This is a genomic window from Flavobacterium sp. AED, from assembly GCF_000812945.1.
In the GTDB taxonomy this organism is placed as follows: domain Bacteria; phylum Bacteroidota; class Bacteroidia; order Flavobacteriales; family Flavobacteriaceae; genus Flavobacterium.
Map to the genome: position 1 here is coordinate 519,045 of NZ_JSYM01000001.1, position 115,343 is coordinate 634,387.

114 protein-coding genes, 2 tRNA genes and 1 pseudogene (1 of these 117 only partly in view) are annotated in these 115,343 nt (G+C 35.4%); 35 read left to right on the plus strand and 82 right to left on the minus strand.

Translation table 11 applies throughout. The annotated features are described in order from the left end of the window. The 7 genes from OA85_RS02315 to OA85_RS02345 all read right to left on the minus strand — a co-directional run. Positions 1-874 carry the 5' portion of a family 78 glycoside hydrolase catalytic domain gene (locus tag OA85_RS02315; RefSeq protein WP_039107894.1) on the minus strand. It extends 767 nt beyond the left edge of the window, so only the first 874 of its 1,641 coding nucleotides appear in the window; its start codon is at positions 872-874; the stop codon falls past the left edge of the window. Between the two features lie 90 nt (positions 875-964). Beyond that, positions 965-2,449, minus strand: coding sequence for a RagB/SusD family nutrient uptake outer membrane protein (locus tag OA85_RS02320; RefSeq protein WP_039107895.1), 1,485 nt, complete (start codon positions 2,447-2,449; stop codon positions 965-967). A 123-nt stretch (positions 2,450-2,572) separates the two neighbouring features. Next, entirely contained in the window at positions 2,573-5,674 is a 3,102-nt protein-coding gene (locus OA85_RS02325) for a TonB-dependent receptor (RefSeq protein ID WP_082014105.1), read from the minus strand. 562 nt (positions 5,675-6,236) lie between these two features. After that, positions 6,237-9,584 (minus strand): glycosyl hydrolase, encoded by a 3,348-nt coding sequence (locus OA85_RS02330; RefSeq protein ID WP_039107896.1) that lies wholly within the window; start codon positions 9,582-9,584, stop codon positions 6,237-6,239. A gap of 412 nt (positions 9,585-9,996) precedes the next feature. Then, entirely contained in the window at positions 9,997-10,887 is an 891-nt protein-coding gene (locus OA85_RS02335; protein ID WP_039107897.1) for a LysR substrate-binding domain-containing protein, read from the minus strand. Positions 10,888-10,897: 10 nt separating this feature from the next. Beyond that, the gene (locus OA85_RS02340; RefSeq protein WP_039107898.1) at positions 10,898-11,929 is read right to left on the minus strand and encodes a GntR family transcriptional regulator; all 1,032 of its coding nucleotides are present in this window, start codon (positions 11,927-11,929) and stop codon (positions 10,898-10,900) included. A 356-nt stretch (positions 11,930-12,285) separates the two neighbouring features. Continuing rightward, positions 12,286-13,734, minus strand: coding sequence for an amino acid permease (locus OA85_RS02345; protein ID WP_039107899.1), 1,449 nt, complete (start codon positions 13,732-13,734; stop codon positions 12,286-12,288). A 316-nt stretch (positions 13,735-14,050) separates the two neighbouring features. Between OA85_RS02345 and OA85_RS17150 the strand changes: the two genes are divergently transcribed. From OA85_RS17150 to OA85_RS02360, 3 genes are all read left to right on the plus strand, one after another. Then, positions 14,051-14,833, plus strand: a complete 783-nt coding sequence (locus OA85_RS17150; RefSeq protein WP_197056047.1) for an RMD1 family protein — start codon at positions 14,051-14,053, stop codon at positions 14,831-14,833. A 230-nt stretch (positions 14,834-15,063) separates the two neighbouring features. Beyond that, complete coding sequence (gene rhuM, locus OA85_RS02355; RefSeq protein WP_039107900.1) at positions 15,064-16,038, plus strand: RhuM family protein; 975 nt, start codon at positions 15,064-15,066, stop codon at positions 16,036-16,038. A 22-nt stretch (positions 16,039-16,060) separates the two neighbouring features. Continuing rightward, complete coding sequence (locus OA85_RS02360) at positions 16,061-16,771, plus strand: GYF domain-containing protein (RefSeq protein ID WP_039107901.1); 711 nt, start codon at positions 16,061-16,063, stop codon at positions 16,769-16,771. A 98-nt stretch (positions 16,772-16,869) separates the two neighbouring features. Here OA85_RS02360 and OA85_RS02365 read toward each other — a convergent pair whose 3' ends face one another. Together OA85_RS02365 and OA85_RS02370 are read right to left on the minus strand one after the other, a co-directional pair. Continuing rightward, the gene (locus tag OA85_RS02365) at positions 16,870-17,445 is read right to left on the minus strand and encodes a DNA polymerase ligase N-terminal domain-containing protein (protein WP_039107902.1); all 576 of its coding nucleotides are present in this window, start codon (positions 17,443-17,445) and stop codon (positions 16,870-16,872) included. A gap of 104 nt (positions 17,446-17,549) precedes the next feature. Beyond that, a complete protein-coding gene (locus OA85_RS02370) occupies positions 17,550-17,876 on the minus strand; it encodes a hypothetical protein (protein WP_231557063.1) in 327 nt (108 codons plus the stop codon). A gap of 376 nt (positions 17,877-18,252) precedes the next feature. On the opposite strand from OA85_RS02370, the gene OA85_RS02375 reads away from it, so the two are divergent. Further along, positions 18,253-20,346, plus strand: a complete 2,094-nt coding sequence (locus OA85_RS02375; protein WP_231557064.1) for a M3 family metallopeptidase — start codon at positions 18,253-18,255, stop codon at positions 20,344-20,346. Between the two features lie 301 nt (positions 20,347-20,647). Here the strand turns inward: OA85_RS02375 and OA85_RS02380 are convergent, their stop codons facing one another. The 4 genes from OA85_RS02380 to OA85_RS02395 form a co-directional block, all read right to left on the minus strand. Then, a complete protein-coding gene (locus OA85_RS02380) occupies positions 20,648-22,231 on the minus strand; it encodes an MFS transporter (protein WP_039107904.1) in 1,584 nt (527 codons plus the stop codon). 4 nt (positions 22,232-22,235) lie between these two features. Continuing rightward, positions 22,236-23,288, minus strand: a complete 1,053-nt coding sequence (locus OA85_RS02385) for an HlyD family secretion protein (protein WP_039107908.1) — start codon at positions 23,286-23,288, stop codon at positions 22,236-22,238. Positions 23,289-23,324: 36 nt separating this feature from the next. Next, positions 23,325-24,668, minus strand: a complete 1,344-nt coding sequence (locus OA85_RS02390; RefSeq protein WP_231557065.1) for a TolC family protein — start codon at positions 24,666-24,668, stop codon at positions 23,325-23,327. A 167-nt stretch (positions 24,669-24,835) separates the two neighbouring features. Continuing rightward, positions 24,836-25,654 (minus strand): AraC family transcriptional regulator, encoded by an 819-nt coding sequence (locus OA85_RS02395; RefSeq protein WP_039107911.1) that lies wholly within the window; start codon positions 25,652-25,654, stop codon positions 24,836-24,838. Between the two features lie 399 nt (positions 25,655-26,053). Between OA85_RS02395 and OA85_RS02400 the strand changes: the two genes are divergently transcribed. The 13 genes from OA85_RS02400 (at position 26,054) to OA85_RS02460 (ending at position 38,421) form a co-directional block, all read left to right on the plus strand. Continuing rightward, on the plus strand, positions 26,054-26,314 hold the full coding sequence (locus OA85_RS02400; RefSeq protein WP_039107912.1) for a hypothetical protein: 261 nt from the start codon (positions 26,054-26,056) through the stop codon (positions 26,312-26,314). 54 nt (positions 26,315-26,368) lie between these two features. Continuing rightward, on the plus strand, positions 26,369-26,752 hold the full coding sequence (locus tag OA85_RS02405; protein WP_039107913.1) for a hypothetical protein: 384 nt from the start codon (positions 26,369-26,371) through the stop codon (positions 26,750-26,752). Positions 26,753-26,995: 243 nt separating this feature from the next. Continuing rightward, positions 26,996-27,328 carry a helix-turn-helix transcriptional regulator gene (locus OA85_RS02410; RefSeq protein WP_039107915.1) on the plus strand — a complete coding sequence of 111 codons (333 nt, stop codon included), beginning with the start codon at positions 26,996-26,998 and terminating at the stop codon, positions 27,326-27,328. 19 nt (positions 27,329-27,347) lie between these two features. After that, positions 27,348-27,818 (plus strand): DUF6428 family protein, encoded by a 471-nt coding sequence (locus OA85_RS02415; RefSeq protein WP_039107916.1) that lies wholly within the window; start codon positions 27,348-27,350, stop codon positions 27,816-27,818. Positions 27,819-27,835: 17 nt separating this feature from the next. Further along, the gene (locus OA85_RS02420; protein WP_197056048.1) at positions 27,836-28,471 is read left to right on the plus strand and encodes a low molecular weight phosphatase family protein; all 636 of its coding nucleotides are present in this window, start codon (positions 27,836-27,838) and stop codon (positions 28,469-28,471) included. Next, positions 28,471-29,514 carry an ACR3 family arsenite efflux transporter gene (gene arsB / locus OA85_RS02425; RefSeq protein ID WP_039107917.1) on the plus strand — a complete coding sequence of 348 codons (1,044 nt, stop codon included), beginning with the start codon at positions 28,471-28,473 and terminating at the stop codon, positions 29,512-29,514. Before OA85_RS02420 ends, arsB begins: the two co-directional genes overlap by 1 nt. A 273-nt stretch (positions 29,515-29,787) precedes the next feature. Then, positions 29,788-32,295, plus strand: a complete 2,508-nt coding sequence (gene nirB / locus OA85_RS02430; RefSeq protein ID WP_039107919.1) for a nitrite reductase large subunit NirB — start codon at positions 29,788-29,790, stop codon at positions 32,293-32,295. 116 nt (positions 32,296-32,411) lie between these two features. After that, complete coding sequence (gene nirD, locus OA85_RS02435) at positions 32,412-32,789, plus strand: nitrite reductase small subunit NirD (protein ID WP_039107920.1); 378 nt, start codon at positions 32,412-32,414, stop codon at positions 32,787-32,789. A gap of 29 nt (positions 32,790-32,818) precedes the next feature. Beyond that, entirely contained in the window at positions 32,819-33,406 is a 588-nt protein-coding gene (locus OA85_RS02440) for a DUF4202 domain-containing protein (protein ID WP_039107921.1), read from the plus strand. A 12-nt stretch (positions 33,407-33,418) separates the two neighbouring features. Continuing rightward, positions 33,419-35,227, plus strand: a complete 1,809-nt coding sequence (locus tag OA85_RS02445; protein WP_039107922.1) for an ATP-binding protein — start codon at positions 33,419-33,421, stop codon at positions 35,225-35,227. A gap of 126 nt (positions 35,228-35,353) precedes the next feature. After that, complete coding sequence (locus OA85_RS02450; RefSeq protein WP_039107923.1) at positions 35,354-36,013, plus strand: response regulator transcription factor; 660 nt, start codon at positions 35,354-35,356, stop codon at positions 36,011-36,013. 153 nt (positions 36,014-36,166) lie between these two features. Further along, positions 36,167-37,648: a nitrate/nitrite transporter gene (locus tag OA85_RS02455; protein WP_039107924.1), complete on the plus strand. Its 1,482-nt coding sequence runs from the start codon at positions 36,167-36,169 to the stop codon at positions 37,646-37,648. 371 nt (positions 37,649-38,019) lie between these two features. Continuing rightward, complete coding sequence (locus OA85_RS02460) at positions 38,020-38,421, plus strand: RidA family protein (RefSeq protein ID WP_039107926.1); 402 nt, start codon at positions 38,020-38,022, stop codon at positions 38,419-38,421. Positions 38,422-38,536: 115 nt separating this feature from the next. On the opposite strand, the pseudogene OA85_RS17580 reads toward OA85_RS02460, so the two are convergent. From OA85_RS17580 to OA85_RS02490, 7 genes and pseudogenes are all read right to left on the minus strand, one after another. Continuing rightward, positions 38,537-38,785, minus strand: a pseudogene (locus tag OA85_RS17580) (chlorite dismutase family protein); the annotation flags it as partial. 12 nt (positions 38,786-38,797) lie between these two features. Then, positions 38,798-39,085, minus strand: coding sequence for a hypothetical protein (locus OA85_RS17585; RefSeq protein WP_231557067.1), 288 nt, complete (start codon positions 39,083-39,085; stop codon positions 38,798-38,800). 111 nt (positions 39,086-39,196) lie between these two features. Continuing rightward, entirely contained in the window at positions 39,197-40,003 is an 807-nt protein-coding gene (locus OA85_RS02470) for an ABC transporter ATP-binding protein (protein ID WP_039107927.1), read from the minus strand. A 19-nt stretch (positions 40,004-40,022) separates the two neighbouring features. Next, on the minus strand, positions 40,023-40,910 hold the full coding sequence (gene ntrB, locus OA85_RS02475; RefSeq protein WP_052257184.1) for a nitrate ABC transporter permease: 888 nt from the start codon (positions 40,908-40,910) through the stop codon (positions 40,023-40,025). Between the two features lie 150 nt (positions 40,911-41,060). Beyond that, complete coding sequence (locus OA85_RS02480) at positions 41,061-42,290, minus strand: CmpA/NrtA family ABC transporter substrate-binding protein (protein WP_039107928.1); 1,230 nt, start codon at positions 42,288-42,290, stop codon at positions 41,061-41,063. Between the two features lie 31 nt (positions 42,291-42,321). Beyond that, positions 42,322-43,773, minus strand: a complete 1,452-nt coding sequence (locus OA85_RS02485; protein WP_156129399.1) for an alginate export family protein — start codon at positions 43,771-43,773, stop codon at positions 42,322-42,324. 343 nt (positions 43,774-44,116) lie between these two features. Beyond that, positions 44,117-44,821: a Crp/Fnr family transcriptional regulator gene (locus tag OA85_RS02490; protein ID WP_039107929.1), complete on the minus strand. Its 705-nt coding sequence runs from the start codon at positions 44,819-44,821 to the stop codon at positions 44,117-44,119. A 178-nt stretch (positions 44,822-44,999) separates the two neighbouring features. On the opposite strand from OA85_RS02490, the gene OA85_RS02495 reads away from it, so the two are divergent. The 3 genes from OA85_RS02495 (at position 45,000) to OA85_RS02505 (ending at position 50,705) form a co-directional block, all read left to right on the plus strand. After that, a complete protein-coding gene (locus tag OA85_RS02495; RefSeq protein ID WP_039107931.1) occupies positions 45,000-48,512 on the plus strand; it encodes a nitrate reductase in 3,513 nt (1,170 codons plus the stop codon). Positions 48,513-48,580: 68 nt separating this feature from the next. Continuing rightward, a complete protein-coding gene (locus tag OA85_RS02500) occupies positions 48,581-50,023 on the plus strand; it encodes a rubredoxin (protein ID WP_039109300.1) in 1,443 nt (480 codons plus the stop codon). 133 nt (positions 50,024-50,156) lie between these two features. After that, on the plus strand, positions 50,157-50,705 hold the full coding sequence (locus OA85_RS02505) for an acyl-CoA thioesterase (protein WP_039107932.1): 549 nt from the start codon (positions 50,157-50,159) through the stop codon (positions 50,703-50,705). 319 nt (positions 50,706-51,024) lie between these two features. Here OA85_RS02505 and OA85_RS16960 read toward each other — a convergent pair whose 3' ends face one another. Beyond that, positions 51,025-51,690 carry a hypothetical protein gene (locus tag OA85_RS16960; protein ID WP_052257120.1) on the minus strand — a complete coding sequence of 222 codons (666 nt, stop codon included), beginning with the start codon at positions 51,688-51,690 and terminating at the stop codon, positions 51,025-51,027. Positions 51,691-52,073: 383 nt separating this feature from the next. On the opposite strand from OA85_RS16960, the gene katG reads away from it, so the two are divergent. Further along, positions 52,074-54,293, plus strand: coding sequence for a catalase/peroxidase HPI (katG, locus tag OA85_RS02515; protein ID WP_039107933.1), 2,220 nt, complete (start codon positions 52,074-52,076; stop codon positions 54,291-54,293). 137 nt (positions 54,294-54,430) lie between these two features. Here katG and OA85_RS02520 read toward each other — a convergent pair whose 3' ends face one another. From OA85_RS02520 to rocD, 15 genes are all read right to left on the minus strand, one after another. After that, on the minus strand, positions 54,431-54,754 hold the full coding sequence (locus tag OA85_RS02520; RefSeq protein WP_039109303.1) for a cupin domain-containing protein: 324 nt from the start codon (positions 54,752-54,754) through the stop codon (positions 54,431-54,433). A 5-nt stretch (positions 54,755-54,759) separates the two neighbouring features. Further along, a complete protein-coding gene (locus OA85_RS02525; RefSeq protein ID WP_039107934.1) occupies positions 54,760-55,722 on the minus strand; it encodes a helix-turn-helix domain-containing GNAT family N-acetyltransferase in 963 nt (320 codons plus the stop codon). Positions 55,723-55,979: 257 nt separating this feature from the next. Continuing rightward, a complete protein-coding gene (locus OA85_RS02530) occupies positions 55,980-57,713 on the minus strand; it encodes an ATP-binding protein (protein ID WP_039107935.1) in 1,734 nt (577 codons plus the stop codon). Beyond that, positions 57,710-58,801, minus strand: coding sequence for a hypothetical protein (locus tag OA85_RS02535; RefSeq protein ID WP_039107936.1), 1,092 nt, complete (start codon positions 58,799-58,801; stop codon positions 57,710-57,712). The genes OA85_RS02530 and OA85_RS02535 overlap by 4 nt, the downstream gene beginning before the upstream one ends. Positions 58,802-59,163: 362 nt before the next feature. Then, positions 59,164-60,171, minus strand: coding sequence for a GTP 3',8-cyclase MoaA (gene moaA, locus OA85_RS02540; RefSeq protein WP_039107937.1), 1,008 nt, complete (start codon positions 60,169-60,171; stop codon positions 59,164-59,166). Beyond that, positions 60,158-61,072, minus strand: a complete 915-nt coding sequence (gene moaCB, locus OA85_RS02545; RefSeq protein WP_039107938.1) for a bifunctional molybdenum cofactor biosynthesis protein MoaC/MoaB — start codon at positions 61,070-61,072, stop codon at positions 60,158-60,160. Before moaCB ends, moaA begins: the two co-directional genes overlap by 14 nt. After that, complete coding sequence (locus OA85_RS02550) at positions 61,073-61,510, minus strand: molybdenum cofactor biosynthesis protein MoaE (protein ID WP_039107939.1); 438 nt, start codon at positions 61,508-61,510, stop codon at positions 61,073-61,075. Between the two features lie 166 nt (positions 61,511-61,676). Continuing rightward, positions 61,677-62,756, minus strand: coding sequence for a HesA/MoeB/ThiF family protein (gene moeB, locus OA85_RS02555; protein ID WP_039107940.1), 1,080 nt, complete (start codon positions 62,754-62,756; stop codon positions 61,677-61,679). Between the two features lie 21 nt (positions 62,757-62,777). Then, positions 62,778-63,014, minus strand: coding sequence for a MoaD/ThiS family protein (locus OA85_RS02560; protein WP_039107941.1), 237 nt, complete (start codon positions 63,012-63,014; stop codon positions 62,778-62,780). Further along, on the minus strand, positions 63,011-63,808 hold the full coding sequence (cobA, locus tag OA85_RS02565; protein ID WP_039107942.1) for a uroporphyrinogen-III C-methyltransferase: 798 nt from the start codon (positions 63,806-63,808) through the stop codon (positions 63,011-63,013). The genes OA85_RS02560 and cobA overlap by 4 nt, the downstream gene beginning before the upstream one ends. Before the next feature lie 5 nt (positions 63,809-63,813). Beyond that, positions 63,814-64,377 carry a molybdenum cofactor guanylyltransferase gene (locus OA85_RS02570; RefSeq protein WP_039107943.1) on the minus strand — a complete coding sequence of 188 codons (564 nt, stop codon included), beginning with the start codon at positions 64,375-64,377 and terminating at the stop codon, positions 63,814-63,816. 18 nt (positions 64,378-64,395) lie between these two features. After that, positions 64,396-65,139 carry a sulfite exporter TauE/SafE family protein gene (locus tag OA85_RS02575; RefSeq protein ID WP_039107944.1) on the minus strand — a complete coding sequence of 248 codons (744 nt, stop codon included), beginning with the start codon at positions 65,137-65,139 and terminating at the stop codon, positions 64,396-64,398. Between the two features lie 8 nt (positions 65,140-65,147). Next, a complete protein-coding gene (gene glp / locus OA85_RS02580; protein ID WP_039107946.1) occupies positions 65,148-66,320 on the minus strand; it encodes a gephyrin-like molybdotransferase Glp in 1,173 nt (390 codons plus the stop codon). 229 nt (positions 66,321-66,549) lie between these two features. Continuing rightward, the gene (gene rocF, locus OA85_RS02585) at positions 66,550-67,536 is read right to left on the minus strand and encodes an arginase (RefSeq protein ID WP_231557068.1); all 987 of its coding nucleotides are present in this window, start codon (positions 67,534-67,536) and stop codon (positions 66,550-66,552) included. Further along, positions 67,523-68,773, minus strand: coding sequence for an ornithine--oxo-acid transaminase (rocD, locus tag OA85_RS02590; protein ID WP_039107947.1), 1,251 nt, complete (start codon positions 68,771-68,773; stop codon positions 67,523-67,525). The genes rocF and rocD overlap by 14 nt, the downstream gene beginning before the upstream one ends. A 233-nt stretch (positions 68,774-69,006) precedes the next feature. Here rocD and OA85_RS02595 point away from each other — a divergent pair, with 233 nt between their 5' ends. The 4 genes from OA85_RS02595 (at position 69,007) to OA85_RS02610 (ending at position 72,493) form a co-directional block, all read left to right on the plus strand. Further along, complete coding sequence (locus OA85_RS02595) at positions 69,007-69,459, plus strand: Lrp/AsnC family transcriptional regulator (protein WP_039107948.1); 453 nt, start codon at positions 69,007-69,009, stop codon at positions 69,457-69,459. 110 nt (positions 69,460-69,569) lie between these two features. Further along, entirely contained in the window at positions 69,570-70,343 is a 774-nt protein-coding gene (locus OA85_RS02600; protein ID WP_039107949.1) for a dienelactone hydrolase family protein, read from the plus strand. 36 nt (positions 70,344-70,379) lie between these two features. Then, entirely contained in the window at positions 70,380-71,474 is a 1,095-nt protein-coding gene (locus OA85_RS02605) for a DUF3667 domain-containing protein (RefSeq protein ID WP_039107951.1), read from the plus strand. Positions 71,475-71,479: 5 nt separating this feature from the next. Further along, complete coding sequence (locus tag OA85_RS02610; protein ID WP_039107952.1) at positions 71,480-72,493, plus strand: M28 family peptidase; 1,014 nt, start codon at positions 71,480-71,482, stop codon at positions 72,491-72,493. 182 nt (positions 72,494-72,675) lie between these two features. On the opposite strand, the gene OA85_RS02615 is transcribed toward OA85_RS02610, so the two are convergent. The 6 genes from OA85_RS02615 to OA85_RS02640 all read right to left on the minus strand — a co-directional run bounded on the left by OA85_RS02615 (position 72,676) and on the right by OA85_RS02640 (position 77,824). Continuing rightward, positions 72,676-73,560 (minus strand): sulfurtransferase, encoded by an 885-nt coding sequence (locus OA85_RS02615; protein ID WP_231557069.1) that lies wholly within the window; start codon positions 73,558-73,560, stop codon positions 72,676-72,678. A gap of 239 nt (positions 73,561-73,799) precedes the next feature. Then, entirely contained in the window at positions 73,800-74,996 is a 1,197-nt protein-coding gene (locus OA85_RS02620) for a PAS domain-containing sensor histidine kinase (RefSeq protein ID WP_039107953.1), read from the minus strand. Between the two features lie 400 nt (positions 74,997-75,396). Beyond that, positions 75,397-75,472: transfer RNA gene (locus OA85_RS02625), tRNA-His, on the minus strand. 74 nt (positions 75,473-75,546) lie between these two features. Next, the gene (gene bshB1 / locus OA85_RS02630; RefSeq protein WP_039107954.1) at positions 75,547-76,263 is read right to left on the minus strand and encodes a bacillithiol biosynthesis deacetylase BshB1; all 717 of its coding nucleotides are present in this window, start codon (positions 76,261-76,263) and stop codon (positions 75,547-75,549) included. A gap of 47 nt (positions 76,264-76,310) precedes the next feature. Continuing rightward, a complete protein-coding gene (locus OA85_RS02635) occupies positions 76,311-77,387 on the minus strand; it encodes a chorismate-binding protein (protein ID WP_039107955.1) in 1,077 nt (358 codons plus the stop codon). Then, positions 77,387-77,824 carry a PaaI family thioesterase gene (locus OA85_RS02640; RefSeq protein WP_039107956.1) on the minus strand — a complete coding sequence of 146 codons (438 nt, stop codon included), beginning with the start codon at positions 77,822-77,824 and terminating at the stop codon, positions 77,387-77,389. The genes OA85_RS02635 and OA85_RS02640 overlap by 1 nt, the downstream gene beginning before the upstream one ends. A gap of 308 nt (positions 77,825-78,132) precedes the next feature. Between OA85_RS02640 and OA85_RS02645 the strand changes: the two genes are divergently transcribed. Beyond that, entirely contained in the window at positions 78,133-79,659 is a 1,527-nt protein-coding gene (locus tag OA85_RS02645; protein WP_039109306.1) for a hypothetical protein, read from the plus strand. Positions 79,660-79,743: 84 nt separating this feature from the next. Next, positions 79,744-83,397 (plus strand): phosphoribosylformylglycinamidine synthase, encoded by a 3,654-nt coding sequence (gene purL / locus OA85_RS02650; RefSeq protein WP_039107957.1) that lies wholly within the window; start codon positions 79,744-79,746, stop codon positions 83,395-83,397. Positions 83,398-83,695: 298 nt separating this feature from the next. Here purL and OA85_RS02655 read toward each other — a convergent pair whose 3' ends face one another. The 22 genes from OA85_RS02655 to OA85_RS02765 all read right to left on the minus strand — a co-directional run bounded on the left by OA85_RS02655 (position 83,696) and on the right by OA85_RS02765 (position 100,231). Beyond that, entirely contained in the window at positions 83,696-84,334 is a 639-nt protein-coding gene (locus OA85_RS02655; RefSeq protein WP_039107958.1) for a thymidylate synthase, read from the minus strand. 196 nt (positions 84,335-84,530) lie between these two features. Beyond that, complete coding sequence (locus OA85_RS02660) at positions 84,531-84,995, minus strand: hypothetical protein (RefSeq protein ID WP_039107959.1); 465 nt, start codon at positions 84,993-84,995, stop codon at positions 84,531-84,533. Then, the gene (locus tag OA85_RS02665) at positions 84,989-85,363 is read right to left on the minus strand and encodes a hypothetical protein (protein WP_039107960.1); all 375 of its coding nucleotides are present in this window, start codon (positions 85,361-85,363) and stop codon (positions 84,989-84,991) included. The genes OA85_RS02660 and OA85_RS02665 overlap by 7 nt, the downstream gene beginning before the upstream one ends. A gap of 12 nt (positions 85,364-85,375) precedes the next feature. Beyond that, on the minus strand, positions 85,376-87,586 hold the full coding sequence (locus OA85_RS02670; RefSeq protein WP_039107961.1) for a hypothetical protein: 2,211 nt from the start codon (positions 87,584-87,586) through the stop codon (positions 85,376-85,378). Then, positions 87,586-88,449, minus strand: coding sequence for a hypothetical protein (locus OA85_RS02675; protein ID WP_039107962.1), 864 nt, complete (start codon positions 88,447-88,449; stop codon positions 87,586-87,588). Before OA85_RS02675 ends, OA85_RS02670 begins: the two co-directional genes overlap by 1 nt. Then, on the minus strand, positions 88,446-88,937 hold the full coding sequence (locus OA85_RS02680; protein WP_156129400.1) for a hypothetical protein: 492 nt from the start codon (positions 88,935-88,937) through the stop codon (positions 88,446-88,448). The genes OA85_RS02675 and OA85_RS02680 overlap by 4 nt, the downstream gene beginning before the upstream one ends. Beyond that, the gene (locus OA85_RS02685) at positions 88,918-89,775 is read right to left on the minus strand and encodes a hypothetical protein (protein WP_039107964.1); all 858 of its coding nucleotides are present in this window, start codon (positions 89,773-89,775) and stop codon (positions 88,918-88,920) included. Before OA85_RS02685 ends, OA85_RS02680 begins: the two co-directional genes overlap by 20 nt. 2 nt (positions 89,776-89,777) lie before the next feature. Next, positions 89,778-90,053, minus strand: a complete 276-nt coding sequence (locus tag OA85_RS02690; protein WP_039107965.1) for a hypothetical protein — start codon at positions 90,051-90,053, stop codon at positions 89,778-89,780. After that, on the minus strand, positions 90,046-90,384 hold the full coding sequence (locus OA85_RS02695; RefSeq protein WP_029286600.1) for a hypothetical protein: 339 nt from the start codon (positions 90,382-90,384) through the stop codon (positions 90,046-90,048). Before OA85_RS02695 ends, OA85_RS02690 begins: the two co-directional genes overlap by 8 nt. A 15-nt stretch (positions 90,385-90,399) precedes the next feature. Beyond that, on the minus strand, positions 90,400-90,909 hold the full coding sequence (locus OA85_RS02700; RefSeq protein ID WP_039107966.1) for a hypothetical protein: 510 nt from the start codon (positions 90,907-90,909) through the stop codon (positions 90,400-90,402). 1 nt (position 90,910) lies between these two features. Continuing rightward, positions 90,911-91,876, minus strand: coding sequence for a hypothetical protein (locus OA85_RS02705; RefSeq protein ID WP_052257121.1), 966 nt, complete (start codon positions 91,874-91,876; stop codon positions 90,911-90,913). Further along, complete coding sequence (locus OA85_RS02710; RefSeq protein WP_082014106.1) at positions 91,876-92,538, minus strand: DUF6046 domain-containing protein; 663 nt, start codon at positions 92,536-92,538, stop codon at positions 91,876-91,878. Before OA85_RS02710 ends, OA85_RS02705 begins: the two co-directional genes overlap by 1 nt. After that, positions 92,539-94,509: a phage tail tape measure protein gene (locus OA85_RS16965; protein ID WP_052257123.1), complete on the minus strand. Its 1,971-nt coding sequence runs from the start codon at positions 94,507-94,509 to the stop codon at positions 92,539-92,541. It lies immediately after the preceding gene. Positions 94,510-94,660: 151 nt separating this feature from the next. Next, entirely contained in the window at positions 94,661-94,978 is a 318-nt protein-coding gene (locus OA85_RS02725; RefSeq protein ID WP_052257124.1) for a hypothetical protein, read from the minus strand. An 81-nt stretch (positions 94,979-95,059) separates the two neighbouring features. After that, positions 95,060-95,473 carry a hypothetical protein gene (locus OA85_RS02730; protein WP_039107968.1) on the minus strand — a complete coding sequence of 138 codons (414 nt, stop codon included), beginning with the start codon at positions 95,471-95,473 and terminating at the stop codon, positions 95,060-95,062. Positions 95,474-95,483: 10 nt separating this feature from the next. Continuing rightward, on the minus strand, positions 95,484-96,710 hold the full coding sequence (locus tag OA85_RS02735) for a DUF2586 family protein (RefSeq protein WP_039107969.1): 1,227 nt from the start codon (positions 96,708-96,710) through the stop codon (positions 95,484-95,486). 1 nt (position 96,711) lies between these two features. Next, a complete protein-coding gene (locus OA85_RS02740) occupies positions 96,712-97,020 on the minus strand; it encodes a hypothetical protein (RefSeq protein WP_039107970.1) in 309 nt (102 codons plus the stop codon). A 4-nt stretch (positions 97,021-97,024) separates the two neighbouring features. After that, a complete protein-coding gene (locus tag OA85_RS02745) occupies positions 97,025-97,501 on the minus strand; it encodes a hypothetical protein (protein ID WP_039107971.1) in 477 nt (158 codons plus the stop codon). Then, positions 97,498-97,953, minus strand: coding sequence for a CHAP domain-containing protein (locus OA85_RS02750; RefSeq protein WP_039107972.1), 456 nt, complete (start codon positions 97,951-97,953; stop codon positions 97,498-97,500). The genes OA85_RS02745 and OA85_RS02750 overlap by 4 nt, the downstream gene beginning before the upstream one ends. Beyond that, positions 97,950-98,291 carry a hypothetical protein gene (locus tag OA85_RS02755; RefSeq protein WP_039107973.1) on the minus strand — a complete coding sequence of 114 codons (342 nt, stop codon included), beginning with the start codon at positions 98,289-98,291 and terminating at the stop codon, positions 97,950-97,952. Before OA85_RS02755 ends, OA85_RS02750 begins: the two co-directional genes overlap by 4 nt. 55 nt (positions 98,292-98,346) lie before the next feature. Beyond that, positions 98,347-99,267 carry a hypothetical protein gene (locus tag OA85_RS02760; protein WP_039107975.1) on the minus strand — a complete coding sequence of 307 codons (921 nt, stop codon included), beginning with the start codon at positions 99,265-99,267 and terminating at the stop codon, positions 98,347-98,349. Between the two features lie 7 nt (positions 99,268-99,274). Continuing rightward, entirely contained in the window at positions 99,275-100,231 is a 957-nt protein-coding gene (locus OA85_RS02765; protein ID WP_039107976.1) for an HK97 family phage prohead protease, read from the minus strand. Positions 100,232-100,413: 182 nt separating this feature from the next. On the opposite strand from OA85_RS02765, the gene OA85_RS02770 reads away from it, so the two are divergent. From OA85_RS02770 to OA85_RS02800, 8 genes are all read left to right on the plus strand, one after another. After that, positions 100,414-100,965: a hypothetical protein gene (locus tag OA85_RS02770; protein ID WP_039107977.1), complete on the plus strand. Its 552-nt coding sequence runs from the start codon at positions 100,414-100,416 to the stop codon at positions 100,963-100,965. Continuing rightward, entirely contained in the window at positions 100,965-102,500 is a 1,536-nt protein-coding gene (locus tag OA85_RS02775; protein WP_039107978.1) for a hypothetical protein, read from the plus strand. The genes OA85_RS02770 and OA85_RS02775 overlap by 1 nt, the downstream gene beginning before the upstream one ends. A 3-nt stretch (positions 102,501-102,503) precedes the next feature. Then, positions 102,504-102,668, plus strand: a complete 165-nt coding sequence (locus OA85_RS17320) for a hypothetical protein (protein ID WP_156129401.1) — start codon at positions 102,504-102,506, stop codon at positions 102,666-102,668. Position 102,669: 1 nt separating this feature from the next. Further along, positions 102,670-103,098, plus strand: coding sequence for a phage protein Gp36 family protein (locus tag OA85_RS02780; protein WP_039107979.1), 429 nt, complete (start codon positions 102,670-102,672; stop codon positions 103,096-103,098). Positions 103,099-103,100: 2 nt separating this feature from the next. Further along, complete coding sequence (locus OA85_RS02785) at positions 103,101-104,309, plus strand: DUF935 family protein (protein ID WP_039107980.1); 1,209 nt, start codon at positions 103,101-103,103, stop codon at positions 104,307-104,309. Between the two features lie 89 nt (positions 104,310-104,398). Next, the gene (locus OA85_RS02790; protein WP_052257125.1) at positions 104,399-105,193 is read left to right on the plus strand and encodes a phage minor head protein; all 795 of its coding nucleotides are present in this window, start codon (positions 104,399-104,401) and stop codon (positions 105,191-105,193) included. Beyond that, complete coding sequence (locus OA85_RS02795) at positions 105,183-105,731, plus strand: phage virion morphogenesis protein (protein ID WP_052257126.1); 549 nt, start codon at positions 105,183-105,185, stop codon at positions 105,729-105,731. Before OA85_RS02790 ends, OA85_RS02795 begins: the two co-directional genes overlap by 11 nt. After that, positions 105,728-106,180 (plus strand): hypothetical protein, encoded by a 453-nt coding sequence (locus tag OA85_RS02800; protein WP_039107981.1) that lies wholly within the window; start codon positions 105,728-105,730, stop codon positions 106,178-106,180. Before OA85_RS02795 ends, OA85_RS02800 begins: the two co-directional genes overlap by 4 nt. Here the strand turns inward: OA85_RS02800 and OA85_RS02805 are convergent. The 18 genes from OA85_RS02805 to OA85_RS02885 form a co-directional block, all read right to left on the minus strand. Beyond that, positions 106,177-106,422 (minus strand): hypothetical protein, encoded by a 246-nt coding sequence (locus OA85_RS02805; protein WP_039107982.1) that lies wholly within the window; start codon positions 106,420-106,422, stop codon positions 106,177-106,179. The two genes, OA85_RS02800 and OA85_RS02805, sit on opposite strands and share 4 nt — an antisense overlap. Before the next feature lie 84 nt (positions 106,423-106,506). Then, entirely contained in the window at positions 106,507-106,983 is a 477-nt protein-coding gene (locus OA85_RS02810; protein ID WP_039107983.1) for a hypothetical protein, read from the minus strand. Positions 106,984-107,199: 216 nt separating this feature from the next. Next, positions 107,200-107,733 carry a hypothetical protein gene (locus tag OA85_RS02815; RefSeq protein WP_039107985.1) on the minus strand — a complete coding sequence of 178 codons (534 nt, stop codon included), beginning with the start codon at positions 107,731-107,733 and terminating at the stop codon, positions 107,200-107,202. A gap of 11 nt (positions 107,734-107,744) precedes the next feature. Beyond that, positions 107,745-108,041, minus strand: coding sequence for a hypothetical protein (locus OA85_RS02820; protein WP_039107986.1), 297 nt, complete (start codon positions 108,039-108,041; stop codon positions 107,745-107,747). Further along, complete coding sequence (locus OA85_RS02825; RefSeq protein ID WP_039107987.1) at positions 108,028-108,990, minus strand: RNA-directed DNA polymerase; 963 nt, start codon at positions 108,988-108,990, stop codon at positions 108,028-108,030. The genes OA85_RS02820 and OA85_RS02825 overlap by 14 nt, the downstream gene beginning before the upstream one ends. A 214-nt stretch (positions 108,991-109,204) precedes the next feature. Next, positions 109,205-109,576: a hypothetical protein gene (locus OA85_RS02830; protein ID WP_052257127.1), complete on the minus strand. Its 372-nt coding sequence runs from the start codon at positions 109,574-109,576 to the stop codon at positions 109,205-109,207. A gap of 10 nt (positions 109,577-109,586) precedes the next feature. Further along, the gene (locus tag OA85_RS02835; RefSeq protein ID WP_156129402.1) at positions 109,587-110,045 is read right to left on the minus strand and encodes a hypothetical protein; all 459 of its coding nucleotides are present in this window, start codon (positions 110,043-110,045) and stop codon (positions 109,587-109,589) included. A gap of 25 nt (positions 110,046-110,070) precedes the next feature. Then, on the minus strand, positions 110,071-110,520 hold the full coding sequence (locus OA85_RS02840) for a hypothetical protein (protein WP_039107990.1): 450 nt from the start codon (positions 110,518-110,520) through the stop codon (positions 110,071-110,073). After that, positions 110,520-110,828: a DUF4406 domain-containing protein gene (locus OA85_RS02845; protein ID WP_039107991.1), complete on the minus strand. Its 309-nt coding sequence runs from the start codon at positions 110,826-110,828 to the stop codon at positions 110,520-110,522. Before OA85_RS02845 ends, OA85_RS02840 begins: the two co-directional genes overlap by 1 nt. After that, positions 110,825-111,163, minus strand: a complete 339-nt coding sequence (locus OA85_RS02850; protein WP_039107992.1) for a hypothetical protein — start codon at positions 111,161-111,163, stop codon at positions 110,825-110,827. The genes OA85_RS02845 and OA85_RS02850 overlap by 4 nt, the downstream gene beginning before the upstream one ends. Next, the gene (locus OA85_RS17325) at positions 111,164-111,307 is read right to left on the minus strand and encodes a hypothetical protein (protein ID WP_156129403.1); all 144 of its coding nucleotides are present in this window, start codon (positions 111,305-111,307) and stop codon (positions 111,164-111,166) included. It lies immediately after the preceding gene. Continuing rightward, positions 111,294-111,515: a hypothetical protein gene (locus OA85_RS02855; protein WP_039107993.1), complete on the minus strand. Its 222-nt coding sequence runs from the start codon at positions 111,513-111,515 to the stop codon at positions 111,294-111,296. The genes OA85_RS17325 and OA85_RS02855 overlap by 14 nt, the downstream gene beginning before the upstream one ends. Before the next feature lies 1 nt (position 111,516). Continuing rightward, entirely contained in the window at positions 111,517-111,876 is a 360-nt protein-coding gene (locus tag OA85_RS02860) for a hypothetical protein (RefSeq protein ID WP_039107994.1), read from the minus strand. Further along, on the minus strand, positions 111,863-112,159 hold the full coding sequence (locus tag OA85_RS02865) for a hypothetical protein (protein WP_039107995.1): 297 nt from the start codon (positions 112,157-112,159) through the stop codon (positions 111,863-111,865). The genes OA85_RS02860 and OA85_RS02865 overlap by 14 nt, the downstream gene beginning before the upstream one ends. Positions 112,160-112,180: 21 nt before the next feature. Continuing rightward, positions 112,181-112,247 (minus strand) — tRNA-OTHER (locus tag OA85_RS02870). A gap of 11 nt (positions 112,248-112,258) precedes the next feature. Beyond that, positions 112,259-112,465, minus strand: a complete 207-nt coding sequence (locus OA85_RS02875) for a hypothetical protein (RefSeq protein WP_039107996.1) — start codon at positions 112,463-112,465, stop codon at positions 112,259-112,261. 122 nt (positions 112,466-112,587) lie between these two features. Further along, complete coding sequence (locus tag OA85_RS02880; RefSeq protein WP_052257128.1) at positions 112,588-113,124, minus strand: DUF3164 family protein; 537 nt, start codon at positions 113,122-113,124, stop codon at positions 112,588-112,590. An 8-nt stretch (positions 113,125-113,132) separates the two neighbouring features. Beyond that, entirely contained in the window at positions 113,133-115,253 is a 2,121-nt protein-coding gene (locus tag OA85_RS02885) for a DUF11 domain-containing protein (RefSeq protein ID WP_039107997.1), read from the minus strand. Between the last annotated feature and the right edge of the window lie 90 nt (positions 115,254-115,343).

Below are 115,343 nucleotides of genomic sequence, written 5' to 3' on the forward strand. Positions count from 1 at the left end.
GTGGATGTGGTGTAGGACGTTCAAACACATTAGAAGGTGCAACACCATCCTCATAACTCAATCCTGCCAACATATAAAGGCAATGTTTCGTAAGATCGTGGTTTTTGAAAGAATAATTATTAGCCAATGATTCTAAATATAAATCGCCAATCCAAAGGCGTCTGTCGCGTTTTGGACCATCTTCATAAACGGTCTGCATACATTCTTTGAGTGTATTCAAACCAATTTGGTCAATTTTTTTGATTAAATCCGGAGTTGTTGCAGCCAGAGGTGCTGCTGGTTCTTTTACCGAAGTAGTTGCTTTCACAGAAATATCCGAAACTTTAAAATCAGAATATACCGAACTTCCCAATACTTCAATTTTCACATAACGAAACGCCACTCGACGCGGTATGGTGATTGTGTTAGGAACTTCAGATACTGTAACGATTTCGTCTTGCAACCAAGCACGGCTCAGTTGACCATTGTACGGATCAAAAGGCAAAGCAGCTTCGGCAGGAACTTCTGCAAAAGTAAATTTTAATCGTAAAGCTGCATCGGCAACTCGTTGAAGATCTTCAATCTTAAAAGTAACAAATCCCGTAAGGTGTTCACCAAAATCCAATACAACACCAGATTGTTTTTTCATAGAACGCGTATACAAACTGTCCATAGGCTGTTTTGAAACTACTTTCCAACCTTGATATGCTTTTTCGTCTTTTACAACCGAAACAATACCAATAGGTCTTTTTATAGTTTCAATCAATTTAGGTTTTGTTGCTTCGGCGATATCAAGCCATCCCGCTCTTTGTTTTTGGTAAACATCTTGTGCAAAAAGGGTTCCACTTACCAATAGACAACTTACCAGTACAATAGAGAAATATATTTTTTTCATTTTTAAAAATTAATTAAGAATTGAAAGTTACCTAAAAAACCAGGTAAGACAATATGCCGTACCTGGTTAATACTAAAACAAACAAACAATTTAAAAATTTGGTGATAACAATGACTCGCTTGCAGGCAAAGGAAACAACAAGTCAATAGTCGTATAAGATGATGCCGCTGGACCATATCCTACTGGGAAATAGTACTCTTGTGGGTGTGCTTTAAGGTATGTTCCGAAAGCCGTCATAACCGTTTGTGCATTTCCTGTACGTACTAAATCTAACCAACGTTTGTTTTCAAACGCTAATTCCACACGTCTTTCTGCTAAAATTGCAGTACGTAAATTAGCCTGACCAACTGCTGTTGAATTAGCTAGACCTGCACGATTACGGGTATCATTTAAATAATGAGATACACTTTTCCCTTGTTCATTTAATGCTTCAGCATACAATAAAAGGACTTCCGCATAACGATAAACAGGCCAGTTTGTTCCAGTGATTCCTGCTTGAGCATGTGGTTGCAATAATTTTTTGATATATGGATATGTTTTATTACCATCTAAAGATAACGTTGCTGTACCAATTGATACTGCTTTTCTTAAATCTCCTGTTTCATAAGCAGCCACTAAATCCTTAGTAGGAACATTAAAAGCCTCTGATCCTAATTGTTGAGTGTTAGCTGCACCAGTAATAGCTGCAACTTCAGGAGCAGTCATTGGCACAGGTAACATTTGATAAATAAAACCACTAGCATAGCCATCAGTTCCTTCTTTGTATTGCACTTCAAAAACTGATTCTGAATTATTTTTGTTGTTTACTGAAAATACTGATGCATAATCCCCTAAAAGAGCGTACTCCCCTGAGTCAATCACTTCTTTTAAAACAGTTTCCGCCAATGCCCAGTTTTTCTGAACTGCATACACATTTCCTAATAATGTTTTAGCTGCCCCAGAAGTAGCTCTACCCGATTCCTGAACTGATTTTTTCGGCAATAATGTAGCCGCTTGAGTTGCATCTGCGATAATTTGAGTATAAACAGCAGTCACTTCAGATAATGGTAACGCCGCTTCTTCTCTAGTTGTAACTGGTATTAAGTGCAATGGGACTTTACCATAATATTGAACCAAATCAAAATAAGCTAAGGCACGCAAGAAAAATGCTTGACCCTTAATATTATCTTTAGAAGCTTGCGCAAAATCTACCCCATCAATAGGAGCTAACACTTGATTCGCTCTTGCGATAATTTGATAGTCAGTAACATATTTAAACGTTGATACCCCATTTGATGATTGGTTGTTAAAATCTGAAATTAATTCAGGGTCAAGTGTACCACGGTAACTAGGGTTAAACATATAACGGGTATTATCGGAACGCATTTCTCCCATAACCCAAGCTCCTTGATTTGCTGAGTTGTATAAATCTCTCAACGGAGCATAAGCGCCATTTATAGCTTGTTGAAAATCAGCTTCGGTCTTATAAAAAGTAGCCGTACTCAAAGAGGTCTCAGAAGGAATTTCCAAGAAATCTTTAGTACATGAACTTAGAAACAAGCTCAATGATAAGGCAGTAATTAGTATCTTTTTCATGATATTTTAATTTTTTAGTAATTATTTAAACCTAGGCTTTAAGTTATTGTGCATGCACTCTTTTGTATTGAAATGAATCAAGAAAACTCAAAGCCTAAGTCTTACAGTTTTTAGTTTAGGTTATTAGAATCCAACGTTAATACCGAATGTAAGTGTTCTTGGTACTGGGTAACTTCCCCAATCCATACCTAAATTAAGTGTACTTCCTCCAGTTCCATTAGCAGCTACACTCGCTTCCGGATTAACCCCTCTGTAATTTGTAAAGGTGTACAATTGTTGTACTGAACCGTAAACACGAGCTGTTTTGAAAAATTTACCATTCGTAGGAATATTATATCCTAAAGTGACATTTTTAATAGTCAGGTAAGAACCATCACTTACAAAACGTGTACTACTCCAGTCACGTTCGTGACCAGTACCTGAAGTTGTTTTACCATAACGCCCATCACCAGGATTAGCTTCTGAACGCCAACGGTTTTGAACATCTGTTAATACATTGAATACACCATCTAAATTAGTAGTTCCTTGTTCAGACATTACCATCAAGTCGTTCCCAACAGAACCAGCACATACTACCGCTAAATCGAAATTTTTATAATTAAATGTATTTGTCATTCCAATTAAAGCTTTTGGAAAAGGATTTCCAATAACCGTACGGTCATCATTATCTCCGCCATAAGTAATAACACCATCCCCATTTACGTCTTTGTATTTTATAGTCCCAACCTCAGAATCAAATATTTTTGGAGAGGCAGCAAAATCAGCCGCATTTTTATAAACCCCTTCTTGAATCAATCCATAGAATTGACCTAATGGTTTTCCTACCTGAGTAATCGTTGCATAGGCTCCAAAACCACCATAGATACGCTCAACACCATCGGCTAAAGCCAATACTTTGTTTTGGTTGAATGAGATGTTTAAGTTAGTGCTCCATTTGAATTCACCTGTCAAGTTTTTAGTATTTAAACTAAATTCATGTCCCCAGAATCTAATTTCTCCTACGTTGTCGTTAAAGTTTGTAAATCCTGATTCTTGGGCAACGGCAACGTTATACAATAAGTTAGTCGTATTTTTAGTATAAAAATCATATCCTAAACGAATGCGCTCGTCAAATAATCCTAAATCCAATCCTAAATCCAATTGACTGGTAGTTTCCCAACCTAAGTTTGAATTACCCAATGAAGATACTGCAGCACCACTGGCAACTGTACTTCCAAACACAGCATTTGATGAATTGTTAATCAAAGCATATTGCGTATAATTACCAATATTATTATTACCAATAATACCATAACTTGCTTTTAATTTTGCAAAAGAGATTGCCGGTATTTTTTTAGCAAAATCTTCATCAGAAATTACCCAACCTGCACCAATTGACGGGAAATTTCCCCAACGGTTGTCAGAACCAAAACGTGAAGAACCATCACGACGAATAGCAGCCGTTAATAAGTATTTCCCTTTGTAATCATAATTTACACGAGATAACAAAGAGGTCAAAGCCCATTCTTGCGTATCAACAAATGTATTAGTACGATCAATATTCAACGCAGACTGAATCGTATGAATACGGTCATCAGGAAAACCTGTTGCTCTTATTTGAGAAATATCTGAACGATAATTTTGGTTCGTATAACCGACTAAAACATTTAGATTATGATTTCCAAAACTTTTTGAATAATCCGCTGTATTTTCATTTAACCAAGATAAAAATTTAGTATCCAAATTAACGGCACTTGCCACAATAGGAGGCAATGATGCAAATACAGTCGATGCAGTCGATGGGTTGAAATTTTTAAACAAAGAACTTCCTAAATCTACATTGAATGTTGATTTCAATACCAAACCTGAAATTGGCTCATATTGAACTTTTGCATTTGACAAAATTCTAGATGTTTTTGTTTCATTAGTAATTTCTTGAGCCGCACGATACCAGTTTGGAGTAGGGAAAAATGGACTCCCTTGAACTGTTAAAGGTAAAGAACCATCATCGTTTCTATAAGGACTTGTTGGCCAAGTTAGCATAGCATTTGTAAACAAACCTCCAGGAACAGCTGAATTCAAATTTGATGCATAGAAAATACCATCAGAACTTGGTGTATTATTTATAGTATAACTTGGTGCAATATTAAACCCAATTTTTACTTTATCAGATACTTCATATTCTGAATTGATACGCAAAGAGTAACGTTTGTAGTTTGAATTAATCATAACCCCGTCTTGATTAAAAATACCAAGAACAGCTGAAGTACTCAATTTATCTTTATTGGATGCAATTGAAAAATTATAACTTTGAACAGGAGCCGTTCTCAATAAAGCACCATACCAATCTGTTGATTTACCGGCATACTGAGAAGGATTTGCAAATTGAGTTGGAACAGCTAATCCTAAATCTTCATAAGATTCTTTTTTAAACTGTGCAAATTGTTCCGCATTCATCATGTCTGGACGACCTTTCATAGGAACACTTTGAGTTCCTGTGTAAATATTAAAACTTGTAGTCGTTTGATTTTTCTTTGCTTGTTTAGTGGTGATTAACACAACTCCATTAGCTGCTCTAGATCCATACAATGAAGTTGAAGCCGCATCTTTCAAAATCGAAATATTATCAATCTCATCTGGATTTATGCTACTGATGTCTCCTACAATAGGAAAGCCATCCACTACATACAAAGGATCACTTCCTGCAAGTAGAGAAGCTTGACCACGAATCCTGATAGCTAAACCTGCTCCTGGTTTTCCAGTAGCTTGATTAATTTGCACGCCTGCTAATTTCCCTTGTAGTTTTTGAGTTATCTGAGCAACAGGAATATCTTTCAATTCTTTAGCACTTATAGTCTGTACAGAACCTAATGTTTTTCTTTTAGTGGCACTACCATACCCTACTACAACAACCTCATTCAACACTTTGTTGTCTTGTTCAAGAGAAACATTGATTGAGGTTTGATTTCCTACTGCTACACTTTTAGTAGTATACCCTAAAAAAGTAAATTCTAATGTTCCTTTATTTCCTGCATCAATTTTAAAAGAACCATCAAGATCAGTATTGGTTCCTTTATTAGTTCCTTTCACCAAAACATTTACACCTATAAGTGGTTCATTTTTTTCATCAGTCACTTTTCCCTGAATAATTTGTTGCGCCATCGCTTGGGTACAGAATCCCAAATACAACACCAATGCCTTAATCAGGAACAGGGCAACTCGATGTTGTTGTAAAAACTTCTTCATTTTCTGGTTTTTTTTAGTTAGTATTTATTTATTCTAGGTTTTTTTTATACTTAACATAATTTTATGTTTTGTATAATTCAAATTTAACAATACCACTTCTATCAACTGTCCTACGCAATCGTAATAGAAATCATTGTTTTAATTCTTTTTATTTATTATAATAATAAATTTTAGTAATCATAATAGGTATGGAAGATAAAGATTGTACAGAAAAATGGGAGACTCTTAGTATTTAAACTCTCAAAGAAAACATTTTAAGCAGTTCACAATCTTATACTTAAACCCTTGATTCTTTACTTAAAACACATAAACGAGGGAGTTTGTGTCTTTTTACAATTAAAAAAATGATCTTAACTATCTCTAAAAGGATATTTTTTCCTTTTAGAGATCAATTCATACGTGTTATAGTCCGAAATGTTAAAATAGTACTCTTAAAAAAGTCAACAAAAAGGATTTCAATTTGTAAAACAACAAAAAAGGTGAAACCAAACTGTTCTGTTTTGGTTCCACCTCTTTAAAATTAAATTCTAATTATTTCAAATCATTCGAAAGGAATGATTTTCTATTTCACTGATAAAACAGTCACTGTACTCAATAATCCTGACGGTAACAATGGAGCGTCAGCTTTGTAAAATGGCATAGTAGTATAGGTAATTTTCTTTACTACTCCCGGTTGTACATCTCCGATAAGTCTATTTACCCAAAGATTCGTCACTTTAATCACCAAGGTATTTTTTCCTGGTTTTAAAATACCAGTTGCATCTACTCTGAATGGTTTTTTCCAAACAATTCCTAATGATTTTCCGTTAACGATAACTTCGGCCAGGTTTTTCACCTCTCCAAGGTCAATCCATAATTGTCCTTGATTTTTAAACCAGCTTTTTGGTGCATCAATTGTTTTCGAATAGGTTCCTGTTCCTGAAAAATACTTCACTCCAGCATCTGAATTATCTGTCCAAGAAGTTAACTTATCCATAGTAATTTCTGAAGGCGCTCCTCTTTCTTTTTGGAAACTCAAATTCCAGTTTCCTTCCAAAGCAGCTAATTTAGTTTCGCTTACTGCAGGCAAAATTTGCGCTGTTGTAGTAGTATTGTCTTTAAAGACAACAAATACAGCATCATTTGGCTCTAAATGCAAAGCTACTTTCGTACGACCATCAGCAAATGAATAGGAAGCTGGTTCTGTTTTTCCTGTTTCAGGATGCCAAATTTCTACTGTTTTTCCAGCAACTCTGAAAGTTGCTTCAAGGTCCTCGATTCTTGCATTGCGATTATTTACCCAATACAATTCTTGCTCCGGTAATTCACGGTGTACGTACAATAATTGGGTATCAGCTTGGGGTTTAGTGTATTCAAAATCTGGTTTAACAGCTAAAGCGGTTAACACTTTTTCAATACTTTCTCCTGTATATACTTTTCCGGAACCAATAGATTTTACTGTATTATCAGCACCCCATAATTCATTTACAACGGTATTAAAGGTTGTCAAATCATCTGTTAAGCTTGGTGTTCCAATTGGTTTAGGCCCAACAACAATTGCTCCTGCTTTTACTAAATCACTAATTTTATTAGCCACTTTTAATGTCATTTGTTGGCTATTGGCATCCAGTGCCAAAACTTTGTAATGCATTCCGCTTGGTGTAACAATTTGTCCATTTTTTACAGAAAGCAAGTTAAGTAGCGCATCCGCATTAACAAAATCATAATTATAGCCTGCAGGAATATTGGGCTGTTTTTTTCCAAAAAGAGAGGTAATATTATTGTCTTCTCCATAATAATAAATAACATCAGCCACAAATTTCCCTTGTTGCAACAAATAAGAACTGCGGGAAAGATAATCTGTCCAGGCTGTTGCTTGTTCAGCCCAAGTTTCGTGACGGGTAAACCACTGCCCGAATGGTCCAAGTCCAAGACCGGGAACATGCTCATCTGATGGTTGGTGTACTGAAGTATGAATCACAAATCGATTCAGTCCACTTGCTAATTCCATATCTGCAGTTGGTTTCAAACGCTCTGGTGAAAATGCCCATGCGTTACCAATTGCGGTAAGTGACTCAGCTGCCACTAAATTTTGTCCGTAAAGATGTGCCACTGAAGCCGATTCACGAATATCAACATTATAGTTTTTTCCGTCACCTCCTATACTACCTGGTGTCCACATCGCTCCCATGGGAATATCGGCATTGCGTTTTACTTCCATACCATCAGCAATTAGAGCACGACCACTTTCATGGGATTCAGAATAACGCTTCATACCGCGTTCATGCAATAAAGTAGTTAACTGATCATAATGGTATTCAGATAACATTTCACTCAATGTTTTACGGTAATCCCATAGGAATTTTTCACTTGCTTCTGAGCTTTTAATAACCTGACCTGTTAATGCAGGCATCCAAGGGAGTAAACTATAGCCTCTTCGTTTGGCAAACTCAGCCGGCAAATTTTTTGTCCAGTTTTGTGCTCCGGCTTCCCAACTATCCGTAACAATGTATTGCAATCCTCCTTTATCTCCCATTAAACCTCCGGTCGCATTTTGGTATTGGTCCAGATAATTTTCAAAATACGCTTTTATGGCTACCGGATCTAATTTGTCTACTTCAAAACCTGTTGCTTCTGGCGAAGCGGGATGATTCGTAATCCCTAATAAAGAAAAACCAAAACGGACAATCTTCCAATTTCCTGCAGGTGGCGTCCAGTTCAATGTTCCATCGGCATTCAATTTACCAGATAAATCAATTACATTTTCCAATGCAATTCCATCAGTACTTGGAGTACCATTTACATCGATATTTGTAACAGCTGCAAAAGCCGCTTTTTCTTCAAATCGGTCAATTTTTACGGTGCTATGCAAAACAATTTCTGCAACATCAGTTCCTGGAGAAGGTTTTGGGGCAGCATCAGAACCCATCATCGCTTCAAAACTAAAAATAGGAGGAGGATTTTTAAATGTAACCCTAAAATATTTAGCAGTTGTAGCCGGAAAATTAATAGTTTGCTGTACGAGTCCACCTGCTGGAATAAAAGTGATTTTTTTGAAATGAACACCATCATCGCTTACTTCAACAGAACGTGTATCCGCTTTGTCTCCAAAAAGACCAAAAGGGCCTTTGTCTCCACCACCAACAACAGTTATTCCTTTGAAAGTTTGTGGTTTTTCAAAAGCAAATTGTATCCAAGCACTTTCGTCATTTTTAGTAGCAGGCAACAAAATAGTAGTTGCTAAATCTCCATCAGTAAGTTGATTAGCTGTGAAGTTTCCACCGCTTGAGGTAACTTTTGGTTTTAAATCGATAAAATTAACCTCATTATCCGGTAATTTATAAGCCATCAGACTTATGTCTTCATAATAATCTACCGGTTCAGCAACTGGATCTCCTATAGTCATTGCTTCAGAGAAAGGTATATTCTGAAAGGCACCAGTTTTAGTAGGTGCTTTTGGTAAAACTCCTGTAAATTTTTTACCGCCTTTAACACGGATTTCACTCCACACTAATTTTTTCATTCCAGATTTAGCTGGAACCCATGGCCCACCACTTTCACTCCATCCCGGTGAACCGGCAATCGCCATTTCTAACTTTAAAGAATCAGCTAGTTTCGTTGTAAACTGAAAAGCATCCTTCCATTCTGGAGTCATATAGCTTAATCGTTTTTTTACAATTTGTGGCGTCGTCATCGCTGCATCAAAATTCATGAAACCACCAATACCTATTCTATTCATCCACAAAAGATCTTTGGCAATACCATCTTTAGAAATATTACCATTCATCCAATGCCACCATACACGAGGCTTTGCAGAATTTGGAGGTGTAGCAAACTCTTTTAATAAGCTATCACTCTTATTTTGAGCATAACCAGAGCTGCAGGCAAGCATCAAAGAAAATGCTGCTATTAATCCCGAATTTTTTTTCATATTTGAAATTTATATAGATTGAAATTTATTTTAAATTTTACTGAAAGACCTATTAAAAAACAACCAGCTATTTCTATTAAAAGTTTCTCTTTTTTAACACTGAAAAAATATTAACCTTTAGAAATAAAAATACAACTGCTGTTCTTTTTTGTAAATTAAAGAAATATCAAAAACATAACTGTCCTACTCAATCGTTATCGCAAACTACTTTTTGATTACTTTTTTTGTTATTTCTGATAAAATTTATTTATTGGAAATCGCAAATCAAAAAAACACAAAAAGAAAACCAACTCATCTTAAGGAGAAGAGTTGGTTTTAAAAATAAAGTATTCTATACTAAAATGTTAGTTAACATATTTTTCAAACCCTTCAAACAATTGATTATTGGGCTTTATTTATAAAAAAAGAATATTTACCAAACCTTTTTTATTGCTTGCTGGTATTCGTCCTCAAGTGTTTCTTTGTATGCCAGTATTTTGGTAACTTCTAAACGGGTATTTTCAGAAAAAACTAATTCTTTAGAAACAATCCCTTCTAAATTTGTTGGATAGTAAGATGGAAAAACAGCAATTCCAATTCCTACATGTACCAATCCTACCAATAATTCAACATTAGACACTTCCTGAACAATATTAGCATCTCTGGAGAAACCTACATTTCTACAATATACTTCTATATCTTCTAAAATTGCGGGACATAAGTCTTTAGTTAACTCAACCCATTTGTCATTACGGAGTTGTTCAATTTTAATTTTTTGGTATTTTGCCAGTGGATGGTTTTTAGGCATAATGACATTTAGAAACTCATTCTGGAAAACCTGATAATCCAAACCTTTAAAAACCAGCGGTAAAGTAGTAATTCCAATATCAATATTTCCTTTAAAAAGCGCTTCTTGTACTGATATCACTGTAGAACATTCCACTATTTTGAAAGTGGTATCAGGAAACTTCAGTTGTAACTTTTGTAACACTTCTATAACCTCACTTGTGGGAGACATTTTTGGTATGCCCAGTTTCAATTGTTTATTTTTCTCGCTATTGATCTTGGCACTTTTTAGTGTTCGGTCCAGTAAATCTATTACACGACTTACTTCTTTCATTAAATAAGCGCCTGCTTCTGTCAATTCAACTTTTCTATTATTAACCCGTTTTGCTTTGTCAAAAAGTTCAAAACCCAACTCGCTTTCTAATTGTTGAATTTGGTGCGTTAAGGCTGGTTGAGTAATATTCAATTTTTCAGCAGCTTTACCAAAATGCAATTCTTTTGCAACTACCAGAAACGATTTTAATTTACGTAATTCCATTAATATTATATTATAAAGATCCTCTAAGAATCAGTTCAAACGGATTTTCGATATGTTCTTTTGAAGAGTTTAACACCAGTTGTGCTGCAGATTTTCCCATTCTAGCAAAATCAGTTGAGATGGTTGTAAGTCCATTCATGATGAATTTCTTGAGAGGTGTTTCATTATAAGAGATTACCCCAACTTGCTCCCCTACGGTTAAATTCAAGGTGATGATTTTATCCAAAATTTTCACTAAATCTTCTTCCATTAAATTAATATATACTTCTCCCTCATTGACTTCTTCCAGATCCAGATCATGCACGATTTTATAATTAAAAGCATAACTGTAACAAAAGTTTTTAAACCCTTTTATTATCTCATCTGGAAAATAACTATTGTCAGGAAAAATCAATTTTATGGTATGGTATTTACTTAAAAGGTCTAAAGCTTTACTGAGCGCATTATAAATATCTTCTTCGAAATTCTCGTAAACTGCACCATAATTCCCGGTAATACCTTCAATTTTTTTACCTACGATAATTAATTTTTCTTTTGGAATTTCTTCAATCAACAATTGATAGCCTTCTGCTTTTTCAATAAAATGGGGAATGATAACATAGTGGGTATAAACACTTTTTTGTTGGTTCAATAATTTTTTGAACAAACCATAATCATTGTTATAAATATAAAAATCAATAGCCGCTTTTTCGCCCAAAGTCTCTACAAAAGCATCATAAATAATTTTCTTATGCGCACTCAGTTTATTAAACATCAGGAATATTTTCAAATCTTGGGAAATATCTGTATTCGCAATAAAGTAGCCTTTTCCATGAAAGGCTTCTAAAATACCCATTTTTCTTAATTTATTATATCCTTTTTCAATCGTAACCCTAGATATTTCGTATTGAAAACTCAATTCATTGATAGACGGCATAGCATCCCCTTTTTTAAGAATACCTTGCTTTATGGCATTCAAAACTGCATTGACTAACTGCTGGTACTTTGGAGTAGCAGAAAGTTCATCAATTCTGAGGCTATCAATTTTTGACATTTTTTTCATACGAACTTATTTTTTTGTATTTTTAAATCATGATGATTCAAATAAATTTTAAATTATTTGGATCCAATTTATAAGAAGATTATTTTATTCACCAATGGAATACTATTTATAATTAAGTAAATATACTTAATTTCTATTTAAAAGATAAACCTTAATAAAGGTCGAAAATTAATACATTTATAATTGAATTCAACAAAATCAATGCGTTTTTTCAACACATTGATTTATAAACACACAAAATTCTAATTATAAACTTACAAAAAACATTAATGAATTTTGAGGCTTTAAAGGTTTATTATATTCTTTTTATAAAAAACTATGATAAAAAAAGCCACTCTTTTCAGAATGGCTTCAAATTATTTTTCTTCTTGTTCTCGTCTGAGTTTACTATTCTTTTTACCGTAAAAAAAGTAGATTACAAATCCAATAGCTAACCATACAATCAATCGCAACCAAGTATCAAAAGGAAGAGAAACCATCATTAACACACAAGTTAGTATTCCTAAAATGGGAACTAAAGAAACAAATGGAGTTTTGAATGGTCGTTCTAAATCAGGTTGTTGCTTACGCAAAATAATAATTCCCAGACAAACCATAACAAATGCTAAAAGCGTTCCTATACTGGTCATCTCTCCCACTATACTAATAGGAACTAAACCTGCAAAAAGACAAATAAAGATACATAAAACAATATTTGATTTGAAAGGCGTATTAAATTTTGGATGCAAATCAGAGAATATTTTCGGTAATAATCCATCCTTACTCATAGAAAAAAACACACGCGATTGCCCTAATAAATCGACTAATATTACAGATGTATATCCAATCAAAATAGCCATAATAACTGCTACAGCTAGCCATTTGTAAGGAGTATGTGCAATGGCTACAGCAACTGGTGCAGCACTATTTTTAAATTCAGTATAATTAGCCAGACCTGTCATTACATATCCAAATAATATAAATAAAACAGTACAAACTATTAACGAACCAAGAATTCCAATTGGCATGTTTCGCTGTGGATTTTTAGTCTCTTGCGCCATTGTAGCAACAATATCAAATCCAATAAAAACAAAGAAAACAACTCCGGCACCACGCAGCACTCCTGACCAACCGAATTCTCCAAAAACACCGGTATTCTCAGGAATAAATGGATGATAGTTAGCCACATCTATATATTGCCAACCTAAACTTATAAAAACCAATACTACTCCCACTTTGAGAGTAACAACTACCACATTAAATATAGCCGAACCTTTAGTCCCACGAATAATTATTGCAGTTATTAAGGCAATAATTAGAATTGAAGGCAAATTAAACCATCCGTTTACTATTGATCCATCAGCTAAAGTGGCTTTTTCAAAAGGAGACATCACCAACTGTGGAGGCAGGTAAATATCAAATTTTTCAAGAAACTTAACTAAATATTGCGACCAACTAATCCCAACGGTAGCTGCACCAACGGAGTATTCAAGAATCAAATCCCATCCTATAATCCAGGCAAATAACTCCCCTAAAGTAGCATAAGCATATGTATAAGCACTACCCGAAACCGGTACCATAGAAGCGAACTCCGCATAACATAAAGCACTAAAAGCACAACCTACAGCAGCAACCACAAACGACAAAATTACGGCTGGCCCTGAATTATTTGCCGCAGCAATTCCAGTTAAAGAAAACAAACCTGCACCTATAATTACTCCAACCCCAATTGCCACTAAATTAATAGCTCCTAAACTTCTTTTAAGAGTTCCTTTGCCGCTTTCGGCAGCTTCTAATTTTAATCGTTCAATAGATTTTTTAAGCATGATTTTTCTGTGTTTTTAAATATAAAAAAAGCCCTTCATTATAAGAAAGGCTTTACTGATATTATGTTTAGACTGTACCATAATAAACCATTTCATATTACAGATGATGCTTTGCAACACATTATAGTAAAGAAACAATTAATCATGCTATGTCTTTGCTTTTTATTCATAATGCAAATGTATTGTGTATTACAATCGATTCCCAAATTATTTCAACATTTTTCCAATTTATAGCATTCCTTTTTATAAATTAAAATCGTACAAAGACAAATTTAAAATCTGAATTTTCCTTAAATTTGTTTAAAATAGTTTGATTATGGAAATCAAAATCGAGGCTGTTCAAATTGCGGAATCCTTCAATATGAAGAAATTCCGTGCCGATTTTCGTGCAGAAGCGCATTCGGGTTCTACTTCCGAAGTCTTTTATGCCTTAAAGGAAAACGAGCGCTATTTGTATGTTTTTGATTATGGAGTTGTGGTCTTCGCCAATTATGATGCGGTTGCCAAAAGTGAATTCATAAGCTTTATAAAAAATTATGCCACAACTTTAGTTGACATCGATTTATCAGAAGAATACCGTATTGAAACTGATGAAAAACTACAAAAAGTCACCGTAAAAAATAATTATGTAACGGTTCCGCAAATCGACTCTTCCATCTTGCGCATTGTAATGCTCAACATTGGCCAATCAGTAGCCTTAGACTATTATGAAGTCTTGACCAATGAACTCATTACCTCATCAAAACACTACATTCTGGAATTAGAACAACGAGGAAAACTCAGTATCTCTAAAACTAATTTACTCAAGTACATAGGAAAAGTCTTGAACGTCAAGAATAGTATTGTCGATAATTTATACATCCTTGACGATCCAAATCTCGTTTGGGATAATGAAGAACTCAATTTGCTCAACCGCCATCTTAAAGCTAATTTTGATATCAATACCCGCTTCAAAGACCTCGATTACCGGTTGCAAATTGTAGAGAATAATCTTAAATTGTTTACAGATGTATTAAACGTAAGGGAAAGTTCCCGACTGGAATGGGTGGTTATTATATTAATTGCACTGGAGATTGCAATAGCTTTATTTTTTCATTAAAACCCTAAAGTCCATTGCATCTTATTTCTTCTTAATTCACACACTAAAATCAAAATATTTCTTTGATTCTTTATTCTTTAAACAAAGTCATTTTAGTTATTTTTGTTTTTATTACCGTGTAAAATCTAAACAAAAAACACAATTTCGTCTATTAGCCCTGCTATGGTTAAACGAAAATGATAAATTAGCGGCATAATGACCGTATTACTTGAAATTAAAATTGCAGCTTGATGAATAATCACATAGAAATATATAAATCTTCAGACAACAAAGTAGAACTTCAAGTAAGTCTTGATAATGAAACTGTTTGGCTAAACAGAGAGCAAATCGCAGTTTTATTTGATAGAGATATCAAAACCATAGGTAAGCATGTTAATAATGTGTTTAGGGAAGGGGAATTGGATAAAGAATCAGTTGTCGCAAAATTTGCGACAACTGCAACTGACGGTAAAACATATCAAGTTGATTTCTACAACTTAGATATTATCATATCTGTTGGTTATCGTGTAAAATCTAAACAAGGAACACAGTTTCGTCAATGGGCAACACAACGCTTAAAAGACTATTTAGTCAAAGGGTACGCCATTAATGAAAAACGATTAAAAGAAACCGAGAGCAAATTTCAAGAATTAAAGCAAGCGGTTCATTTACTAGATTCCATTACAAAATCTAAAATAGTAACTGGTGATGAAGCACAAGGTTTATTAAAAGTATTGAGTGATTATGCTTTTGCGTTGGATATTTTAGACCAATACGACCATCAGACATTGAAAGTCGCAACAACGGAGACTAAAGAATTATTCAAAATTTCGTATCCAGAAGCAAAGAAAGCCATAGAAGGATTAAAAACTAAATTTGGTGGCTCTAATTTGTTTGGAAATGAAAAAGATGATTCTTTTAAAAGCTCCTTAGAAACAATTTATCAAACCTTTGATGGGATCGATTTATATCCTTCAGTACAAGAAAAAGCGGCACATTTATTGTATTTTGTCACCAAAAATCATTCTTTTTCGGATGGTAATAAAAGAATTGCAGCTTTTCTCTTTGTTTGGTTCCTAGATCGCAACGGATTATTGTATTATGATGCAAGAAAAGTTATTGATGATAATGCTCTGGTAGCAATAACGCTGATGATAGCCGAATCCAAATCTGATGACAAAAACATGATGGTTAAAGTAACAATTAATTTGATTAACAATAAATAAGCACTCCATTAAAATATTATAAATGAAAACCTATTACATTCATAACGGAACTGAAAACAGCGGTCCATTTCTCTTGGACGAATTAAAAGCTAAGAAAATTACAAAAACAACTTTAGTGTGGTTCGAAGGTATGGACGAATGGAAATATGCCGGAGACATCCCTGAATTAAAAATTATTTTGACCGTAGTGCCACCGCCTCTAAAAAACATTCCACCTTTCCCAAAAGAAGAGAAAAAAGTAGTTAGTCAAACTATTTTGGGAATGGACAAAAGTATCTTTTTTTTGGTTTGTGGAATTTTAGCTTTAATTATTGCTACCCTAATTTTTAATACTTATCAAGATAACAGAAGTTTAGAATTAGAACAGAAAAATAAACAAACCGAATTTCAAAACCAGCAAATTGAACTGCAGCAAAAACAAACGGACGAGGAAAAGATACAAATTGCTATTCAAGAAAAAATAGACACAGATAGGCTCTCAAAACAAAAAAAAGACTCTGTAAACAATAGAATATCAGAAATTAAGAAAATACTCGTTGTTAATAATGCCAATTTAGAAGAAGATCAAAATAAATTAATGGATGCTAAGGATTTTAAGCTGTTAAGAACTGCAAATGAAAGAGAAAACCAAATTAACTTGATAGAAGATGATATCATCCACTGGCAAAATGAAATTAAAAAACTAGAAAATGAAGCTGATCGATTGTATTTAGAATTAGAAACTATACACTAATTCTAATTTTACCAATCAAAAAGAATTCCATAATAAAGAAAACTCCAAAGCTTCACAACTTTGGAGTTTTCTTTTATTTACACTATTTTTTAATCAATCTATTTTTCTAAACTTTCTAAAGTTAAATTAGAAATCACTGATTTATCTTGTTCTAGAACATCCTCATTAGTTGCATATTGGTCATTTTTCTTTATCAAAAGCCAGCTGTTGTCGTCTTTCGTTTTTAGTTCTACCAATGCAAATTCACCTTTCAGCTTTTTTCCATTTAAAATAAAACTAAGATGTCCTTCATTCAAATCCGATTTTAATTTTTTTTCGACATTATCCGCACCTACTCCGTCAGCTAAAGTATAGGTTCCATTATCCCAAATCATAACAGTTCCAGCACCATAATTTCCATCGGGAATAATTCCTTCAAAATCTTTGTAATCATAAGGATGGTCTTCCACCATAATCGCCAGTCTTTTATCCTCGGGATTCATTGAGGGGCCTTTTGGTATGACCCAGCTTTTTAATACTCCATCCATTTCCAACCGAAAATCATAATGCAAATGGGAAGCGGCGTGTTTTTGCATGACGAAAACTAACTCGGTTGTAGATTTTTTAATTGCACCTTCAGGTTCTGTGGTGGAATTAAAATTACGCTTTTGGTTGTATTTATTTAAAGGTACCATGATAAATAAGTATTAGCGTTAAAATTGATACAAAAGGTATGGAATTGATCTATTCGTGAAATCAGTCAATAAGCAAACTAAAAAAACTATTTAGATTGGATTTTTTAACTCTTTCCGGTATTCTCGTCTAAATTGCTGTGATTATCACCGCCTATACTGTAATTGTTATTTTCTTCGTCTTCGCTACCCATATCTTCCTGATCATCATCCAGCTCAGATCCTGGAACGTCTAAGTCACTGCCAGATTCATCTTCCTCAAAATCTTTTTGATTCAATTCCCTGACATTATTAATTTCAACAGGTGCCTTCTTTTTAGTAATATCTTCCGGGTCAATTTCCATTTCTTTGTGGAACTGACTATACATATCTTCACTTGGTGGATACAAAAGAGAATCCGGTATTTTATTTTTATCTTTCTTATCCGGTTTCATCTTATTTAGATTTGATTTGTCGTCTTTATTTTCCATTTTAATAGTTTATTAAATTGACTTTCAGAACACTAAGTTAATCATTTTTAACCAAAAATGTATTTTATAAGTATGAAAAAACAACCCGTAATCCTGATTTTATAACGAGAACCTTTTGTACATTCTTTTCTAATTTTAAGCTTCCCAATCAGTAAATAATTAATTCAAAGTAATTGTTGCTTTGGTGAGAATCCATTCTATTTTAAACAAGATTATTTTACTGCTAAATTTCTTAAAATAACATTAAATAACATGCTACAGTTTCCTAATCCAATTGGATTCTGTTAAATTTACAAAAACTATTTTTTTTTATTTTACAAACAACTATAAAATGGTACCAATGGAAACCCAGGAAAAAGACCAAAATGAAGCAATAAATCCATTTTTTCAGCCCTACAATACGCCTTATAATGTTCCGCCATTTGATACAATAAGAAACGAACATTTCAAACCCGCTATTTTAGAAGGTATTAAAATACATCAGGCACAAATTGATCAAATTGTAGATAATACAGATGTACCCACTTTTGAGAACACCATTCTTGCTATGGAAAACGCAGGGGAATTTCTTTTGAATGTCAATATGGTATTTTCTAATTTGAATGGCGCAAATACCAACGATGATCTTCAAAATATAGCCAAAGAACTTGCTCCAAACTTAGCGTCACACAATGACAATATCTATTTGAACGAAAAATTATTCTCAAAAGTAAAATCGCTTTGGAATGAAAAAGAAAAGCTAAATCTGAATATAGAACAAGCTAAAGTTTTGGATAATTTATACAAAGCATTTGTACGAAGCGGCGCAAATTTAGCTGATTCAGAAAAAGAAAGACTGAGAAAAATAAACGAGGAACTTTCGCTGACTTGTCTCAAATATGGTCAAAATGTTTTGGCTGAAACCAATACATACAAATTGGTTATTGAAGACATAAACGATTTATCCGGGTTACCGCAGGAATTAATTACTGCCACTTTTGCCGAGGGAAAATCAAAAGGGAACGAAGGGAAATGGGTTTTTACTTTATCCAATTCCAGTGTAATTCCGTTTTTGCAATATAGTGCCAATAGAAATTTAAGACAGCAAATCTGGGAAGCCTATCAAACCCGTGCCAATCATGATGATGATTTTGACAATAAAGAAAATGCCCTGAAATTGGCGAATCTTCGTGGTGAAAAAGCGCGTCTTCTTGGTTATGAAACACATGCTCATTATGTTTTGGAAGAAACTATGGCCAAAACTCCAGAAACTGTTTATACACTTTTGAATGATTTATGGAAACCAGCTTTAGAAATTGCTAAAACGGAAGCTGCAGATATTCAGGAAATGATGAAAAAAGACGGAATCAATGATTCGGTGCAGCCCTACGATTGGCGATTTTATACAGAAAAAATCCGAAAAGAACGTTTTGATTTAGACGAGCAGGAATTAAAACCTTATTTTAGTTTAGAAAATGTCAGAAAAGGCGTTTTTCAAGTTACTGAAAACCTATATGGCTTACAATTCGAACCTTTACATAAGGTCCCAAAATACCATGAAGAGGTGGATGTTTGGAAAGTTTCAGAATCCGATGGAACATATGTCGGTATTTTATATATGGATTTTTATCCTAGAAATTCAAAACGTGGCGGCGCCTGGATGACCTCGTACAGAACCCAAAAAACAGTTGACGGATTTAGACAAGCTCCGGTAATTTCTATTGTTTGCAATTTTTCTAAACCCACAGAAAACAGTCCGGCTTTATTGACTTTTGACGAAGTGACGACTTTTTTCCATGAATTTGGTCACGCTTTACACGGATTATTATCTAATGTAACCTACCGAAGTTTAGCCGGTACCAATGTTCCAAGAGATTTTGTTGAATTGCCTTCGCAAATTATGGAAAATTGGGCTGGAGAACCTGAAGTTTTAAAAATGTATGCCAAACATTATCTAACAGGAAATATTATCCCTGATAATCTCATTAAAAAAATGCAAGAATCAAGCACTTTTGATCAGGGTTTTATGACTACAGAATATTTAGCAGCTTCGTATTTAGATTTAAAGTACCACACCCAAAAGGCAACAATTACAATAGATGCCAACACTTTTGAAAAAAATGCAATGGACGAAATAGGTTTAATCGCTTCAATCATTCCGAGATACCGAAGCACCTATTATAATCATATTTTCTCAGGCGGTTATTCCGCTGGATATTATAGTTACATATGGTCGGGTGTTTTGGATACTGATGCTTTTGAAGTCTTCAAAACAACCCATTTATTCAATCCTGAAAAAGCAAAATCATTTCGAAAAAACATTTTAGAAAAAGGTGGAACCGAAGAACCAATGGTTTTGTACAAACGTTTCCGTGGAGCAGAACCTAGTGTTGCGCCTTTATTGAGAAAACGAGGTTTAGACAAAAAAGAAACCACAAAAACATCAGAAGGTTAATTGTTCCAAAAAGTAAAATATCCTATTCTTAAACTTAATAAAAATCAAGAATTGGAATGTGCCATTAGGCACTAAATCTTGGTAGAAAACATGAATTAGAACAAATTTAGCGTGCCGTAGGTACGCAACAAAACGATAAATGTTGCGTACCTACGGCACGCTAACGAATTTCAAACCTAATTACTACCTATATTTAGTGCCTAGAGGCACAAAAAATATTTTCAACACTTGATTTGCATAATTAAGTTTAAGAATAGGATATTTTACTTTTTAAACGGTTTCAGTAAATTATAACACTTTTTTAATTACCCCAAATTCTATTTTTGAAAAGGTCAAATGTTTGTCTTAAATGCTGATTAAGCAATAGAAAAACAACGACAATACCCATTAAATAACCAATAACGGTAAAGATTTCCATATTGGACAATAAAACCGATTGTTTTGAAACCGAACTGATAATTTGTTTCATCGCTAATCTATTGGAATCATCCATCGTATAGCCTTTGCCCATAAAACTTCGGGTGAGTTGTTCGACACGCATTTGCGTTTCTGGACTTTCGGGAAGAATAAATTGTCTGAATTTTGTAAAATGGGTACTTTGTAAAAACAACCCAGCATTTTGAATCATTGCAAAACCCATTATACTTCCCCAAAAACGCCCTGCAACTCCCACTACTCCAGCAAACGGAGCATAATGAGTAGGAACAGATGATACGGTAAACATGACTAACGGAACAAATATTATTCCTACAGCCACACCCTGCAACATATAGGGAATCGCAATATCAGACAGGGAAGCATCCGGCACAAAAAGGAAAGTAAACCAAAAATGAAATAGCGCTAAAAGTGAAAATCCGATTATAAAAATATAGCGAGAAGCAACTGATTTAGCCAAAAATACCCCTGTCAAAATCATTCCAATCACATTCCCCGTTAAATTCAAATATTGTACATGCGCCACTCTTGAAGGCTCCCAATTCCAGACAACAGCCATCGTACTGTGACAAATATTCAATGTTGCTCTGGCAATGTAAAAAACCACAGACAACAATAATCCGGTTCGTAGATTCGCATACCGAAAAACGCGCATATCAAAAGTAGGTCTCTTCACCAACATTTGTCGGGCGATAAAAAAACCTCCTGTTAGTAAGGCAACAATGAGCGCTGCAACAATTTGGTTTGATTCGAACCAATATTTTTTCTGGCCATAAACCACAAAATAACTACCGCACAAAATAGCGGTAAGCACCAGAATAAAACTGGCCCAATCAATTTGATACAACGGAATTTTTTTATGAAAGCGATTGTTATTAAAGGTAATCATAACCAAAGCTACGCACACAATTTGGAAAAAAGCGGAACCATATGCCATATACTTCCAATCGTAATTCTCCAGCAGCCAAACTGCAATATTCATTATAAACGGAGAAGCCAGCATCAAGGCTCCATAATTAAGCGTAAAAGCAATAATCACAGCATTTTTAGACTTAAACCGGGCAATCAAAAATTGTCGTAAAGGTAAGACCGGCAATGCCATCAAGATACCTTCGGCCATTCTTAACATAATAAACAAAGAAAAATTTTGTGTGTATGCCGTCAAGACAAATGTTAAAGCTGCCAAACTATAAATAACCAAAAAATAGTTCTTGGTTGGAAAAAACTTAAACAACCTACTTTCAATGAGAATTGTAGCTAAAAAAGTTCCATAAGTAACACACATGGAAAACTGCAAATCCTCTACTTCTACATCTAAAAAACTTGCTGCATACGTCACATTAGAAGTATACACTCCCAATAAAACCATGGAATGCAGCATGCAGAAAAAGATAATAGCAATAATAGCCCAATTAGGAACCCAAGATTTAAAAACACTTACTTCTGACATCTTATTATTTATGTTCGGCTATAACAGTAACATTCATACCGGCTCTGAGAAAGTCCGTTTGTGCGTCATTTTCTTTTAGTTTTATTCTAACCGGAATTCTTTGTTCTATTTTTATAAAGTTACCCGTTGCATTATCAGGAGGCAATAGTGAAAAACGCGCTCCACTGGCTGGCGATAAAGATTCAATACTTCCCCTAAATTCTCTCCCGCTTATCGCATCTGCTTTCAGCTCCACTTCCTGTCCAATGGATAAATATTGCAACTGCGTTTCTTTAAAATTAGCGGTAACCCACTTTTCCTTACTAACAATAGAAACTAAAGTCTGTCCTTCTTTTATCATTTGTCCCGGTTGCATCATTTTTTTACCCACCCAACCATCATAAGGAGCTGTAATTACGGTATAGGAAAGAAATAAAGTAGCATTATCAGCAACGGCTTGTTTTGAATGAATTACAGTCTGAGCCGTAGGGATTTTAGCCGAAGCTTCTGAAGTGTTCAATGCCGCCGATTGAATCGTGTTGGCTATTTCCTGATAATGCGCTTGTGCCAATTCGTAATCTGCTTTTACTTTTTCAAGCTGTTGTTCGGTTGCCGCTTCTTGGCTAACTAATCCTTTGTAGCGATTGAATTCCAGTTTCGTTTTCCAAACTTCTGTTTTTGCAGCCTGTAACTGAGCTTGTCTAACGGAAGTCACATTAGAAGTTGTTGCTACATTTTTTTCAATCACAATGCTATTGCTTTTTGCATTTTCAACATCGGCCAATGCCATGTCTAAATGCGCTTTGTATTCCCTATTGTCAATTACCAGCAACGTATCGCCTTTGTGAACAAACTGATTTTCATTATAACGCACTTCAGTAATGTAACCCGTAATTCGGGCCATAATTGGCGTTACATACTGGTCCACCTGAGCATCATTGGTTTCTTCGTGATTTTTATTAAAAAGATAAAACCAAATCCCTAAAACAATTCCGCCGAGAACCAGCATACTGGCAATCACGGTGATTAATCTATGAAATGACCGATGTGCCCGTGACGAATTATGAACTTTTACCATATAAAATTGAAACTAAATTATATTAAATTGAAATTATTATTTGTTGAGTAGTCCTGCCGTATGAAGCAATTCATAATGTTTCATAACCACATCTATTCTAGTGGAAACTTTGTTGAATTTTGCTTGAAGTAACGCATTATCTGCATCGACCATTTCAGTAATCAACACCAGTTGATTGAGGTATTTTAATTTTACAATGCGATAATTTTCATTGGCTAAATCCAATGCTTTGTCCGTAACCGGTAGCTTGTCCAATATTTCCTGATATTGGGTATGATTTCTAAATACTTTATCGACCATCTCATTTTTCACCAGCTCCGATTCATTTTTTTGTAATTCCACTTTTAAATTGGCAAGCTGAACTTTGGCTTTATTTTTATACAAACCGGACAAATTATAACTAGCCTCCACGCCTATTTGCCCAATAGTATAGAGATACGGACGATTCAGCGTAAATAGCATATAATCAGGATATTTAAGATTATAATTTCCAAAGAAACTGACCTTAGGGTAATAATTCCCTTTCACTATTTTTAACGCTGTTTTTTTTACGTCTACTTCCCTATTTGCGATACGCATTTCTTCATTTTGAAGGCTTTCTTTAAAATAGAAATCATAGTCTTTTAAAGGAGCAATATCGAGTAAACCTGTTGTGTCGATAGCAATTTCTGATTCTTCAGACAATTGCAATACTGTTTTTAACTCTTGAAGTGCAATTCTGATATTTTTCTTATTGGTCAATGAGTTTAGTTCTCTGTCCGATAATTGCAGTTCAGAACGCAGCACTTCATTTTTAGTAACGGTTCCAAAGGTTTTAAAAGCTTTCACTTCCTTTAGCCTTTCCTGTTCTTCTTTAATGCTTTCGCCAATGATTTTCTGTAGTTCCATCATTTTATAAATACCCAAAAAAGTAGCTGTCACCTGCAATTGAATGTCATTCTGCGTCTTCTCTACCTTAATTTTAGCGATTTCATTTTCCTCTTTCGACTTTTTAATCGCATTATTGATTCTATTACCAGCATAAAGCGGCATATCAAATTTTGTAACCGCATCATATATTACGGTCCCAGGTTCTGGAGTATAGGTATGTTTATCCGAGAAAAAACCACCTTCGTATTCCGTCAAATCTGATAATCGGGAATACATGGCATTAAAATTAACTTCCGGTAAACGAAGATTTTTTGTCTCGGCAATCTCTTTTTCCGAGATACGCTGTTCGATATGAGATTTCTGAATCGTCTTATTATTTTCTTTAGCGATTTTTAAAGCATCATTTAAAGAAATAGCGGTAGCTTGTTGTGCTTGTACTGACATGATTCCTTGAAAGAAGAGGAATAATACCACTGCAATTTTTGAAAAATTAATTTTCGATTGGTTCAAAAGAACCCATTTTTTAAGAAACATAATATAGATAAAGGAATAGGGTGCAAAGTTCCCTAATTTAATTTATGCTATAAAATCAACTAAAGCCAACTATTTATTCATTTCGGACAAATATAAAACAATACAACTACTATAACGATTGCAGAAAATAAGTGCCACAAAAATTACTTTTTTAATATTTCAACGCCTTTTAAATAATCCGAAGGGCGTTGTCCTAAAATCTTGAAAAAAGTATTACTAAAAGTCGGCACACTATTATAACCCACAGCTTGCGCCACTTCATTAACAGATAGTTTTTTTTCCAGTAACAATTCTATTGCTTTTAAAATTCTTCGAATGGTAAAATATTGAATAAAAGACATGCCTAAATCTTTTTGAAACAAACGATACAAAGAGCGCTCACTAAAACCAAATCGATTGGCCAAATCAGAGAATAAAATAATTTCCCCCAAGTTTTTATCTAAATAACTAATGATCTTATTAAGCCTGATATCCTTTGGTAATGGCAGCGACAACGGTAAATTAGTGAGACAAATTTCGGGTAAAATGGCTTTAATCGCATTGGCAATACTAAAATTTCTGCTTCCTTTTTCCAGGTTTCCATTCCATCGGTTGGTGAAAAGCATCATTTGCAGCAATAAATCATTAATGGGATAAATGCCTTCTTTTTCATAAAAAGGATCTTCATTTGAATCTATTGGAAAATACAAATTCCGCATCATGACATGCTCTGAATTAGGATAAATACTATGTTTTATTCCGCCTGGAATCCAAATAAAATGTCGTGCAGGAAGAAAATAAGTTTTGGTTTCAGTGGTAACATGAACAATACCCCCTTCAGAATATAGCATTTGTGCTTTTTCATGCTTGTGGGTTGGAATCATTAATTCACCCATCAAATCATGGTGGCAATAAATACTTTTTTTATCGGTATCAACCTCTTTTATATAATATTTCTCTTCTAAAGTTTCCGATAGACCCATGTGACTGAAATGACTATTTTTATGACTTATTACAATATTTATTCAACTCTTAATTCACTAAAATTAAATAGTTTTTAAGTTTTATACCACTAATTTATTTTGGTTATTTTTTTATTAAAAACACACAATTATGCAGTTGGACAGCATTAGATTTCAAAGTTACAAAGACAAAGTTGTTTCTGCACAAAATGCCGCTTTATTTTCCAAATATAAAATGACTATTAGAACCCGTAGATTTACTAAAACATACTGTAAATAAACATTCATTCTAAAATCAAAAAGTGATATTTTTCTATTCCATTTTCCATATTAATACAACATAAATCACTAACTTTAAGCTACTTAATAACTAATTCAAGTACGTCAGAACTAGAATTCTAATTTTTAAAAAATAAAAACATGAGCGCACTAAAAGACAATGTAATTCCAGGAAACCATGGTCAAATTTTTGGAACAAACGCTATAGAAGAAGTCGATTTAATCGAAATTAAAGCCAGCGTATTGAAATTAGACGGAATAAAAGATGTGCTGTTGAATGCTGAAATATTCCCCAGAGAATTCACTGTGCACACTTCCAAAATGGTAGCTATCAGTGACATTGAAAACAAAGTAAAATCAGTAGGCTTTCACGCCATTCCAAAAGATTTATTTGAGCTTTAATATTTTGAAATAACGCAGATTCAATTAATCTAAAACTATTTAAAAAGACAAAAAATGGAAACTAAAAAAACAATTTATCAACTACACGAAGAACACAAAACGTGGCTAAACAAACTTTCCTTTTATAAAGACGAACTTAAAATTATGGATAACCGAATTTTGGAAGTGGCAAAAAAAAACACTTCTAGTGAGGTCCGAGCTTTAGCAGATCATTTTAATAATCTGTTAATCATTCAAAAAGAACAGATTGACATCTTAACCCATGATATAAAAAGTCATGAATTGTATCTTGAAGCGGCAGCGCTCGATAATCCTAACGATATTGATACTGAAAAATTTTCAGACCATAAAAAGCACCGAGAAAGTATCACCATTTTTGAGAAATTATTTAAAGAATTGAGAGAAGAATTGATTGATTTTCTATCGAAATGGATGTAAATTAGAAGCTTTTTTTTTCAAAAAAAAGACTAGAAACCATTTCTTTAGAATTTGTAGAATCAAATACATTTTAAATTTTACCTAAACCCATTTCCCTTTACAAGCATTAACTTTAAAATGCTTATCACATCTCTATTGGCTCTATTAAACCAAAGAGCCAATTAAAAATTTAAACAAAAATTAGTATTCTAGATTTGGTTTTTACATATCTATATCGTAATATTGCAATATAAATATATAACAATGGGAATTACTAAATCAGAACATTTCACAGACGAGCAAAACGAATTAGCAACATTGGCGAAAGCCATAGGTCATCCTGCCCGAATTGCCATAATAGAACATCTCATAAAAGTAAACAGTTGTGTGTGCGGTGATATCGTAAACGAGCTACCTCTAGCCCAGCCTACCGTTTCGCAGCACTTGAAAGAGCTAAAAAATGCCGGACTTATAAAAGGCAATTTTGAAGGCAATGCTATTTGCTACTGCCTGAACGAAGAGGGATTTAATAAAATAAAAGGCTTCTTTCAACATATTAATACCTACTTAGAAAACAGGAAAAATCAATGTTGTTAATTTTTAAATTATAAAAAAAATGAAACTATCAGAAATTAAAAAGCAGTTGGGCACCGCAGACAACGTTGCTTTTGTATTACCAAACGGGAGCTATGTTCCAGAACATTTTCACGTAACCGAAGTGGGTTTAATCACCAAAAACTTTATTGACTGTGGCGGAAAAGTTCGAAAAGAAACCGTAGTGAATTTCCAATTATGGGATGCCAATGACTTCGAACACCGCTTAAAACCACAAAAACTTTTAGATATTATCGCACTTTCAGAAAAAGTATTAGGAATCGAAGATTATGAAGTGGAAGTAGAATACCAAGACGAAACTATTGGAAAATACGATTTAGGTTTCAACGGACAAGAATTCACTCTTTTAAACAAGCAAACCGCTTGCTTAGCTCAAGACCAATGTGGCATTCCTGCAGAAAAACAAAAAATAAAATTATCCGAAATCCCAACGCAATCAAGCAGCTGTACTCCTGGAGGAGGTTGTTGCTAATTTTTTAAAACCATAAAATGACTGTAACCAAAACCATCGTATTTCCAGAAATCGAAAAAGTAATCCGTGCTTTTGATTTTGAAACCATCACATCAGAGCGTAAAATTATTTTGCAACCGCTTATTGATTTTATTCAAAACAAAGTTACCAACCAACAAGAAATTAGGCTGAACTTAATTTGTACCCACAATTCCAGAAGAAGCCATTTATCACAAGTTTGGGCACAAACAGCGGCGGCACATTTCAATATCAAAAATGTATTTTGCTATTCTGGCGGTACCGAAGCAACTGCTTTATTTCCTATGGCTGCCAAAACATTGGAACAATCAGGTTTTAAAATCAAAACCATTGCAGCAGGGAATAACCCTATCTATGCCATAAAATATTCTGACAATGAACATCCCGTTATTGGTTTTTCTAAAACTTATGATGACGATTTTAATCCGAAAAGTGAATTTGTAGCCATATTGACTTGTTCTCAAGCTGATGGAGGTTGCCCGTTCATTGCAGGTGCTGAAATGCGCATTCCGATCACATTTGAAGATCCAAAAGCATTTGACAATACGTCACAACAAGCAGAAAAATATCAGGAACGCAGTTTGCAAATTGCAACTGAAATGTGCTATGTATTCTCCCAAATAAAATCATACTAATGGCAGCTAAAAAAAGATTAAACTTTCTCGATAGTTACCTTACACTTTGGATATTTCTAGCAATGGCAATTGGTGTTTCCATTGGATACTTCATACCTTCCAGCAGTGGATTTATCAATTCCTTTTCAAGCGGAACGACAAATATTCCTTTGGCAATTGGATTAATAGTAATGATGTATCCACCATTGACTAAAATTGATTTTTCAAAAATTTCTTTAATGTTTGAAAAGCCAAAATTAATCACCGCCTCTTTTTTAATCACCTGGATTGTCGGTCCGTTTTTAATGTTTTTATTAGCAACATTCTTTTTGAAAGACTATCCGGAATACATGACCGGTTTAATCATAATTGGAATTGCGCCCTGCATTGCAATGGTAATTGTCTGGAATGAATTAGCCGAAGGAAATAGAGAATTAACGGCTGGATTAATCGGAATTAATAGTTTGCTACAAGTGTTCTTTTTTGGTCTATATGCCTATTTCTATTTAGAAATCATGTTGCCATTATTTGGAATAAAAGGATTAGAATTAAATATTACAGTTGCGCAAATTGCTACAACAGTTGGAATTTATTTAGGAATTCCTTTTGCATTAGCAGTAATTAGCCGCTATGCCATCAAGAAATACGTAGGCGACAAATGGTTCAATCAAAAATTTATTCCATTTGTTTCTCCCATTACTTTGATTGCTTTACTATTTACAATCGTCGTCATGTTTAGTTTAAAAGGCGAAATGATTGTTGATTTGCCACTTGATGTAATTAGAATTGCCATTCCGCTTGTCATTTTCTTTACCATTATGTTTTTTCTGATGTTTTTTGTTTCAAAAAAAATTGGAGCCAATTATAGAGATGCCGTAGCACTTTCATTCACGGCATCAGGGAATAATTTCGAATTGGCAATTGCAGTTTCCATTGGAGTTTTCGGTATCAATAGCGGACAGGCATTTGCTGGAGTTATTGGTCCATTAGTAGAAGTTCCAGCTTTGATAATTTTAGTAAATGTCGCTTTTTGGTTAAGAAAAAAATACTATCAATCTAAGTAATTTCTAAAAGACAAATTCCAAAATATAAGTACACACTTTTAAATTAACACAAAGCTCCCAAACACTTTTTTGGGAGTTTTTTTTATCCAAAAAATTATTTTCCCCCCTAAATACAGAATATTTTTTTCAACAAAACAGGACTTTAATTATAAATACCCTATTTAAAACACCCTTTTTTGAATAATTACTAATTAATTTCAAAAACACATAATTAAGTATCTAAATTAAGTATTAATACTTATATTTGCGTAATAATACTTAATTAATGAGATTATGATTAAAGTAATAGTAGTCGGAAACGGCATGGTAGGTTACAAATTTTGTGAAAAATTCATTGCAAAATCAGGACAAGAAGAATATCAAATCACCGTATTTGGAGAGGAACCAAGACGCGCATACGATAGAGTTCACTTGAGTGAATACTTTGCGGGTAAAAGCGCTGACGACTTATCATTATCAACATCAAATTGGTATGAAGAAAATAATATAATCCTAAATACCTCTGAATTAATCACTGATATTAATAGAGAGCAAAAAACAATACATACCCATTTAGAAAAAACGCATACTTACGACTACTTAGTTTTAGCTACAGGCTCAGCTGCTTTTGTACCGCCTATTGAAGGGGTAGATAAAGAAGGAGTTTTTGTATACAGAACTATTGAGGATCTGGATGCGATTATGGCTTACGCCAAAAAAATAAAGCAAAATGGTGCTACAGAAGCTGCCGTCCTTGGTGGTGGATTATTAGGACTTGAAGCTGCTAAAGCAGTATATGATTTAGGTTTAAATCCACACGTTGTGGAATTTGCGCCTCGATTGATGCCAAGACAGCTTGACAAAGGGGCGAGTGACATGTTGCAATCAAAAATTGAGGAACTCAATATTAGCATTCACCTGAACAAATCAACACAATATATTGCTGGTGAAGATACTATAACAGGAATGATGTTTGAAGGAGAAAAACTCCTAAAAGTAGACATGTTGGTAATTTCTGCAGGGATTAAACCTCGAGATGAACTAGGAAGAGTTTCCGGACTTGAAGTAGGCGTACGAGGAGGAATTGTAGTAAACAACAAGATGCAATCTTCTGATCCTTATATCTATGCGATTGGAGAAGTAGCACTTTACAATCATATGATTTATGGTCTTGTGGCTCCTGGATATGAAATGGCCGATGTGGCCGCTGAACAAATCCTCAAAGGGGCAAAAACGATGAGGGAAACCATCGATATGTCTACACAATTAAAATTAATTGGTGTTGAAGTTGCGAGTTTTGGTGATCCTTTTATAGAAAATGAGGATGTGACCGCCATTGTTTACGAAAACAAATTCAGTGGAATTTACAAAAGAATCAATGTTACCAAAGACGGAAAAACACTTTTAGGAGGAATATTGGTAGGTGATTCAAGTGATTATAATGGATTGTTCCAAATTTATAGCAACGCAATGAAATTGCCTAAAAACCCGGAAGATTTGATTTTGGGTTCAAGAGGAGGGGAAAGTTCTACTATGGGAAGTGCAATGGACTTGCCGGACACTGCCATAATTTGTTCTTGTGAAAATGTTACCAAAGGAAGTATTTGCTGCTCTATCACAGACGGCACTTGCGAAACTCTTTCTGACGTAGTAAAATTGACCAAAGCAACAACGGGTTGTGGTGGATGTAAACCAATGGTTGTAGATTTAGTAAAAGAAACCCAAAAATCATTAGGAAAAGAAGTCAAAGATGTGGTTTGTGAGCATTTTGCTTATAGCAGACAAGAACTATATGATATCGTAAAAATCAACAAATTTACCAATCACAATGAGGTGTTGGGTACTGTTGGAAAAGGAGATGGATGCGAGGTTTGTAAACCGGTTTTATCTTCCATATTCTCTAGTATATATAATGATACTGCCAACAAACATGTCGTTGAACAGGATTCAAATGACAGATTCTTAGCTAATATTCAACGTAACGGTACTTACTCTGTTGTGCCTAGAGTTACAGGTGGGGAAATTTCAGCCGAGAAACTAATCGTATTAGGTCAAGTAGCACTAAAATACAATCTATATACCAAAATTACAGGAGGACAACGTATCGACTTATTTGGAGCCGAATTAAATGATTTGCCTGAAATTTGGAAAATACTTATCGACAGTGGTTTTGAAAGTGGACATGCTTATGGTAAATCATTACGTACCGTAAAAAGCTGCGTAGGAAATACTTGGTGTCGTTATGGAATGGATGACAGTACCACTTTTGCCATTGAATTAGAAAATAGATACAAAGGATTGCGTTCACCACATAAAATCAAAGGCGGCGTTTCTGGTTGTATCAGGGAATGTGCCGAAGCCAGAGGAAAAGATTTTGGAGTTATTGCCGTAGACGGAGGCTGGAATCTATACATCAGTGGTAATGGAGGAGCAAATCCAAAACACGCTGTTTTATTTGCTGAACAAGTTGACAAAGAAACTTGTTTGAAATACTTAGATCGTTTCTTGATGTTTTATATCCGTACAGCAGGACCATTAGTTCGAACTTCTACTTGGCTAGAAAAACTGGAAGGCGGACTAGATTACTTGAAACAAGTAGTAATCGAAGATAGCTTGGGAATTGCTAATGCATTGGATGTAGAAATGCAAGGATTGGTTGATTCATACGAATGTGAATGGACCCAAGTTATTGAAGATCCTGAATTGCAAAAACGTTTTAGACATTTCACCAATTCTGACGAGAGAGACGACACTATTGAATTTGTACCAGTAAGAGATCAAAAAATGCCGAAATCTTGGTAATCAGCCGATTTTAAATAAAAACAACTACTACATTATATACAACTAATTAACTGTTTTCAGCTGCTGATTCCTCTCTTTGAGAGGGATTAGGAGTTAAAAATTAAAAGATTATTCAAATGGAAAATATTCTAAATCAATACCAAACCGTTTCTCTAAACGAAGTAAAAATATGGTTCAAAGCAGGAAAAACAGCTGATTTTCCTAGTAATGGTGGTGGTTGTATCAAATACAAGAACAAACAGATAGCCATTATAAAATTTGACCGAAGAAACGAATGGTACGCTTGTCAAAACTTATGTCCACATAAAATGGAAATGGTACTTTCAAGAGGAATGATTGGTTCTGCTGATGATATCCCTAAAATAGCTTGTCCTATGCACAAGAAAACATTTTCTCTTGTAGACGGGTCAAATTTGAATGGTGATGATTTAAAAATCGCAACCTATCCTGTAAAAATTGTAGAAGATGAAGTATTCGTTGGCTTTTTGGAATAATTATGTATCTTTGATTTTAAACATTTCAAATGACAACAACACCATTCCAGAACGCAAGTACATGGATTGATGCAGAGAATGCTCAAGATCCAAACCACGAAACATATCAATCGATAACATATCCTAAGGAATTATTATATTCGAATCGAATGTATGAAAGACTGATGGATTTCCATCCAAGTGCTTCAGAATCAGTTCAGATTGCCTCTAAAGCACAACACATTTGCAGATGGAAAATAGCACGGGAATCCTACCCTATGGATCGTGTGGGTTATTTAAAATGGCGCGAAGATTTGAAAAAATTTCACGCCAAAACAACCGCCGTTATTTTAGAAAAAGCGGGTTACAGTGAGGAATTTATTGCTAGAGTTTCTTTTCTGATTGAAAAAAAATTACTTAAAAAAGACGAGGAAACACAACTTTTAGAAGATGTAATTTGCTTAGTCTTTCTAGAATACTACCTAGACCCTTTTGTCCACAAACACGACAGGGAAAAAATGAAAAATATCATTCTGAAAACTTGGCTTAAAATGTCTGAAAAAGGACAGCAGGAAGCCTTAAAAATCAACTACAGTGCTGCAAATCTTGAATTGATCAAAGAGTCTCTTGAACTGTAATTTGATTTCGTTATGAAAAGCAAAGCCAAAGAGTCTGCCGATAAAAGTACTTTCAAAAAATTAAGGCGATTGTATATTTTCGCTCTTTTGACCATTGCTATCACGGTAGTATTGAGTCAACTTCTTATTCAATATAATCTTAAAAGACAGTTGAGTGATTCCCGAATAATAAATATTTCGGGAAAACAAAGAATGTTGAGCCAGAAATTGACCAAAGAAGTTTTAATTTTAAATTTCGTAACCGATACTGCCAAAAGCAAACAAGAAATCATTCGTATTAATGAAACACTTTCGCTTTGGAAAAGTACACATTATAATTTAGAAAAAGGAAATGACAGCCTTGGTTTCCCTAGAGAAAAAAGTCCGAATCTCTTAGCGTTATTTACCTCCATAAAACCTCATTTTGATAGTATTGTCAGTGCCACCACACAATTTTTAGGAAACAATAAGGAGCACAAAAACAAAAAAGAAAATCAAAAATTAGTGCAGACTATCCTTGAGAATGAAGGTGTTTTTCTTTTGAAAATGAACCAAATTGTAAGTGAGTACGATCAGGAAGCACTGGATAAAGTAACGCTGCAACGCAAAACAGAATATGTGATATTTGGTTTTACTTTATTGATTTTATTGTTAGAATTAATTTTCATTTTTAAACCTACAAACCAAAAAGTAGAAAAACTAATTTCTAAGCTATTGCTATCTGAAAAGAAGGCTTTAAAATTAGCTTATAACACGGAGATAATTAGCGAAATAAAGGAAAACTCCGTTAAAGAATTAAAATCACTCAATTATGCAATGGAAAACACATTGCTCTATTGCCGTGTTGCACCAGATGGTTCACTAATACATATTGGCGAAAAATTCTCTAAATTACTTCAGTATAATCCCTTCGTTTCTGACAAAACATTCTCGCAAGTATTAACACCAATAGAAAAGGAACAACTCACAATAAGTAGGATTGTTTCGGAAAAACAGCGCAGTGGCTGGCAAGGAGAACTCAATATAACCAATAGAAAAGGAGAATCCCTTTGGCTGGATATATCAATGGTTCCGGTAACCATAAAAAAAGAGGAATCTGAATTGTTGATTATCTGTTTTGATATTACCGAACGTAAAAAAGCAGAACAGGAAGTCGAACGATTGAATACCGAAAACGTAACCGATAAAATCAATCAGCAGAAGATTATTTCAAGTAAAATTGTCGAAAATCAGGAAAACGAGCAAAACAGGATTGCCAGAGAAATTCACGATGGAATTGGGCAAATGCTTACCGGTTTAAAATTCAGTTTAGAAAGCATCAATCTGGATGACAAAGAAAAAGCGGCCCAAAAAATAGAATACCTAAAAAAATTATCGCTTGATATTATAAAAGGGGTACGTACGGCTACATTCAACCTGATGCCACCAGAATTGAGCGATCATGGAATTGTCTCCTCTATTGCAAAACTGACTCAGGAGTTATCAAAATTGACAGGGAAAAACATCCTTTTTTATAATAAAACCCATTTTGATCAACGCCTGGATTCCTTAATTGAAATCAACATTTACAGACTGACACAGGAAGCGATTAATAATGCTTTAAAATACGCAGATTCAACACATATTATTGTTCAATTATCTCACAGTCATAATCTCCTGAGTATTACGATAGACGATAACGGAAAAGGCTTTGATATTAATGCAGCCGAGAAAAAGAGAAATAGCGAATCCGGAATGGGATTGCTTTTCATGAAAGAAAGGATTCAATATATTAATGGTCGGGTTTTCATCAACTCAATTCCAAATGAAGGAACCCGAATTACTTTCAATATTCCTATATAATCCTCTAAAGTTTACAAAATTTACTCTTTTTTCAATCCAAATAAAATAATTTCATTAGAATACGTATCTTAGCCTTAATTTTTAGGTTAATATACGTAATAATCAGATTTCAAAATTAAGTAAGCTATGAGTAATACTATTCGAGTTGTTCTAACAGATGATCATGTATTTGTAAGAGATGGTATCAAATCATTATTAGAAAACGAAGTCAATATAGAAGTTGTAGGCGAAGCTACAGACGGCTTAGAAGCCTTAAAAATAATAGAAAAAGTAAAACCTGACCTACTGATTTTAGACATTCGTATGCCTAATTTAACCGGTATTGAAGTAGTTGAAAAATTGAGAGCTCAAAACAATATGGTTAAAATTGTTATGCTTTCTATGCACGAATCAGAAGAATACGTATTAAAATCAATCAAAGCCGGAGCTGACGGATACTTACTAAAAGGTTCCAGCAAAGAAGAATTCCTTAAGGCAGTTCACACTGTTGCTAATGGTGGAAAATATTTTAGCGGTGACATTTCTTCCATATTAATTGGCCAGCTTAGTAATCCATCAGGTATAATAGAAGCAAAACAAACATTAGATGAAGAACAGTTAATAACCAAAAGGGAAAAAGAAATTCTTAAACTTTTATTGTCCGGAAAAGGCAATAAAGAAATAGCTGAAGCTTTGGATATCAGTAAACGTACAGCTGAAGTACACCGTTTTAATTTGATGAAAAAATTGAAAGTAAAAAATCTTATGGAACTTTCTAATAAAGCAACTGAATATTCTTTACTCTAATCCTTTTAAAGGTCACTTTTTGTTTGCACTAATAAAAATACGTACACAACAATATTAAAATACGTATAAATACTTAATTATTTTTAAAAACCTGCGTTTTAGCAGGTTTTACATAAGCCATAATACTTAATTTTGACAAAAAATATAAGTATTATGAAAAATTCAAACTCATTATCCCAATCGCATAAAATTTTGTTTTTAAATACACTTGCATTTACTATATGTTTTGCTTGTTGGACTTTAAATGGCGTTTTAGTTACCTTCTTAGTAGACAATGGCATTTTTAAATGGAGCGTTGTCCAAGTGGGCTGGCTTCTTGGAATTCCAATTCTAACAGGTTCTATTATGCGTTTACCAATAGGTATTTTGACTGATAAATTTGGTGGAAAATATGTCTTCTCCATATTATTACTTCTCTGCTCTATTCCCTTATTCTTACTTCCATTAGCTGATAGTTTTTTCATGTTTGCCCTTCTAAGCTTTTTGTTTGGTATGGTAGGAACCAGTTTTGCCGTTGGTATTGGATTTACTTCTATTTGGTATCCAAAAGAATGGCAAGGTAGAGCATTGGGTATTTTTGGAATGGGAAATGCGGGAGCAGCTATCACTACATTCCTTGCCCCTTCATTATTGAATCATTTTTCAGTAGAAGACCCTCAAAATGGTTGGAAATTATTGCCAATTATTTATGGAGCAGCTTTAGTAATTATTGGTGTCGTTTTCTTAATTTTTGCAAAAAATAAAAAAATAGAGAACCAAACAAAAACTGTAAATGAAATGCTTCAATCTTTAAAAAGCGCCCGAGTTTGGAGATTTGGAGCTTATTATTTCTTAGTTTTTGGATGCTTTGTTGCCTATTCACAATGGTTGTTACCAAACTTTATGAACGTGTATCAAACCAGTTTAGTTATGGGTGGTTTGTTTGCCACGATGTTTAGTTTACCTTCTGGTGTGATTCGTGCTTTTGGAGGTTACTTATCAGATAAATATGGTGCCCGAAAAGTGATGTATTGGGTATTATCGTCTTCAGTAGTATTGAGTGCTTTATTGATGGTTCCAAAAATGGATATCACAACTTCAGGACCAGGTGTTATGGCTGGCAAAAAAGGAACTATAACCGCTGTTACTGAAACGAATGTAAAAGTAGGAGACAAAGACTTTCCAATTAATAAAAAGATAGAAAAACCACTTGAAAGTTCTATTTTCCCAACCAAAAACTCATGGCAAGAAGTCGTTGTGACGCAAAACCAAGATGTTAAGAAAAAAGAATTATTAGCCAAAGGAATTACTGCAATCCATTTTGATGCGAATATGTGGGTGTACTTAGTTTTAGTAATCCTGATTGGTATTTCTTGGGGAATTGGAAAAGCAGCCGTTTACAAACACATTCCTGAATATTTCCCGACTGAAGTAGGTGTTGTAGGTGGAATGGTAGGAATGATAGGTGGTCTTGGTGGTTTCTTTGGACCAATTATCTTCGGGTATTTATTGACTGCAACCGGTATTTGGTCTAGTTCTTGGATATTTGTACTCCTATTTTCAGCAATATGCTTGGTTTGGATGCATTATACAGTAACCAAAATCATGAACGAAAAACAACCTACGTTATCCAGAGAAATGGAACGTAAAAAATAAAAATATACTTTTTTGAATGGGTTATTTGGATTAAAAAAATTGTTAATAAACACAATAATCAAAACATTTAAAAAAGAGTAGCAAAACTTTCAATTCCTCTAGAAAGTTTTTACTTCATACACGGACGTAACACTTTCTATTACGGTTTTACGCCTTGTGTAGAAGCTACAAAAATTAACCGCAAATTCCCAGCTTTAAAATCTGTGAATTTGCGGTTTTTGTTTTTAATAGTATTAAAGAAATAATGAAATTAATTTAAGTGTATATTTGAGTTTGATAATAAATGCTTGTGACTTATAAGTTGCGTGTATTTGTTAGTTGTGCGACAAGTTGCCTATGAAACCTTTAACATCAGAAACTAATACAACAGAATGAATTCTAAAAAATATATTATAAAAGGAGATGGATTGCCAAATTGGACAAATCCAATAAGTCACGGAGTCGTTGCAAATAATATGTGTTTTGTTAGCGGACAACTATCGGTAAACGCAGAAGGACAGTATGTCTGCGGAACTGCATTAAAAGAAGCAGAAACTGCATTTGCAAATTTTTTTGCTGTACTACAAAATGCTGGATTTGAGAAAGAAGACACTGTATTTATTGATATTGCGTTTAGTGATTTAGAAAATTTAACTGAAATAAATCAATTGTTCATTAGTTTGTTTCCAGAGAATAGGCGTCCGGCAAGAACTGTTTATGAAGTTCAAAAATTACCATTTGGAGGGAAAATAAAGATTGCAGGAACTGCAGTCAAAGATGTAAAAACAAAATAATGAAAGGTTATGGATGAACAATTATTTTCCCAGCCTCCACAAAGTCTTGGCCTTTGCGGAGCGATAGAGCGATTACATTCGCAAATAATTTATCTCTTAACACAATGATTATCGGTTACATTCTGACCAATCGAATATCAATTTCCCTGTCTACATAATTCCATTCTTCTGTTTTACGAAGTGCTTCTAAAAGCTCTTCAAAAGCAACGGCATCAGCTGGAGCATATTCGAACCAAGTCAAAAAATCAAAAGGCTCATCAATATCTCTAGAATGAAATAACTTCCTGGCAATTGCAGGCAAATATTTCATTCCCGTTTGGGTATGCTGGGATTTATTTTCCATTATTTTTCTACGTTCATCTTGCGCGAGATTCCACTATTCTTCTGATTTTCGGATGGGAATAAATGCGGCTAAAGTAGCTTCGGATCGACCTAAATCTTCTTGAATAGCAACTAATTTATCTTTATCCTCTTTCTCCGTATACCGAAGGTTACTCACAATTCCTTTTAGAGTCCAAATTCCTCCTTTAGACTGGGTCAAAGAACTTGAAATTCTTTTTATGTGAGAAACGGACTCGATTGGTTCTCCTTTCAAAGCGATCATTGAAGTTACTTTCCACTCCCCGGTATTATCACCTATAAAATCGAAAATTGTAGTATTCATATTGATTTATTTTTACAATTAATATTTAGGGTTGATACAAAAAATCCCTGAAATGGCTCAATATCTCAGGGATTCTTAACTTAACTAAACAAATTAAACTAAACCAAAAAATTAACTTTTATACACCATCCCCATATCTTCAATAGAGAATTTATCGGTTAATAGGTGTAATAGTTTATCTCTTAACTCTATATATTCGGGCATTTTTACGATTTCGATTTTATTTCTTGGTCTTGGCAAATGAACCTCAACAATTTCTCTGATGGTTGAAGCCGGGCCGTTATTCAATACCACAATTCTATCCGATAAAAACAATGCTTCTTCGATATCATGCGTAATCATTACGATCGTTTTGTCTCTGTTATTCAAGTTCCATAATTTCAAAACTTCTAATTGCATGGTTCCCTTGGTAAGTGCATCCAAAGCCCCAAAAGGCTCATCCAATAATAAAACGCCAGGGTTTATAGAAAATGCTCTTGCGATTGCTACCCTTTGTTTCATTCCACCGGATAATTGCCCCGGTAATTTATCTTTGTGCTCGTATAAATTAACCATTTTAAGGTTTTTCTCTACGATTTCATGTTTTTCTTTTTTGGAACAATTCATTACAGAATCAACTGCTTGAAAAATGTTTTGGTCCACAGTTAACCAAGGTAACAAGGAATAATTTTGAAAAACAATTCCACGATCTGGTCCCGGTCCTTTTATTTTTTGATTGTCTAATTCAACCGTTCCGCCTGTTGGCGTAATCATTCCTGCAATAGCATTCATAATTGTTGATTTCCCACATCCTGAATGCCCAATGATGGATACAATTTCTCCTTTTTTGATAGAAAGATTAATATCTCTTACTGCAATATATTTTCCTTTTGGAGTTGGAAACGAAATTTCCAAATCTTTGATTTCTAAATAGCTCATAATAGTTATTTTTATTTGGTTAAGCTTTGTAAGCCACTTTGTTTTCGATATAAGTAAATAATTTGTCAAAAAGTAATCCTACAACACCTATGATAATGATGGCTGATATCACTTTTTCTAAGCTCAATGCATTCCAGCTGTCCCAAACAAAGAACCCAATTCCTGCACCACCAGATAACATTTCACCGGCTACAATTACTAACCAAGCTACACTGATACTCAAACGCAATCCTGTAATGATATGAGGCAAACTGTACGGAATTAGAATTTTGGTCAGGTAACGCATTTTAGAAAAACCAAAAGCTTTAGCTACGTTTTTATGATCTTGTGGAATCGACGCCACACCAAAAGAGGTATTGATAAGTGTAGACCACAATGAGGTAATAAAAACAATAAATATAGTTGCCATACCGGTATCTTTAAACACAACCAAACCAATAGGGAACCACGCTAACGGAGAAACTGGTTTTAAAAGCTGAACAATTGGATAGAAAATTTGTTTGCATATTGAACTTGCTCCCATCAATATCCCAATTGGAATAGCGACTAATGAACCCAATAAAAATCCCATCAATACTGTTTTTATTGAACTGAATAATTGCAATCCAATTCCTTTATCATTTGGTCCGTAATCATAAAAAGGATCGCGAATCATTTCGTATAAAACAGTTAATGTAGCTTTTGGATCAGGAAGAGCACCTTTAGTATAATAACTTAATAAGCTCCAAAATCCTCCAAAAACAAACAAACCTACTCCTGCCAAAAGCAATGATTTCATTTTTAGCAGCATCATTTGGCCAAACAATTTTATTTTTAAATTTTTGGCTATTTCCCCATTTGAGTTTTCAATTGAAATACTTTTTACTTGCTCAATGGCATCCATTGTTAATGTATCTTTATCAGACATATTCATTACTTTTTAATTTAATTCTATCTTTTTTTTTCTAATCTTGAAGTGGGGGCAAAAAACCAAACTTTTTCTACCGAATCAAACTATATCCCTCCCACTTGAAGAGGGATAAAATCGATTCTTTTTAAGCTTATTAATTTTGAAAATCTATCTTTTGACAACTTTTAAGTACCCTGCTGGGTTTGATGGGTCAAAAACAGTTTTATCCATAGTAAGAGAAAAAGGTTTCATATCATCATTTGGAATTTTCACTTTCATGCTCTTTGCTACTTCTTCATATAAATCTTGCAAGACCAATTTATCAGCAATTGCTTTATAATTAGGAGCTTCTTTCAAATATCCAAATCGTACGAATTGTGCCATCGCCCAAATTGCGTAGGATTTACGAGGATAATTTACCATTCCGCCTTTGTAAAACAACATGTAGTTATTAGAATATACTTCAGTTCCTTGGTTGCAACCTAAATTATAATCTCCCATCAATCTTGATTCGATAACATCAGCCGGAGCATTTACATAAGGTGCTCTACCAATAATCGCTGCTGCTTTTTTACGATTGGCTGGGTTGTCCAACCAGATACAAGCTTCCATAATGGCTTTCATTACTTTTTTAAGGTCTTCCCTACGTTTTGAACTAAATTCCTTATTGACAACCAATGCTTTTTCCGGATGATCTTTCCAAATATCTTGTGAAGCAATTTGAGTAAAACCAATTCCTTGTTTTACAGCAACTCCACCCCAAGGCTCCCCTACACAATATCCATCCATGTTACCTACTTTCATGTTAGCAACCATTTGCGGAGGAGGAATTGTAATGATTTTTACCGCTTTTTGATTCAAACCTGCAATAGACATCCAGTTACGCAACCATAAATCATGCGTTCCACCAGGGAAAGTCATAGCAAAGGTCACTTCTTTCTCCGCTTTTAATTTTGCAGCTACCACTGGTGCCACTTTATTCATTTGCTTAAAACCTACTTTTCCACAAAAATCATTAGAAAGTGTTATGGCTTGACCGTTTACGCTTAGCATCATCGCAATCATCATTTCAGATCCTGCTTTTCCTCCTACTCCAGTGTACACTGAAAAAGGCATGGTATATAAACAATGTGCTCCGTCTAATTCGCCTGTTAGAATTTTGTCACGAACATTCGCCCATGAAGATTCTTTGGTTACTACAACCTCAACACCATATTTCTTGAACAGCCCTAGTTCTTTTGCCATAACAATTGGAGAACAATCCGTTAAGGGAATAAACCCTAATCGTACTGGATCATTTTGAGCACTTATTGTTGTAAAGGCCGAACTCAATACTACTAACAAGGTCAACATAACTCTTTTGAAAACCCTTGTTATTTGTTTATTTGAATTTTTCATTTTATTTGTTTTAAAAATTGAATACTATAATTTATTTTTTAGCTAAAAAGTTAGGTTTAATATTTAGCATCACATAAGCAAATTGTGGGCTAAGATCAGGGTTTGTAACATTTTTAACTGCTGCAGAAGCCATTGAATTGGTTGCTTTCATGAAAGAATATCCAGCTTCGATGTTGATCATTTTAGTTAAATTATATTTTACTAGCATATCTACCTCAGTACCTAAATAAGAACTTAATTTCCCTCCTGCTCCATTAGATAATGTATTCGCAGCTTCAAATCCATGAACATCTAATAGTAAAGTAAGATTGTCTCTCATATTGTATTTTGCTTTGAAGAAGTAGTTTAACAATCCTTGTTTTCCAAAACCATTCGCAGCGTAGAAATAATCCATACTTCCCCAGAATTTGTGAGGTGTACCGTAAAGTGGGTCAAAACGATTGTTGTCAGTTGTCGCAGTAACAGCTTTTGTACCGTCATCACCAGATAAATAATCAATACCAGGTCCTACAAATAATTTTCTTCCTACTTGTAATGTTGATGTTATCGAAGCTAGATTAGCACTAATAGATCTTCCGTCTTTGTCATGTCCTCCTTGGTGATATGCACTTCCAGTTAGATTAAATTTTCTGGTAACATTAGTATTAAAGTAAAAACCAGCAGTATTACGACTCCATACTCCTTCTCCATATACTTTAGTCGTTACTGCAGGTGTTCCAGAAGTTACATTAGTATATTTATTAAAGTCATCTTTAAAGAATAAAAACGAAATATCACCAAAGGAAAGTTTCTTTCCTAAATACGCATATTGAAATGATTTGTACATGGTTCCAATCCCATTAGTACCAGCGCCATAAGCAGCATTTGTTCCGTTATAAACTGTTCCTGTATTAAGCTCTTTATTTTGGTTAAAAGCAGCTCCAACATCAGCAATCCAACCTTTATTTGCAAATTTGAATACAATCGCATCGTGTCTTCTACCTTGTTGTAACCAATCTAAACCTCCCAATACTTTTTGGTCATCATAAGAAATTTCTTGACGTCCTATTTTTAAGGATAAATTTTGAATTTTACTTATCGTGTCATTTAACATAATCTCTCCCCAAGCTTCATTTAACATGACGCCATTATTTGCTTCAGTAGTTGTTCTGTTTATAGAAGAAGCATCTTGACCCCAAACGCGCACGTCTTGTAAAGACATAAATACTTTAAATCTATATCCTGTGAATCCTAAATTTAATCGTGCTCTTTGAGAATTGAACAATGCTGCTTTTTCCCCATCTTTTTGCAAAGTTCCTTGTCCCGCTCTAATTTCAGTTCTTTCTCTAATTTGACCTGTTGCGGTTAATTGAGCTTTCGCTTCATTGTGGCTTAAAAAGGTTAAGGCGATGCCTAAGAAAATAGATTTTGAAAGATTTGCACTTGAAATGCTCCCTTTTTTTAAACCTTGAATATTTAGTAATGTGGTTTTAATCTTTTGCATAATCGTATGTTTTAATTAGTATGAAGCAAATTTACGTAAGTACTAATACTTACGTACAATATAAAAAACAGATACAAATAGCTTTTTAACACGATAAAACAAGGAAGTAAAACAGTTTATTTTATGCGAAAAAGCAGTAAATAACGCGCAACGCAACTATAGCTTGACTTGAGAAGAATTAAATACGTAGAAAAAAATACGCACTTATAAAATTTGATTGGGTAGTAGTTTGATAATTGACTTTAAAAGGTGGTGAAATCAATTATCGTGTGAAAAATGAAATACTTAAAAAAGAATAGGAAGGGTAGAAAACATAATAAGCATAAAAAACAGCAATCTAAATCTAAAGGTATTTGTGTTCCTGTATTTCGGACTTTAATTTATCGGTATTAGTTAATCCAATTTTCTTACCGACGGCTTTAATAAGCAACTCTTTTTTTAAGCTCGAAATCACCCGTATCACTTGCTCTTCGGTGGTTCCTGCAAAATCGGCAATTTCTTTTCTGGACAAATCAAGTCCTATTACACCATTTGACTGACCAAATTTTCTATGAATATATAATAAGGTATCAATTACTCTTTCACGCACATTCATATGTGCAATTTTGCGAATATTATTCTCGCTTTTATTCAGTTCTTCAGCATAAAACAGCATTAAATCAAAGGTAAACTCAGGAACATTATGAAGTATTTCCAGCATATCTTCATTGCTGAAATTACATAACACTGTGTTTTCTAAAGCATAAGCCCCAATAAGATAGCGCTTACTGGTACCAAAACCTCTAAACCCAATTGTATCGCCATCCTTTGTTAATCGTACAATTTGTTCTCTTCCGTTGATACCTGTTTTTACAGTCTTTACCTTTCCTTTGTAAATAAAGTACAAACCTTGAATTGGCGCACCTTCAATGATGAATTGTTGTGATTTTTTACAAGTAAAACTACGCTTTCTATCGATGTAACTTTTCATTTGTTCTAAATGAAGGTGCTTTTTAATGAAACAATTTTCATTTATGCAGCTACTACAAGTGGTTAATTCTTCTTTCATGGCTAAAATTTAAAATTGTTCCCAAAATGATTTAGTACTAAATATTTATTTTACCCAAAAATATAAAATAAAATCCAAATAATACGTATTAATACGTAAAAATACTTATTTTTACACTTTCGTAAGATAGAAACAGATCAATATACTAAGCTTTCATTATTAATAAAGAAATTCAATAATGCAAAATTCAGAAATCAAAACTACGTGTTCCTATTGTGGAGTAGGATGCGGAATTATAGTAACCAATGATTCTAAAAATGGAGTCACCGTTACAGGCGATAAAGACCATCCAGTGAATAGAGGTATGCTTTGTTCTAAAGGGATGAACCTTCATTATGTAGTCAACGATACTTCAGACAGGATTCTTTATCCAGAAATGAGATGGAGTAAGTCCCACCCTATGGAAAGAGTGAGCTGGGATACTGCTTTGGATCGTGCAGCAGCAGTCTTTTCTTCTATCATAAAAAAACATGGTCCTGACAGTGTTGGGTTTTATATTTCTGGACAATGCCTTACTGAAGAATATTACTTGGTAAACAAACTGGTAAAAGGATTCCTGAAAACCAATAATATCGATACCAACTCCCGTTTGTGCATGAGTTCAGCGGTGGCTGGTTACAAAAAAACATTTGGTGAAGATTCTGTACCAATCGCTTACGACGATATTGAACTGGCAGATACTTTTTTGATAACAGGAGCTAATCCTGCTTGGTGTCACCCTATTCTTTTTAGAAGAATCGAACAACACAAGGAAAAAAATCCAAAAACAAAAATCATTGTAGTTGATCCTCGAAAAACAGATTCGGCTTTAGCTGCCGATTTGCACTTACAAATCATTCCAGGTACTGACATTATTTTATATCATGCTTTGGCCAAAAGGTTAATCGAAAAAGGATATGCCGACAATGATTTCATTAAAAATCATACTGAAAATTTCAAATTATATAAAGACCTTGTTATTTCCAGTTCCTTAGAAAAAGCTTCTAAACTTTGTGGCGTTCCTTTGAATGACATCAAATTAGCAGCTGAAATCATTGGTAAAGCCAAAGGATTTCTTTCGTTATGGGCAATGGGACTCAATCAAAGTGCTATTGGCGTAGATAAAAATACCGCTTTACTGAACCTTTCTTTATTAACTGGACAAATAGGAAAACCAGGCTCCGGGCCTTTTTCATTGACTGGACAACCAAATGCTATGGGTGGTCGTGAAGTAGGCGGAATGGCTAATTTACTTGCTGTACATAAAGAATTAAACAATCCGGTACATCGTAAAGAAGTAGCTGATTTCTGGGGAGTTGATGGTATATCCGAAAAACCGGGATTGACGGCGACAGAGATGTTTGATGCTTTAGAATCTGGAAAAATGAAAGCGATTTGGGTTATTTGTACCAATCCAATGGTAAGTTTACCCGATTCTCGCAGAGTGGAAAAAGCGCTGGCAAATGCCAAATTTGTTGTGGTTCAGGATATTTCTCATAATGCCGATACCTCAAAATTTGCCGATTTATTATTGCCGGCAGCAGGTTGGTTAGAGAAAGAAGGAACCATGACCAATTCTGAAAGACGAATTTCTTATTTGCCGAAAGGCATCAATGCACCGGGAGAAGCGCTCCCGGATGTTGAAATTCTGACTCGTTTTGCTAAAAAAATGAATTTTACCGGGTTCAATTTCAATAGTACCGAAGATATTTATAAGGAACATTGTCTAATGACAAAAAACACCAACATAGATATTTCCTTTCTAAATTATAATCGTCTAAAAAACGAAGGCACTTTTCAATGGCCTGTTCCTGATTATGGACATCCCGGAACACCTCGTTTATTTACCGATAAAAAATTCTATACGCCTTCGCAAAAAGCGATTTTTAATATCCCAACGGCTATTGAAAATACTTCGGAACAACCTAATGATACGTTTCCATATATTCTTACCACGGGTCGTATAAGAGACCAATGGCATACGATGACTAAAACTGGTAAAGTGTCTCGATTGATGACGCATATCCCAAGTCCTGTGCTTGAAATAAATCCTATTGATGCCTACAAAGCGTCCATAAATAACGGAGATATTGTTGTGGTAACCAGTAAAAACGGGACCGTTCGTGTAAAAGCAAAAGTGGCTGATACTATTAGAGAAGGGGTTGTTTTCTTGCCAATGCACTGGGGAAAACAATTGGAAAATGATTTGAACAGAACTAATAATTTAACAAACACACTTGTAGATCCTGTATCAAAAGAGCCCGATTTTAAGTTTACCACTGTTTCTGTTGCCAAATATGTAAAACCTTTCGAAAAAATCGCGGTTGTAGGTGCTGGAGCAGCAGCTTTCCGATTCATTCAAAACTACAGGGAAATCAATACTTCTGATGAAATTATTGTTTTTTCAAATGAAGAAAATCCATTTTACAACAGGGTTTTATTACCGGAATACGTAACTGCGGAGCTTTCTTGGGAACAGCTTTTGAAAATAAAAGACGAAGCTTTAAGTAAGCTAAATATCACTATGAAATCAGGTGTTTCAATTGATAATATCAACACCAAAGAAAATATAATTCTCGATAGTGATGGCATCACCCATACTTTTGATTCTTTAATATTAGCAACCGGAAGCCGACCTTTTATTCCTGAAAATGCTCAATTGCATTTGCCGGGACGATTCACCATCAGAAAAAAAGAAGATGCGGACCGATTAAAAAACTATCTGGATGATACTAATTTAGTTCCCGAAGAGCAACATGTAGTTATCGTAGGTGGTGGATTATTAGGATTAGAATTGGCTGCAGCCTTAAAACATAAAAAAGTAAAAATCACGATAATTCAAAGGGCTTCCCGATTAATGGAACGTCAATTGGACCGAATTTCGAGTAAATTACTTGCCGAAGAAGTACAGCTTCGTGATATTCAAATTTATTTTGATAATGAAGTCAGTACCGTATTCGAAACAGACAATCCAAACGAAATAGAAATTGCCCTAAAAAGTGGTCGAATTATAACTGCCAATGCCATCGTTTATACCATTGGTACTATTCCAAATATAGAATTAGCCAAAGAATCAGGAATATCCTGTGGACGTGGTGTAAAAGTAAATCAGTATTTACAATCGTCGAATCCAAATGTATTTGCCATTGGTGAAATCGCTGAATTCAACAACCAGTTATTCGGAATTACTTCGGCAGCTGAAGAACAAGCTGATGTATTGGCTAATTTTATGGCCGGCGATATCAGCAGTTTTTATAAAGGTTCCGTTTTAATGAATATCTTGAAACTGGAAGACATTAATTTATGCAGTATTGGTGAAATCGAAATCCCGGACAATGATGATTCTTACGAAGAAATTGTGTTTGCTGATTTAGGAAAAAGATACTATAAAAAATGTATCGTCAAAAATGACTTGTTAGTAGGTGCTATTTTGATGGGGGATAAAAATGAGTTTGCCGAATTCAAAACCATGATTGAAAGCAAAATCGAATTATCTGATAAAAGAAATACGTTGCTTAGAGGAAGTTCGAATACTAAACCGGTAATAGGTAAATTGGTGTGTTCTTGCAGTCAAGTAGGAAGCGGAAATATTGAAGAAGCCATAAAAAGTGGTGTGACCAATTTCACCGAGTTATGCAAAACCACAGGTGCTGGATTAGGTTGTGGAAGTTGTAAAACTGAAGTTAAAGAAATCTTATCAAAATGTAAATAATAGTTGGCAGCATTCCGCAATCAGTTAACAACTGAATGCGAAACACTGTAAACTTAAAACTAAAAAATATGGAATTGACAAGACTAATAGTAAAAGGAGGCGTTATTTCACCAGGTGAATTACGAGGAATTGTAAATATGGCTTTAGAACAAGGATTGGATGCAATCTCCTTTGGTTCTCGACAAGACATTATATTTCCTAAAGGTTTTACCGCTATTGATAAGACCAAAATAGGTAAAAATCATTTTGTTTATCCCAATGAAAAAAGTGGAAATAACATTGTTTCTTCCTATGTTTCTACTGATATTTTCAGAAATACCCCTTGGCTTACGGGAAATAAATTTTTATATATTTTAGAGCAATTTAAAGAACAACCCGAGCTAAAAGTAAATATAACCGATCCAAAGCAGCAATTAGTTCCTTTATTTACAGGACACATCAACTTTATAGCTTCGGATCATGAAGATTATTGGTTTCTATATATTCGTTTGCCTAATTGGGATAAAATGGAAATGTATCCCGTACTGATTTACAGTTGGAATATAGCCGAAATATATTATGCCATTGAAAAAATACTCGAAGAAGAACCTAATTCTGTCGATATGATTTTTCAATTGGTCAGCGATGCTTTGGACACTAACAACAGAACTATTGATAAACCTTTAAACATTCCTTTCTATCCATTTCCTTACTATGAAGGAATGAATCGATTGGGAATTGATCAATATTGGTTGGGATTGTATTGGAGAAATAATCTATACGATTTAGAGTTTTTGAAAGAAATGTGCGATTTATGTTTTGATTGCAAAATTGGTAAAATATGCATCACGCCATGGAAGTCCTTTATCATAAAAGGAATTCCAAAGGAACGAAAATTAGACTGGGAAAAATTCCTGGGCAAAAAAGGAATTAATGTTCGTCACTCGCTACTGGAATTGAACTGGCACTTACCCGTTGCAATGGAATGGGCTTTAAATCTTAAAACTTTTCTGGTTCGAACACTGGATCAGTTTGACATTAGTACTTATGGACTTACCTTTGGTTTGTCAGAATACAATCGTGAAGGACACTATTTCACTTCGATTGTAGTCGAAAAAAATGAATTACCAAAAGACTTAGAATCCATCAAAATTAGAGATACGTATAATGTTTTGTACGCCAAAAATTTTGATCCAAATACCAAAGAATATATTGTTCATGCGCAAGATGTAGACAAACTGGAGCTACCAACCATTTTGATTGAATTGAGTAGAAAATATTTTGAAGATTTAGGAAATTTAGTAGTTGAAGTAAGTAAAACAGCCGCCAAAAAAGAGAAAGCAGCACAAGATATTCATCAATGTCCAGAATGTTTGACTTTATACAATTCAGAATACGGTGATGTTATTCAAGGAATTGAAAAAGGGGTTTTATTTAAAGATTTACCCGAGGACTATTGTTGTTCTTTGTGTGAATCCCCTAAAATAAATTTTATAGTATTGACAGGAGAGAAACTGGACACTTTATCATAATCTCAAGAAAAAGTTAACCACGAATTACACCAATTAGGACTAATTATTTTAAAATTATAAGGACTTAATTTGTGTAATTTGTGGCTAAAAAACAACTCAAAAACTCTTATTAGTACCAAAAAACAATTACACTATGAATACTACTTTCAAAACGGTAAGTTCCTCTCACATAACAATTTCTGAATTAATGCTACCTTCACACACTAATTTTAGTGGCAAAATACATGGAGGCTATATTTTATCATTACTCGATCAAATTGCTTTTGCCTGTGCTTCAAAGTTTTCCGGTAATTATTGCGTAACGGCTTCTGTAGATACGGTAAATTTCTTAAAACCTATTGAAGTTGGCGAATTGGTAACAATGAAAGCCAGCGTCAATTATGTGGGAACCAGTTCTATGATTATTGGTATTCGTGTGGAATCAGAAAATATTCAGACAGGAACCGTTAATCATTGTAATTCCTCTTATTTCACGATGGTTTCTAAAGACAAAGAAGGCAAAAATGCAGCTGTTCCCGGATTAATCCTTACGAATCTAAAAGAAGTAAGTCGGTTCCAAAACTGTGTAAAACAAATTGCTTTGAAAAAAGAAAGAGAATATCAAAAGAGCATTTCTACTTTTGGATCTATAGAAAATATTTTAAGTTTAAATCAGTATAATGTTAAGGTGGAGTTGCAGTAATGATTAATGGTTTTCTAAAATAAAACAGCAACATCTTACCTATTTTTACCTATTAGGCAATTTAGTAGAGCCGCGTTGCAAACGCTTTATTTAATTTCTATAAGTAAGTAGGTTCTCGTTGTAAATGAGCGCCCAATGTCATTAAGTTAAGAAAAATCCAGAGGATTTTAATGTTTATAGAAAAGAATGTATTATTGAAATTCCTACGACCCCGCTGGGGTCGAATACCTACCTCATCATTTTTTCTATAAATATTTGACCTTTCCAAGGTCATTTAAATCCTTAACTTAATGACATTGAACGAGCACCAGTGGAGGTTTTATTGTAATTTTTGTTTTAATTTTATTTCCATTTTTTCAAGTGTCGCATTACTAATTGCATCAGAAAAATGTCGATGAATATAAATGTTTTCAAATTGATTTAAGTCACTTATGTTCATTTCACTTTTATCTAATTCGGCAAATTTTATAAATAATCCAGTTTTTCTATACAAGAATTTAAAATCTTCTATCAATCCCCAAGCGATGAATATTGTTTTGTCAAAGTCGTTTAATAAATTATCTAATTTGATTAAGTGATTTCTATTTTCTTCTGAAATTAAATACTCTAAGAAAATTTTATTATTTGTTTTCGCCATTCCTGTAGTTGGAAATCCAATTAGTTCAACGAATGATATTTTGCTTGATGCTTCGCTGTCAACTTTTAGTTTAGAAAATATTTTATGATATCGTTTTCCGTCACCTTTATAGTTTGGTAGCAAAAAAGGGTGATGAATATTATGCGTTTTCCAAAAAGTTACTCCATCAGTTAAATATTCAGAAACGAAATTGAACATTTCTTTACTTTCTACATCAACTGCCCAATTTGGATCTCTGCCAACAAATAGAATTTTTGCCTCAACTGGATTTGCTCCTTGATAATTTCTTTCTGAATAAAGGTCATTTAGTAATTTTGACGGATGCTTTTCGAATATAGATTTTTCCACTTTTTAAGATTTTTATTGCATTAAAGGTCTTGATTTTTCTTCGGTTTTGAAAAAATTACCACTAACATATACACTCTACAATATAGCGCATATCTACCCTAATTAGATAGCCTTGAGCCATAAAAACATCTTTTTTACCTCGCTAATTTATGCTATTATTTCTTACAACAAGCTAATTACCCTATTCTTTCCATCAAAACCATAAGAGACCAACTTTGATATCCAGATACTCTGATTTTCTTTTAATTCAGCAATTTCCACGATTTAATTGCATAACGGATAATAGCTACCATTATAGTTTTTATCTATTAATAAAATATTTTTGATAAATAAAAATAGCTAAATTAGCATTAAAGTTTATAAAACAAAAATTCAATCATATTATGGAAAACAACAACAATGGGAACTCATCGGAAAGCAAGTGTCCGTTTTCAGGAGGAGCTTCAAAACAAACTGCCGGTTCTGGAACGAGAAACAATGACTGGTGGCCAAATCAATTAAAATTAAGCATCCTTCGCCAACACTCATCGCTAACCAATCCTATGGGAGAGGAATTCAACTATGCTGAGGAATTCAAGAGTCTCGATCTTGATGCGGTAAAAAAAGACCTCTTTGATTTAATGACTACTTCTCAAGAATGGTGGCCAGCAGATTTTGGTCACTACGGACCGTTCTTCATTCGTATGGCATGGCATAGTGCAGGTACGTATCGTATAGCTGATGGTCGTGGTGGTGCGGGTTTTGGTACACAACGATTTGCACCGCTGAACAGTTGGCCTGACAATGCAAACCTCGATAAGGCTCGTTTACTATTGTGGCCAATCAAACAGAAATATGGTAAGAAAATTTCATGGGCTGACTTAATGATTCTTACAGGGAACTGTGCCTTAGAGTCGATGGGCTTCAAAACTTTTGGTTTCGCCGGTGGACGTGCCGATGTTTGGGAGCCTGCCGAAGATATCTATTGGGGTTCAGAAGGAAAGTGGTTGGATGACAAGCGCTATACGGGTGACCGCGAATTAGAAAATCCTCTCGCTGCCGTTCAAATGGGTCTTATCTACGTGAATCCTGAGGGACCAAACGGAAACCCAGATCCTCTTGCATCTGCACGTGACATTCGGGAGACTTTTGCCCGTATGGCTATGAATGACGAAGAAACTGTTGCGCTTATTGCCGGTGGACATACGTTCGGGAAAACCCATGGTGCTGCCGATCCAAACCAATACGTAGGTCCAGAACCTGCAGGTGCGAGCATTGAGGAGCAAGGACTTGGCTGGAAAAATACATTTGGCAGCGGAAATGGAGAAGACACGATTACCAGCGGACTTGAAGGTGCTTGGACTACTACACCTACAAAGTGGAGTAACAATTACTTCGAAAATCTATTTGGATTCGAATGGGAGCTATCAAAAAGTCCTGCTGGTGCGCATCAATGGAAACCGAAAGCTGGCGCAGGTGCCGGTACCGTTCCGGATGCACATAATCCGTCAAAGAGTCATGCGCCAACGATGCTTACGGCTGATCTTGCCTTGAGAGCAGATCCTATCTACGAACCTATTTCAAGATATTTCCACGAGAATCCTGATAAATTTGCCGATGCATTTGCTCGTGCTTGGTTCAAATTGACACACCGCGATATGGGTCCGATAGCACGCTATCTTGGTCCAGAAGTTCCTACGGAAGAATTAATTTGGCAAGATCCTGTTCCTGCCGTTACGCATCAACTAATTGATGATACTGACATTACTACACTAAAATCTAAAATACTTGATTCAGGATTATCTGTATCCCAACTGGTAACTACCGCTTGGGCTTCAGCATCAACATTCCGTGGTTCTGATAAACGTGGTGGTGCAAACGGTGCTCGCATAAGATTGACACCTCAAAAGGATTGGAAAGTGAACAATCCTGGTCAACTGGCAAAAGTGCTAGATACGCTTGGTGAGATTCAAACAGCATTCAACAGCGCTCAGTCTGGCAGTAAACTAGTTTCAATTGCTGACTTGATCGTTTTAGGTGGTAGTGCTGCTATTGAGAAAGCTGCTACAACTGCAGGTCAAGATATAAAAGTTCCTTTTACACCGGGAAGAGCCGATGCGTCGCAAGAACAAACGGACGTGGAATCATTTGCAGTGCTAGAACCTGAAGCAGACGGTTTCCGCAATTACGCTAAGACTAAATATACGGTATCATCAGAGGAAATGCTAGTGGATAAGGCGCAATTGCTGACCTTGACAACTCCAGAGATGACCGTTCTTGTTGGTGGTTTGCGTGTTCTTAATGCCAATTTTGACCAATCACAAAACGGTGTTTTTACGAAACGTCCAGAAGTACTTACCAACGATTTCTTTGTAAACCTACTCGATTTGGGTACGACTTGGAAAGCAGCTTCGGAAACTGATGATTTGTTTATAGGTACTGATCGTAAGACAGGTGGATTGAAGTGGATTGGAACTCGTGTTGATCTTATTTTTGGTTCAAACTCAGAGTTGAGAGCTATCGCTGAAGTTTATGGTTGTGCCGATTCTCAAGATAAATTCGTAAAAGACTTTGTGGCAGCTTGGAGTAAGGTGATGAATTTGGACCGTTTCGACTTGGTTTAATTATAAACCTTGTATTACATAATATCAAAGGTGGTCTGTAACGGACCACCTTTTTTTATTTTCTTTTGATTTGTTTCTATTTTACCAAAGCCGATTTGACATCACTGCGTTTGGACTTATTACCGTTGGAGAATCACTTATAAATAATCCTCTCGGATGGGTGTAAAAAAATCCACTACCTGACCTGCTTCAATAATTTCAATAGAATGCTCCATATTGGCGGGAATCGAATAAGTATCTCCTTCGGATAATAAGAATTCATCTCCTCCAAATTTCAATTTGTATTTCCTGGAAATAACATAACCGCTCTGTTCGTTTGGGTGTTGATGAAAAGGAACAAAGTCAGTTGACTTATACAACATTTTTGTAACCATAGAGTCTTTACCAATGGAAAGAACGACAAAATCAACTCCTAAAAACTGTTTTGAGATGGCGTTTTCTTTTTTTACTATATTTTTCATATTCATTAAAGTTGATTGTTTAAGTTTAATTGCATTTGGATATTACAGCGCTTGTAAGGCGTGGCTTGTCCTACTATTTTTTGGAAACCCAATTTCTGATACAGGTTGATGGCGGGTTTTAGTATGGTATTGCTTTCCAAGTATAATTTGGAAGCACCCAATTGCTTTGCAGCATCGACAACAGCCTGACCAAGCAACCCTCCTATATTTTTTCCTTGTGCATTTGGAGAAACCGCCATTTTTGCCATTTCAAAATCATAGTTGGTGTCGTTCATTTTGATGAGTGCGCAAACTCCAACGGGTTCATTATTGTATATCGCAACGAAAATCTTCCCACCTTTGTCCAAAATGTATTCTTTAGGATTATCCAATGCTTTATAATCTGCTTCTTCCATTTCAAAGTAAGTGGAAATCCACTCTTCGTTGAGCGATTTAAAAGCGGATTGATATTGGGGAGTATATTCCACAATCTGGACGTCTTTACTTTCCCGCAGTTTCTTTTGTTCCTGTACTCTTCTGAACAACGACTTTTGTTCTAATAAAAATTCCCATTCTTCAATCGCTTCCCAAAGGTTGTGTGTGGCTTCCGTTATAATGCCTTCAATGGCGGCATCTACATCGGTACATTGCGCCTTGATTTTTTCCGAAAGCATTGTTCCTTTTTGGGTTAACCCTACCAGAGTCCTACGTTTATCCTTTGATTTTAGGTTTTCCTGAACCAATCCTGAAACCGTCATTTCCTGAATGATTTTAGTAACCGATGGTTGGGAATGTCCTATTTCATTAGCGATTTCGGTAATGGTCTTTTCGCCCTCTTCTGAAAGGACAAAGAACACGGGAAACCATTTTGGCGAAAACTCCACCTTGTATAATTCATAAATTTGGGCCGCGTTTTCGGTTACTGTAGCGGTTAATAATCGCAACCGACTGCCCAAAGCCATTTTTCCTGTTTTTTCGAATAGTTTCATATTGTATAATTAATTACATAACTAGTTATGCAAATATAAAAAATAATATTTATTCTCCAAACTTAATTTTTAATTCTTGAAAAGGGGTGAAGCAAAACGAATGGAGTTTTAAAGAACGAAACCTCCTGCTGTCCGCTGTATCTCTTCGCTAAGCTACGAGGATGCAGCTTCCATCAGGGCTAAAAATCACGAACTTTTTTCATAATGCCATTTCCACAATAGAAACCACACGAAAGGATTCGTGCGGTAGCGGGGTATTATAGATACTCCATTATTTCAAAAGTATCATTTAATATTTCGTTTAATGATTTATCGTGTTCTTTTAATATTGATTCTTTGTCTATAGAATTACCAATGCAAATTAAGTTTGTATCCGTTTTGAAAAATTTTTCTTTGAAAAATTCAATTTTTGTGTCTTTGGATTTATTGTCAGCAACTGAAATTATTGTTTGAGTATCATTTGGACGATTTTTACAGATAAAATCTAAAATTTTTTCCTTGTTATTCCCATCTAAATCTTCTTTAAAAATACTATCTAAAATCAATGGAAGTCTATGAATGTTTTCTGTTTCATTTATAACTTTGTTGAATGCAAAATGATAGCTTAATACAGCTAAATGTAATTCTACACCTTGAAATGGAAAACTTGATAATTCATAAACATAGTTAAATCTGCTGTCTTCAGTTTTAGGAACATCAAGTTTTATATTGTTTATATTATAAAATTCTTTGAATTTTTTATTCTTAATAAATCTTTCGCTTTGAATGTCATCGTCGTCTTTAAAGGATTGTAATTCTTCTTTTAAGTCATTGATTTCTTTTGCTAATTTTCCAATATTTTCATTTATTGACGTATCTAATTTAATATTAGCTTGAGTCTTTATCCATTCATCAAGAGTAATATTTTTGTCTGAATAGACAATATGTTTATGATAATCTTTTGCTAACAAACTTCTTAATTCTTCTATTTTCTTATTTGTAGAATTTAGTTCAGATTGAATTTTTTTATTTTCAGATTGAATTTTTTCTTTAATTTTTATTGTATCATTTTCTTCCTGATAGTATTCATAAATCTGCTTTGTATCAATAGGTAATATTTGTTGACAAATTGGACAGTTGTCTTTACCTGGGAATTGATGATTGTGATTTCTAGAAACTTTTGAAATTACTGATAATCTTTGGCTGTTATAAGTTAATTGGTTTGATTGCTTTACATATTTGTTCTCAAGTTCTAACAAACTTGCCTTTCTATTGGTTAGCTCATTAATAAATTCTTGTCCTTTGCCTTTAAAAGAATCATCAAGTAATTTTGAACTTTCAATAACAGTATCATTTTTTTCGAAGTTTAAATAGAAATTATATTTTTGATTTTTATCTGCTAATTGAATTTCTAACGCTTTTCTTTTTTCTTTATCTTCAAGTTTGGTAATACCTAAATAATAATCTAAAAAATCTTCCTTAAAGTTTTTGTAGAAATCTAAATTACTAAAAGATTTTCTTAAATAAACCCAACCAACATCTTGTGAAACATAATACGGTAAAAATATTGTTTCAATTGGTGCTTTTGATATTCCATTTTTAGTTTCAAGTAGTAAATCAAAGTTTAGCAAACTATTAAAGAATTCTTTAAGTTTATAATGTTCTACAGAACTATTTCCGCCTATTCCGTTATATGTTGTAACTTTATTTGTTTTTGAATCTTTGATGAATAAAGTTTCATCTTTTCTAACAAATGTATATTCAATATTTTCGTTATTTTTTTTAATAGTTATATCAAGTCTTGTGAAGATATTTTCTGATAATATTTTTATGAGTTTAGTTTTATTATCGTTAATGCCAAAAGTGAATAATATTAATTGAATTAAAGTACTTTTACCAGCTGTATTAGCTCCATATATTACATTTAGCTTTTTGCCAAATTCGGCAAGAAAACTTTTGTTATTAACTTCACTATGAATAAAAATTTTATTTATGTTTAAATATGTTTTCATTTTTGCATAAGTATTAGAAAGTAGCCCGCAGAAATGGATGCTTTAAGCTGAAGTTGGTTTAAAGTTGAATTGTGTTCTTTTAAAAAAATATTATACAATTCCTTTATACAAAGTACGTCACTAGTAAACGTTGTAAAAATACTTTTTTTACTTTCTATAAATCGAATTATTTTTTGGTGTTCTCCTTGTTTTAAGTCTTTAAATTCATCTAAACTATTTTCAAAATCAAGTTCAAATGACATTGCATCAAAGACATTTATTGAAAGTTCATCACATATTTTATCAGCTCTTTTTCTGCAAAAATCTAAAGCTAACTTTTTTGTTGTTAGGATGTTTAGAATTTTTTCAATTTCGGAAGACTCAATTTTTTTATGTTTATCACTTAATTTCGGAATATCACCTTGATTGTATGTACTTTCTATTTTTTTTAAATGAAAAATTAATGTATCTCTAGCAGCTGTATGATCAATTATTTTGTTTCCAAATACTGTTTTAAATTTTCCAGTAAGTAATTCTAGTTGGGATTTTGTATTTCTTCCTAAATCAATAAACGTGAAATTTAAATTGTCGAAATGCAAAACTTGATTTTTGTCAAAAGTAATTTTTGGATTTCCTTTTTTCAATACATTTTGGCAATCATTTACTAAATTTAAATAGGAAACAGTTTCTGTTGTTTCATTTACTAAAAATTTTTTAGTTTTATTTTCAGATAAACATTTATAATCAAGCGAAATTGTATTATTTGTTATAAAGTATTGTGATTGACTGTAATCTTTAGTTTTAGGAAAACTATCTTTAATTATTTCAATCCCAGATTTAGTAATTTTATCGATTATTTCATAAACAGAATTCGTAGTCCAAATAGTTCCTGATTTTTTTGCTTGATATGTTGTGATTTCAGAAAGTTCTCCCGTAGAATTTAGAAAACCAAAAACAATATCATCATAATGTTCGAGCATAATAAAATACTCTTGGTTTTTTAAACTATTATATTTTTCAAGAAAAACATAAATGCAGGTGTTTCTTTGAAAGTCAAAACCAACATTGGCTTGAACCCCTGAATTACTATCTATTTTTCCTTTTGCCATTTAATATTTTTATTATTTGCTCATTAGAATGTCTAATTTTCTCGGTTTCAGGCGGTATTACAGCTAACTAGTATATAGGCCTGACGTTATCATACTTATCACCCCTAAATTGGGTAGATAAGTCTTATTAGAATCAGTGTTTACTTATTTTCAAATATATAACTTATTACCGAAAAATCTGATGCATTAGCGTTGATAGTCAACTTATTTTCAAAACTAATTCCTTCTTAATTGTAAACTTTACGGAAAACCTCATTCACGGTCTTTTTGCACAAAATCCCTAGCCCCGGTAGCAGTGAAAACCAGGTTGTAACGAATAACGGGAATAGCTCCCGATAAATAATAATAATAATAATAAGGGATTAACCCCCAATAGCAATCATGCTGCGGTTGTCTTGATTCAAAGCGGGATTATTGACATCCTCGATAGTAGTCATTCCTGCGCGTACTTTCTTTTTGTTTTTAATGGCAAAAGCAATCAAGTCTTCTATCGCTTCGCCATTTCTGAAAGGCGTCAGTAAATCTGTTTCGGAGTTGGAGAACAGACAGTTTTTTATTTTACCGTTTGCTGTAAGGCGAATTCTGTTGCAACCGTCGCAAAAAGGATTGGTTATCGAACTGATTATCCCAAAACTTCCCAAATAGTTTTTTATTTTGAATTCTCTGGCAGTAAAGTTTTTTTCATCTTCTAATTTCTCTACATGAGATTCCGGGAAATGATGTTGCACCTGATCCAGAATCTCCTTTTGAGAAACCATTTTGCTTCGGTCCCACTCATTTCCTGCAAAAGGCATGAATTCTATAAACCGAATCGAAATCGGTAAAAATTCGGTAAGTTTAATAAAATCAATGATTTCATCGTCATTGAATCCTTTAATCAAAACCACATTGACTTTGATTTTGAAATCATTATTCAACAACAAATGTAAATTATCAATTACACTCTGAAACTGGTTTCTAAGCGTAATGGAATGGAATTTTGAAGCCACCAAAGTATCTAAACTCAAGTTGATTTTTTTGACGTTAAACTGCTTTAAAACGTCTATGTGTTTGTTAATCAGAATTCCGTTTGTAGTGATGGAAATCTCAATTTGAAGCGAAGCCAGTTTGGCTATAATTTCAGGAAAATCTTTTCGTAACAACGGTTCCCCGCCGGTCAATCTTATTTTGTCAACACCATTATTGACGAATGTTTGGGCGATGGCGTGAATTTCGTCAGCCGTCATCAAGCTCGCTTTTGGACTTAATACAATTCCATCGGCTGGCATGCAATAGGTACAACGCAAATTGCATTTCTCAATTAAGGAAATACGCAAATAGTTGTGTTTACGTCCAAAATCATCCGTTAAAACAGCATTATTTGGTGTCATGATTTTTGCCTTTTAAAATATGAAAAACATGCAGCACATGAGGAAATATGGCATCCATGGATTCCTTTGCGCCATTGGTTGAACCCGGCAAAGCTAATACCAAAGTATTCCCTAAAGTTCCTGCAACTGTTCTGGAAAGCATCGAATACGGCATGCGCTCTTGCCCATAACTGCGTATGGCTTCCTCAATTCCCGGAATTCTGCTTTCTAATAACGGTTCCAGTGCTTGAGGTGTAACATCTCTTGGCGAAAGCCCAGTTCCACCGGTAAAAATGATCAATTGATTCTCTTTAGCGAAAGCTTTAGTTCGCTCTTGAATCACATCAATTTCATCCGGTATGATTTCGTAATGCGTAGTTTCGACTCCGCTAATTTCCAGTTTTTCAACAATTATTTTTCCGGATCGATCTTGTTTATCTCCTGCAAAAATGGAATCGGAACAAACGAAAACTGCCGCTTTAATGGCGGATGGAAATCTATTTTTGAAAGACGATTTTCCGCCTTCTTTATTGATTAATTTAATCGTCGAAATCTCAATGTTCTTGTCAATTGGTTTGAGCATGTCATACATCGTAAGCGCCACAATCGAAGCCCCGTGCATCGCCTCGACCTCAACTCCAGTTTTGTAAACCGTTTTCACATTGAAAATAATGTCAATGCTCAATTCGTTGATTTCATATTCCACTGATGTAAATTCAATTGGAATAGGATGGCAATCCGGAATGGATAAATGTGTGTTTTTTACCGCAAATAAACCCGCCGTTTTTGCCATTTCCAGTACGTTTCCTTTTGGAACCAGATTATTTACAACGGCATCAATTGTAGCCTGAAGACTCACAATTACTGTTGCCTTTGCTGTTGCGGTACGGAGTGTACTTATTTTATGTGTGATATCAACCATTTATAACGTGTTTTTCTTCCAGGTAAAAGTACTGTTTTCAAATATTTCTTTACCAAAAATAGGCACATCTGTTTTAATCCAATTCACAATCGTTTCTGTGGCTTCATACACTTGCTTTCTTCTGGTTGCCGAAACAAACACAAACAAACAGATTTCCCCCGCTTTAACCACACCCAAACTGTGATAAATGTGCATGCAAATCAAATCGAATTGCGCGAACGCTTTTTCTCTAATCACGTTCAGGGCTTCGTCTGCCATTTCTTCGTAAGCGGTGTAATCAATTGCAGCTACGGTTTGACCATCAATTGCATCGGCTCTAACTTGACCCAAAAAAATATTGTGCGCACCAATAGTGGTTTTCGATTGGTGTTTGGCAATCGACTGCCCTATAAATTCCGAAGAAATTGGTCCCTGAATGAAAACAGTTTTCTTACTCATGATCTTTATTTTTATGAATGTCCGCTAAGCGGACTATAGTTTTTTCTTTGGCCACGAATTACACAAATTTGTCACGAATTTTCATATTGAAATAAAAAATAAAACACTAATTCGTGGCGAAATTTTTCTTTACTATTATTTACAGATTGTCCTATTATTTTATATTTCAGGAAACAGAAACCGTTCCTTTATACAGTATTTTATCCAATGCTTTAGCGCCACCGGCAATACTTTTGGCAGTCGCAAAATTATTATTTCTAAGAATCTCCACTGCCTTTTTACTTCTAATTCCGGATTGGCAAAAAACAAATAATTCCGCATTAATATCCAACTGATGTAATGCAGATTCTAAACGGTCTAACGGAATTTGAAGCCCGTTTTTGATTGTTATTTTTGGATATTCCTCTGAATCTCGAACATCAAGAAAAACAACTGCTGGATTATTTATTTGTTCCAATGCAAGAGCAGCATCGATTTCAATAGTTGCACTTACAACTGAGGTATATTTATTTTCGAAAGCTGCTCTATCGATCGTATTCACAACTGTTTTTGAAAAATCATACTTCTGTTGTTCGTTATTCAACATATTATAAACCAATAATTTCCCAGACAACAACTCCCCTATTCCCAAAACCATTTTCAATACTTCATTCGCCTGAAACATACCGATGATACCAACGGATATTCCCATAACACCCGCATCATTACAGTTCCTAACGTCATTGGCTTCCTCTGGAAACAAACAACGATACGTAGGCCCATTTTCATAATTAAAAATAGAAACCTGCCCTTCAAATTTATAAATAGAACCGTAAACAAAAGGTTTGTTGGTTACGCAACATGCATCATTAATCAAATATTTAGTATTCAGATTATCCGTGGCGTCCACCATAATATCGTACTGCTCGAATAACGAAATTGCATTTTTCGAGTCTAATTTTTCAGTGATTGCATTTATTTTTATGGAAGGATTGAGTTCCAAAGCCATTGCTGCCGCCTCAAGAACTTTACTTTTCCCCACCGAGCTGCTTTTGTAAATCACTTGGCGTTGCAAATTGGTCACTTCGATTCTATCATCGTCAATAATCCCAATTTCTCCTATTCCGGCTGCAGCCAAATACGGTAAAACAGCCGCACCCAATCCGCCGGCACCAATAATCAAGACTTTGGCTTGTTGCAGTTTTTGTTGCCCATTAATACCTACTTCAGGAAGTATAATTTGTCGGCTGTATCGTGCTGTTTCCATAATTCAGTAGAAATTTATAATTTATCCTCCAGCAAATGGTGGTAATAAAGCAACAATATCATTGCTTTTCAGAATATAATTTGCTGTATCCTGTACTATTTTTTGATTAATTGCTACACTAAAAGAAAGTTGATTCAATTGGTACTTTTGCTCTAATGATGCTATTAATTGATGTAAAGGTAAATCAGAAAAAGAAATTTCTTCTCCTTGACTTTTGGTTTTTTCGGCTATGGCGCCAAAATATTTTACTGCAATCATGCCGTTAAATTTAAGTTTTGAAAAATGAACTCATCCTCTGATAATTCCTCTTGAAAATAAGTCGTTAATTTTGAAGCATTTCCTACCACCTCACCAATGACAATAATTGCAGGAGAGGAAAGTTGGTGCTCTTCGACTAATTTCGTGATAGAAATTATGGTTCCCACCACTTTTTTCTCCGTGTCTTTTGTTCCGTTTTGAATGATGGCAACAGGCAAATCATCGGTTCTATTGTTTTGATAAATCGAAATAATTTCGTCCAATTTATTCATTCCCATCAAAATAACCACCGTTGCTGAGGATTGCGATGCCAAAGCCACATCTTTAGACAATTTATGATCTGAAGTAGTGCCGGTAATTACCCAAAAACTTTCGGCTACTCTTCTTTGTGTCAAACTGATTCCATTAGACGCCGGAACACCTAAAGCAGATGAAATTCCAGGAACAATAGCGGTTTCTAAATCAAATTTTTGAGCATATTCTATTTCTTCGCTTCCTCTTCCAAAAACAAATGGATCACCACCTTTCAATCGAACGACATGACCAAAACGGTTTGCCATCGACACAATCAATTCATTAATTTGATCTTGACTGTAAGCGTGACAACCAAAACGCTTTCCAACAAAAATGATTTCTGCATGGGTCGCATACTGCAACAAATCTTCATTAACAAGGGCATCATACAAAACAACATCAGCACTTTCCAATGCTTTGATTGCTTTTAAAGTGATCAACTCTACATCTCCGGGACCTGCCCCAACGATTGTCAATTTTGGTGTATTTGAATTTTTCATTTTAACTAGGATAAATTGGTATTCAATTCGTTTAACTCGGTAACAGAATTTATATTTTTAAACAAATGTCTTTTGGTATTCGTAATCGGAATCAATTGATGTTTTACATTTGAAATGAAGCGCATCATTTTCAAATCATTATCATCAATTGCCTTTTTTAAAACAGGTATTATAGTTGTTGAATAAATTCCTATCAAAGGATGAATCCGATCATTATCTTTAAAAACAGAAACATCAAAATTTGTACCATGATTTTCAATCAATTCCAATAGTATTTCGGTAGAAATTAATGGAATGTCGCAACTCAATATCAAATTCATCTCCGTTTCCGAATGAACCAGTGCCGTATATATTCCGCCCAAAGGTCCTTTATCTGCTTCTATATCTTTTATTTTTTTGTATGTTAAATAATCGTAATCGTTTGTATTGGTAACCAATTGAATGTTACTTGATATTGGTAAAACCGCTTCAATAATATGCTCGATAAAAGGTTTGTTTTGATACAATACCAATCCTTTCTCCGACTGCATTCGGCTGCTTTTTCCTCCACAAAGAATCGATACTTGCATACTTTATAATTTATTGACTTAAACAATCAACTTCACGCTCGCTAATAGGATTACCGTTGCCAACACATATTTCAGCACTTTATTGGAAAAATATCCGCTCCCGTAATAGGCGCCTAACATCCCTCCGAAAACAGCTATTGGAACTAAATAAAAGCTTTCTGTTGGAAACGTTTTGTCCCCCATAAAATAGCCCGAAAGTCCTGCAATAGAATTCACCAGAATAAATAAACTTGAAATGGCTGCTGTTTCTTTTAACGTTGCCCAACCCAATAATAAAATGATTGGACTCAGGATAACGCCACCACCAATACCTAACATTCCGGATAATAAACCTATTCCAAAACCTATTCCCATAGCTACCGGAATATTTATTTTAGTGCTTTCTGTTTCTTTCGAATTAAAAAAACCGAACAATCTTAACGCTGCCAAAATCAATACGATTCCTAACAATATTTTATAAAAACTATTTTCTAACGGAATCATTCCACCAATAAAAGCCGCCGGTACCGAAGTTATCGCAAAAGGATAAAACAGCCTGGGTTTGAAGAAATCTTTTTTGTAATAAAAGAAAAAAGAAATTCCTGAAACAAATAAATTAAGCAACAAGGCTGAAGGTTTCATCACCGAAATAGGGAATGCAAAAATCGCCATCAACGCTAAATATCCAGATGCACCACCATGACCCACGCTTGAATACAAAAACGCAACCACGGCTAATAACACCCCGAATAAAATCAAAAAATCATTATTTACTATTGACATCTGTATAATTAATTAAGTGGTATAACCGTTACTTCCTGATCTTTTTCAATATTTACCACATCATAAGGCAAATAAATTAAAGCATTTGCTACTGCAAAAGTGTTTAACATGGCTGAACTTTGACTCTCTAATATCGTAACTTTTTCATCATCACATAACCCTTTCAAAAATAAGGTTTTCCCTGATGTATTTTCAAATTGGGTGGTTATTTTTCGTTTGATTTTTGGCAAATGAATCGCTTCAAAACCCATATTTATTTTTAGTGCCGGATGAACATAAATATAAAAACTGGTCAATGTCGAAGCTGGATTTCCAGGCAAAGCAAAAACTATCGTTTTGTCTTTTTTTCCAAAAAACAACGGTTTTCCAGGCTTCTGATTAATTTTATAAAACAACTCTTCAACTCCATTGGACAAAAGTGCTTCTTTGACAAAATCATAATCCCCAACCGAAATTCCACCCGAAACAAGCACAACATCAAAAGCAGCAAGACAGCTTTTTAAAATTCTTTTTGTCGCTTTCAAATTATCCTTTACCCGGAATGTTTCGACTTTCTTAATCCCAATTCCCTGCAAAGCAGATTCAAGCATAATAGAGTTACTTTCGTAAATGGTTCCTTCAGATAATTTTTTGCCCATTTTTACCAATTCGTTTCCAGTAACCACAATTGCTACTTTAGGCTTGGCATAAACTGTTATTTCCGTTATTCCCAAACAAGCTAAAAAACCTATAGCTGCAGGTGTAATCACGGTATTATTTTCAAGTACGAGTTCGTTTTCTTTTATTTGCTCGCCTTTGTTTCTGACATTAGCAAAACGGGCTGGCATTTTAGTAATTTCAACCGTTTTATTTTTAACTGTAGTATGCTCCTGCATGACAACCGTATCCAAATTATCCGGAACATACGCTCCAGTGAATATTCGAATCGCTTGATCTTTCTTTATTTTTTTATTCGAAAAATCCCCCGCTTGTGAAGTGCTAACCACGTCAAACTGTTGCAATTCACCATGCATAAAAGCGTAACCATCCATCGCTGATTGACGGAAAGGCGGCATATCCATTGGAGAATAAATTGCTTCCGCCAAAATAAAACCAAGTGATTTGGTCACTTTAATTTTTCTAATAGGCATCTTGCAACTATTTTCTGCAATAATCGATAAGGCTTGGTCCACTTGTATCATACATTTTCGAATAAAACTAAGTAAAAATACTTATTGCAAATATACGTAAATATGTGAAGTTGAACCAACAATTAACTATAATTGCATGCAAAATGAATATAGCAAGATTTAAACCGTTTTATTTATTAAAAAATGAACAAAGCAATAGCAAATCTGTAAAATCCGTAAAAAAGAAATCCCAAAATCTATCTAGATTTTGGGATTTAAATACTAATTCAAAATTTATATGTTATTCAATAGGTAAAATAAGTGTTGAAGTTACGGCCTCCAAAACCTCAAAAGCCGTTTCTGCCATCTTGTTCCCTTTAGTATCCAAAAGTGGATTTACTTCCACAACTTCGAGACAAACTACCTTTTTACTTTCGATAATCTGGTTAATAATGGCAATGACTTCGTATTGATCAAATCCTTTTGGTACCGGAGTTCCAGTCCCATAAGAAATCATATCACAATCCATGGAATCTACGTCAAAAGAAATATAAATCATGTCACAATTCATTAGCTCTGCCAAAGCTTCAGTAACACAATTTTGAAGTCCTCTATAACGTACTTCGTGAACTTTATAATTTCGGATATGCAACTTTTCAATCTGCTTATCTTCGGCTTCTTCTGTATCGCGAACACCAAAATAAATAACATCTTCCGCCTGTACTTTAGCACCATCACTACCGATGTTTTTCATTTTCTCCCAATGCTGTTGGGTTTCAAGAGGCACTTCGTTATTCTGACAACTTAAATTATCATCAGCAAGAGCCGCCGATAATGGCATGCCATGAATATTTCCCGAAGGTGATGTGTAAGGCGAATGCAAATCAGCATGGGCATCAATCCAAATCACTCCTAATGTCTGTTCAGGATAGGCTGCTTTTATACCGCTTATGGTTCCTAATGCTGAGGAATGATCTCCTGATAAGACTATGGGGAAATAATTCTGTTCCAGATTTTTCTTTACAGCGTTACAAACTCTGGTACACTGCTCCACAACATGTTCAATTCTTTTGGCAGAAGTGCTTCGGTTTTTATCATAAATGGATTCGTTATGCGTTTTCACATCTTCAAACTCAAACTGATTAAAATAGTCGCTGTCTTGATTAATTGCAGCTATTTCGATAGCATCAATCCCTAAATCCGAACCTCGGGTCCCAGCACCGATATCAGACCGGTTTTTGATTAATTTTATTGCTTTTTCCATGACAATTAAATTATCTGAAATCATTTAATGCTCTTTCGATAATTCCAAGACACTCGTGAATTTGAGTTTCAGTAATAACTAATGGCGGTGCTAAACGTATTTTATTTCCGTGTGTAGGTTTTGCCAACAAACCGTATTCGCTGAATTTCATACAAATATCCCAAGCCAAATCGGAGTTTTCATCACAATTAATAACAATCGCATTTAGTAATCCTTTACCACGAACCAATGTAATTAAGGGATTTCTAGAAGCTATTTCGTTAAGACCCGTTCTTAAAACAACGCCTAAGTAAGCTGCATTTTGTGATAAATTTTCATCACGAACCACTTCAAGTGCTGCAATGGCAACTGCTGCCGCAACTGGATTTCCTCCAAAAGTAGAACCGTGCTGACCCGGTTTGATGACATTCATAACCGCATTATTTGCCAAAACTGCCGAAACTGGATAAACACCACCCGAAATCGCTTTTCCTAAAATTAAAATATCCGGTTGGACATTTTCATGATGTACGGCTAACAATTTTCCGGTACGTGCAATTCCTGTTTGTACTTCATCAGCGATAAATAAGGCATTGTATTGTTCGCAAAGTGCTTTGGCTTTCGCCAAATAACCATCGGCGGGAACATAAACTCCGGCCTCTCCCTGAATAGGTTCCACTAGGAAACCAGCTATATTATTAGTTGATTTTAAAGCGTTTTCCAATGCTTCAATATCATCATAAGGTATTTTGATAAATCCTGCTGTGAAAGGACCAAAACTTTTACGTGCATTTTCATCATTTGAAAACGAAATAATAGTAGTCGTTCTTCCGTGGAAATTGTTCTCACAAACAATAATTTGTGCTTGATTTTCTGGAATTCCTTTTACTTCATACGCCCATTTTCTACAGATTTTCAAAGCGGTTTCCACTGCTTCGGCACCTGTATTCATTGGCAAAACTTTATCGAAACCAAAATATTCAGTTACAAATTCTTCGTAAGGCCCTAATTGATCGTTATAAAAAGCACGTGAAGTCAACGTCAATGTTTGCGCTTGTTTTACCATAGCGCCAACAATTTTTGGATGACAATGCCCTTGATTTACCGCCGAATAAGCCGACAAGAAATCATAATATTTTTTTCCGTCTACGTCCCAAACATACACGCCTTCCCCTTTTTCTAAAACTACCGGTAAAGGATGGTAATTATGAGCGCCATACTTATTTTCTTTTTCTATAAATGCTTCAGATTTTGAAGAAAGTGCTTGATGTAATTGTTCCATGACTTGTTATTTATTAAAAATTTTAAACAAAAATATATAATATTTTTTATTTTACAACAAAAAATGATAATTTTGACTTAATTTAATCATTTAAAAACAAATAATCACTTTTATTTGTACGAAAATAAGTTATTTATCAATATCTACTTTTCGTTTTTCCTTTCAATTAGATGAGAAATAATAGTTACTTTTATAAATATTAAAAAATACCTTTTCAATTTAAAATAAATTACATGGATGCATTAGATGAATTTGATATCAATATTATTAAAGAATTAGAAAAAGATGGTCGTATGGCATTTTCAGCTATTGCCTCTTCGCTAAAAATATCCAATACAATGGTTCATCAGCGAGTAAATCGATTGACGGAACAAGGAATTCTGGCAGGAATAAAACCCATTATAAACGAAAAAAAAATTGGGTACGACTGGGCTTCTTTTACCGGTATTACCTTAAATAAAGACCAAGATTCAAACAGAATTATCGAGGAATTAAAGAATATTCCTGAAATAACGGAATGCTATTATGTAACCGGTTCTTTCACGCTTTATATCAAAATAGTAGCGCAGAATCACGAGCACATGAGAAAAATCCTTTATGAAAAAATTGATAATATTCCGGGAATTTCCAAAACGGATTCTATTATAGAATTGGGCTGCGCTTTCAAACGAAATATCACACTATAATTCCCAAAATTATCTTTTACTGTTTTATGTTATAAAAAAATCCAAAAAGAGTCTATTTATACAGAAAAATCACAATTTATTTTAGATATTTGTTAAAAAAATAAAACATTATGAAAAATATAGCCTTGTTTATTTTAGGAATAGCACTCTTTTCAAATGCCACCTTTGCACAGCTGACACCAGTAAAATATAATGATGGCGCTCAGGTTTTGAATGGATTCCAAATTCAGCCAATGAAAAAAAGCCCTCAAAAACCGGGTATCCTAATTCTTCCCGCTTGGAAAGGAATTGATAAACATGCAAAAACTACCGCAGAAACTTTGGCTAAACTAGGATATTATGCCTTTGTAGCCGATATTTATGGAGCTGGAAATTATCCAAAAGACAATGCCGAAGCAGGTCAAAAAGCAGGATTTTACAAAACAAACTACAAGGAATACCAAAAACGAATTTCATTAGCATTAGAACAATTAATTAAATCCGGCGCAAATCCTAACAACATTGTCGTAATGGGATATTGTTTTGGTGGAACGGGAGCACTTGAAACAGCTCGCGCCCACTTGAATATAAAAGGAGTAGTTTCTTTTCATGGCGGATTAGGAAGAGATGCTTCTCGTCCAACAGAACCTATAACAGCTAAAGTTTTAGTTTGCCACGGGGCTGATGATCCGTATGAATCTAAAGAAGAAATCACCGCATTCCAACAAGAAATGAGAGACACAAAAGCAGATTGGCAAATGATTTATTATGCTAATGCGGTTCACTCTTTTACAGATCCGGATGCAGGAAATGACAATTCAAAAGGAGCTGCCTATAATGAAAAAGCAGACAAACGCTCTTTTGAACATTTCAAAATTTTCCTAAATGAAGTTTTGAAAAAATAATTTTTAGATTCTATTAATAGCCAAAACAACGTTTTTATGGGGAAAACCGTTTTAAGAAAGGATAAGACATGCCTAAATTGCAGATATGTTGTAGAAAACAGATTCTGTCCTAATTGCGGACAGGAAAACACTGATATCAGAAAAACATTTCATCATTTATTCATTCATTTTTTTGAAGACCTGACGCATTATGAAAATGCTTTTTGGCGTACCATAAAAAACTTAATTTTAAAACCGGCATCCCTAACTAAGGAATATCTTTCTGGTAAACGACTATCCTATTTAGCACCTGTTCGCCTTTATATTTTCATCAGTTTTATAACTTTCTTTCTAATCAGTGTGATGCCTGAAAATAAAGAAGCAAATGACTCAAAACCTGCTTCCGAAAAATTTTATAACCCAACAGAAACAGTCAAAAAACAAGATACAATCTACAAAGAGCAGCAAAAAATAATTGACTTTGAAAAAAAAGGATTGATTTCTAAAAAAGAGTCCGATTCAATTCAAAAGTTCATTGTTGCCTCTAAGGAGAAAAAAGAAGATAAAGAAGACGGAGGATTTACCTTTTTTGGAAAACAATACAAATCAGTTCAGGAATTTGATTCCATCCAGAAAAATGCAAAACCCGAAAATAAAATGGGTGCATTTCAATACTGGTTAAACCGAAAAACGCAGCTGGTAAATGATCGATACACTGCAACTGAACTTAAAGAAAAATTCGTTGAATCCTTCATACACAATCTTCCAAAAGCATTGTTTGTTTACATGCCACTCTTTGCTTTTATTTTATGGCTCTTTCAGAATAAGAAAAAATGGTACTATTTTGACCATGGTATTTTCACCTTACATTACTTTTCATTTTTATTGTTAGGATTGTTAATACTAAAATTAGAAAACTACTTCCTTGGACTTTTAAATGAATACCCATTATTTACCGTTATAGATTATATTTTTACAACTATTGCAGTCCTTTATATGTTGTATTATTTTTTCCCGGCGCACCATCGTTTTTATGGCGATTCTAAAATAATTTCAATAACAAAAGGAATAGTTATGTTCTTCATTAACATGTTTTTTGTTTTCATAATCCTTACCCTTTTTGCAGTTTATACCTTTATTAATTTACATTAAATAACATGAAAAAAATATCCCTATTAAGTTTGCTTTTGGTTTTAAGCATCAGTTGTACTACTCAAAAAAAGAGTGTAACTGCTGTTGAACCTACAAAATACATGAATACCATCACGGCCAGTGATTTAAAAAAACATCTTTATATTGTCGCTTCTGATTCTATGGAAGGACGTGAAACAGGATCAGCCGGTCAGAAAAAAGCTGGTGTTTATCTTATCAGTCAATACAAGAAAAATAATATTCCTTTCCCTAAAGGGGCTACATCGTATTACCAAAAAGTTCCTGCTGAATTCATGAACAAAAAATACGGAGAAAAATTAGGTGATTCAGAGAATATCTGGGCATTCATCGAAGGTTCGGAAAAACCAGAAGAAGTCTTGGTTATTTCGGCTCATTACGACCACGTAGGTATTAAAGATGGCGAAGTATACAACGGTGCTGATGATGATGGTTCCGGAACAGTTGCTTTACTGGAAATTGCACAAGCATTCGAAATTGCAAAAAAAGAAGGTCATGGTCCAAAACGTTCTATTATGTTTTTCCACGCAACAGGTGAAGAGCATGGATTACATGGTTCTCGTTATTACTCGGAGAATCCTTTATTCCCTGTCGCAAACACAATTACTGATATCAACATTGACATGATTGGTCGTCGTGACGAGGCACATGCAAATACAAATAATTATGTATATCTAATAGGCGCGGATCGTTTATCAACGGATTTAGATAACATTTGTACCATCGCAAATGCCAAGTATATCAAAATGGATTTAGATTATAAATTCAACGACCCTAAAGATCCAAATCATTTTTATGAGCGTTCTGACCATTATAATTTTGCCAAACATGGAATTCCAGCCGTATTCCTTTTCAATGGCGTACATGCTGATTACCATCAAAAAACAGATGAAGTTGATAAAATTGAATTTGATGCTTTAGCCAAAAGAACGCAACTTGCTTTTGTAATCGCTTGGGAATTGGCAAACAGAGAAAATCGCCCTGTAGTCGATAAAAAATAGTTTTAGCATTAGGGCACATCCCGCCGAAAAAAGCGGGTCGAGCTATACGTTGCAATCTTTTTTGTGATGAAAAATCACAAAAAAGGATTTCCACTGCTATCCCTTGTGCAAACCCGATAAAACAAGAGCTTTGAAGGAATTCAAAGCTCTTGTTTTGTTTACACATACTGAAAAATCAACCTTTACTCTTTCTTCGAAGTCGCTATCAGTCTATTATTTCTGGACCACTCACTCCAAGACCCAACATACAGTTTTGGAATTTCAAGACCTGCATAAGCAATAGCCAAAAGCGTGTGGCAGGCAGTTACACCGGAACCGCAATGCACAATCACATTTTCAGCTGCCCTATCTTCAAATTCTTTTAAATAATTATTCTTCAATTCCTCAGGTGATAAGAAAAACCCATTAGAATCTAAATTAGTGGTAAAAGGAATGTTTATGGCACCCGGAATATGTCCGGCGACTAAATCGATAGGTTCTTTCTCTCCATTGTATCGTTCTTCATCGCGTACATCGACGACCAGAAAACCCGTGTCTTGTGCTACTTTATCAATTTCGTAAATATCAGCTAACGGCAACAACCAATTTTCAATTTTATACGGTTCCTTTTTCAATGGGATTTCTGTTTTTGAGCTTGTTGGAAATCCAGCTTTAATAGCCGCTTGAAATCCTCCATCCAGCACCTGAACTTTCTGGTGCCCAACAGATTTTAGCATCCACCAAAACCGTGCAGCTGCATTCGAACCATTTTTATCATCATAAACCACTACATGACTCGTAGGCGTTATACCAAGACTCGTTAAAGTTTCAGAAAACTGTTCAAGTGTAGGCAAAGGATGCCTGCCTCCTATAGAAACATCCACATTTATATTGGCTAACTGCGTGTTTAAATCAACATACAAAGCGCCATCTAAATGTTCCGCAGCATAATTTTCTTTAGCACCATTACCGTTACTGGCATCAATAATTACTAATTCACTTTTATCTTTCAGTGCTATTAGTTCATCTGGCTTTATAATTGGTGAAATGTCTTGAGGCATATTTATTACTTTTACAATTAGTGTCATTATTACTTTTTACTCATAAACAACTGAATTTATATCAGATACAAACTAAAAACAGTTTTTAAGTCCTGCTAATTTATGTTATTATTTACAATCTTCAAAACAGCAATTAAATCCAAAAAAACACACCAGAGATAATTATTTACACCATAAAAAAAGCCCACTAATGTGGACTTTAAGGTCATCTTTTATTGAATTTTATAGCTGTTACATCCTTTATGTTTTAACCTTAGGATTATTTTTTAAGCGCTTTCATCAAACTCAATTTTATCAGCACTATCTATTTTGTCTAATGGCTTCTCTATTGGTAATGTAAAATAAAAAGAGGAACCTTCGCCTTCTACACTTTCTACCCATATTTCACCACCATTTTTTTCTAAAAACCCTTTCACTAATAATAATCCTATCCCTGCACCTTTATTTTCTGTCCTTGCTTTAGAAAGTATATTCATTTGTGGTGTAAAAAGTTTGTCTTGAATCTCTTTAGACATACCAACACCGGAATCCTTTATTTGAACGATTATTTTATCTCCTTTGATTTTTGCCGAAACGATAACTTCCCCTCCAGGTAGTGAATGCTTAATCGCATTGGAAACTATATTTTGAATAACAGAGAGTAGCATTTTTCCATCTGCAAAAACACTGGTATTTTCTTTAATTTCGTGATGAAGATTTATTGTATTTAAAGAAGCAGTATCATTTAAAGTATCAAAAACTTTTTGAACATAATCAACAAGCTCAATTTTTCTAGGAGAAAAGACTTCTGCCGCGTACTTTATTCTCGCCCACTCCACTAAGTAGTCTAACATGTTTAACTCATCTATTGATGCTTTGTAAAGAAGTTCCAGCATTTCTTTAACTGTATTTGGCTGCATTCTTTCAAAATTTGATTTCAAATATCCCGTAGTAGCAATAATACTGGATAATGGACTTCTCAAATCATGCGAAAGTATGGCAAGAACACTTTCTTTATGTGTATTTAAGTCTTCTAGGTCCTTTACATATTTTTTTATGGCATCTTCAGATTTCTTTCTTTCCGTTAAGTCGCGTAGGATTTTAACATATCCTAACATTTCTCCATCTATTCCAGTCAGCGGAAAAACCAAACCATACGCATAAAATTCACTTTTGTCTTTACAAATGTGCCATCTATTGTCCGTAGCTCTTCCTTCTTTTAATGCAGTTTCAATTTCCTTTTTCGGAATACCATTTTGTTTGTCTTCTTCTCTAAAAATTATATCAAAATGTTCTCCTATAATTTCATCCGATTCATATCCAAATATTTTTGATGCTCCTGAACTCCAGCTATTAATTACAAAATCATTATCAAGAGTAAAAATGGAGTAATCTTGTAAGCTGTCAATTATCTGGCTATAAAATTCAGCAGTTGGAATATAATTACTTTTAAGAATTTTAGAATTAATTTGCTCGTTTTCCATTTGGTGAATTAAATGATATTTAAATTTTTTGAATGCAGAATAGTATTTGAAAATCAGGTAGGAATGTGCTCAAAGGTATACAAAAGGAGGCATGAATATTGAAAAATATTCCCGAACATAAATGTCCCACTGCTACACAGTCTATTCTTGTATTAATTCTCAATTTATGTTTTCGCTAACTATTTTATGTTACCTGAAAACTATTCGCACCCCTATTTTATATTTTAATTTTTCAGAAATATTTATTTGTTTATGAAATCCCAAACGACTCTTTCAATCTCCTAATTTATACTATACGCTTTCTCTTTTACAATATTCAAGCCAATAAATAAACCGGGCAATCCCACGAAAGTTTATTCCACAAAAAAAGCCTCGAATTTCTTCGAAGCTTTTGCTTTCTGGGTGGGAGACGGGGCTCGAACCCGCGACCCTCGGTACCACAAACCGATGCTCTAACCAACTGAGCTACAACCACCATTTGCTTAGCGGTGGCAAATATACAACATAAGTTTACTTCTGCAAATATTTTTTTTAAAAAATTACAGCAAATTTACATCAAATCTCCTAAACTATTGACTGCCAAATATCTTTCAACAGTAAAACCTTCACCAAATTCAACCCCTACTAACCGTCCCAAATCTCTAGAACGATAATTCAGACTTTCTAAGAAGTTTTTACTAGTGATTGGCGATTCCGGTTCTTTGGAATTTGCATCATAAAACTGCGAGCGATAAGCCAAAATAGATTCAATTTTCTTATCGGTAAAACCGGTAATATCGACAACAAAATCTGGCTCTATGTTTTTCCACTGAATATAATGATACACTAATTTTGGCCTCCAAGCAGCTTGACCTTCGCCATCAACTGTAGTTTCTATTTTTCTCAATCCCGATAAAAAACAAGCATCCGAAACCAATTTACTTCCCTTTCCATGATCGATGTGACGGTCGTCAATGGCATTACACAATACAATTTCTGGTTGATATTTGCGAATCATTTTTATGATTTCCAATTGGTGCTTTTCGTCATTTACAAAAAAACCATCGCGCATTTCCAGATTTTCCCGTACCGAAACTCCTAGAATTTTTGCAGCAGCATTTGCTTCCTCATCCCTAATTTCAGCCGAACCACGCGTTCCTAATTCACCACGAGTCAAATCAACAATTCCCACGGTTTTCCCTAAGGAGATTTCTTTTAGAATAGTTCCCGCACAACCCAATTCGACATCATCAGGATGCGCTCCAAAAGCAAGTATGTCTAATTTCATATTTTTTATTATTACTATTCTGTTATCTATTTCGTGTAAACTTTCGTCTATAACACCTTTTTCATTGTCATTGATTTATTGATGCTTTCGCTCCATTCCTTTTCCGGAATACTGTCTTTTGTGATGCCGCAACCCATATACAAATACGCCTTGATCATTGCTAGTTCCGAATTAACCTCAATTTGCATACAGCGCAAATTTACAAACAAATCAGAACTTACGGAATCTGTTGCAAAACTGCTGTTCAACTCCCCTAAAAAACCAGTATAAAAACTCCTGTCGTAATTTTCATTTTCTAAAATAAAAGCTTTCGATTTTTCTTTGGGTAAACCACAAACTGCAGGTGTGGGATGCAATAAATGGATTACTTGCTGCAAAGTGGAATCTGAATTCAATACTCCCCAAATATCCGTTTTTATATGCCAAATACTTCCCGCTTTGACGCTATAGGGTTTGGTAATCGAAACTTCCAAAGCCACGCCTTGCAAGGCTGAAACTATATAATCCGTAACATATTGCTGCTCTTCTTTCTCTTTTTTACCCCAAACTATTTCCCCTGAACCACTGTCTTTTTGAGTTCCCGCCAAAGCCATTGTTTCAAATACATTTACATTGGCTTTTAATAATTGTTCGGGTGAAGCGCCGAGCCAGATTCCCACTTTTGGATGATAAAAACAATACACAAAAGTAGCGGGATACAAGCGAACCAACTTTTCGAATACCGTAACCAAATCAAAATCAACCAATTCAACAGTTTCTTTTCGGGATAAAACCACTTTCTTGAATTCGTCATTTTCAATGGCTTGAATTCCTTTGGCAACCAATCTTTCAAAATTATTTCTGGTTACTCCATTTGGTTCCTTAAATTCCCTTTCAAGAACGTCAACTTTTTTTTTGTCCCAAATAACACCAACTATTTCGGATTGATTTTCAGGAATTAAATACGTTTGATTACCATCAAAAGAAGCAAAAACAAAGCCTTTTTCGGTAAAATCATTGACTTTATACAATTCATCATTTTGCTGAAAAAGTCCGATTACCATATCCGAATTGGGTTTGCAATACAATACAAAAGGTAAATTTTGTGCAAATTGATTTTTGGCTTTATCTAAAATTACGTCCATTATTTTTCTTCACTTTTTCTTTTTGGCAAAACCATATTCGTCAATTTACAAAGCGAAATCAAATTGTCTTTTTCATCCGTAATTCGTATTTCCCAAAGATGAATACTTCTCCCCTTATGAACTATTTTTGCGGTTGCCGTTACGATTCCATCTCGTTTTGCTTTCAAATGATTCGCTGATATTTCAATTCCGCGCACTTCACTGTGTTCTGAATTTACATACAACAACGATGCGGCACTCCCCACACTTTCGGCCAAAGCAACCGAAGCGCCACCATGTAATAATCCAAAAGGTTGATGCACTGATGGATTTACAGGCATCGTAGCCACTAAATAATCTTCTCCTGCATCAGTATATTCAATATTCAGGGTTTGCATCAGTGTGTTTTTTGAAATTTGATTGCAATATTGAAGGATTTTTTCTTTGTCGAAAGTCATTTTTATTTTTTTGTAAAAGTATAAATAGTATGCTTATGTTTAAACCAAAAAACGACAGACTAGTATATATATTTTTCGTCACTATAGAATAATTTGGTTTTTTACCACAAAAGGTACAAAAGCTTCTTATTTACTTTTCAAAAACACAAAAGATTGTATGCTTAATTCTTAAATATTTTTATAATACATAACAGAACATAAATTTTCGGCATTGCTTTTCCGTTCATTTATGACTTCCTTTTCCTTTTGTGACTTTTGTGGTTATTTTTTTTCAAATTAATCCCTATTTTTACAAAAAAACTAACGAAATGCGTCCCATAACTTTACTGTTTTTTATTGGAATATTGGTATCTGTTTGCGCTTGTCGTTCTGATTTTGAGACCGTGGCCAGCACGGGCGATTTAACCTTTTCGAAAGACACCATCTACTTAGACACCGTTTTTACAAATATAGGTTCCAGCACCTACCGCCTTAAAGTGTACAATCACAGTAAAAATGACATCACCATTCCAACCATAAAATTAGGAAAAGGATTGAGTTCTAAATATAGAATGACAGTCGATGGAATGCAGGGAACAAATGGAAAAATATTCACCAATGTTGACCTTCTCGCCAAAGACAGTTTATATATTTTCATAGAAACCACCGCTACTATTGCCGATGCCAACCCAACTGACTTTTTATACACCGACCAAATTCAGTTTGATGGTGGCGAAAATTTGCAAAAAGTAGAATTAGTCACACTCATTCAGGATGCTGTTTTTCTCTATCCAAAACGTTTTTCCGATGGAACTACTGAAACACTTCCCATTGGCGAAGAAAAAATTGATGGTTTTTATCTCGATGAAAATGATCCCGTAAATGGCAATGAACTGCTGTTTTCCAATAAAAAACCGTACGTTATTTATGGTTACGCTGCCGTTCCTTCTGGTAAAACGGTAACTTTTGATGCGGGCGCCAGAGTCCATTTTCATGCGAATTCCGGCCTAATTGTGTCTAATAATGCATCGATACATATAAATGGAGCTGCTTCTACCACAGATAAATTGGAAAAAGAAGTCATTTTTGAAGGCGATCGGTTAGAACCCGAATATTCCGATGTTCCAGGACAATGGGGAACAATTTGGCTTACGAATGGCAGCACGAATAATCAATTGAATCATGCTACCATCAAAAATGGAACTATAGGATTACTGATTCAAAATAATGACGGAACAACCACAACTATAAAAAATACACAAATCTATAATTCAGCTAACTATGGTATTTTGGCGCAGACTGCAAAAATCAATGGTGAGAATCTGGTTATCAATAATGCGGGACAAGCCGGTCTAGCTTGCGCTTATGGGGGAAATTACAACTTTACCCATTGTACGTTCAACAACAATTGGAATAGCTCAGAACAAGTGGCAGTTTTGGTAAGTAATTACATTTTAGGAGCAGTTCCGGAAGTAAAAGATTTGACCGAAGCAACATTCAATAATTGTATTATTTACGGTTCTTACTCCAATGAAATGATTTTAAATAAAAAAACAGGTGCTGCTTTTATATACCAATTCAATAATTGCCTCTTAAAATTTGACAATACTTCCAATCAATTCACGACCAATCCAGACTATCAATTTGAAACGGATGCAGCACATTACAACGCAATTATTTTAAATAAAGACCCTAAATTTTTTAAGGTTTCCCTAAACAAATTCAGCATTGACGAGACTTCCGCTGCTTTCGCAAAAGGGAATTCGGCCTATCTTATTCCGTTGGATATTATAGGAAACACGCGAACTTTACCTCCTGATTTAGGGGCGTATCAAAACAAACCGTTTCCTAAATAATTTTTCAAAGTCTTTGCTTTTCACATTTGCTCGTACTATTTATTTAAACTAAATTTGCATCGCAATACAACAAACTAAAAAACAATGATCCATTTCTTTGAAAACCAAAGCAAAACTGTTTTTGCAGTACAAACGCAAAACGAAATTTCGGCTCAAGACATTTCAAAACTCAACTGGCTTTTTGCCAACTCCTATAAAATAGAAAAATCCGTGTTGACGGATTTTTTTGTTGGTCCTCGCGCCACTATGATAACGCCTTGGAGTACCAATGCAGTGGAAATCACCCAAAACATGGGTATTTCCGGAATCATCCGAATTGAAGAATTTCACAAAGCAACAGCTGATTTCTCGGATTTCGACCCGATGCTTTCACAAAAATATGCTGAATTAAATCAAGATATTTTCACTATCAACGTACTTCCGGAAGCTATTTTGGACATCGATGATATTGCAGCCTACAATAAAAAAGAAGGATTGTCTTTAAGTCCGGAAGAAGTAGCATATTTGGATAATTTAGCGATTAAATTAGGACGAAAACTAACGGATTCTGAAATTTTTGGTTTCTCACAAGCCAATTCAGAACACTGTCGCCACAAGATTTTCAACGGAACTTTTATAATTGATGGAGAAGAAAAAGAGTCTTCTTTGTTCAAATTAATCAAGAAAACGTCACAAGAAAACCCTAACGATATTGTTTCAGCTTACAAGGACAACGTTGCTTTTGTAAAAGGGCCACGTGTACAACAATTTGCTCCAAAAAGTGCTGACAAACCTGATTTTTATGAAGTAAAAGAATTTGATTCGGTTATTTCATTAAAAGCAGAAACGCACAATTTCCCAACAACCGTGGAGCCTTTCAATGGAGCTGCAACTGGTTCTGGTGGAGAAATCCGTGACCGTTTAGCAGGTGGACAAGGTTCTTTGCCAATGGCAGGAACGGCAGTTTACATGACTTCCTATTCTCGTTTAGCCGAAAACAGACCTTGGGAAAATGGTATGACCGAAAGAAAATGGTTGTATCAAACGCCAATGGATATTTTAATCAAAGCGTCAAACGGAGCTTCTGATTTTGGAAATAAATTTGGGCAACCGTTAATTACAGGTTCTATCCTGACTTTCGAACACGAAGAAGACGCTCGTAAACTAGGTTTCGACAAAGTTATTATGCAAGCGGGTGGAATTGGTTACGGAAAATTAGATCAAGCCATTAAGAAAAAACCACAAACAGGCGATAAAATTGTTATCCTTGGTGGTGAAAATTATAGAATTGGAATGGGTGGAGCTGCAGTTTCTTCAGCAGATACCGGAGCTTTTAGTTCAGGAATTGAATTGAATGCGATTCAACGTTCGAACCCAGAAATGCAAAAACGTGCTGCCAATGCCATTCGTGGTTTGGTAGAAAGCGATATCAATCCAATTGTTTCTATTCACGATCACGGAGCTGGAGGACATTTAAACTGTCTTTCGGAATTAGTGGAAGATACAGGTGGATTAATTGATTTAGATAAATTGCCTGTGGGAGATCCTACCCTTTCGGCAAAAGAAATAATTGGTAACGAATCCCAGGAAAGAATGGGATTGGTTATTGGCAAGGAAAACATTGATTTATTGCAAAAAATTGCCGACCGAGAACGTTCCCCAATGTATCAAGTGGGTGACGTAACTGGAGATCACCGTTTTACTTTCGAATCAAAATCAACTGGTGCTAAACCAATGGATTTTGCCTTGGAAGACTTTTTTGGAAGTTCTCCAAAAGTGGTGATGACGGACAAAACAATCGAAAGAAACTATACTGATTTAACATACGACAAGAAAAACATTTCAACCTACTTAGAGCAGGTACTTCAACTGGAAGCGGTAGCTTGTAAAGACTGGTTGACCAATAAAGTAGACCGTTGTGTGGGTGGTAAAGTTGCCAAACAACAATGTGCCGGTCCCTTGCAATTGCCATTGAATAATTGTGGTGTAATGGCCTTAGATTATCAAGGAATAGAAGGAATTGCAACTTCGATTGGTCACTCTCCTGTTGCCGCATTAATTGATCCTGTTGCGGGAAGTAGAACGGCTATTGCAGAAGCATTGTCTAACATTGTTTGGGCTCCAATAAAAGATGGTTTAGACGGACTATCATTGTCTGCTAACTGGATGTGGGCTTGTAAAAACGAAGGGGAAGACGCCCGTTTGTATGCAGCTGTACAAGGTTGTTCGGATTTTGCAATCGAATTGGGAATCAATATTCCAACAGGAAAAGATTCACTTTCGATGAAACAAAAATATCCAAATGAAGAAGTAATCGCACCGGGAACAGTAATTATTTCAGCAGGTGGAAATTGTACCGATATCAGGAAAGTAGTAGAGCCTGTTTTACAAAGAGACGGTGGTTCTATTTATTATATCAATTTATCGCAAGATGATTTCAAATTAGGTGGTTCTTCGTTTGCACAAACCTTGAACACTATTGGAAATGAAGTGCCAACTATTAAAGACGCTGCTTTTTTCAAAAGAGCGTTCAATACGATTCAAGAATTAATTTTAGAAAACAATATTCTTGCAGGACACGATATTGGAAGTGGTGGTTTGATTACTACTTTATTAGAAATGTGTTTTGCCGATGTGAATTTAGGAGCTAAAATAGATTTCTCTGTTTTCGAAGAAAAAGACATTATTAAATATCTTTTTGCTGAAAATATTGGAATTGTTTTCCAAGCAAAATCAGATGCTGAAGTGGAATCTAAATTAAACGCCAATACCGTTGCTTTCTATAAATTAGGAACGGCTACAAATGAAGCGACTTTAGATTTTGGTCCTTGTACATTAGACATTGCTAAATACAGAGATGTTTGGTTTAAGACTTCGTTTTTATTAGACCAAAAACAATCGAAAAACGGAACCGCTCAAGCGCGTTTTGACAATTACAAAAACCAAGCGTTACACTATACTTTTCCAACACATTTTACAGGAAAAAAACCAGTTATCGACCATTCTAAACCAAAACCAAAAGCAGCTATTATCCGTGAAAAAGGAAGTAACTCCGAGCGTGAAATGGCAAATGCGATGTACTTAGCCGGTTTTGATGTAAAAGACGTTCACATGACCGATTTAATTTCAGGTCGTGAAACTTTAGAAGACATTCAGTTCATTGGAGCTGTTGGTGGATTCTCCAATTCAGATGTATTGGGTTCTGCCAAAGGTTGGGCGGGAGCATTTTTATACAATGAAAAAGCAAAAACAGCCTTAGACAATTTCTTCAAAAGAGAAGACACGCTGTCTGTTGGAATCTGCAATGGATGTCAATTATTCATGGAATTGGAAGTAATTAATCCGGAGCATGAAGTACACGGAAAAATGCTGCACAACGAAAGTAATAAACACGAAAGTATTTTTACATCAGTAACGGTACAGGAAAACAATTCAGTGATGCTTTCTTCATTAGCAGGAAGTACTCTTGGAGTTTGGGTTTCGCATGGAGAAGGAAAATTTAACTTACCAATGGGTGAAGAAAATTATAATATTGTTTCTAAATATGCCTATGAAGGCTATCCTGCTAATCCAAACGGTTCTCATTTTGACGTTGCCATGCTTTGCGACAAAACAGGACGTCACTTGGTTATGATGCCACACATTGAGCGTTCTACGTTCCAATGGAACTGGGCACATTACCCAAAAGACAGAGAAGATGAAGTTTCGCCTTGGCATGAAGCGTTTGTCAATGCCAGAAAATGGATGGATAAAAAATAATTATATTTTATAGATTTTAAAAAAGCGTTCCTGAAAAGGAGCGCTTTTTTTATGAAAAAAATTTAAAGTCCTTTTGATGATTTGTAAGATAATAATTAAGTGTATATTTGAAAGTAATACGCTACGCAGTAGCGCTTATCCACCCAAAATGAGATGTATATTATAATCGGCAAAACGAAAAATACCAATTTACGGAGCGAAAAGTATACAATTGAACATATTCACACAAACACTAATCACCATTTAATCATTGATTAAACACCAATTAAAAAGCCCCAAAATGGGGCTTTTATCATTACTACGTCACATTCAGATTAAACTTAACATCATTACCATCAAGCAACACCTTTGTATTGTCTATGTTATTCTCATACACGTGCACATTACCTAAGAATAAATTAATACTCTTGAGCGGGATATCAATCTGCTTACTTATTAAATACAAGTGATAAATATCTGACGGCAGACCTAGATTAGCATCGGAGCTGCGTTGATAAGCACTTACCACAAGCTTTCCATTTTCAATCTGGAACTGTATTAGGCTCAAGCATGGTTGTTGATTACTCTCAGTGTTGTTAGAACCTAGAAACAAAACATAATTCTTTGATGTGCGTTTCTCTTTATTGATCTTCTCAAGCAACTTTGGCAATTGCTCAAAGTACGTTGGATAACTATTTACTAGAATAGGACCGCAATAATCCCACCAAGTAACGCCTATATCCCTGTAGGCTTCCGTGGAGCGCTCTCCTGCCATGAATAAACCCAATTCGTCTCTTAACTTCTTTTTTGCAACTGCGTGGCTCTCAAACAAAACTAAGAGGTCCAACGGCTTTAATTCTAGCGATTGATTCAAAAGATAAGTGATTGAACCTTTTTTGTTTTGTTGTAACTTACCTTTAGCAAGGATTTTACTAAGCATTCCATGATACTTGTTCATTTTTAATTCGATTTTTGATTGATGATTGATGATTCATTGATTATATTTGCCCTTACCACAGAATTATAAAATAGCAAAGCCACAGCATAGAAGACTTATGTCCTCCAACGCTGTGGCTTTGTTGCTATATTTTTAAATTCTGTGGTAAGAGTTAAAAATGTTGGAGGACTATTTTTACTTCCCCACCTCCTGAGAACTACATTAAAATTCTGTACTCTTCTAAAAATTGGCTTCTCTGAGTAGCTGTAATCTTCCCTCGTTTTAAATAAGCATAAGGAACAAATCCAATTCCGATAATGGTTAACCCAATGAAACGACTAAATGCACTATATTGACCTTTACCTTTGCGCTCGTTTCCTTTGGCATAGATCCAATCTGCTTGCCATTTAGTAATGAAATTTACGCCTACATTATAATTCAAATAGTGAAAATCATGTAGCATGGCATCCATATCTAAATCAGGCAAATCCATTAAATCTTTGACAATTGTTGCTCCATCAAATGCGATTGTATTTTCACAGAAATAATCGAATGCTTTTAAGTAGACCGCAATTTCATTAAAGCTATATCCTTTCAAATCCAAAAGCCTAAATACTTTATCCCTGGAGTTAAAAAGAATTTCTTTTGGTTGCTGGAAGTATGTTGATTTAGATCCTAACATAACTCCCAATTAATATCTATACTTTCATATATAGGTCTAGCTTGTGTTTCAAAAAGTAAAGCTTCTGAAATTAAATTATCTAATTCACCAGAGAAGTCTTCAGTTATATCAATTGAGTTATTTAAATAATGGAATAAGGTGTCAATTTCTAAAATTGGATAATAATTAGTTTTAGTATTTATATTTTTAAATTTTTCTGTTTGAACTCCTTGAACATCTTCAATGGTTACTAAATAATCATTTACTATTGCGGAATAGCGGTTATTAGCCAATTCAAATTTCCATTCAGTTATTTCGACTTGAAGAAATCCCTTTTTACCGTCTCTTGAATCATATAACAATTCAATATTTGATTTAATTTTTGCCATTTTATATATAATTTATGTTAATCTTCTTTGCAATGCACCAGTAGAACTATTTATATATCCAAACCCAACAGCAACTCCACCAGAAGCTGCTGCTGCATCATTTGCGTAAGCACTTAACAATGACAAATCCATAGAAGAAACTTTTAATTTCCCTCCTATAACATCCCCGCCCTGCGTATTTAAAGCCGTTGCATAAATATAAGCTCCGTAAAGTGTCCCCGTAATTGCGCAACTTGGTAGATTTAATATATTACCATCACTCCACATCGGCGCGGGTCTTTCCACTTCCCAAGTATCAGTGCCTAATTTTAAGAGCTTTAAAGGGTAATAAGTATTAAAATAAATATTAGTTTCTGAAGGTCTTGCCCCTTTAATGGTCACACCAGGACCTACTAATTTATTATAATAACCTAATACTTGGTTTTGGTCTAAAGTTATTTTTGTTCCAATAGGGAAAGGAACGCTTGAATTTAATGGAATTGTAATTGTGGTGGTAATAGACGAAGACAATGGCGCAACAATTACTCTATATCCTGAATCTGATAATTGCAAAGTGTAATCTGGCGTGGTTATATATTTTATATTTTCTAAAGCATCTCCTCCACTTCCTAAATTTGCCAATACAAAAGCAGTTGATGCAGCTTGACCAGTATTAGTACCAACCGCTGCAGTTGGAACAATTGGAGTTCCCGTGAATGTTGGAGAGTCTTTTTTAGCAAATAATCCAGTCACATAATTTACCATTTTTAGAATAGTAGGGAATTTTGTATCACTCGTGATATCAGCATCTGCACTGGCTGCTTTATTACTTGAATTTTCTTTTCCAGCAACAACCGTTGTCAAAGCAACAATCAAATCATTCAAGAATTTCAACTGTCGTGCATCGGCTACTTTTCCGGCAACTATACAATCAAGCGCATTATAAACATCGGTCGTGTTGACTTTTCCTGATAATAACGTAACCAAATCTACTCCTTCAGGGAATGTTGCAAAAACAGCTAATAATTCGGCAACAGTATTAACTATAGCATCGCCATCAGCAGTTGTGCCGCCAATGATTGCCTGAACTGCAAGGATCTTGTCGTTTAGTTCTTTTAAGGTGTTTCCATCCGTAGGCGCACCATTGATTAATTGCGTAATTAATCCATCAGAATAGGTTTTCGCTTCAGATAATTTTGCAGCGTCTGCAGCTGCCTGTAAGGTTGATACTGGTTTATTTGCATCAGAAGTGTTATCTACGCTTCCTAAACCTACTTGTGATTTAGTAACGGAATGAGGGTTAGAAGTGTTAGCTTCATGAGTATCAATATCAGCTTGAACAGTTGCTATTGCAGTAGCTTGCGCAGTACTTATAGGTTTGTTGGCATCACTTGTATTGTCTACGTTTGACAGTCCTATTCTTGTTTTATCATAAATGGTACCAACATAATCTAAAAAGCCACTATTGCCAGTTGCTATTTTGATTTTGAAATGAACTATTTCATTATTTTGAATAACCAAATCAATTTCATTTGGGAAGAAGTATTTAAAATTCCCAGTGCCAGAATTGTGTTTTATTATTAAAGTAGTTCCTGTCTCATTTTTGATATAATGATCCTTACCCGCATAGATGTATTTTTTATTGGAATTAGATACTGAAATTGAAGCGATGGAAGTTGCTTCCATGATTCGGAAAGAGGCGGTTTCATCTGTAATTGAGAATGCTGCTTTGTTTCCAGTACCGTACAATTTCTTGAAGCTTAGTTCTGATTTTTCAATGTAAGCCGAACCATTAATTGCAGGAGCCGGCTGTGATACAACAGTACCCCTAACATCAAATGAACTAATTTCAATCGTATTTGGGTAAGGCTTTGGCTTTTCTGCAATATCAACACCCTCATCACCTTGAATAATCTGATAGGTGTTAAACATGTTTCCAACAACAATATCCGTTCTAATATACCCCTCTGTAGACGAGATTATTGGTGCCGAATAAGCAACCGGATTACTATAATCGACTTGGTTTAATTTCCAAGCAAATTCTAGTGCGGCAATATGCACAACACCATCAATTACCGGAGCTTCGCCATATTTGGTGACTTCATCAGGAGAAACAATAGTTTTCACATGGTCCACTACGGCATTAAACTCATCAGCCATCAGGAAGTATTTCGGGTCCTTTCCGGCAATTGTAGTTAATTTTTCTGGGCTATCTTCTTTTTTGCCTATTTCTAAAATATCCATTATCCTACGTATTCAATAAAAATTACTACTCTATATGGGTTCATGTGGTCAACTGAGCCAGTCGTTGGAGCAGTGGCTACTTTCGCAACTGATTCAAAGCTCTCACCATTCTCAGCCACTCCAGTCGAAACAATTAATCTTCCCCCTTCTCCGGCAGATGTATTTAATCCCGGCACATAGCCCTCTACTGGAATAGTCAAAGAAGCACTTTTAGCACCACCCGTTTCTCCCATAGTATCAAAAATTTCGTCGTCAGGATCCCAACCAATAGGCATACGTCCACGCCAATCTTCAACCTCTGCCCAGCCTACAGGAATTAAAGAAGCTATTTTATTCCAAAAAACCATAGCACCACCATCTTGGAAAACACTGTTTTTCTTTTCCAATTCTACAATCCTAGCAATTAAAGAAGGGTTTTCCGTTCCTACATTTGGATCAATAATTAATCCATCAGGAATACCTCCTATATTACCCCAAATCATTTCCTTAACGCTTGGTATTCTCACAAAAGCGGATAAAGCAACTCCTGTCGCATCTACAATCGCCTGTGTGGCTCTAAATACTGGCGGGTTTGTCCCATTCTTAAAAGCCAAATTTTCAAAGCTTACTTCTTTTTTAATCGTAGTGGCTAATGTTCCGGGGCTTCCTGCAAATGAGCAAAGCTCACCATCAATAAAAAGCATTCCTGCAGTAATATCACCGCCTACAATTGTACAGCCGCTAATAATGAAATTACCCACATCAGGCATCCCAAAATAGCGCACAAAAGCTTTAAGAATTTCAAAGTAAGCCGCCTGCATTTTTCCTAATGTAGCCTGCTTGAATCGAAAACCGCCCGGTTGTAAAAAGTCTATTAAATTCATAATATGTAAGTTTCTATTTTATATTTTTTTCCAAAGTATCTGTACGTGTCAACCAATGCTCTAATGCGATCCTCTTGAAAAATGTAAGTGTCCGGAATGAAAATAATCCACGAATAACTAACAACATTCTCGCTCTCATTATCAAGAAATATATCTAAATCACTATCATCATCTTCCAAGAAACTAACACCTTCCTCTTCATCTTGCCAGATATAAAGTTTTTCCGGTTCTGGCAGGTCATCGATGTAAATCTTTTTTGTCGTTTCGTGATTTTGATGATCGTAACCTACAACCTCAAAATATTCATTCAACATCTTTTCGAGGTAAATTGTTCTACCGTCATGTTGCATTTTATACAAGGTTTCCTCATATATTTTCACAAGAGGACTTGCGATGCTGTTTAAAAACAAAATCATTCTATTCTTTCTCAAGAACGTTGGCAAAAGTTGCTCTATAAGCGTAAAAAAGTTAACTGTGTGCCAAAACATAAGGAAGATAGTTAATGGTTAAATCCGCATCATTTATTTTAAAATAGCCCGCCTCCGGTATTTTCCATTCACCCATATCGATAAAAGGAAAGGCGGCAAACTTGCTTTTCATTTGGTCAATTACAACCAGTTCTATTCCTTCAGCATCTTTCAGCGTAGTTCTAAAAAAATCCTTTACAAATGCCCCGTCAAATTCAAGATTTGCGAGATATAATTTAATAGCGTCCTTAATTGGGTACACTTCGGTAGTACTGGATAATAACCTCCCGGTAACAACATCAATAGTCAAAGGATTAACATAAACCGTCAAAACCGCCTTTAGCAAATCTGCATTTTGATTAATCAGTCGCACTCGTATTCCTGGTACTTTCTTTTTTTTGATATAAGCCTCAACTCTTATTTTTTGTTCAGCGGTCAAAGGCTCAAGAACCCCGTTATTATCCGTGGCAATCTTTACTACTAATTCACCATCGTCACTCTCAAGAACCGCACAACGGTCAATAATCTTTCGAGCTTCAGCATCACTAATATTTGTCAAATCATACTGAAAACTTCCATCTTTCCAAACCAAGTCTAATCCATCATGATAATCCAAAATAGCTTGCCTAAAATTAGGTTGGTTTTGAGGTCGTGAGTTATTGGCATTCGTTTCAACTATCTTTTCGTGAAAGGAAATCACAAAAGCAAGAATGGAGAAAATATTATTTTCTAAACTCACTTTTGAAAATTGTTGCTCAAATGTTTGTCCAGGCACTAATGAATAAAGTGCAATTACATACGCATTATTGATAAATGCCGTAGTGATATATGTTTTTATTTCTGCTGTACTTCTTGCCATAATTAAAAACTAAAAGGGAACTCGCCCGGAAATGAATAATCAACTAAATTGTTGGTTGTAACTATCTTTTTTGTTGCTGGTCTATTGATTTCTGTAAAACACGCAACTATTTCATAATCTGTAATTTTGCTTTTTTTTAAAACACGGCCTAAATGCAACTCTTCCGTTATTGAAATACTATTCAAAAGCATCATTTCAAAGGCATTGTCAATGTCACCTGTACATTCCACAATCTTATCGAGAAAGCTTTGTCCTTGGTAAACTATTGCCTTACTCATAGTTTGCAATGATTTTTATAGGCGTGTTTTCTGAAAAATCTAATGCCGATATAATTAATCCATCTTTTAAAAAATGCTCCCGAATACGATGTCTGAAAACCAAATAATCGGAACTCAACACAACGTCACCCAAGCCAACACCTAAATCAGGATTAAACTTAAATTCGCCTTGATGGGCTATCAAAATCATAGCTTTGTTTTGTTCCAAAGTATCGCCAACTACAAACCCGGAAACAATCTTCCCGGCACTGTCACGAATCACATTAATTTTTAAGTCAAGAACATCGCCCGAGTCATTATTGTCGTTAAGTTGGATTCCTATTGATTTCATAAATACTATTTAAACCTATTTTAAAAGGGTATTAATCTTTGTTGAAAAACTTGTAACTAATGCCACTACATCCGGCGTAATAGTTCCACTTGGAGCACCTACAGCAACAACACCAACTTTCAAACTATTTAATATGGTAGCCAAATCAGTAAATAAATCTTTCAGGTTTACCGTACCGTTTTCAATCTTTATTTTTTTATCAACACTATCAAACTCGATTTTCATTCCTGATTGCGAAAACTTAAACTTTCCTATCTGATCTACTTTTATCAAGTAAAGATTCGAAAGAGTTCCGTCACCACTCAGCATCAGAACATCAGAACCAACAACCGGCTCAAGCAATAAATAATCTTCGCTTTCCGTAACACTGGCACTTATCTTTACACCAGAGAGAACCAAACCGCTAACCAACTTCACCGAGCACGTTTCGCCATCCAAAGCCTCGACCGTTCCCACAATTGGAAAGTTTGGATTTGCTCCAACAACCTCCTGCAGTTTCTTTTTGATCTCGGCAATTTTATCCATGTTATAATTTTATTCCTGGTGTAATCGTTCGTTTGCCTCCGCTTTCGCTAAAGCTAGTTTTCACGCCTATCACATAATACCTTCCGGTTTTATATGGGTAATCCGTATCTTCAATAATAGCAGAGTAAGTTGGCTGTACAAATGGAATTAACCACCCGTCAAATGAACCGCTATATCCGTCAAAACTATTTTTTTTCAAAGCGGCTGCAGCTACTTTTTGCATATCGCTTTCACTCATGGGACCAACCTTTAATGTGATTTTATCACCTCCGGTTGTTCCTGCAGTAATGCTTTTTACTTTTCCTTTACTATCGGTACTTTCTATAGTAACCTCCACTTTCTTGTCAATCGCTCTTAAATATTCTAAAGAGGATTTTTCAATATTCCTTTGCATCGAATATTTTACAATGCCGCCAATTTCAACATAAGGAGCGTGAACGTGCAATACCTTATTAATGGTGTCAAAATAAATATTGGCTTTCGTTTCCTCTTGTAGCTTTTTCAATACATCGTAGCCAGTGGCTTGGTGTATGACAAACTTTTCGTAACTGATATCATAGTCACAGGAAAGCGTAAACGAAGGATCTATTTTGTCAATTAGATATTGTGCTATATTCTTTAAAGAGCTTGGCTTTAACTCCACATCCGGCACACTTTTACGGAACAAAAACAAAGCATCTTCACAAATAATCTTTAAAGGACCATCGTTTGTTATAATGTTCTGAATAAAGCCTTCAAATTCAGTTTGCAACCTTCCGTCATATCCCAGTTGTATTAATACTGATGTTCCTCTATTAATCTCCGATTCAATATTTAGTACCTGATTCATAACCGCCTCCGGCAATACTATAGTTGCAACATCGGCGAGGTTATCAACCGAACACTCAATTTCACATTCTGCTAAAATGCCTAACTTGAATTTCTTCCCGGCATTATTAAATTCAATATTCCAGTCCATTGTATACATTAGATTTTAATTAAAAGATTATAACTAAAATCAGAACATGCTTTAATTTCGTAGGCTTGAACGTTTTCCCCTTTTGTAAAAGGAAAACTAAAATCATCAATCACTATTTTATTTATTCCTAACAGTTCCAATGGAGGACAGGCGACTTGTATTTCCTTAGCGTATGTCAGTACTTTTTTCAATTTTTCAAAGTCTGCTCTTGGGAAACAATCTTCATAATTACCTCTTAACAAGGAACCCATCAAAACACCGGTAATCGTAATTTCATAATCATCCTGTGACCATCTTTCTTTGATAGTACCAGTCAGTTGTTTTGAGTTTTCAGAGTTCCATTTTGCAACTCTTCTCTTAGCAATTACATTTTTACCGCTAATGCTAATCAAAGGTTCATAAGGCAAACGAAACCACGTTGTACCCTCGTCAATTGACAACGACAATGGGAAAAATTGTTGTTCATCACTTAACGGTTTATCAGCTTCCCAAAGGTTTAAATACTCCTCTGCCGAAACATCAATCACACCTTCATCATTGCGGAAAGGCAAAAAAGGAATTGGAGGCGATACGTGCTTCATCAGTTCATTTTGAACCGCTTCGAGTCTCGGTAGCATCTTTACGACTTTACTCCCGACTAGTGACGCAAATAATAGATCTGTATTTTCCATTTAGTTTCCTGCTGTTGTAGCCATCGCCAATAATCGCAATAAAGCGTCCTGACTTTGCTCGGCCATTTGTTGTGAGCTATCTTTAAAATCTTTTCCTTGAATATTCAAAACTCCTATCAAATCTTTCAAGGTGATATTGATAACTGTGTTCTTTGTTCCTCCCGTGGCAACTGCCTCGTTGCCTTTGGTCTTAGAACCACCGGCGGGAGTGCCTTTTCCAGTTCCTCCACTTGTTGCAGTTCCCGGAACAATTGGCGCAGCAATTCCATTCGCTTTTTTAAGTGCTTTGGTTTGGACCTCCCCTGGAGTAATTAAATCCATCTTAGCACGCATACTTTTTATTGAAGCAGCACCAGAACCGGCAATCCCTCCAAGTCCTGGTATTTTTGCGATAAGCTCTAATAATTGTTGTACGGGTTTCAATAAAACGTCAAGCATAACAACACCTATTCGCTTCAATCCTCCTATAATTCCACCACTATTAAAGGCATTTACAATAGAATCCCAATGGTCTTTAAAGGTCATTATTGCTGATATTACAAACCCGATAGGACCGAGTAATAAACTCATTGCCGCACCCCATTGATCCCAGTAACTAATTATTGTAGCTACAACTGCAATCAAGGCTATAACTCCCGCTATAATTAGCACAATCGGGTTAGCAGTCATTGCAGCGTTCCAAAGCCATTGTGCTCCGGTAACAACACTAGTCCAAGCGGCTTGCATTTTGGTAGCACTCGTTAAAAAACTAAGGACCTTGCCTGCCCCACTAATTAACGGAACCATATTACTGAAGTCTCGCGTTGTATCTCCAATTATTGAAGCATAAGCCATCATTCCATTGGTACCATTGAATAATGATATTTTGAAATCATCAATCTGAGCCTGTAATCTTTTATTTTTTTCTGCAGGCGATTCCATAACAATAGCCGCTTGCTCATAAGCCGTATTCGTTCCTGTGATTGCTTTCGTCAATCGCTCTTGCTCATCAATTCCGCTAATCAAGGCAATGGCAGCGTTGCTGTTTTCTTTACCAAATAATTTGGTCACCAAAGCGCTGTCACCCATAATTTTTCGCAACGGCTTCATTCTGTCAGCAAGTGTTAGGTTTTTATTTCCTAGTGTATCAACACTAACACCCGCACTTGCCAACTCTGCTTTCACGTCCTTAGGTAAGAAGCGACCCTCTGATAATGTGGCCAACATATTACGAAGCGCCACACCACCTTCAGCTCCTTTTTTTCCTGCTTTATCCAACACCTGAATTGCCGCGTTTGTTTCGGCAAAATGAACATTGGCACCTTTAGCAGCCATACCGGATTGCTCCAATGCGGCTTTTACTTCTGGTAATTCAGCAGAGCCTTCTTTTGCTCCTGCAGCCATAGTGTTCATCATAACCGCCATTTCCTTGGAAGCTTTTAACGGGTCAGCCGTGGAAACTTGATATTGGTTCATTGCCGTAGTCAACAAATCAGTTGCGGCAACTGTGTCACCTCCCATAAGTTTAGAAGTAATTGCCACATTTTTACCCATATCCTGCAGCGCAGTAGGTACTTTGGCAATCTCTGGACTTAATTTAGAAAGGATCAGTTTATAAGATTCCACGCCATCGGCTGCAGAACCGCCAAAAGTTTTGGCACTTTGCCTGGCGTAACCTTCAATCTCTTTTAATTTGTCACCCGCAACTCCGGTTATGGCTTGCAAGTCGTACATATTTGTACTCAAATCCATGCCCGGCTTATTCAGCGTATTCAAACCATTGGCCACGCGGTCAACCTGGTCTAATATCGAAGAGAGTTTAATTGTGGCAATGTCACGTTGCATATTTCCAAAACTCTTTTTGAAAGTAGCATCCATATTCACTGTGCTACTCTGTATTTTATCAACAGAGGCATTCAGTTTATCCATCCCCGCAGTGACCTTTTGGGCATCGGAGGTGATCTTGAATATGTAATTAAAAACGTTGTTCATTGCTTAGCGATTTTTCGTATGTGTTGTAACTCTTGAAATCTGGAAGCCCAAACTTCATCTGTGAGACTGTCGGGGTCTTGAATTTGAAAATAGTAGCGCAATTGCGCGTTGGTTATTCTAATCCAATCATCGGCTTCCACCGCCGCAGTCTCTACAACTTTACGAGCTCCGCCTCTTTTACGACAATAAGTTGCGAAAGGGTTCCGCTTACTGCCAAGAAATAATCATCATTGGTTTTCAATTCATCGTCTCCGCCCAACCAACAGTTAGTCAAAATGATTTCATTGAATTTCATTGGGTCCTTAGTCCCAATGGAAGAAGCAAAACTTAAAGTCTTACGGTCTACTTTTTTCAAGTAGCCTATTTTGTCCTCAACAGTAATAGCGAATATTTCGCCGTGTAGTACTTTCCAAGCTTCTATTTGTTCCGGTGTAGCCTGACCGCTTAATGGTGTATTTTCGTTGTTCATTTTGTTTTGTTTTTTGGTGTTTGTTTAAAAAAAAATCCCTCCCAAATTGAGAGGGATTTTATATACTAATTCAAATCTATTTTATACTTGGTTCTGAACTCTCAGCGCAATAAATGGCAGTGTAATTTCCATCATCTTGTCTCCTTGTTTCAGTTCTTTGGCACTTTCGGTAAAACGAATTCCCAAAAGTCTGTCCGTGATTATGGGATCAGCATTAGCTGGATTTCCATACGCTACCAGTGCATCCAATGAAAGCGACAAAACACTTCCTTTCCCTGATTTTACCAAGGCTTCGTACTCTGATTGCAACAGGGTGATTTCACCTTCTACGGTAGAGTTGCCACTTTGTATCGAATGTGCATCACGACCTTTGGCAAAAATTGCCTCACGTTCAATTTTTTCTGAATACTTGATTCCGCGAAATCCAGTTACATCACGACCTCCTAAAATAAGGGTGAGGTCAGCCCATTCGTATTGTCTACTATTAAAAGCCATATCTATTTGATTAAGCGGTTACGGGAACAAATCCAAGTGGAACATCAATCCAACGGTTTGTGCCTTTAGTTTTTACCTGAAGTTTTGCAATTTTCAGTTTAGAAGTCGAAGTCACGTTGTGCGTCAAATCAACTTTACAAATCACGCCTCTGTCTTTTGAATCACTTGGATCAAAAGAAAGCTCACCGTTAGCAGTCATTTGATTAAAAATTAAACTTTCGACTTCATTCTCAATGCTTTTGGCATAGATTGGTGAAATGGTTCCGTCGTTGTTCACAGTGTTGTCATCCAAAAGGAATTCTAACAAAGAAGCATACGCCAGGCGAAGTGCTTTGTCAATTACACGTCTACGGTTTGCGTAGTGGTAATCATCGGCAATCTCGCAAGCCAAAGGATCATCTGTAAAAAAGTACCCTGACTTTCCAGTGTGTTGTCTCATGGTTACATAGCCCTTATCGTGTAATGCTTCCACATCGTAAGATTCAGCAGGCGTGTCCAGGATAAAAGCAGTTAGATTGCTAAGCGCACCGTCTCTTACTTTTCCTATGTTCACATGAACTTGTATTTTAGCAAAACGACCTGCAACAATTCCAACAGCTGCACCTTTTGAGGCAGTTACTCCGGTTCTTGTTTCGGTATCGCCTAATACAATCATCGCACAGTTAAAACTCGCTGCGCTTAAATCGCCCAATGCTACTTTATTACCGTCAAAGGCATAACCTTCAATGATGGTAAAAAATGGAGCGTATTTTTTGGCTGTGTAACTTTCGCCAAGAATTTGAGCCAAGTTAACCGCAACCATTACGTCCGAGTCAATCGAGTCGTCCAGTGTTACTACATAGCCCGCACTTGGAGAAAATGCAGTAAAAAGAAACTTCAATTTACCGTTGGCAGCGTCTAACAATTTTTCGGCAGGAGCCTTTCCAGTTCCTGCGTCAAGAGTAAACCAGTCGCTTACTTTTGTAGTTTTGGCAAAGCCCATTAACCAAAGTTCTGTGCCTTCACCTGCCTCTGCGTAAAACTCTTTCAAAGTTTTATACAGTTTGTAGTTGTTCACATCAGGAATAATTCCCAAAGCGGCAACATCTACCATGCTTTTTATTTGGTAAGGCGTGTTCAAAAGGAATGTGGTTCCTATTGCAACCGCACTCGCAAGCAAACCGCTTATACCGTCGGGAAGGTCTACAACCTGTCCTAACTGACCGTTTTGAAATTCAATATTGATTCCTGGTAACATATTACGCTTGGTTTTTTTCGGTTAGTTGAACCTCAATAGATTCCACGATTACTGCATTTGTTGCAGTTTCATCAATTGTAAGTTCGTTATCAACAGCAAAAGCAACCAATTGGGCTTTTGTCATTTTACTTAACTTGATTTCTTTTGGGGCTTCGCCAGTTTCATCCTTCGCTCCAACAACTTCCATTTCAGCAATTGCTTCATCAGATGGCGGAGTAACTGTTTTATCTTCCAGTGTTTTTGCGTGGTTTTTTGCGTCGTTTTCTTGGTAGAAATTTTGTCCATCGCTTGTTTTAAAATACTTGCTCATTTGCTTAAAGTTTAGATTTTATAAATACCCATGCGCCAAACAACAAGGTTAAAACGGCATAGATCCTAAAGAGATTAATTTGTGCTTTTTGCCAGTTAGTAATTCTATTTATTTCAATTGGCGGTAATGTTTTAATAATAGTATTAGCCTCGTGAGTGTTCTTATAATGTGCTAATAGTTCCTGCGCCCTGACTTCGCAGTCCACTTTTAAGAGGTTGTCCGCAATGCGAACCTTCGGGCTGTTTAATGTGCGCCCTGGTTCGCCTTGGACAATTTGCTTTATGACGACTTTCCCGTTTTGGCATTCTAACAATGCCTCCAGAGAACTGTTGTCTTTTTCAATCTTGAAAATCGTATCGTGTACCGTTTCAATGATTGTTTTTGTAGTTTCATTCTGCAACACAATCGGCTTACCGCTTCCGCAGCTTACGATTGTGATGAGAACGAACAAACAACAAAATATGCGTGTGATGTTTTTCATAATCTTAAATATCCTTTAATGGTTTTCATTTCTCTTTTTCGGCGGCACACTTCGTAACCTTCCCGGCTTCCTTCGTCGTTGGTATTTCCTTCAATGGTGTGGAGTGTGGTTCCAACTAGCTTTTCGACTATTCCGGTGTGACCAGTTCCTTTGCCGTGATCCATAATAAAAATGTCACCCGGTTGTGGAGTTGTAACTCTCAAATCTTTTTCTTTGGCGTACATATCCAGTACTCCGCCCGTTTTAGATAATGGGTTTAAAACACCCACTTCAATCGAGGCTTCTTTGGTACACCAATAAATGAATGCCATACACCAGGAATATCCTTTACCTAATCCAACGCTTTTGAGATACTTCTCAACTGCGGGTCCTGCGTTAGAACCTCTTGGTATTTCCTCTACTCCCAATTGGGAAATCGCTTTTTGCAATGTTGCAGTTTGTAGTGATGTCACTCTTGTTTTCCGTTAAGTTGTTTGTATTTTCTTAATTCGGTAGTCATTCTCTCAATCTCATCAATCAAATGCTCAATTCTTTCGTCTCTATCCTTAATACGGACGTCCCGCTTTTCAATCTCAATAATAGAATCCTCCAAACGTTTACTCATGTCGTTCAATAAATTCTGGTAAAATGACGCTGATTTAATCTCGTTGTCGATTTCAGCAGATTTTACATTAGAATTGTCAAGTTTTGTTTGAAATTTTGGTTTAACCCAATCCCAAAACTTTGTTGCGGCAATGCCGGCAAAAGCAAATAAAGAAGGGTATAGGACTACATTTAAGAATTCTTGCATCGAGTTGATTTTTAAATAATGGCTCTCACTTTATTGTGAGAGCCATTGATTTTTACTAAAGGATTGCTCCTAGCCATTTAGCTTGGAAAGGCACTGCAATGAAGTAGTGACGATACGCTAATTGGTTGGTTTGGGTCGTTGGATTATCAACAGCTGCAGTGAAATACTGTTTTGTATTTCCTGTCTTTTTGGCGATATTATCTTTCACGAATGCGATAGATGCTTTTTTATCCGTTCCGCCCGGAACTGATCCGTATGCTTTTTTCACATTCAATGAAGTGAAATAAGGCATATTTACATATTGATAGATTTCGAAACCTGCAATTGTAGGAGCTACATCGCCAGTTTTATAATTTACCAATTGATCTCCAAAATTCTTACGGTCTCTCAACAAATCATTGTAGTGATTTGAGTTTAAAACCAGTCTTCTACCTTCAACAGGACAACCATCGATTGCATCGAAAGCTTCTTTTAGAGAAACTAAATCTTCATAAACCAATCTCAATCTTCCACCCGGAGCTGCTTCAGCAGTTGCACCACCTGTAGCAGTGATAACTGGAGTATTTGCAGTTGTAGAAGTTGGAGCAATGGCGTGAACCGCTTTCCCAAATTTCTCTGAGGTTAATTTTTGAACTGTTTTACGAGTTGCATTGTCGATACGGTCATAAGACGCGCCTAACACTTGGTCGTCTGAAAGTGTCACCACTTTGGTTTGGTATTTATCCAACTGAATAATAACCTGATCATCCGTGTACGCTTGTAAAGCGATAGGATACGTTGAGTTATTAATCAAAATGTCAGGAGCAAACTCGCTCGTTGGCACGTGGATTACATTGCTTTCAGTGATGGTTCCTTCTCCCATTTGGGAAACGTCAACATCCATTTCGGCAATCCCGTCTAAGAACGGGGCTTGATCTGCGGTGGTCAGGTTATTAATAACTCTGTCCAACCATACGTCTGCAAAATTTGCTGGCATCTATGTATTATTTTACGTTAAACAATTTTTTGTACTCTTCGGGACTATTGGTTTTGAAAGCCAACTGTGCGTCAAGTCCTAATTTTTGGAAGTCTTCTTTCGAAGCAACTGCACCTGGAACAACCGGAACCGTTTTATCTCCCAAAGTCACTTTTGCAGGAATACCTTCCAAAGTGCTTTTTGCCAATTCAAAATTCAAAAGGGCTAATTTTACAAAGTCCTCTTTTTTGGTTGCAGGGATTCTGCCCTCAGTGATTGCAAGAGAAACCATAGTTTCAATCGCCAACTCAGCGGCATTGTCTTTTTCGGTTTCCAGCGCAAGTAATTTTGCAGACATGGTTGCGTTTTCGTTTGACAACTTCAAAACAGCTGCTTCAACAGCGTCAACGTCCACTTCAGGAGTTGCCTTATCAAAACTTAATGCTGTTAAGACAGCAAGTGTTAATGTGATCTTTTTCATATCGTGTATAGGGTTTAAATCTAAATTCTGGGTTTCGCCTTCTATTGGCTGTAGTGCCAAACAAAGCTGTTTGATTTCTTCGTCTTTTAGCAGTTCGCCACCTTCAGCATACAAGCGTATCGAATTGGCGTTGGATGGAACCGCAACAATGGAGCACTCATATAATTCGCATTTCTCCATTATCAGTTCAGTACCGATAATTTTTAAATCAGATGGTTTGAAAGTGATACCCATCGAGCAGGAGTTAATAAATCCACGCTCTACTTTTCCGGAAACTTTCAAAGCGTCCTTGTCTTCAATATCGAAAACAGGCTCACCAAGTAGTAAGTCTTTATCGACTGCAACATTTTCCCACTTTCCAAGAACTGCCTGTGTAGAGTTATAATGTTGATCTAACATCATTGGGTTGTTTTTAAAACGCTTCAAACTAATACCGGCAGTAAGGATTCTAAATCCGTAACTGTTGGCTTGGTTCTGGTCATTAAAAACAAATGGTTTAGGCATGGGCTGATTTTATAGGTTTGACTAATTTCAGAGACAAAGATGCGTGGCTTTTACGCCTTAAAAAAAAAGCTGTAAAGTACGTTTACGCCTATGTATAAAGGCTTTAAAGATTTGTAAAGCAGTCAAACACTATTTTTTTTCAGGAGTGTTATTCCGTCAACTTTGCGTATAAAAGCACGATTATGGCATTGAAAAAACTGCAGGAAAAAGAGTTTGCGAAATCACTATTTATTAGTGGAGGAATTACCCAGAAGGAAATAGCCTCCCGTGTTTCGGTGACGGAAAAAACACTCGCCAACTGGATTAAAGCAGGAAAGTGGGAGGTTTTGAAAAAATCGTTGCTGACTACCAAGCAAAATCAGTTGTCTGAGTTATACGATCAGTTATCAAACACAACAAATGAAATAAAAACCCGAAAGGTGATTTATGATGTACCCACTTTTCTTTATAAACCATTCAAGCTAAAAAATAGCTTAGGGGATGAGTATTTAGAATTTCCAGAATTTAATGAAAAGGACTACCCCATTTTAGTTGGGAATGTTGCCACCTCAAAAGATGCTGACGCCATTTTAAAAATAACAACTTCAATCAAGAGGCTAGAAACCGAAACCTCTATTGGTGATACTGTGGAAGTGGCTCGAAACTTCATCGAGTTTGTACGTCCGCAGGACTTAGAACTTGCCAAAACAATCACGAATCTTTTTGATGTATTCATAACCGCAAAAATGAAATAATGGCAAGCAGTAAAGCGGAAGATAAAAAGTACTATGAATTATGGCAGCAGTTTCGGGACAACACCCGAAAAGCCACACCTATTGACTTAAAGGAAAGTGTAGTCGATAAACAAAACCGTGTCTCCAAACTCGAAAAGAACCCGGAGCAATGGTTTAAATACTATTTCCCGAACTTCTACACTTCGGAACCGGCACCGTTTCATATCAAAGCTACCAAGCGAGTTTTATCCAATCCTGAATGGTATGAAGTGCGTTCCTGGTCTCGTGAATTTTCAAAGTCCGGGCGTACAATGATGGAAGTTCTTTTATTGGCCATGACAGGCAAAAAGAAAAACATCCTTATGGTTTCCAGTACGTACGATAATGCCGAACGTTTGCTGTTACCATACAAAGTAATTTTAGAGTGCAACAATAGGATTATCAATGACTATGGCGCACAGGAAAGCATTGGTGGTTGGGAAGCGGGCGAGTTTGTAACCAAAAAAGGAGTTTCATTTCGTGCGCTTGGTTCCGGGCAATCTCCAAGGGGAACCCGTAAAGACGAGGTGCGTCCGGACTGTATTTTAATCGATGATATTGATACAGACGAGGAGTGCCGAAATGCGCAACGTATCAAAGAAAAAATCAAATGGATTGAAGAGGCTTTGTATGGTACACGTTCGCTTTCAAATCCATTGTTGTGGATTGCCTGCGGAAATATCATTGCAAAATATTGCTGTATTACTGAAATGGCTAAAAAAGCCGATATCCACGAAATTATAAACATCCGTGATAAGGATGGAGTTTCAAATTGGCCTGCTAAAAATACCGAGGCTTTAATTGATCGGGCGCTTTCCAAAATTTCATGGAGCGCACAACAAAAAGAATACTACAATAATCCCGTAAGCGATGGCGATGTATTCGAAAAGATAAAATACGACAAATGTCCGCCGTTGAAATCGTGCGACAATGTATTGGTATATGCCGATCCATCCACCTCAAATAAAGACCGTGGCGTAAACAAACAAGCCTCATATAAATCAGTGGGAGTTATTGGTAAAAAGGGTTCTAAATACTACTTATACAAAGTTTGGATTAAGCAAACCAACAACTCCAAGTTTGTGAGTTACCTGTACGAAGCCTACAATTATTTAGCGATGCACGAGGTAGATGTGAAGCGTATTTATATCGAAAATAACTCACTGCAAGCACCACATTACGAGCAAGTAATCCAACCCGAAATAAAAAAGCAAGGCGCACTTGTAAACATTCATTTGCCAATCACGGCAGACACTCGAAAGAAAACAGACAAGTTTTTCAGAATCGAGGGAACGCTAGAACCAAAGAACCGAATGGGTAATTTGATTTTCAACATTGCCGAAAAGAATGACCCTGATATGAGAGTCATGGAGGACCAAATGACCAGCGTTTCAGAAAAAGCAAAAATGATGGATGGACCCGATATGTTAGAAGGTGGGGTTTGGATTTTAGAAAACAAAACCGTGCAAATGGAAGGCGGTTACAGTTTTGGAGCAGTTAATAACAGAAAATATTAATATATGAGAGTAGTCATTTATCAAATAGGCGTGGATGTTCTAGGATTTCCAGTTTACATGGAGCATAAAATTTACAAGATTTCAACAGAGCCAAATAGCAAATTTCACAAAGGAAAGTCTATTCCTTTAGGTCAGGTTATTGAACAAAAAATAACAAAACAACATTAACATGTTTGTATCAAAAGAAGATTTAGGAAGCGCCATTTATGGCTATCAGGTGGAACAAATAACCGAGGGCGATGATGATTTAGTATTGCAGGCCATTAACGCAGCAATTGAAGAGGTTGGCGGTTATTTGGCCGGCAATTCTTTGTATGATGTTGCGAAAATTTTTGCCACTACAGGCGCAAATAGAAACGCCTTGATTTTGACACATACGGTTACCATTGCAAAATGGTATATCGTGGAGCTGTGCAATGCCGATATTATTTATGAGCAAGCAAAAGAACGGTATGACCGTGCCGTGTCCTGGTTAACTAAGTTATCCAAAGGAACGGTGACACTTGGCGGTTTACCAACAATTCCCATTGCAACGGGAGAAACTGAAACGGACACTTTTGGCTATGGCTCAAGAGTTAAATTTATACACGACAATTAATCATGGCAACAGCAAAAAAAACAGCACCGGCAAAAGCGGGAGCCTTAGACAATACTAAATTAGTCAATCAAATACTTCAAAAATCAATGTCCCGCGTTCGTCAGGATGTTGCTACTTGGAATACCGCTTTGACTATGGCACGAAAAGCCGAAAAGCCAAAACGTCATTTGTTGTATAATTTATACGATGAGATTTCTATTGATGGTTTGCTGACCTCCCAATTAGGAAACCGTCTGTTGAAATCATTAGCGACCAGTTTTATTATAGCTGATAAAAGCGGAAAGCAAAATGAGGAATTGACAGCATTACTCCAGGACAAAATTTGGGTGAATGAAATCAACAAGGCAATCCTTGGTTCTATTACACATGGCCACTCGGTTGTGGAGTTTGAATGGATAGGCATTGGCGACACACAAGATCTAAAATGTAGTTTAATAGACCGCCAAAACATAGAACCTCGTGAAGGTTTATTTTATCCAGATTACAACGGTGACAAAGCAATTCCATATCGTGCAATGGCAGAATATGGCACTTGGATTTTAGAGTTTGGCGATAGCAAAAACATAGGGCTTTTAAACAGTGCTGTGCCTCACGTTTTATTCAAACGTTTTGCGCAATCCTGTTGGTCTGAACTTTGCGAAATTGCGGGAATCCCTCCAAGAGTTATGAAAACCGACACTCAAAATGTGGCGATGCTTCGCAGAGCGGAGCGCATGATGAAAGATATGGGCGCAGCGGCTTGGTTCATTATTGACGAAAGCGAAAAATTTGAATGGGCGCAAGCTTCGAATGCGAATGGAGATGTTTATCAAAAGTTAATGACGTTTTGTAACAACGAAATCTCGATGCTAATTTCGGGTGCTGTGATGGGTCAGGACACTAAGAACGGTTCCCGTTCTAAAGAGTCTTCGATGCAAGATACATTGCAAACATTGGTTGATTCTGATTTGTCATTGATTGAGCAATATTGGAATACTAAAGTAATCCCTGCATTAATCAATATTGGCGTGTTATCCGGTGACTGTGTTTTCTCTTATCCGGAGACGGAAGATATTGCACAATTATGGGCAATGACAAAAGACACATTTCAACATTTTGAAGTTGACCCGCAATGGATTAATGACACTTTTGGTGTGAAAGTATTGGGCCCTAAAGTACAACCAACAACACCCGCTGCCAATCTTTCATTGGATGGGAATTTTTTCGTCTAAGCCCCAAATATTACAACCAATATTTCGGGGCTTTGAATAGCCGATTATCATTTTTGTATGATTGCAATTGCGAAGATTGCAAAACTCAAATGTACACATTAGCCATTGGCGAAAGCAAAATTAAACCGCTTTTAAAGAGTGTTGAAACGGCTTTTAAACAATTGCATAAAAAAGGGAATTACAAACCGGAAGATTTGGCGAAGACCAAAGCCTACAAAAATTTAGTTACACAAACGAGCCAAATTTTTAACGGCGCAATTGCTGACAATGATATTCCGGAAGCGATGGCAAAAAGCCTGAAAGATGATGCTTTCATTTTCTCCGGGCTTAAAACCAATGCGCAACTTGCTGAAGCTTCGAGATTGTTATTGACTGAAGACGGTAAAATTAAATCCTTTTCGGCTTTCTCTAAAGATGTGGAAAGTATCAAGGAAAACTACAATCAAAAGTATCTGGACGCTGAGTATCAGTTTGCGGTTTCCTCGGCACAGTCTGCAGGGAATTGGGCGAATATAAGCAACGATTACGATTTACAATATAGAACGGCGGGCGATGACCGTGTGCGTGATTCTCACGACAAATTGAGAGATACAACGTTACCACCGGATGACGCTTTTTGGTTGTCGTATTACCCACCAAACGGTTGGAGGTGTAGATGTACTGCGGTACAAGTTCGCAAAGGAAAATTTGAAGTAAGCGATAGCAAAAAGGCAATTGCTGAAGGTGAAAAAGCAACCTCACAAATTGATAAAGATGGCAAAAACAAACTGGAGATTTTTCGTTTTAATCCTGGTCTTCAAAAAGTGGTATTTCCGCCGGCGCATCCGTATACTAAAGTTGCAGGCGCGAAAACGGTTCGAAAGGAGTTGAAAGATGGAAATTAACGACTTAGAAAAGAAAATAACCCAAGATTTAGCGGTAGAATTAGCGGACGAGTTTGACCGTAATTTTGAACGCAAAGCCTTTTTTACGGAAAAGTGGGCGAGTCCAAAAATAAACAATGCTCGTGGTTCTGTGATGAACCGCTCCGGGAACCTGAGACGCTCCATTAAATATTCCGTGCGTGATGGAATGATTTTATTTAGTAGTTCACTGCCTTATGCATCTATTCACAATGAAGGAGGAGAGATAACGGTAACGGCTCAAATGAAAAAATACTTTTGGGCGATGTACTACAAAGCCGTTGGTGGAATTACTACCAAAGTAGACGGTGGAGAAAGCAAGAGCAAAAAGAATGTAAAGCTTACCGCAGAAGCCGCCAAATGGAAAGGATTGGCACTAATGAAAGTGGGACAAAAAATAAAAGTCGAAAAGCGTCAAATGGTTGGCGACCATCCACAAGTTGCCAAAATTGTAAAAGGCGTTATTGATGACAACATGGAACTATTTAACCAGGAACTAATCAAAAAATTTACCCGATGAAAGAATTACTTTTAAACTTAGAAACACAACTTGCAACGGTTACGGCAATACAATACATTGATGAGGATTGGGGACAGCTTGACGATTATGGACCAAATCCTCCCGTGAAATGGCCGTGCTGTTTAGTTGACTTTGCCGATGCCGATTATAGTGAGATCGGAATAGATCGCTCTGCAACCCCGCAGAACCGACAACAGGCATTTGGGAGTGTCACTTTTAATTTTGCTAATCGAAAGATCACTAACAGCAGTAAAAACGCACCAATTAACCAAAAGGATCAAGCTTATTTATTGTTAGGTATAATTGAAGAGGTACACACAAAAATACATGGATTTCGTCCCGATGCAAATAGCGGTAGTTTAATACGTAAGAGTTTCAGAAGGGTAAAACGAGATGATGGAATTCAACAGTATCGTGTGATATATAACATTGGTTTAAACAATGTTTAAAACGACATCGTGAGCTGACTGTCTTTTATGGCTTGCAGTTCTTTGATTTCCTTATTGATTGGGGTACACAGAATAGTGTAAAGTGTTGTTCTTGAAATTGGGTAAACAGGAAAAATGTATTTCCTCCAAACAACGGTGGTGGGAATGTCCTCTGTCTTATGTAGCTTGTATAATTCCATAATAAGCTTGTAGCGTTGAAGCTTGTTATTTTGAATACCTATAGCTTGTTTTGTGAGGGACATGTGACAAATTTATGTGTTTTTAGAATACAAAGCAACTCAACTTTTTAAGCATAAAAAAAACCACCGTTATGGTGGTTTTTTTATTTATGACCAATTGGTGATATGCCATTCATCGTCCGAGCCTTTCAATTTGAAATTAATTTTTGCCGGGCGGTTTATTAATTCCTGACTATTAAAGTCATCTACTGTTTTTTCAAGTTCGGCATCTGGTCTAAATACTTTTTTCCAAGTAGGGAATAAATCTAAATAACTACCCCAAACTTCATAAAATCGATAGGTTTTTGTTCCCACTATTTCGAGTGCTTTATTCTGACCTTCATAAAACACATTAAAAACTATTTTAAAAGTCTTTTCACCAGAGCTATAACTTACAATATAATAATCTCCGTTTAAGCTTTCTTTTGCTTGTACAAACTCCCATTGCGTTTTAGCATTCGTTGCTACATCATTTGCAAAAGAATTGGCTTGTGCTTGAGTAAGGGATTTTAATTGTTCTGGTCTGAACTGTGCCTGAGTAAATGAGCTTACCAATAAGGCAATAAGTAGTATTAGTTTTTTCATAAAATTTCAATTTACATTCAAATCTAATCAATATTTATAAGATACAATTGCTATTGCAATTAAAAGTATTATTAATACAATAAATAAAACTCTCATCTTGCATTGATGACGACGGTCTATTTCTGCCATTTTTCTGTGATGATCTTCCCAAATTTCTTGCATTAGTTCAAAGGTATTAAGTTAGTTTTGTTATTCTTTACGGGATTCCTCATTTGCTTAATATTTTAAATCTGTCCAGTGGATAATCTTACCTTTGAAACCTTCGTTGAAGTAAGCAAAGAAATCTTCAACGGCATCAAAACCATCGTTTTGAGCAAGTTTAAAAATTTCATCATCGGTTAGCCATTTAATATCATCAATAATAACCGCTCTAATCGGTGGTAAATCATTCATCAATATTTCTCGGTTAGAATAATAATCTATTTGAATGCTTTGAACACTCACCACTGGCAGAACCGGAGCAAACCGAAACATATCTTTTTGACGGCAATTGATGAAGAAATCAATTTTTGTTCCTGGCTTCCAACGATCGGTTGCATCTTCCCGGATGGTGTGAATTTTAGGATTTGTCATTCGTTCGTTCTCTTCGGGTAAGAAGTCCCACAGTTTACCAAATTGCTTCTCGTAATTATCTAGACAGGCAATGTATTGTGTATCGTCTTTAAAATTGTGCCTTAATAAACCCTCCCAAATCTTCTCTATAAAATAGGTTGGCTTTCCGTTCAATTGTGTGCTAAAGGGTAGTATCATAATTTAATTTTTTAAGTGAATTCTAAATGCTCTGATTCTTTTATTATTGTTGTTGTGAATGGAAATTTGTCTTTTGGCACTTTCAGTATCATTTGCATTAGAATAGTCGAGCCAGTAAATAGAACGTGTTTTGTTCCAGACTTTGCCAATTGGAGGATTAATAGCTTTGTCCCGGCTTTAACTTTTGAATCTTCAATCTTATAATCTAAAACGGATATTTCAGCGTTTAATAATTTATCTATTTTTATTTTGTCACCGGTAAAAGTGGATAGTTCTGCTTTTATGCCTAAATCTTTAAATGCTGTCATTGGGTAGTAATTTTTTGAGTAAATGTTTGGAATTGCAATGTTTTGCCCATCCCATATAAGCGGCTATAGTTGCCTTGTTTTTTGTTTTAGATATTGCCTTAGCAAATCTTTTTTTAATCGATTTTCGAAGCAAAGTGTGAGTGTGATAGAACTTATAACCTATAAAATCAATCGAACGATCTTCGACGGGAAACACCTGATAAGTGTCTTTTACTTCCAGTTTTAAATTAGTCATTAAATACTGTTTAATTTCGAATAAAAGTTCATGCAAATGAGGTTTGTTGTTGGATAGAATTACGATGTCATCGGCATACCTGAAGTAATATTTTACGGCTTTGTTTTCTTTGATCCAGTGGTCAAAATAAGTAAGGTAGAAGTTAGCAAAATACTGGCTTAAATAGTTGCCAATAGGCAAACCATCGGCACTGTCTATAATTTCATCCAGTAACCAAAGTAGTTCATTGTCCTTGAACTTTTTTCGAAGTAACGCTTTTAGTATATCATGATCTACATTAGGGTAGAACTTCACAATGTCTAACTTTAAACAGTACTTTGTATTATTCTGGTCCCGCAATGCCAGTTTAATATTTTTAGAAGCTGCATGTATGCCTTTTCCTTTAATACAAGCATAGCTATCATTTGTAAAAACCTTTACAAATATTGGCTCTAAAACATTCATTACGGCATGATGGGTGATTCGGTCAGGGAAGTAAGGAAGGCGAAAAACAAGCCTTTCTTTTGGTTCAAAAACGGTGAAGGTTGTATATTCAGAAGTTTTGTACCCTTTGTTTAAAAGCATTTCATGAAGTTTGAAAATATTGCTTTCGGGTTCTTTGTCAAAAATTTTGACACCGTATTGATTGGCTTTGCCTTTTCGGGCTTTTGCTTCAGCAATCCTTAGATTGTCAATGGATGTAATTTGACTGTATATATTATTGAGTCGTTTCATTACTTTGCTTTGATTGGCTCGCTTTCGATTGCTCTACTAACGAACCTATTAAGAATGTGATTTTTTGCCGTGTTGGCAAGGTCTGTGGTGTTTAATATTTTAAGCTCAGGTGCGAGCTGACATTCGAATTCGTGTTCCAGTTATCGTAGTCGTTGTACGAAAAACTGCCACCTGAAGGAGAACTACAGCAACGACACCACACAACCTCAATTATTTATGCTTTTACAAAATAGCTTTTGTATAGGTCCTCAAATTGCTGTCCAGCATATATTGCCTTTTCTCTCGATTCAAAGCAAAGGCGCGAGCCGACACCCGAAACCGTGTACCAGTAAGCGCAGTCGTCGTACGAAAAACCGCCACCCGAAGGAGAACCCATCTCGAACCAAGGATAGTATTTATCCCATTCGCCATTTGTCCAGTCTGGTACCCAGTCGCCGTTGATAGCTTTGGCGATTATCACTAATTTGGCGTGGTCAATCATTGCCTGTCTGTCTGATTCAGGAAAAAATGAAAAATCTGGAATAATAGTCGGCTCTACATTAATAGCCTTGCAAGCGTCTTCGAATGTTTTAATTTCTGTGTACATTTTTGTGGTTTTAAACGGTTAAAAAATCTTTGTAAATACTCTCAAATAATTGCCCTGAATGTTTTGCTAAATCAGCCGATTTGAAGCAAAGGCGCGAGCCGACAGCCGAATCCGCGAGCCAGCGAACGTAGTCGTAGGACGAAAAACCGCCACCCGAAGGAGAACCCATTTTGAACCAAGGATAATATTTACCCTGACTTGAATTTGTCCAGTCTGGAGTCCAACCTTCATTGAATGCCTGGACAATTAATTTTAGTTGCTTATAAGCTAGTTCGTCAGCAGGAAGATTTTTGGTTTGCTCTAAGAATTCCTTGCCGTCAATGTTCAAAACAAGAAGAACATCAACAAAGGTTTTAATGCGTTCTTTGATGTCTTTTGGTATTTCTACCAAGTTAATAGCTCCTGACGATTGGTCAACTGACTCAAACTTGAATCCTTGTGGCGGATTGATTTGCATTGTTTTACTCATTTTTATTTGTTGTTTAATTACTTGATTACACTTTTTGCCACTCATCTTCAAAGTAGCGTTGGTTAATAAATGTGGATAGGTGCGCTTTGCCAACTTTTGATTTGGCTACATAATTGTCATAATGCTTGACGGTCTGGAAACATCTGATTACATCGGCGGGCTTCATTTTATTAAAAGCCTTTTCGCTTTCAACCCTTTTAATTTTATGATCGTACAGTTTCCAAAGTGCTTCAAAAGACAAGTCTGGCTCTCCAACTATTATTTCAAAGTTGGCTTTCAGTTTCTTTTGCCAGTGCTTTATATGTTCCTCCTGGTGCGGGAATTTTCCCTTTGTAAACAGCCAGTCAATTTGTGCCTCATTCAGTATCCCGTCGAGAGCTCTAAAGGATTCTAGAACCCCATTTAAATGATATTTAAACACCCAAATATTACTTGAGTTTCGGCTCTTAATGGTATAGGTGATTAATTGCTCCATCAAATAATCGTTTCCAGTTCGTAATAAATTTGGATTCCTAATTTCGTGGCGGTTCTGTGCTCAATCATTGCGCCTTTGCTATCGGTGTAACACGGCAGCATAAAAATAGCGTCACAATATTCTAAGGCTTCAAGACATTTGTTCATTGCCACGTCCCAGTCTTCTTTTGGGTTATTTATAAGCTCAATGGGATTTATGACATCAAAGCCTTTTGCCTCGAGTTCGTCTTGTGCTTCTTTGAATTTGAGTGCGGTTGGTTCTGCAGGTAGTCCGGTTACTTTCCCGGCTATGTAGATTGTTTTGTTCATGCGAGTTTTTGGTTTAATTGACTTATTATTATTCGGGCGATGTTAATCTTATAAGGGTCCGTCTCTGCTTTAAAAAAACCCTGTATAAATGCCTCCAATATGTAAGCTTCGTGATACTTCAGTGTTATTTTAGATTTCTTTTTTTGGTCGAATAAATCTAAACGGCGATTGATGCTTTTAGCTTTAGCCGTTACTTTATCCAAAACATCAATCATAATGGTATAGGTCTTTTTTGACTGTTGATCTAAATTCCTAAAATCCATTGCCTGAATCAAAAAACATTTTCCCTCCAAATAGTTTATTTCGTCAGTTGTAAGTTTTAGTTCTATTTTCATTTAACATTCTGTTTTAGGTTTTTCTAATTGTTCGCCACATTCCGCGCAAACGAGTACTGTTGTTTCACAAGTCCCAACGCTTTCTATTACTCTTATTTCGGCTATATCGTGGGGACATACTTCGGTGATGCTATAGTTTTCCATCGGCTGAATCTTTTGTAAAGAGCTCTTTAGCGTGACACCATTTTGAGCAGTCATTTGGATCTTTACAATCACATTTTGGAAATTTTGATTTTCGTTTCTTTTTTCGCTTTGGCTCTTTATAAATACAGGCGATGTAACCAATAAAAAAGCAACCTCCGAATGCCATTAGTAAATTAAATATTTGAATTCCTGCTTCTATTACCTCCATCTTACTTATATTTTGATTTTACAATTCCTTCTAATGCAACTATTATTTTGGAAACCTCTTGCGGTTCCATCTTTTTTAATGGCTTATTAATTGGTGATTTATCACTCTTTAAAAACTCGCTCAATCTGTTTATGTCTGGAACTTCACCCCATTTTCCATTAGGGACAACCCATTGTACTTGACGAAGCAGTGATAAGATTGCTTTGTGTTGTTGGTTATTTTTATCAAATAATCCCCAGTTGCTTTTGATTTGGCCTCTGCCACCTTGTACAATGGTTTGCAATCGCTTTTGTGGGCGGTTGTAGTCGTCTATTGCGGAACCTTGTCCCTCGTATAGATATGGTTTTTTAGTTGTTGTCATAATAGGCGTCATTTATAGAAAAAGTAACTCCGTAAAACCCTGAAATAACTAGTTTTTTGCTACCTCCGGGATGCCAAAAAGAAATATTAAGAGGTGTGCAGCGGGGGTATTTTGCATTGAGTTCGGCTTGCTTTTCTAATATTCTATGAGAAAGTAGATTTAGCTTACTGGCATCAATTAGTTTGCCTCTGAGCGATTGTAGATAACTTGCAAACTCTGCCTGTAGTTTATTCTTAGTTTGTAGAGCGTTATTGGCCTCTAGGTAGTAGTGTGATGGATTCATTTTATTTTTGTTTTAAATTTGCTCCCGAGGCGGGCTTCGATCCCGCGACCAGCCACTTAAGGCACTCTACCAACTGAGTTACTCGGGAAACCGAATTAACTAAACCTTGTAAGTTGCTTTCGTGTGTCTTTTAAATCTTGGATTGTCAATTACCGCCGTTTTATATCTTCTGAATGCTCGAAGCTCGTTGTCTGACATGTCAGTTCTTGAAATCCATTGTTCTGCGCTATCTTTAAAAACAGTATGCCCATTTACGTTGTAGCTTTCGTGATCAGTTAGTGGTATTATGGTTATCGTTACGCTCATTGATGTACTGTTTATAGGTTATCTTTAGTTTAAAGTGAAGCCATTCTCTGAATATCAGTATCGGCTTAATGTTGGTCATAATTAGCACAATAACCAACAGGATTATTGTGCTTATATATGGATTACTCTGATGCATCTTGCTGAGGAATTGACTCGTTGTAAAACTCAAACTTGTAGCCTTTTGAGAAATCAACCGCAGACATAGACAATGGTATTGGAGTTTTGTTTTTGTTTTCGTCAATTAGTGCCGCTTCAACAAACCAAACCGAGCGCACCGGCTTGTATGCTTTTGAGATGATATCAACACCGTCGGTAAAATCCTCATTATTTCTTTTAGCGGCCAATTTTTGAAGCTCTAATACTCTTGAGCCTTTCAAATTTCCTTTAGCATCTTTTTTCAAGAGATTAAAAACCATGTCTACTAGATCAGCGGTTTCAGGAGTTTTTGCTAAGGAGCTTATGTATTTTTCTACTTTAGCAATCCCGGCGTTTACCGTATCATCCCAACCGTCAGTAATACGGTAGCCTATTTGCACTTCGCCACGATCAAAAGAGAAAGTGTGTGACTGCTGTTTTTCTTTGACTCCAAAGACTTCTGACTTTAGTTTCAAGATGTCCTCGAAGTACTGAAACGCTTCTGTTTTGGCATTGGATAACACCTCAGACGCTAATGCGAGTTTAAAATTCCTGCATCATTAATTGCATCAATTACAGGAGCAGTAACGGTAACAGTAACGGTAGCATTATCACAATTGGTTGGATTAAGTACTTCACAGATTCGGTATACCAAAGAATACGAACCGGCAGGTGTACCTGCGGCTACTATTACATTGGTACCAGAAAGCGTGATTCCGACAGTTGAATTTCCTGGGACAGGAGTTGATGTTGATGTATTATTATTAGAAACAGGATCACTATTTGTTCCGGAAATTGTTGCTGTATTAACATAAGATGTCCCTCCTGTTTTTACTTTTGCGACTACCGTTAAAGTTGCTGTAGCTCCATTAGCAAAATTTCCTATTGTCCAATTTGGAGCAGACCAGGAACCTACGGAAGGAGTAACGCTAAGAATAGTATAGCCATTAGGAATGGCATCATTTACTACAACATTAGTATCATTACTGATTCCTAAATTACTTGCTGTAATTGTAAAAGTAATATCACTTCCAAAAGTTGGATTTGAATTACTAACCGTTTTAACGACTTTTAAATCGGAACATCCTTTAAAAATATTTGTACTTACACTAGCACTGGCTAAACCCCAACCCCAAGTATTAAGTAATCTAACATTTCCATAGTCATTACATGTAGTTCCATCAGTTTCGTTTGAACCAACGGCAGGTGCAGGAATAGTTTGAAGTAAATTCCCATTTGCACTCCAGGCACGAGCAGGACTTGTAGTCCCAACTAAGGAATTATCTAATCCAGCACCAGTTAAATTATTTTCGGATGTACTGCCATCATTTTCACAATTTGTCCCAACATTTGTTAATTGTGAATCATCCCAAAACATTTGAGAATTTGCAATTGCAATTGGAGCAATTGAAGATACATTAAATCCATTTATATTTAATTCTACATCATATAATGGAAGATTAAATCGGCCTTTAAGAAAGTTTAAAGTTAAATTTACTGTAGAGCCATCATTTACTACATTACCTAATCCATCAAGACCATCCCAAGAGATTGTGTTATTTCCTGCGGGTAAACTTAAAGCCTCAAGTATTCTATCGCTTGTTCCTGCTTGATATCCTGAAACGCCATTTAAATTAAAGAATAATTTTACATCTCCGGCCTCTGAAGTATTAAAACGTATCAGGTATGGTCCACAATTAATTATTGCAGGATTTAGGAAAGTTGGCGCTGCAGGTATTGATGCTACAGGATATAAATTTGGGTCAGGATTATTTAAAAATACTTTAAAACCATTTAATAATGATGGTGAAGTAGCTGCGTTTACTGATCTACGGGTAATATTAAAACTACCCGTTTGAGAAACTCCATAACTATTAACAGCTACATTAAATGCAATGGGTTCAAATCCAGGATTAAAATCAATAAATAATACTACTCTATCATCGGTATAAGCATAAAAATTTGACTCAGAAGTTGCTGTTGTTAAGTTTCCATAAGTTGGTGATACAGCGACAAAACCCCATTTGTCAGAATGTAAACGACCACTTTTTTTATTGAAAGTTCCGGAATTATTTGCGACTGTCATATCAAATAAAGCACCAACAGCTCTGTCTGAAGAAGCTGTTAATGGCGTAATACCACCATCATTACTTCTGTAAATTTCAATCCAGTGCTCTCCAGCTACATCTGGATCATAAACTAATGGAGAATATCCGGTTGTTAAACCTCCAATATTTGGTCCAGCTAAAGCTTGGGCATGGCTGTCAATACTACCTGGGACACCAGTATTATTATTCCATAAAGCAGTAACCGCAATAGAACCATCTGGTCTTCTAATACGATAATATACATTGTTTAATCTTCCTGGATTTCCTGTGGCATATTGTCTCCAGTCAAAACCAAAATATAGGTTTTCTGTAGATGCATTTGCAATATTGAAATAAATTCTATTGTCTTCAGGTGCATTGAAGTATGAACCATTTGATAAATCTGGTGCACTCAATACAGCAGTAATGTTATTTGCATTAGGAGAAAGTGTAGGTGTACCTTCTGCAAAAACTGATAAAGAAAATAAAGAAATTAAAAAAGAAATGGTAAATGAATAATAATTTACGGTATTTTTAACATTAGTTTGGGGTAATTTTTTTCTCATGCGGAATAGATAAATTTAATAGTAAATTTGGGCAATGGCAATCATTTTTAAATTTTAGAATTTGTTGAAAATTCAAATTTTTTACAAAAT

Bases quoted from the DNA above. Each gene is read 5' to 3' on its own strand.
- OA85_RS02320 (WP_039107895.1), bottom strand. From the start codon at position 2,449: ATGAAAAAGATACTAATTACTGCCTTATCATTGAGCTTGTTTCTAAGT.
- OA85_RS02325 (WP_082014105.1), bottom strand. From the start codon at position 5,674: ATGAAGAAGTTTTTACAACAACATCGAGTTGCCCTGTTCCTGATTAAG.
- OA85_RS02330 (WP_039107896.1), bottom strand. From the start codon at position 9,584: ATGAAAAAAAATTCGGGATTAATAGCAGCATTTTCTTTGATGCTTGCC.
- OA85_RS02335 (WP_039107897.1), bottom strand. From the start codon at position 10,887: ATGGAATTACGTAAATTAAAATCGTTTCTGGTAGTTGCAAAAGAATTG.
- OA85_RS02340 (WP_039107898.1), bottom strand. From the start codon at position 11,929: ATGAAAAAAATGTCAAAAATTGATAGCCTCAGAATTGATGAACTTTCT.
- OA85_RS02345 (WP_039107899.1), bottom strand. From the start codon at position 13,734: ATGCTTAAAAAATCTATTGAACGATTAAAATTAGAAGCTGCCGAAAGC.
- OA85_RS17150 (WP_197056047.1), top strand. From the start codon at position 14,051: ATGGAAATCAAAATCGAGGCTGTTCAAATTGCGGAATCCTTCAATATG.
- rhuM (WP_039107900.1), top strand. From the start codon at position 15,064: ATGAATAATCACATAGAAATATATAAATCTTCAGACAACAAAGTAGAA.
- OA85_RS02360 (WP_039107901.1), top strand. From the start codon at position 16,061: ATGAAAACCTATTACATTCATAACGGAACTGAAAACAGCGGTCCATTT.
- OA85_RS02365 (WP_039107902.1), bottom strand. From the start codon at position 17,445: ATGGTACCTTTAAATAAATACAACCAAAAGCGTAATTTTAATTCCACC.
- OA85_RS02370 (WP_231557063.1), bottom strand. From the start codon at position 17,876: ATGAAACCGGATAAGAAAGATAAAAATAAAATACCGGATTCTCTTTTG.
- OA85_RS02375 (WP_231557064.1), top strand. From the start codon at position 18,253: ATGGAAACCCAGGAAAAAGACCAAAATGAAGCAATAAATCCATTTTTT.
- OA85_RS02380 (WP_039107904.1), bottom strand. From the start codon at position 22,231: ATGTCAGAAGTAAGTGTTTTTAAATCTTGGGTTCCTAATTGGGCTATT.
- OA85_RS02385 (WP_039107908.1), bottom strand. From the start codon at position 23,288: ATGGTAAAAGTTCATAATTCGTCACGGGCACATCGGTCATTTCATAGA.
- OA85_RS02395 (WP_039107911.1), bottom strand. From the start codon at position 25,654: ATGGGTCTATCGGAAACTTTAGAAGAGAAATATTATATAAAAGAGGTT.
- OA85_RS02400 (WP_039107912.1), top strand. From the start codon at position 26,054: ATGAGCGCACTAAAAGACAATGTAATTCCAGGAAACCATGGTCAAATT.
- OA85_RS02405 (WP_039107913.1), top strand. From the start codon at position 26,369: ATGGAAACTAAAAAAACAATTTATCAACTACACGAAGAACACAAAACG.
- OA85_RS02410 (WP_039107915.1), top strand. From the start codon at position 26,996: ATGGGAATTACTAAATCAGAACATTTCACAGACGAGCAAAACGAATTA.
- OA85_RS02415 (WP_039107916.1), top strand. From the start codon at position 27,348: ATGAAACTATCAGAAATTAAAAAGCAGTTGGGCACCGCAGACAACGTT.
- OA85_RS02420 (WP_197056048.1), top strand. From the start codon at position 27,836: ATGACTGTAACCAAAACCATCGTATTTCCAGAAATCGAAAAAGTAATC.
- arsB (WP_039107917.1), top strand. From the start codon at position 28,471: ATGGCAGCTAAAAAAAGATTAAACTTTCTCGATAGTTACCTTACACTT.
- nirB (WP_039107919.1), top strand. From the start codon at position 29,788: ATGATTAAAGTAATAGTAGTCGGAAACGGCATGGTAGGTTACAAATTT.
- nirD (WP_039107920.1), top strand. From the start codon at position 32,412: ATGGAAAATATTCTAAATCAATACCAAACCGTTTCTCTAAACGAAGTA.
- OA85_RS02440 (WP_039107921.1), top strand. From the start codon at position 32,819: ATGACAACAACACCATTCCAGAACGCAAGTACATGGATTGATGCAGAG.
- OA85_RS02445 (WP_039107922.1), top strand. From the start codon at position 33,419: ATGAAAAGCAAAGCCAAAGAGTCTGCCGATAAAAGTACTTTCAAAAAA.
- OA85_RS02450 (WP_039107923.1), top strand. From the start codon at position 35,354: ATGAGTAATACTATTCGAGTTGTTCTAACAGATGATCATGTATTTGTA.
- OA85_RS02455 (WP_039107924.1), top strand. From the start codon at position 36,167: ATGAAAAATTCAAACTCATTATCCCAATCGCATAAAATTTTGTTTTTA.
- OA85_RS02460 (WP_039107926.1), top strand. From the start codon at position 38,020: ATGAATTCTAAAAAATATATTATAAAAGGAGATGGATTGCCAAATTGG.
- OA85_RS17585 (WP_231557067.1), bottom strand. From the start codon at position 39,085: ATGAATACTACAATTTTCGATTTTATAGGTGATAATACCGGGGAGTGG.
- OA85_RS02470 (WP_039107927.1), bottom strand. From the start codon at position 40,003: ATGAGCTATTTAGAAATCAAAGATTTGGAAATTTCGTTTCCAACTCCA.
- ntrB (WP_052257184.1), bottom strand. From the start codon at position 40,910: ATGTCTGATAAAGATACATTAACAATGGATGCCATTGAGCAAGTAAAA.
- OA85_RS02480 (WP_039107928.1), bottom strand. From the start codon at position 42,290: ATGAAAAATTCAAATAAACAAATAACAAGGGTTTTCAAAAGAGTTATG.
- OA85_RS02485 (WP_156129399.1), bottom strand. From the start codon at position 43,773: ATGCAAAAGATTAAAACCACATTACTAAATATTCAAGGTTTAAAAAAA.
- OA85_RS02490 (WP_039107929.1), bottom strand. From the start codon at position 44,821: ATGAAAGAAGAATTAACCACTTGTAGTAGCTGCATAAATGAAAATTGT.
- OA85_RS02495 (WP_039107931.1), top strand. From the start codon at position 45,000: ATGCAAAATTCAGAAATCAAAACTACGTGTTCCTATTGTGGAGTAGGA.
- OA85_RS02500 (WP_039109300.1), top strand. From the start codon at position 48,581: ATGGAATTGACAAGACTAATAGTAAAAGGAGGCGTTATTTCACCAGGT.
- OA85_RS02505 (WP_039107932.1), top strand. From the start codon at position 50,157: ATGAATACTACTTTCAAAACGGTAAGTTCCTCTCACATAACAATTTCT.
- katG (WP_039107933.1), top strand. From the start codon at position 52,074: ATGGAAAACAACAACAATGGGAACTCATCGGAAAGCAAGTGTCCGTTT.
- OA85_RS02520 (WP_039109303.1), bottom strand. From the start codon at position 54,754: ATGAAAAATATAGTAAAAAAAGAAAACGCCATCTCAAAACAGTTTTTA.
- OA85_RS02525 (WP_039107934.1), bottom strand. From the start codon at position 55,722: ATGAAACTATTCGAAAAAACAGGAAAAATGGCTTTGGGCAGTCGGTTG.
- OA85_RS02530 (WP_039107935.1), bottom strand. From the start codon at position 57,713: ATGAAAACATATTTAAACATAAATAAAATTTTTATTCATAGTGAAGTT.
- OA85_RS02535 (WP_039107936.1), bottom strand. From the start codon at position 58,801: ATGGCAAAAGGAAAAATAGATAGTAATTCAGGGGTTCAAGCCAATGTT.
- moaA (WP_039107937.1), bottom strand. From the start codon at position 60,171: ATGACACCAAATAATGCTGTTTTAACGGATGATTTTGGACGTAAACAC.
- moaCB (WP_039107938.1), bottom strand. From the start codon at position 61,072: ATGGTTGATATCACACATAAAATAAGTACACTCCGTACCGCAACAGCA.
- OA85_RS02550 (WP_039107939.1), bottom strand. From the start codon at position 61,510: ATGAGTAAGAAAACTGTTTTCATTCAGGGACCAATTTCTTCGGAATTT.
- moeB (WP_039107940.1), bottom strand. From the start codon at position 62,756: ATGGAAACAGCACGATACAGCCGACAAATTATACTTCCTGAAGTAGGT.
- OA85_RS02560 (WP_039107941.1), bottom strand. From the start codon at position 63,014: ATGATTGCAGTAAAATATTTTGGCGCCATAGCCGAAAAAACCAAAAGT.
- cobA (WP_039107942.1), bottom strand. From the start codon at position 63,808: ATGAAAAATTCAAATACACCAAAATTGACAATCGTTGGGGCAGGTCCC.
- OA85_RS02570 (WP_039107943.1), bottom strand. From the start codon at position 64,377: ATGCAAGTATCGATTCTTTGTGGAGGAAAAAGCAGCCGAATGCAGTCG.
- OA85_RS02575 (WP_039107944.1), bottom strand. From the start codon at position 65,139: ATGTCAATAGTAAATAATGATTTTTTGATTTTATTCGGGGTGTTATTA.
- glp (WP_039107946.1), bottom strand. From the start codon at position 66,320: ATGATACAAGTGGACCAAGCCTTATCGATTATTGCAGAAAATAGTTGC.
- rocF (WP_231557068.1), bottom strand. From the start codon at position 67,536: ATGATTTCAGATAATTTAATTGTCATGGAAAAAGCAATAAAATTAATC.
- rocD (WP_039107947.1), bottom strand. From the start codon at position 68,773: ATGGAACAATTACATCAAGCACTTTCTTCAAAATCTGAAGCATTTATA.
- OA85_RS02595 (WP_039107948.1), top strand. From the start codon at position 69,007: ATGGATGCATTAGATGAATTTGATATCAATATTATTAAAGAATTAGAA.
- OA85_RS02600 (WP_039107949.1), top strand. From the start codon at position 69,570: ATGAAAAATATAGCCTTGTTTATTTTAGGAATAGCACTCTTTTCAAAT.
- OA85_RS02605 (WP_039107951.1), top strand. From the start codon at position 70,380: ATGGGGAAAACCGTTTTAAGAAAGGATAAGACATGCCTAAATTGCAGA.
- OA85_RS02610 (WP_039107952.1), top strand. From the start codon at position 71,480: ATGAAAAAAATATCCCTATTAAGTTTGCTTTTGGTTTTAAGCATCAGT.
- OA85_RS02615 (WP_231557069.1), bottom strand. From the start codon at position 73,560: ATGACACTAATTGTAAAAGTAATAAATATGCCTCAAGACATTTCACCA.
- OA85_RS02620 (WP_039107953.1), bottom strand. From the start codon at position 74,996: ATGGAAAACGAGCAAATTAATTCTAAAATTCTTAAAAGTAATTATATT.
- bshB1 (WP_039107954.1), bottom strand. From the start codon at position 76,263: ATGAAATTAGACATACTTGCTTTTGGAGCGCATCCTGATGATGTCGAA.
- OA85_RS02635 (WP_039107955.1), bottom strand. From the start codon at position 77,387: ATGGACGTAATTTTAGATAAAGCCAAAAATCAATTTGCACAAAATTTA.
- OA85_RS02640 (WP_039107956.1), bottom strand. From the start codon at position 77,824: ATGACTTTCGACAAAGAAAAAATCCTTCAATATTGCAATCAAATTTCA.
- OA85_RS02645 (WP_039109306.1), top strand. From the start codon at position 78,133: ATGCGTCCCATAACTTTACTGTTTTTTATTGGAATATTGGTATCTGTT.
- purL (WP_039107957.1), top strand. From the start codon at position 79,744: ATGATCCATTTCTTTGAAAACCAAAGCAAAACTGTTTTTGCAGTACAA.
- OA85_RS02655 (WP_039107958.1), bottom strand. From the start codon at position 84,334: ATGAACAAGTATCATGGAATGCTTAGTAAAATCCTTGCTAAAGGTAAG.
- OA85_RS02660 (WP_039107959.1), bottom strand. From the start codon at position 84,995: ATGTTAGGATCTAAATCAACATACTTCCAGCAACCAAAAGAAATTCTT.
- OA85_RS02665 (WP_039107960.1), bottom strand. From the start codon at position 85,363: ATGGCAAAAATTAAATCAAATATTGAATTGTTATATGATTCAAGAGAC.
- OA85_RS02670 (WP_039107961.1), bottom strand. From the start codon at position 87,586: ATGGATATTTTAGAAATAGGCAAAAAAGAAGATAGCCCAGAAAAATTA.
- OA85_RS02675 (WP_039107962.1), bottom strand. From the start codon at position 88,449: ATGAATTTAATAGACTTTTTACAACCGGGCGGTTTTCGATTCAAGCAG.
- OA85_RS02680 (WP_156129400.1), bottom strand. From the start codon at position 88,937: ATGTTTTGGCACACAGTTAACTTTTTTACGCTTATAGAGCAACTTTTG.
- OA85_RS02685 (WP_039107964.1), bottom strand. From the start codon at position 89,775: ATGGCAAGAAGTACAGCAGAAATAAAAACATATATCACTACGGCATTT.
- OA85_RS02690 (WP_039107965.1), bottom strand. From the start codon at position 90,053: ATGAGTAAGGCAATAGTTTACCAAGGACAAAGCTTTCTCGATAAGATT.
- OA85_RS02695 (WP_029286600.1), bottom strand. From the start codon at position 90,384: ATGAAATCAATAGGAATCCAACTTAACGACAATAATGACTCGGGCGAT.
- OA85_RS02700 (WP_039107966.1), bottom strand. From the start codon at position 90,909: ATGGATAAAATTGCCGAGATCAAAAAGAAACTGCAGGAGGTTGTTGGA.
- OA85_RS02705 (WP_052257121.1), bottom strand. From the start codon at position 91,876: ATGTATACAATGGACTGGAATATTGAATTTAATAATGCCGGGAAGAAA.
- OA85_RS02710 (WP_082014106.1), bottom strand. From the start codon at position 92,538: ATGGAAAATACAGATCTATTATTTGCGTCACTAGTCGGGAGTAAAGTC.
- OA85_RS16965 (WP_052257123.1), bottom strand. From the start codon at position 94,509: ATGAACAACGTTTTTAATTACATATTCAAGATCACCTCCGATGCCCAA.
- OA85_RS02725 (WP_052257124.1), bottom strand. From the start codon at position 94,978: ATGAACAACGAAAATACACCATTAAGCGGTCAGGCTACACCGGAACAA.
- OA85_RS02730 (WP_039107968.1), bottom strand. From the start codon at position 95,473: ATGGCTTTTAATAGTAGACAATACGAATGGGCTGACCTCACCCTTATT.
- OA85_RS02735 (WP_039107969.1), bottom strand. From the start codon at position 96,710: ATGTTACCAGGAATCAATATTGAATTTCAAAACGGTCAGTTAGGACAG.
- OA85_RS02740 (WP_039107970.1), bottom strand. From the start codon at position 97,020: ATGAGCAAGTATTTTAAAACAAGCGATGGACAAAATTTCTACCAAGAA.
- OA85_RS02745 (WP_039107971.1), bottom strand. From the start codon at position 97,501: ATGAAAAACATCACACGCATATTTTGTTGTTTGTTCGTTCTCATCACA.
- OA85_RS02755 (WP_039107973.1), bottom strand. From the start codon at position 98,291: ATGCAAGAATTCTTAAATGTAGTCCTATACCCTTCTTTATTTGCTTTT.
- OA85_RS02760 (WP_039107975.1), bottom strand. From the start codon at position 99,267: ATGCCAGCAAATTTTGCAGACGTATGGTTGGACAGAGTTATTAATAAC.
- OA85_RS02765 (WP_039107976.1), bottom strand. From the start codon at position 100,231: ATGCCTAAACCATTTGTTTTTAATGACCAGAACCAAGCCAACAGTTAC.
- OA85_RS02770 (WP_039107977.1), top strand. From the start codon at position 100,414: ATGGCATTGAAAAAACTGCAGGAAAAAGAGTTTGCGAAATCACTATTT.
- OA85_RS02775 (WP_039107978.1), top strand. From the start codon at position 100,965: ATGGCAAGCAGTAAAGCGGAAGATAAAAAGTACTATGAATTATGGCAG.
- OA85_RS17320 (WP_156129401.1), top strand. From the start codon at position 102,504: ATGAGAGTAGTCATTTATCAAATAGGCGTGGATGTTCTAGGATTTCCA.
- OA85_RS02780 (WP_039107979.1), top strand. From the start codon at position 102,670: ATGTTTGTATCAAAAGAAGATTTAGGAAGCGCCATTTATGGCTATCAG.
- OA85_RS02785 (WP_039107980.1), top strand. From the start codon at position 103,101: ATGGCAACAGCAAAAAAAACAGCACCGGCAAAAGCGGGAGCCTTAGAC.
- OA85_RS02790 (WP_052257125.1), top strand. From the start codon at position 104,399: ATGTACACATTAGCCATTGGCGAAAGCAAAATTAAACCGCTTTTAAAG.
- OA85_RS02795 (WP_052257126.1), top strand. From the start codon at position 105,183: ATGGAAATTAACGACTTAGAAAAGAAAATAACCCAAGATTTAGCGGTA.
- OA85_RS02800 (WP_039107981.1), top strand. From the start codon at position 105,728: ATGAAAGAATTACTTTTAAACTTAGAAACACAACTTGCAACGGTTACG.
- OA85_RS02805 (WP_039107982.1), bottom strand. From the start codon at position 106,422: ATGTCCCTCACAAAACAAGCTATAGGTATTCAAAATAACAAGCTTCAA.
- OA85_RS02810 (WP_039107983.1), bottom strand. From the start codon at position 106,983: ATGAAAAAACTAATACTACTTATTGCCTTATTGGTAAGCTCATTTACT.
- OA85_RS02815 (WP_039107985.1), bottom strand. From the start codon at position 107,733: ATGATACTACCCTTTAGCACACAATTGAACGGAAAGCCAACCTATTTT.
- OA85_RS02820 (WP_039107986.1), bottom strand. From the start codon at position 108,041: ATGACAGCATTTAAAGATTTAGGCATAAAAGCAGAACTATCCACTTTT.
- OA85_RS02825 (WP_039107987.1), bottom strand. From the start codon at position 108,990: ATGAAACGACTCAATAATATATACAGTCAAATTACATCCATTGACAAT.
- OA85_RS02830 (WP_052257127.1), bottom strand. From the start codon at position 109,576: ATGTACACAGAAATTAAAACATTCGAAGACGCTTGCAAGGCTATTAAT.
- OA85_RS02835 (WP_156129402.1), bottom strand. From the start codon at position 110,045: ATGAGTAAAACAATGCAAATCAATCCGCCACAAGGATTCAAGTTTGAG.
- OA85_RS02840 (WP_039107990.1), bottom strand. From the start codon at position 110,520: ATGGAGCAATTAATCACCTATACCATTAAGAGCCGAAACTCAAGTAAT.
- OA85_RS02845 (WP_039107991.1), bottom strand. From the start codon at position 110,828: ATGAACAAAACAATCTACATAGCCGGGAAAGTAACCGGACTACCTGCA.
- OA85_RS02850 (WP_039107992.1), bottom strand. From the start codon at position 111,163: ATGAAAATAGAACTAAAACTTACAACTGACGAAATAAACTATTTGGAG.
- OA85_RS17325 (WP_156129403.1), bottom strand. From the start codon at position 111,307: ATGGAAAACTATAGCATCACCGAAGTATGTCCCCACGATATAGCCGAA.
- OA85_RS02855 (WP_039107993.1), bottom strand. From the start codon at position 111,515: ATGGAGGTAATAGAAGCAGGAATTCAAATATTTAATTTACTAATGGCA.
- OA85_RS02860 (WP_039107994.1), bottom strand. From the start codon at position 111,876: ATGACAACAACTAAAAAACCATATCTATACGAGGGACAAGGTTCCGCA.
- OA85_RS02865 (WP_039107995.1), bottom strand. From the start codon at position 112,159: ATGAATCCATCACACTACTACCTAGAGGCCAATAACGCTCTACAAACT.
- OA85_RS02875 (WP_039107996.1), bottom strand. From the start codon at position 112,465: ATGAGCGTAACGATAACCATAATACCACTAACTGATCACGAAAGCTAC.
- OA85_RS02885 (WP_039107997.1), bottom strand. From the start codon at position 115,253: ATGAGAAAAAAATTACCCCAAACTAATGTTAAAAATACCGTAAATTAT.